The sequence below is a fragment of the Brucella anthropi ATCC 49188 genome, from assembly GCF_000017405.1.
Taxonomy (GTDB): Bacteria; Pseudomonadota; Alphaproteobacteria; order Rhizobiales; family Rhizobiaceae; genus Brucella; species Brucella anthropi.
The window spans coordinates 1,660,627-1,774,407 of sequence record NC_009668.1; the positions used below are offsets into that span (position 1 = coordinate 1,660,627).

Consider the following 113,781-nt stretch of genomic DNA (forward strand, 5'->3'; position numbering starts at 1 on the left):
ATCGGCACCGTGACGCGCATCGAAGCCGATCTTTCCTATATCCGTGCCTACGACCCGCAAAGCCGCTTCTTCAGCCCGGACCTTGGCGGCGGCGCAGCATTCGATCTGGGTGTGTATCCGGTTTCGCTTGCATTGTATTTTCTCGGTCTGCCGGATCATGTCGATGGCCGCTGGCAGCGCGCCAAAAGCGGCGTGGACATGCGCACCGAGTTCCAGCTTGGCTGGCAGGGTGCCACGGCCAGCCTCTCCTGCGGCTTCGACCGCGACGGCGACAATCGCATGCTGATCGAGGGAACCAGGGGCACGATCCTGATCCACGCGCCGTTTCTGAAAGCCCAGAGGCTGACCCTGTTTTCAGCCTTTGCGGCGCGGTCGTCGCTCGGGCCGAATGGCGGCAAAGGCTTTGTCGGCAAGGTTATGAACCGCCTGTCTCTGCCGGGCCGCACAATCGAAACTTATGCCTTTTCCGGCAACGGGCTGCAGTTTCAGGCCGAAGCGGTCCGCGATGCGGTGCGCAGCGGCCAGATTTCCAATGCGATCATGCCACTCGACCAGAGTGCAGCCGTTGCCGATATCGTCCGCAAGGTGCTGGCTAGAGCATGATTCCGAAAAGTGGGAACCGGTTTTCGGATAAAATCATGCTCAAACAAAAGTTTAGAGCGGGATAACAATTCAACTTAAAAACATCACGCTCTAAAGGCTAGAAGCTGCTTCTCATCCTGTAAGGCTGTGCATTTTCGCCAGCATTGTTCAAGGCAAGTGCGATTTCAGTGATATGCAACGCCACATCACCGGAAAAGAATGCTTTGTCGCCGGTTTGGATAGCCCGAGCCTGATCGGCAATACCGCGCACGAAATCGATCTGCGAAGGATACATCGGCAGCGACCGCTTGTCGGCCTTCGGATAGGAGAGCTTTTGACCGACGGTCGGTTTCCATGACAGGAACTTGCCGATGCGCATTTCCAGAATACCGAACAGGCGCGCCAGAAAACGGCGTTTTTCTTCCGTGCGCTCAAGACGGACAGCCGAGCGATTATCCCAGAGATCATCCACCACAATCGAGCCCTTGTCGGCAACGATTGTCAGGCTGCGATCCTTCGGCATCGCAAGCCCGGATGTGAGGCGTGCCACCAGCCCCGACCTGAAAACAAGACAGCCAACCGAAAAATCGGGCGCCATATGCAGATGTTCGGTCCCCGGCCCCTTGTTGGGAAAGGTTATGGCGGAAAATGCCGAAACGCTCTCGACCGGGCCGAACAGCGACACCAGCCATGACAGCGCATAGCCTGCATGCTCCAGCGTACAACCGATCTCGAACTCGTGCAGGCCCGGCCATGGCGCACCAGACTGCGAACGCCAGGTCGACCATTTGTCACGAAACACCGGGCCATCTTCCATTTCGGCATAAACCAGCCGCGGCATGCCGATGCCGTTGATCACGCTTGCCACCAGACGATAGGCTTCGCTGAGGCCATTTGCCGGGGCTGCCGCCAACGTGAGGCCGGCTTGCCGTGCAAAAGCGACCAACGCTTCCGCATCCTCATAATTCATAGCCAGCGGTTTTTCGGAATAGACATGTTTTCCGGCGGAAAGCGCTGCATGCGAGATTTCAAAATGGCTTTCAGGTGTTGTCAGATTGACGACGATCTGCACGTCTGGATCGGCCAGCACGGCCTCGAAACTTTCATAGGCGCTAACTGAATAGTGCGCGCAGAACGCTTTCAGTCGCTCAGGTGACCGATCATAAACCCCGCGCAGCTTCAGCTCGGGATAATTGCGCAGCGTGGTCATGTAATAGTCGGCAACAAACCCGGTCCCGACGATTGCGATATTCATGAAGTGGCTCCGGCTACCCTTTTAGGAATGATAATTTTCGCAATCAGTCTGAGGCCGAAAATCGCAAAGACGAGCGTAAGCCAGACCGGGTCCATGCGGCGGAAGAAAAAACTTTCCAGCATGGCATTCAGCGTTCCGAAGAACACGATCATCAGGAAGAAATCGGCAAGCAGCAGATTTTCGCGAACCGGACGGCACCGCACATAATTGACCAGCGGCATCACGATGATGACCAAGATCGCGCAGATCAGCGCCGGAATCCCCATCGATACCGCAATATCGAGATAGCCATTGTGTCCATGCACGATGCCGCGCACATCCCAATCCAGATAATAGGGATTCGCCGCCTCTTTCACGATTGGTGTGCCCCAGAAGCTTTCATAGCCGAAACCGGTCCAAGGGCGATGGGAAAGCGCCTCAACGGCAAAGGCCCAGATGGAAGTGCGTCCGGTGAAGGTCGGATCAACATCAAGCTGCAGAACGAACTGATGCATCGGCTCGAAGAGAACCGTACCGAAGGTGAACAGCGCGAGCAGAAACTGGATCGTGAAGACTGCCACCGGTGCAAGAAAACGGAGACCAAAAATGCCGGGGCCGATCACGAGCAGCATGGCGAGCGGCACCAGTGCCGCAGTGGTTTTCGATCCGGTCTGCGAAACGAAGATCAATGCAGAAACCGCAATCAGAAAACCGCTTACGCGCCAGCCGCGCCGCCACAGATAGACACCGGCAAAGGCAAAAGCGGCCATGACCGGTCCGGCAATGTTCTTGTGCGTGAAGACACCGCGCCAGAGATAGGCGTTTTGCGGCTCCAGAGCGTCGGCGCCGTGTGTCCCGAGATTTGGCAGGAGGAGGACGCCCGCATAGGAAATGACAATCACGACCGAAGCCACCGCGACCAGCATCGACGAATAGGCATCGCCATCCTGCGGCAGGCTCAAAACAGCGATGACGGTCAGAATGCCGATCATCGTCAAAAGCACGCCGCGCATGGCGGTTGACGGATCGGGGCTTGCGAAAACCGATGCGAACAGGAAGGCGAACATCAACAGCCATCCGGGGCTGACGATTTTGACCACTTTTTTCGGGTCGGCAAACATCGCAAGCGACAGAAGCGCCACCGCGCCGAGGCAACCGAAACCAAGCTGATTGATGACATCGCCGCCGCCCGATGCGGCACCATCGGCTGCGGCACTCAGCGGATTGAACGGGCGGAATGAAATCAGCAGGATGCAGAACGTTATCGTGGCGATAACAAGCGCAACCGTACGGATCGTCGCCCGCATATCGGTTTGCGCTGCAACGTCGGAGCGGGTGTCAGTTCTTGTCCGGGTTGCGATACTGCTCATTCAGATATCCAAAATGGGCCATGACCCGGCCCAACCCGATATGGATGAAATAGGTCCCGACCGGCACGAAGCGCGCCGCGAATCCGCGCCGCAGCGCCTTGATTGGAGAATAACCCAGAAGTGCAACGCTTTTCAAAAAGACACGCACCTGACCGAAAGGCTCGTCCTTGCGCTGGCGCTGTTCGATCAGTGTCGACAGAACGCCGTTGCGCAAGCCGCGCGCCGTGATCCAGTCGCTCTCCAGCCGCCGCGCCGGAATGGTTTCACGGACAATGCCTTCATTGCACCAGGCGATATTAAAGCCCTTGGCCCGTGAACGATTGATGAAATCTGAATCGCCGCCGCCGGTGAAGTTGAACTTCAGGTCCATGAACGGATAGCCAATGGCTTCCAGAACCGGACGCGCAATGAGCAGATTACCGGATGAATAGATGATCGGAACCGGGCCGGTCTTGTTATAGTGCGGCAGGAAGACAGGATGTCGCGCCCATTTTTCTGCGCCCGGCTTTTCAAAGATCGGATATTGCGGGCCACCGACGAGGCTGGCGTTATAACGCTCGGCAGTGGCTACCATGTTTTCGATCCAGGCCGGATCAGCCAGTTCATCGTCATCGATGACGATGACATATTTGAAGTTCGGAAAGTAGGTCATCGCCGTCAGCCAGCCCGCATTATATGCGTTGCAGTTGCCGCGATGGGATTCGACAATCAGCATGCCGGTATATTTTCCGGCCTCGAACTGAGGCGCCGCAACCTTGGCGCCTTCCTGGTCCTCCGCCTCGTTCTCGATCACCACGACCGCGAAGCGGCGGCTCGTGACCTGAGCATTCAGCGTATCCAGCGTCCGGATGACATGCTCCGGACGGCGGAACGTCGGCAGCGTTACCACCACCTCGACTTCATCGAAACGAAGCCCAGGAGTTTTAGCAATTACTTGTATATGACTAGGTAAATCAGACATAAACGCTACCGGATATTTCGAACTTCTATATTTGTTTATCCGCCACTATTGAAAAACATTTAAAGAAAAGTTCACCGCAGGACTATAAACACTGGTCAAAACTATCATAGAGCATACCGACCCGAAATGTTAAGGGTTTTAAGATGAATAATGCATTAGGAAAAGCTTGAGCGCGCACCATTATTTTTGATGCTGCCAGCGCGAAAATGATTGTTCAGGAGTTGAATTGCCGTCCCCTCACCTTGTTTTCGTGACATCGATTGTTCCGCACGGAGTACCGACCACCGGCTATGAAGTGGCAAACGCCGCCGTGGTCGACGGCTTGCGTCGTTCGGGAGCAAAGGTGACCGTCCTTGGCTTCACATGGCCGGGCGTGAAAGCCGATGCTGCAGATACTGTCGTTCTGGGCGAAGTCGAAGTACGGACCGAAGGCGCGGGTATCAAGCGCAAGATCGGCTGGGTGCTGAAATCCTTCCTGACCGGCCTTACGGTTTCCTCGGCGAAGCTGCGGGTGATACCAGCTGAGACACTGCGCGCGGCCATCGCCAAGATCGGCCCGTTCGATGCCTATGTGCTGAACGGCGTGACCTTGCCCGGTGCATTTGAAGACATCTTCAAGGACAAGCCCTCGCTGTTCGTGGCGCATAATGTGGAATATCGCTCTGCGGAAGAAAACGCCGCCGACGCAGGAAGTTTCATCCAGAAATTCCTGTTTGGTCGCGAAGCCCGTATTCTGAAGGGATTGGAAAGCCGTCTCATCGGGAATGCCCGCTTCGTTTTCACTTTCGCCGAAGATGACGGACCGGCGCTCGGCCTCGGCCCTGATCGGTTTGCGACAATGCCGCTCGTCACGCCGGGCGGAATGCAGGCCGCGCAGCAACGCCCGATGAAATACGACCTTGCCCTGATCGGCACATGGACATGGCACCCGAACCGCATCGGGCTCGAATGGTTCCTGCGCGAGGTAAAGCCGCAACTTCCAAACGATATTTCCATCGCGATTGCAGGCAACACGCCCGCCGATCTGATTGCTACATGGTCGGGTGTGGGGTCCAATATCAATTTCGTCGGCAAGGTGCCGGACGCGACTGAATTTGTCGAAAGCGGCGCGCTTGTACCGCTCATCAGCCGTGCGGGAACCGGCGTGCAGCTCAAGACCATCGAGACATTCGAACTGGGCATGCCAAGTGTCGCGACATCGCATTCCGTGCGCGGTATCGGCAATATTCCGGACAATTGCACCATTGCCGACGACCCGAAGGCATTCGCTGCGGCAATCGTCGAGCGCATTGAAAAGATAAGGTTGGGGGATCGCCAGAGACTGGACGGCAAAGCCTTTACAGGGTCACAAATCGAAGGCATGGACCGCGCAGTTGCCAGAGGTCTGCAAGCACTTCATGGCGAAGAGAAAAATACGGACCAGGCATGATGCATACCGAAAATGTCACTTACCGGAATATCCTTGGCGTGAAGGTCGCCTGTTTCGACTGGGCCGGCGCCTTTGCCTTTTTCGAGAACCGCATCAATGAAGGCCGGTTCATGAAACAGGGTTGGCTCAATGCCAACAATTCCAACATTACGGATACCGACCCAGCTTACCGCACTGCATTGCAGGATTTCCTGATCCTGCCCGACGGTGTGGGCGTCGATATTGCAAGCAAGGTCGCCTATGGCAGCAAGTTCCCTGCAAATCTCAACGGAACAGACTTCATTCCGGGCCTTCTGCAGCATATGAAACGCCCGCTGAAGGTTGCACTTCTCGGTGGCGGTCCGGGCGTTGCCGCCGATACTGCGCAGCTCTTCATGCAGCAGATACCGCACCATGAATATCGCGTCATTTCCGACGGCTTCTTCAAGCCCGCAGATCTCGACAGCATTCTCGGTCAGCTCAAGGAATTTCATCCCGATATCCTGCTCGTCGCCATGGGCGTTCCGCGCCAGGAACTCTTCATCGACAAGCATATCACGGCGGAGCATTGCACGGTGGCGAGTGCGGTCGGCGCGCTGTTCGACCTGCACACGGGTCGCGTGCAGCGCGCCCCGCAATGGGTGCGCAAGGTTCAGATGGAATGGGTGCACCGGCTGTCGCAGGAGCCGCGACGGCTCGCAAAACGCTATCTCATCGGCAATCCCGTATTTCTGTGGCGCGTTGCCAAAGGCTGGATGAAGGGAGAACCCCGGTGAAAACCGCAATCGTCACAGCCAGTTGGGATCAGGATTTCGAGCGCTGCAAGCTGCTTTGTGAAACCATAGACAAATATGTCAGCGGTTTCACGAAGCACTATATCCTTGTCGACAGCAAGGACGTTGCCCTGTTCCGCAAACTCGAAAGCACTCAACGCGTCATCATCGATGAACGCGATCTGCTGCCCTCATGGCTCCACGCCTTCTGGGACCCAACCTATCTGTGGCGCAGGCGCGTTTGGCTCTCACTCAGAACCAAGCCGCTGCGCGGCTGGCATGTGCAACAGCTGCGCCGCATCGCACTTGCCGGTGCCGTGGAGGAAGATGGATTTCTCTATACGGATTCCGACACGGCTTTTCTGCGTCCCTTCGATTGCGGCACACTCTGGCACCACGAAAAGCTCCGGCTTTTCGTGCGCCCCAATGCGCTTGCAAACCCGGAATGGCCGGAGCATCCAGTCTGGGCGGCCAATGCGGCAAAGCTGCTCGGCATCAGGAAAGGGAAAAGCGGGCTGAACGACTATATCGGCCAGCTGGTCTCATGGCGGCGCGATAGCGTGATTTCCATGTGCGAAAGGATCGAAGCCCATACCGGACAACATTGGGTGGCAGCCCTTGGCAATATACGTCGTTTCTCAGAGTGCTTCATCTATGGTCGCTATGTCGATGACGTCCTGCACGGCTCCGGTCATTACAGCGACACCCATGATCTGTGCCGGATGCAATGGTTCGCACCACCGCCGAGCGAAGAGGAATTCCGCACCTTCATCGCGGAAATGGAACCGCATCAGGTCGCCATAGGCATGCAGTCCTTCCTCGGCCTTTCGGTCGATGACATTCGGCGGATTATCGGAGCCTAAATCTCAAACACGTTTTGCCGGCAAACGAATGCTCGTATAGGTGAAAACCAGCGACAGCAGATAGAGCCCGGCGAATACGACGTTGAGGCCGAGAATCCAGTCGTGATTATCGGCATAATTCACGAGCAGAAGCCAGACGAAGAATGCCTTGGCAGCGGTCATCAGCACCATGCTCAATGTCCTCAGACCGGACTGGCCGCGCGCATAGAGAATTTCGGTCTGATACTCGATGAGGTTGCGAAAACCCGGTACGAGCAACACCAGCGGCAGCAGCCCGACAATCGGGGCAACGCTTGAACCGAGTGCGTTCGGGAAGATTTGCAGGAACACGACCATAGCGCCAAGACCTGCCACCGAGACGGCAAAGACTGCAAATTCCAGCCCGGCGCGGATGCGCAATGAGGACAGCATGTCCGGCGTGCGCATGAGCTTTTGCACCAGCATCATGTTGAAGGACCGCACAGGCAAAGCTGTCAGATCGACAAGCCGCATGATGATCGCATAAAGACCCGCCGTCGCAGGCCCGCCAACGGTCAGCACAAGAAGCTTGTCGAGCTCGGCCTGAATATAGAACAGCAGTTCGGCCCCCATGACTGCAATCGCATCCGAAAGCCGCCGCATATAGAGAACCGGTTTGAAGCGGAGCCGGATAGACGGATAGAATTTCAGCGCCGTCAGCAGCGCAACGCCATTGGCCGCCGCATACCACCACGCCCAATGAGCAATGTCATGAACACTCGCCAGCCACATGAACAGGACAGCCGCCACAGCGCGCGTCGCCGTCCCGAAAATCACCAGCCCCGCCGATATGCCGAACCGGCGCAGGCCATTGTTGACGATGATGATGATTTCCGTCGAACGCCAGAGCAAGGCTTCCGCAAATACCACCACGGCAAAAGGCAGAAATGAAATGTCGCGGCTGAAAAAGACGAAATAGACCAGCCAGGACGCCAGCGCGAACAGTGGCAGGGAAACCAGAAGAGCGACAAGAAAACCCGCCGTATAGATGCCGAGCAGGCGCGGCTTCACTGTCGATATGCGGTAAAGCGGCGAACTGAAGCCCAGAGAAACGAGACGTGACAGAACCACGCCCGTGCCCGATGCGGTGGCAAATATACCGAAATCACCGGTCGGCAGTGTGTTTGCAAGCGCAATGAAATAGACAAGCGAGACGACCAGCCTGCCAGCGGAGCCGGAAAACAGGGACAGGTAATCGCGCACCATTCCGGCGTTATTGCCTGACAGTTTCCGGAGCGCTTTCGCTATCAACAGGGAGCCTCGCCTATCATAGTCTGGTGCATGTGCCTGTTCGTTGGAACGGAGGCATAATTGGGGTTTAGCTAAAAAGACTTAAACTCTTCTTTGCAAGCTCAAAGAGTAAACAAGCAAAAGCTAAAGTTGCAGATTTAAGGAATTGGCACTTCACCTCGACATTATTTTAACGTTTTGTTTTCTATAAAAAATTACATTCGGCCTTGAGGTGCGAGCCAATCGGATTCCCGTTTGGCATGCGCAAGCCTTGGCTTATGAATTTCAAAGCAGCCGTTGGCGCCGGAAACGGTTGAGACGGCTTACAGACACGGACGATTTCGGCAATGAGCGATCACGAGGAGCGCAGAAAGGCGGGAGTTGAGAAACCTCTTCTCGCATTCTCCGACGCTCGCCCCGCTGGTCGTTTTGACAGCGAAACCGCACCACCCTGGACACCACCGGCGACGCCGGATGAACGCGCCGCGTTCTTTCGCCAGCACGATCATGCTGCGCAGGAAACACCAGAACCGGCGGAACCTGTTCTCGAAGAGGAACTGGATGATGCCGATGTCGCCGAGCTGCAAAAGCGCGTCGCGCTGATCGAGGCGGAACTGGAACGCAAGGTTCAGGAACGCGAGCGCCGCAAAGTCACAGTCGAAACTCCCGTTCCAACGCCAGAGCCGACCCGCGCGCCGGCCCCGGAGCCGATCAAGCGCCAGCGCCCTGTCATTGACGGACCGGCACCTGATGCGGAATGGAAACCACTGATCGATCCGCGCATCGCTATCGACGTGCTGCGGGGATCGCGCAGGCTCCTGCTTGTCAGCACACTACTGGGTGGTGTGGTCGCCGCGCTCTATGCATTGTCCTTGCCGCAGATGTATGTCGCATCGACGGATATTCTGGTCGATCCGCGCAATATCAAGACCGTTGGAGACGAACTGACGCCAGGTCAGCTCCCGACCGATGCGTCACTTGCCGTTGCGGAAAGCCAGGCACGCATCATCGATTCCAGCAGTGTGCTGCTGAAAGTGATCGACAGGACCGAACTGACAAAAGACCCCGAATTCAACGGCACTCTGGTTCCGACCGGCATTGCCGGGCTGTTTGCACAGATCAGGGATATGCTGTCGCCCAAAAAGGCAAGCGACAGCCAGACACTGCAAACCCGCGTCCTGTACAATCTGCACAAGAGCATCGCCATCGGTCGCGACGCCAAGACCTTCATCTATTCAATCTCGGTGAAAACGCGTGATCCGCAGAAATCGGCATCGCTTGCGAACACGATCAGTTCCGTGTTCCAGAGCGAGCTTGCATCCGTGCAATCCGATGCTGCACGGCGCACTTCGGATGAATTGTCGAACCGTCTTGCCGATATGCGCGCCAATGTCGAACAGGCGGAGCGCGCAGCAGCTGATTTCCGCGCCTCACGCGATCTCGTCAATGTCGACGGCAAGCTGATCAGCGATAACGACCTGACCCGGCTCAACGACCAGTTGACCAACCAGCGCGCTGAAACAATGCGGCTTCAGGCCCGTGTGCAGGTACTGAACAGCGCCACATCCGACAGTGTTGTATCCGGTACCTTGCCGGAAGATCTGCGTTCCAACACGCTGACCGCGCTGCGCGCGCAATATGCGCAGGCGCGCCAGACGGCAAGCGGCCTGTCCACCCAGCTTGGGCCGCGCCATCCGGCACTCATTCAGGCACAGTCGCAGGCAGCCACGGTCCTGAACGACATCGATGCCGAATTGCGGCGCATCCGCTCTTCGCTGCAAGTCGAGGTCGCCCGGTCCGTGCAGCAGGAAAAAGACCTGACCGCCCGCCTGGCGCAGCTAAAATCGCAACAGGCGAACAATAGCGGCGATCTGGTGAAGTTGCGTGAGCTTGAGCGCGAAGCCACAGCACGGCGCTCGGTCTACGAAGCCTTCCTCCTGCGCTCGCGCGAGACGAACGAACAGGAAGGTCTGAATACGGCCAATGTCAGGGTTTTGTCGGAAGCTCGCCCGCCGCTCGATCCCGCAGGCACATCGCGCAAGCTGATCGTCATTGCCGGGCTGATTGCAGGCTTCCTTGCAGGCCTTGCAATCACAGCCGTCCGCAACTTCGGACGGCTGCTGCGTCTATCTTAGAGCGCGTTTCGATCTGATTGGATCAGATCGGCGCTCTATCTCTTTGTTTTGACGCGCATCTTTTCCGAAAACCGTTTCACACTTTTCGGGATGCGCCCTAATTCACGCGGACTGCCGCAAAGAGGTCTCAACGCGCGGCACCTTGCGCCCGCTGGCACGCAGAATGCCATGTGTCCCGTCAAGATGGCCGGGCTTCAGCTCCAACGCCAGAAAGCGACGCTTTTCATAAGGGCCGGGCATGGCAAGCTCGCCGGTCTTTTCAGCGGTGAAGCCGAAACGCTCGTAGTATTCCGGATCGCCGACAAGGATGATCGCGCCATGGCCGCGGTCTTTTGCTTCATCGATCGCACGACGCATCAACGCCGAACCGATACCGCAACCGGCAGCGGACGGATCGACCGCCAGCGGGCCGAGCAGCAAGGCAGGCACCGGAAAGCCGAAAACATCGAGACCGGCATGGACATTCCATAGCCGCACAGTACCTGCAAGCAATCCGTCTTCGCCAAGCGCGGCAAAAGCCAGACCGTCCGCAGGCAGGCGACCGCGACGCAGCTTCTCCGATGACTTCCGATGACGGCCTTCACCCATCGCGCGATCCAGCAGCGCTTCACGCGCAAGCACGTGCTCCAGCGTTTCGCCCGCTATTGTGAAAGCCGGAGCGACGATGGTTGCAGTATGTTCCTGAATTTCCAGAGTTACATTCATGACATCTATCCCCGCAAAGCGGCAGCAACACACCCCACCCAGCGCCTTGCAGCACTGGGCGGATTGAGAGGATCATTCGGGACTTTTGAAGATATGATCTAATCCGAAAATCGGTTCCCACTTTTCGGGATCATACCAAGTCTGAATGATCAGATGACGTAGGATCGGAGCGGTTCGAAGCCGTTGAACGCCACCGCCGAATAGGTGGTGGTGTATGCGCCCGTGCCTTCGATGAGGATTTCATCACCGATGGTCAGCGAGACCGGCAGCGGGTACGGCGTCTTTTCATAAAGTACGTCCGCACTGTCGCAGGTCGGGCCAGCCAGCACACATGGTTCGGTTTCGCTGCCGTCATGCGGGGTCACGATCTGATAGCGGATCGCCTCGTCCATGGTTTCGGCGAGACCGCCGAACTTGCCGATGTCGAGATAGACCCAGCGCACATTGTCGTTGTCTGCCTTGCGCGAGACCAGAACCACTTCGGTCTTGATCACGCCTGCATTGCCGACCATGCCGCGACCCGGTTCGATGATGGTTTCCGGGATACGGTTGCCGAAATGCTTGGACAGCGCATCGAAGATCGCCATGCCGTAGGCCTGAGCAGTCGGCACGTCCTTGAGGTAACGGGTCGGGAACCCACCGCCCATATTGACCATGCGCAGGACAATGCCTTCGTCAGCCAGGGTGCGGAACACCGATGCTGCATCGCCAAGCGCGCGGTCCCATGCAGAGAGGTCCGTCTGCTGCGAGCCGACGTGGAACGATACACCGTAGGAATCGAGACCGAGCGACTTTGCATGGCGCAGAACGTCGATGGCCATCGCAGGCACGCAACCGAACTTGCGCGACAGCGGCCACTCAGCACCTTCACCATCCGTCAGCACGCGGCAGAACACGCGGCTGCCGGGAGCGGCGCGAGCAACCTTCTCGACTTCTTCAACGCAGTCGACCGCATAAAGGCGAATGCCCAGCTCGAAGGCGCGCGCAATATCGCGCTCCTTCTTGATGGTGTTGCCATAGGAGATGCGGGTTGGCGTTGCGCCGGCTTCCAGAGCCATTTCGATTTCAGCAACCGACGCAGTATCGAAGCACGAGCCGAGCGAAGCGAGCAGGCGCAGGATTTCCGGCGCAGGATTTGCCTTCACCGCGTAGAAGATGCGCGAATAGGGCAAAGCCTTCTCGAAGCTCTGATAGTTGTCGCGCACGACGTCGGTGTCGACGACGAGGCAAGGACCGTCCGGACGGCGGGTGTTGAGGAAGTCGATGATACGCTGCGTTGCCATGGTCGTTCTCCCGCACGGCTTGATCTTGCCGTATTCTGGTGCGTAACCCCGAAAAGTTTCAGACTTTTCGGAAAGGATTACGCAGAAAAGGACTTAGAGAATTTCGCAGGTCCTCTTTGGACCAAGAGAAACTCTAAGGACAAAGTGTGCATGAACGCATCCGCCGTGAGGCCAGCCTTTGGAGGTGCTGATGTCACGCGAAAACTCATGCGGCGATGGAACAACGCTAAACCCGCGTTACTCCGCTTTGTCTGCCTTGGATTGGAATTGGAGAACCGCATCCGCACTTCTGGCAATGAAGGTGTGCCTCTTCAGTAATTTCGGCTTTTGGACAGCCGAAAGACACTAGAAAGGCCCGCACCGTCGTTGCTTCAAGATGTCCTCGATCTGGCGGTTGGCCAACAGATCGACTGGAGCGGTTAGGTCCAGGTACCGTACCGAATTCCTCACCATTCGAGGATCGGCGGACACCCACAGGCACGTGCGACTTTGGGCAAGCGCGATATAAGCGCAAAGTCGTGTCCATTCAATGACAAAAATTCCTCCGGACGAATTTATTTTGGCAGGATCGCGTTGAACGGCACGCTTGCCATTGTTCAATATAAGTGAAACATTCGCAGCTCAGACCTGCCTCGAAAGAGCGTAAATAGACCGTTAATTGCTGCATGTTGTGAACAATGGCCAGTTTCGATCCCTTCAACGCCATCATTGCAAAACCCGAAAAGTCACCCGTTCACACAACGGACGGACCGCTTAAAGGTGAACGGCTGGCCGTAAAAGACATTTATGACGTCGCCGGAATGGCGACCGGATGCGGGAATCCGCAGATCGAGGCCGAATCACCTCGCGCCGAAAGATCGGCTCCGGTGGTGGAGAAGCTCCTCGCCGCCGGTGCCGAATTTGTCGGCAAGGCGCAGACCGACGAGCTTGCCTTCTCCCTGATGGGCCAGAATTCGCATTTCCCCTATCCGATCAATCCGGCAGCACCGGACCGCGTTACCGGCGGCTCATCATCCGGTTCGGCAGCAGCAGTGGCGGGCAAACTCGCCGATATTGCGCTCGGCTCCGATACGGGCGGCTCCATTCGGGCACCTGCAAGCTTTTGCGGTCTCGTCGGCCTGCGCACCACCCATGGCCGCATTCCGCTCGAAGGCATCATGCCGCTTGCGCCCTCGCTCGATACGATTGGATGGTTTGCACGCGATATCGACCTTTACGACCGCGTTGGCTCTATCCTGCTTGGCAACGACGCCCGAGAATTCAGGCTGACGCAACTTCTCTATATGCCGGTTCTGGAACAGCTTCTGCTCGGTCAGCAGGAAACAGACGCCTATCGCACCATGTTCGCCCAAGTGCGCCCGCACTTCTCGGGTCTCAAGGCGGCGAGCCAGCCGACGCTCTCGATAGACGAACTCTATCTGGTCTTCCGCCACATACAAGGCGCGGAAGCCTGGGCGACACACGGCGGCTGGATTTCCTCCGGTGATCGCAAGCTCGGTCCCGGCGTCGCGGACCGTTTTGCCTTCGGCGCGGAAATCGCCGCTGATCTCGTTGCCAGCCAGCGTATGCGCCGGGCACAATTCACGCAGGAACTCGAACAGATCGTCGGCAATGATGCCGTGCTGGCGCTACCGACCGTACCGGGTGCAGCTCCGCTGGCAAAAGAGCCTTTCGAGACATTGCAGGCCTATCGCGAACAGGCTTTGCGCCTGCTTTGCCTTTCGGTACTTTCCGGCCTGCCGCAGATCACATTACCTTTGGGACAGGTGCAGGGCGCACCTTTCGGGATTTCCTTCATCGGACCACGCGGCAGCGACCGGGCGCTGATCGGGCTGGCCAAAAACATCATCGGGAAGCGGGGCTAGACCATGGACACCCTCACACGTATGCGCGCCTTCATCGACGTGGTCGAGGCGGAAGGCTTTTCCGCCGCTGCGCGAAAAATCGGACGTTCCAAGGCGCTTCTTTCCAAATATGTGCGGGAATTGGAGGACGAACTCGGCGCACGCCTTCTCAACCGTACCACGCGGCAATTTTCGCTGACCGAAGCCGGTCACACCTATTATCACCGAGCGGTGGAGATCATTCGCGAGATCGACGCGCTGCAGGATGCTGTCAGCGAAACCAGTTCTGACGCGCGCGGGCGTATCAAACTGTCGGCCCCGCGCACTTTTGCCGATGCCGTCATTGGGCAGTCGCTGATCGACTTTTGCCTCGCCCATCCGGACATTGTGCTCGATGTGCGGCTGGATGACCGTTTTGTCGATCTTGTGGAGGAAGGCTTCGATCTTGCGATCCGCATCACGCGTTTGCAGGATTCTTCCCTCATTGCCAAGCGCCTGTCGCCATTCCATTCCATCCTGTGCGGCGCGCCCGAACTCATCTCCCGCGTCGGCAAGCCCGAACGTCCGGAAGATCTGGCCGATCGGCCTTGCATCATCGACACCAATGCACGCTCGCGCAACAATTGGCATTTCCGCAATACGGATGGCTCGATGATGACAGTTCCCGTCAACGGTCCCATCGAGGTGAACAGCCCCGTCGCCACCAAGAATGCAGCACTCGCCGGGCTTGGCTTCTGCATGCTGCCCGCCTTCATCGCCGAAGAAGAAATCGAGCGCGGCAGGCTGGTTGCGTGTCTGGATGAATTCATCGTGAAGGATGGCGGCATCTATGCCGTCTATCCACATCGGCGCTATCTGCCGGCAAAAATCCGGGCATTGGTCGATTTTCTGACCCAATGGTTCAAGGAGCGGGAATAGAATGCATCCTGAAAAGTGTGAAACGGTTTTCGGGACTAAGATATACGATAAAGCAAATAGAACGTCGCACTTTCGCCGCCTTCGGGCATAAGCGTGGGAAAACTCTAACGGAAAGTTTTATGCTGGTTTCGTCGTCTTGGCTCAAAAGCAGGTTCGTTCGGTCTGCCGCAGCTGCACTGCTGGCCGGTCTCGTGCCGACGGCTGCGCTCGCTCACCCGCATGTCTTTGCCGACGCACGACTGGAACTGACCATAGCCCCCGATGGCACAGTGCAACAGCTTGCGCATGTCTGGCGTTTCGATGACGTTTTCTCCTCCACCGTCCTGATGGAATTCGACAAGAATGGCGATCTGCAGCTCGACAAGAATGAATTGATCGACCTCGGCCATGTCATCAACGGCTCGATTGCCGAGTTCAAATATTTCCAGACTGTTCTGGACGATGGCAAGGACGTGAAAATGGCGAGGCCGACCGACCTCGCAGCAGATTTCACCGACAATCGCCTGCTCATCATCTTTACGAGCAAGCCTGAAAAGCCGTTGAAACTCGCCCCCGGCCACAAGGTCAGCTTCGGCGTCTACGACCCGACTTTCTATACTGCCATCGATTACATGAACGACAGCGATCTGGTTGTGAAAGGCCTGCCCGCAGGCTGCACCTCCAAGGTCGTGCGCCCCAATCCGGATGAAGCGCTCGCCCAGAATCAGGCGACACTGACCGATGCCTTCTTCAACGATCCGGCAGGCACGGACATGTCGAAAATATTCGCGACCCGTCTTGAGATAGACTGCGAACCGAAAGGGAAAACAGGCTGATGAGAAAACCGGCTACCTTCATTCTAACTCTTTGCCTTACGATGATCGTTGCGCAGGCCTATGCGCAGTCATCGCTCGGTATCGGTGCGAATGAGGTGGCGATGAAGCCAACCGGGCCTTTCGCGCACATCATTCTCTGGATGAACGAACAGCAGCGCTCGTTTTATCTCGCCATGACCAATGCGTTGAAAGCCATGCGTGAAGATCCTTGGCAGGCTTCGGTTCTGGTCGGACTTTCCTTCGTCTATGGCATTTTTCATGCGGCAGGGCCCGGCCACGGCAAGGCAGTCATCTCGTCCTACATGATCGCCAACGAAACGGCGCTGCGGCGCGGCATCTTCCTGTCGTTCATTTCGTCGCTTTTGCAGGCGATTATGGCCATCGCCGTGGTCGGTCTGGCATGGTTCCTGCTGCGTGGCACCGGCATTTCCATGAATCAGACCGCGCGCTACATGGAAATTGCAAGTTTTGCGCTGGTCCTGTTTTTCGGCCTTTGGCTTCTGGCGCGCAAACTACCGCTACTTTTCAAGAAGCAAGACGATGCAAGCCCCAGCCCGGCCTCGTCGCTTTTTGCCGCAGCACCCGAACCGGCAATGGCTTCCGGTCCGGCATGGCAGGGCAGTATTTCGCAGACCACGCGCGCGGCGGCTGCCACCAGCACAGTAAAGCTCAATTACAAACCCGCAACCGCTGCTGCATCGGATCATATCTTCATTGGCGAGGGCGATGTGTGCGCCGCGTGCGGCAACGCCCATATTGCCGATCCGTCGACGCTCGGCGACGACTTCAACTGGAAAACGGCGTGGTCGGCGATTTTCTCGGTGGGCCTGCGTCCCTGTTCGGGTGCGCTGATCGTGCTGACGTTTGCGCTTTTGAATGGCCTGATGGTCGGCGGACTGCTTTCAGTCTTCGCCATGGCGTTCGGCACATTCATCACCGTGGCTGTTCTTGCCACGCTGGCTGTCACAGCAAAAAACACGGCCTTGCGATTTGCAGGCAGCAATGCCATGTCCGGACGGCTGAAGGCGGCAATCGAAGTTGCCGCCGCCCTGTTCATCGCGCTGACAGGTGCGCTTTTGCTCAGCGCTTCGCTGGTTGGTTAATCCTTGTTCTGGCGGCGCGAGCGCAGCCAAAAAATGGCGAAGAAGCCCAGAACGAAAACTATCGGGAAGATAATCGCCGCGATTTGCGAGCGCTCGCCCAGCGCCAGCATGATGCTGGGCACGAAATAGGCAAGCACCCCGAAGCCGATCAGGATGATGGCGGCAGCAATTGCCGGATTACTCTTCTTGCGCTCAGCCAAGATCACGAAACTCCTCCAGCTTCTTCTTCTGCTGACCGTCACTATCAAAGTTTTCCGGCGCAAGCCATGCCTGATAGGCTTTCTTCAAGGCAGGCCATTCGCTGTCGAGAATGGAAAACCATGCCGTATCGCGGTTCTTGCCTTTCGCCACCATATGCTGGCGGAAGATTCCCTCGAACGAAAAGCCGAAGCGCTCCGCAGCCCGCTTGGACGGCAGATTGTCGTTGTTGCACTTCCATTCGTAGCGACGATAGCCAAGCTCGTCGAAAATATACTGCATGAACAGAAATTGTGCTTCGGTGGCGGCAGGCTTGCGCGAAATCAGTGGTCCCCAATAGATGTTGCCGATTTCAATCGCGCCGTGAGCGGAATCGATGCGCATCAGGGTCTGGCGTCCGGCAACCTTGCCGCTTGCCTTGTCGATGACGGCGAAAAACTGCGGGTCTTCGCTTTTCGCCACCTTTTCCAGCCAGGGCTCGAATTCCTCGCGGGTTGCGGGCGGAAACTCGAACAGCCACGTAAAGCGCTGATCCGCATCGGTGACCGAAGAAGCGGCGAAAAGTTCGTCCCCATGCTTCTTCGGGTCCAGCGGCTCCAGCCGCACATAACGACCTTCAAGCACTTTGCGTTCCGGCTTGGGGCGCGGCGTCCAGTTCTGCAAATCAGTCATGCCTATTCTCCCATTCGGCCGAGACAGGAGCATAAAACAAGCGGGGCGAAAACCGGATTATTGTCCCCGCGTCATTTTTCCCGAATAGCCGCCCGATCAACGGAAACCGCCTTCACCAGCGCAACCACATGGTCACCTGTTTGAAGGGCCAGTTCATCTACAGAACGCCGCGTCAGCCGCGCACCAAGACGACGTCCCTGAAAGTCCAGCGAAACATAGGCATTCGGGCCATCATCCGCCGTAACGGCAGTGACGGTCACCGGCAGCACATTGCGGATGCTGATCGCTTCCGGCACCTTACGTGCGATGGAGACGTCGCGCGCACGCACGCGCAGCCGCACACGCATATTCTGTTCCAGCCCCGCATCGCTGAGCTGGAACGACGCGCCGCCGAGATCGATTTCCGCCAATTTGTAGCGCTCGTCATAAGACGAAACCATCCCTTCCAGCAACACGCCGCCGCCCTCGCCCTCGGCGTCGATCAGCGGAAACACATCCGCCGCCGCACCACTTGCCGTCACCCGGCCAGCGGAAAGAAGCACGATTTCGTCGGCAAGCCGCGCAACCTCATCGATTTCATGGCTCACATAGACAATCGGCACATGGCTTTCATCGCGAAGACGCTCGATAAAGGGCAGAATTTCCTGCCGGCGCGCATGGTCGAGTGAAGAAAGCGGCTCGTCCAGCAAAAGAAGTGCGGGATCAGACAACAGCGCGCGACCGATAGCGACACGCTGGCGTTCGCCGCCGGAAAGCGTCGATGGCCGCCTGTCGAGAAGATCATCAATGCCGAGCAGCGCCACCACCTCGTCAAAGCTCCGTGTCGCCTGCCTGTGCCCGGCCCAACGCGCATAAGTCAGGTTCCGCTTCACGCTCATATGCGGAAACAACCGCGCTTCCTGAAACACATAGCCGATGCGGCGCTTTTCCGGTGGTAGATTTACGCCCTTTTCGGCATCGAACAGCGTGAAGTCACCCACGGCAATGCGTCCGCTCTCCGGACGGAGTGTTCCGGCAATCATTTTCAGAAGCGTCGTCTTGCCGGCGCCCGAATGGCCAAACAATGCAGTCACGCCCCAGTCGGCGGCGAAATCGGCCTCGACAGGAAACCTGCCATTGCGCCCTTTGATCGAGACAGCAAGCCCGCTCATTTTGTCGCTCCCGCAAGCCTGCGCTGCAACCACTCGGAAAGGACCACGGCGGCAATTGAGATAGCTGCAGATATGGCAATCAGACGGAATGCTTCGGCATCACCCGTTGGCGTCTGCATCAGGGCATAGATGGCAAGCGAAAGGGTCTGCGTTTCGCCGGGAATGTTGGATACGAATGTGATCGTAGCACCGAATTCACCCAGCGCCTTGGCAAAACCAAGCACTGCGCCTGCAAGCACACCGGGTAGCAAGGGCGGCAGAATGACCGTGAAGAAAGCCGTGAAGCGGCTGGCGCCAAGCGTGCGCGCCGCTTCCTCAAGTCCGCGATCCAGCCCCTCTATCGAAAGCCGGATCGGCCGGACGAGCAACGGAAACGCCATGACACCGGCGGCAAGGGCGGCGCCCGTCCAGCGAAAGGCAAAGGAAAGACCGAACAATTCCTGCAAAGGCGCTCCCAGAGCACCCCGCGCGCCAAACAGGATCAAAAGCAGATAGCCCGTCACCACCGGCGGCAGGACCAGCGGCATGGTGACGATAGCCTGCGCCAGAGACTTGCCCGGAAAATTGAACCGGGCAAGAATCCAGGCGACGATAAAGGCAACTGGCAGCGCAACAATGATGGCTATTCCGGCAACCCGGAGCGACAGAGACACAATCTGCCAGACATTACTCTCAATCATCTTTGGCCATCATTATTCAGCAGCCTCCGCAGCTCCCACGAAGCCCTTGTCCTTGATGATCGCCTGACCGGCATCGCTTTCAAGGAAAGCCAAGAAAGCCTTGGCGGCATCGGTTTCGTTCTTCGCAACAAGTGCCGCCGGGTAAAGGATCGGGGCGTGGCTGCTAGCAGGGAAGCGATAGGCTTCGACCAGTTCCGGTGCCGCGGCACGGTCCGACGCGTAGACGATGGCCGCCTTCACTTCCGCGCGGCTGACATATTGCAGCGCAACGCGAACATTCTCGGCAAATACGCCATTCTTCTCGACGTCTTTCCAAATGTTGAGCTTTTCAAGCGCTGCCTTGCCGTATTTGCCCGCCGGGACATTTGACGGATCACCCATGGCAAAACGACCGGCGCTCAAAAGCTCCTTGGCGTCACCCTTCGGCGTGTCTTTCTGCGTTGCAATCACCAGCGCATTGCCGGCGATCACCTTGCGTGAAGCCTTGTCGATGGCATCGGCCTTTTCGACATAATCCATCCAGTCGAGATCGGCGGAAATAAAAATCTGCGCCGGAGCGCCCTGCTCGATCTGCTTGGCCAGAACCGACGAAGATGCAAACGACGCGACCACTTCGGTACCGTCCTTGGCCTTCATCTGTTTGGCTGCTTCTTCGATAACGTCTTTCATGCTGGCGGCAGCGAAAACAGTCACCTTCTCGGCAGCATGGGCAACCGAGGCGGCACCCGCAGCAACGGTGATGAGAAATGCGGCGATCAGTTTCTTCATGAGTATCCTCCATATTGCCTGCGACGACAGGCAAACCATCATCCGCCGGAAAACCGGCGCTGTTTCTGTATGAGCATTGGAGATTTCCTATGCCCCGACTTGCGATGATGGGTGTGATGGAGGCAAACGCGACCCGGATGCCGTCAAACCCTTGATGCACGGGCGTCCATGCAAAAGCCGCCCAAATTCCGTAACGAATTCAGATCGTTCCGGAACCAGAGCCACCATAATGGGATGAAATCTGTTTGACCAGCCCTGTGGGGATGCATGCGGCAATAGATCATTGCCGCAAAATGGCGTCAGCTGCCGATATGTTTGTGCGCCCCGCGCATTTCGGCGAGCTTCACCTGCTTCTGGCGTTCTGCGTAGCGGGCGCGATCTTCCGGCGTGCGCTCGTCATAGCAACCGGCACAGGAAACGCCTTCCTCGAAAAACTGTGAAAGCTTGTCCTCCGGCGAAATCGGACGGCGGCAAGCGCGGCACAACTCGACATCACTTTCAGCAAGGCCATGGCCCACGGCCACGCGCTCGTCGAACACGAAGCACTCGCCGTTCCACATGCTGTCTTCACGCGGAACTTCCTCAAGATATTTCAGGATACCGCCCTTTAGATGAAAGACATCGTCGAAGCCCAGCCCCTTGACGAAGGCCGTTGCCTTTTCGCAGCGAATACCGCCTGTGCAGAACATGGCGATCTTCTTGCCTTCCAGCTTGTCGCGGTTCTGCTCGACCCATTCGGGGAACTCGCGAAAAGTCTTGGTCTGCGGATCGAGCGCCCCTTCGAATGTGCCGATGGCATATTCATAATCGTTGCGCGTATCGACCACGACGGTGTTCTCATCGGCGATGAGTGCGTTCCAGTCCTGCGGCGCGATATAGGTGCCGACGCTTTTCAGCGGATCGATACCATCGACACCCATGGTGACGATCTCACGCTTCAGCCGCACCTTCATGCGATGGAACGGCATTTCGGTCGCATGGGAATATTTGAGCTCCGGGTCAGCCAGACCGGGGATAGCCGTGATGTGCTGCACCAGCTTTTCAATTGCCTGGGGTGTGCCTGCAACCGTCCCATTGATGCCTTCCGCCGCCAGAAGCAGCGTTCCCTTGATGCCATTCGAACAGCAAAGCTTGGCAAGCGGCTCGCGCAGGCTTTCATATTGCGGGAGCGGCGCAAAGCAATAAAGGGCGGCAACGGTGAAAGGCAAATTGCTCATCGGTTCTATCTTCTTTGAAAACTATCCCGCAACTAATCCCCACAAACGGCGAATTCAAGTCAACTTTATCCTCATGCGACCAAGACGCCCCAAAATCCGCCTCGAAGACCACTTTTCGAGGAGAGAGATATGTTCGACAGCCAGACAATTGCAGCCCTGACGACAATGGCAGATGAGACGGAGATTAACCCGGCGGCTTTGCTGGCAATTGCGGAAGTGGAAAGCGGCGGGAAGGCGCTATTCGATATCAGCGGAGGCAAAGAACCGGCCATCCGGTTCGAGGGCCATTATTTCGACCGCAGGCTGTCCGGTCGTGTGCGTGACTACGCGAGGAGCAACAGCCTGTCCGCACCGGTCGCAGGCCAGATACGCAATCCGAAATCGCAAGCTGCGCGCTGGCTTCTGCTTGAACGTGCGATGGGCTTGAGCAAAAAGGCAGCGCTTGAATCCACCTCCTGGGGGCTGGGGCAGGTTATGGGTGCGCATTGGGAATGGCTTGGTTATGCCACCGTCGATGAACTTGTGGCGGAAGCACGCGGATCGATTGCCGGGCAGGCGCGGCTGATGCTGCGCTTCATCGAAAAGGCAGAGCTTCTCGACGTGCTGAAGGCCCGTAACTGGCGCGAGTTCGCCCGACGCTATAACGGTCCGGCTTTCGCCCGCAACGAATATGACAAACGCATGGCCGAAGCCTATCAGCGCTGGCAAAAGCGGCTTGAGAACTTTAAAAGAGCCGCGTGATCAAGCCTTCTTCAATGGTGGACAAACCGACGAAGGAGATTTAAATCGATTTATCCACTCAAACAGCCGAGCAAGCCGATGTCCCAGAAAACCGATCTTCTCGTCCCCATCATGACAGGCCAGCCGGTCATTCCGGTTCTGTTGATCGACAAGGTGGAACATGCTGTTCCGCTGGCACGCGCGCTTGCCAAAGGCGGATTGCCCGCCATCGAAATCACCCTGCGCACGGCTGCGGCACTCGATGCCATCCGCGCGGTCGCATCGGAAGTGCCGGAAGCAATCGTCGGTGCCGGGACGATCCTCAATGCCAAACAATATGAGGATGCAGCGAAGGCTGGTTCGCGCTTCATCGTCAGCCCCGGCGCAACGAAATACATCGTCGCTGCCGCCAATGACAGCGACGTGCCACTTCTGCCCGCCGCCATTACACCGAGCGAAATGCTGGCGCTCCGCGAAGAGGGCTATACCCATCTGAAATTCTTCCCCGCTGAACAGGCTGGCGGCGCATCGTTCCTGAAGGCGCTGTCCTCTCCGCTGGCCGGAACCTTCTTCTGCCCGACAGGCGGCATCAGCCTTGCAAACGCCAGGAATTACCTGTCGCTGCCGAACGTCGTCTGCGTCGGCGGCTCCTGGGTTGCACCGAAAGAACTCGTCGAGGCTGGCGACTGGGATGCAATCACCGACCTTGCAAGTGAAGCAGCTGATCTGAAAAGCTGAGTAAGCTCATATGGCATGTAAAAAGGGGCCTCGAAGGCCCCTTTTCTTTTGGTTTGTCATCGTTTGGATGGCGATCAGTTGGTTTCCGTGAACTTGGCCACCGTCAGGAAGGTAACGGCATTGCCGCTGAACTGGTTGGCGCGTTCGGTCGGCAGATTGCCACGCTGGAAACCTGCCGTGTAGACCATGGCCGGTGCGGAGCGCATCGCATCGTTGCGGAGAACCGGATTGGTCACCGGTATGGTGCTCGACACCGATTCCGTCGACATGGCGACTTCCGAAGTTGGCATTACCGCAGGCTGGACAACTGCACGCGGTTTGGACTGGGCCTTGGCTACATAACGCCCGCCCTTCGCGGTGGTACGAACACCAGTTTCTGCTGCCTTGCCAATCGCTGCGACCTGTTTATGGACTGCCGCAGAAGCAGTGGCTGTCGGCTTTGCCGGTGCCGTGCGGGCAACCGACGCTGTCTGCACAGCTGCTGGAGCCTGTTTTGGCGCAGCGTCTGCAACCGGCTTGCTGTCGTAATAATCGTCAGAAGGCGGTGCGATCAGTTCGCCGATCTCATCCCTCTTGGAAAGCAGGGCAAGCTGCGTGTTGGCACGCGGCGCTTCCTTCGGCAGCGGGAACGCTGCCGTTTCGCCCGGCTGCGGCACAGCCGCATTGCCTGCATCGGCAAGCTGCGTCGGTTCGGCCTGCTGGCTATTGACCAGCGCGGCAATCGCATCCTGACCGTTTGTGGCAGTGTTTTCACCCGGACGCGTCGGACGCGCTGACGGCACCACTGCAGCTGCAAGCTGCATATTATCCGTTTCAAGCTGCGGGCGAGCCGACGGGATTGGCACAAAACCATTCATCAGCGGCGAAGGCGTGCCAGCATCGGCAACCTGAACCGTATTCGCATCCACGGCGGCACGGGCGGCAGCTGCCGCATCGGCGGCAGGTTCGGCTGCGGCGAGTGCAACGGCATCCTGTGGCGCCATTGCGGGTTTGCGAGCCGGGATAGGAACGTTTAGTGCGGCGACCGGGACTTCGGCTGCGGCCTGTGCCTGTGCATCAAGGCCCGTTTCCGGACGCGGTGCCTGTACCGGAAGCGGAGCATCGCGGGCAGGCAGAGCAGCAACCATAGTTTCACGCGGCTGCTGGACCGGCTCTTCCGGAACCGCTGCCGGAGTCTGACGCGCAGGCGCTGCACGAGCTGGCCGTGCCGTGGCCGGCGGGGCGCTCACATCACCAGTGTCTTCTTCTTCGTCGGCACCGCCGCCAAACAGCGCACCGAACAGGCTCTTGCTGCGACGCGGCGCGGAATTGCTGGCCATCAAGATCTCGCCGCCACCGGCCTTGCGCTTCTCGATCATGGCCAATGCCTGCTCATAGCCCGGCAACGGCTTGCCGTCTGCGGGAAGGTGAGCGGTCTTGCCATCCGGGAAGAGTGCGAGCAGTTCGCGGCGGCTCATGCGCGGCCAGGAGCGAACATTGCCAACATCCATGTGGACGAATGGCGAGCCGGAACGCGGATAATAACCGACGCCACCGATCTGATAGCGCATGCCGATGCCGCGCAATTTTGCCAGAGGTACGCCAGGAATATAGAAGTCCATCGCTCGGCCGAGCATATGCTGGCTCTTCTTGGCAACGCCGGTCTTCGCGGAACGCGAGCGCAGCATGGCATTGGTGGCCGGTGAACGATAAGCGGAAACGACGGTGATATACTGGCTCGATCCAGTGGAGCGATAGACCTGCCAGACCAGATCGAACAGGCGCGGGTCCATCTTGGTCGGCTCGTTGCGGCGCCAGTCTCGCAGGAAAACGTTCAGCTTCTTCAAACCCTGGGCGTCAAAGCGACCGTTTCTCTTGAAGACGATTTCCGCTTTTTCACCGGTGTGAACGTAATAAAGCTTGAGAGAGCGGGTTTCAGCCGAAGCCTGCGAAGGAGACAGCGCCATGAGAACCGCAGCAGCGGCAAGGGCAGACGGAACGGACATAGATGCCTTCATCCCGGTCCAAACCTTCGCAAAGCGCGCTTTAATGGTCGATATGCTGTTCATCGAATCGTATCGCCTTACCGTTTTTCCGCCCCAGAAGCATTCTCCAGGCATCCCTCGGGACTTTCTTTGTGGTGCCACAAAAAGCCTGCGTCCCAGTTCCGCTCGAGCTCCGATTGTCGGATTTAATGGTTAATGGACGCTTAGTGAACAACAAATGAGGAAACACCATGGCAAAAAAGCCACACACGCGCATCTATTTTTGTCATGGTTAAAAAATTATTAACAGTCTTTAATCGGCAACAGTACCTGCCAGGCGTGACAGCCAATCTATTATAAACGACTAAAATTCAATTGGTTACGCAGAGTTTAATCAACTGGCAGCACGGTTGAAAGGGGTCGTTTCCCCCTCCTCATCGGCACCCGGTCCCTTGCCGGAAATCGACGTCACATCGATGCCATATTCCTTCAGCTTCCGGTAAAGTGTGGTTCTTCCAATGCCCAAACGACGAGCAACTTCACTGATTTGCCCGTCATAATGAGCAATCGCGAACCGGATCATTTCTTCTTCGGCTGCGGCAAGCGTGCGTACCTCGCCTGCCCCATCGATCCCGCTGAACAAGCCCGACTGACCACTCACCGTCGGATCGTGATCGACAAGGTTGAACCGAACCGATTGCTGCACTGCCCTTGCAGCCTCTGCCCCCGCACCGATCTGTGCGAAATCAGCTGCCGTCAGTTCGCCAGTCTCGCAGAGAAGGACGGCACGATAAACGGCATTTTTCAGCTCCCGCACATTGCCGGGCCAATGATAGGTCTTCAGCTTTTCCAGCGCATGGGTGGTGATGCCGGTGATATGCCCCATCCGTTCTTCACTGACATAGCGCATCATGAACTGATGCAGCAGGATCGGAATATCTTCCAGACGGTTGCGCAGCGGCGGCATAGCGACGGCAAAGGAGCCGAGCAGATGGTAAAGCCCTGCATGGAAACGCCCCATATCGACGAGATCCGCCAGAGGGCGGCTGTTCGATGCCATGATGCGGGCGTTGGACAACGTGCGCTCGCCTCCGCCGCCGGCCTCAAACTGGCCGGACTGCATGGCGGCAAAAAGCTTGATTTGCGTGTGGCGTGGCAGCGCACCCACCTCATCCAGAAAGAGCGTCCCACCATCGGCTTCCACGAGTTTTCCGAGGCTGCGGATGACATCATCCTCGCGGCGGTCGCGCCGTGCAGTCGAAACGCCGAAGAAAACTTCGTCGGCATTGTCGACGGTCAAGGTGCGGCAATCAACGGTCACGAAAGGGCCACGCCAGCGGGCACCGCCGCTGCAAATAGCGCGCGCCAGTGTTTCCTTGCCGCTGCCGGGCTCTCCTTCGATCAGAAGCGGTGCATCCAGCGCCGAGGCCCTACGTGCCAGAATGCTGACCCGCTCCATTTCCGGGCTTTTGATCGCCATGTCGGAAAGTGTCAGATGAGCTTTCAGGGATGAGCGGGCGCGGCGGATTTCCTGCGTCAGCGCATCGATCTTCAGAACATTGGAAACCGAAACCTGCACACGCTCGAAGGCGACCGGCTTGGTCACAAAATCGACCGCGCCCATTTTCATTGCCTGCAGAACCGGCTGGAGATCATCATTCTGAACGAGAACAATAACGGGAACATTATTTCCAGCTTCGCGCATCCGGCGCAAAACGGTCAGGCCATCCATGTCCGGCATCGATAGATCAAGCAGCATCAGGACGATGTCCTTACGCTGGCTTACGAAACCGAGTGCGCTTGCTCCACCGTCAGCAAGAATGGTCCGATAGCCCATGCGCATGACTATCGCTTCAAGATTGCGCCGATGAATCGGATCGTCATCCGCTATGAGTATGCGCGTGGCCATTAACAGCTATCATCAACCTATGGAGTTCCCACGCCCAAAATACTTAAACAGTTTAAATGTCTCATATTCCAGGCGCGTTATTTGGAGGCAAGCCTTCGTCGAATGCAAGGTACTAAATGTACCTAAGCGTCCCATTCACAAAAATTGTATCCTGAATCCACTTCCTGATTCAGGTATTTGCTTTTCTGCAATCTACCACGGGACAGGCCATCACAAAATTTCGAGGCGCTTTTCCCACCTCTTGGCGATCCTGGCAAGACATGCGAGAAGAGGCCTAGTAGAGCGGTTCCGGTTAACGCGGAATCGTGGAACCGCTCTATCTCTTTGTTTGTACGCATTATCCGACGAAAAACCGTTTCGCACTTTTTCTGGAAATGCTCTTGGAGAATGTTCATGACCCGCTTTTCAGAATCCGTTTCCTTCAACAAGGTTTTGCACGCACCGGCCAGTGATGCGGTTGCTGCCGAAACGACTGACCTCGGCAACCTGCCGGAATGGAATCTGGGCGATCTTTATCCGTCTGCGGACAGCGCAGAACTGAAAAACGATATCGAAAAGGCGATGAAGGACGCTGCAGCCTTCGAGGAACGCTGGAAAGGCAAGCTCGGCGACGAAGCAGCCAAGACCAATGGCGGCAATTTTGTCGATGCAATCAGGGAATTCGAGGCTCTCGATGAGCTGATGGGCCGTATCGGCTCCTTCGCGGGCCTCTACTATTATGGTGACACGTCCGACCCGAAGCGCATGAAGCTTTTCGGCGACGTACAGCAGAAGCTGACCGACGCCAGCACCCATCTCATTTTCTTCGGCCTTGAACTGAACCGCATCGAGGATGCAGTTCTCGAAAAGGCGATGAGCGACAATGCGGCCATTGGCCATTACCGCCCATGGCTGACCGATCTGCGTATGGACAAGCCGTACCAGCTTGATGACAAGCTGGAGCAGCTCTTCCATGAAAAGTCGATTACCGGCTACAGCGCCTGGAACCGGCTGTTCGATGAAACGATGTCAGGGCTTCGCTTTGAAATCGATGGCAAGGAACTCAGCATCGAGCCGACGCTGAACATGCTTCAGGACGCCGATGGGGCCGTGCGTAAAAAAGCCTCCGATGCACTGGCAAAGACTTTTGCCGCCAATCTGCGCACATTCACGCTGATCACCAACACGCTCGCCAAGGACAAGGAAATCTCCGATCGCTGGCGCGGTTTTCAGGATATTGCCGACAGCCGCCACCTTGCCAACCGCGTCGAGCGGGAAGTGGTGGACGCGCTGGCCAAGGCGGTGGAAGACGCCTATCCACGCCTTTCGCACCGTTATTATGCCCTGAAAGCCAAATGGCTCGGCCTCGAAAAGCTTGAAAACTGGGATCGCAACGCGCCGCTGCCGGAAACGCCGCAGGCGCTTATCTCGTGGGATGAAGCGCGTGAAACGGTGCTGTCCGCCTATGGCAATTTCGCGCCGGAAATGGCCGCAATCGCCAAGGATTTCTTCGACAAGAACTGGATTGACGCGCCGGTGCGCCCCGGCAAGGCGCCGGGCGCTTTCGCGCATCCGACCGTGCCGTCTGCGCATCCTTATGTGCTGCTCAACTATATGGGCAAGCCGCGCGATGTGATGACGCTTGCCCATGAGCTTGGTCACGGCGTGCATCAGATTCTGGCTGGCGGTCAGGGCGCGCTGATGGCCTCAACCCCGCTGACGCTCGCCGAAACCGCCTCGGTCTTCGGCGAAATGCTGACCTTCCGCTCGCTTTTGGAGCGGACGAAGGACAAGCGCGAACGCAAGGCCATGCTGGCCCAGAAGGCTGAAGACATGATCAATACGGTCGTGCGCCAGATAGCCTTCTACCAGTTCGAACGTCGCGTCCACACCGAGCGCCGCGAAGGCGAACTGACCGCAGAACGCATCGGCGAAATCTGGATGGATGTGCAGCGCGAAAGCCTTGGCGATGCCGTCAATCTCAATCCGGGTTACGAGACCTTCTGGACCTATATCCCCCACTTCATCCATTCACCGTTCTATGTCTATGCCTATGCTTTCGGCGATTGTCTGGTGAACTCGCTTTATGCGGTCTACCAGAACTCGGAAAAGGGCTTCCAGCAGAAATATTTCGACATGCTGAAGGCTGGCGGCACCAAGCACCACAAGGAATTGCTTGCGCCGTTCGGTCTGGATGCAAGCGATCCGGATTTCTGGAGCAAGGGCCTGTCAGTGATCGAAGGCATCATCGACGAGCTTGAAGCCATGGAAGACTGAGCACTTGCGTGACTCACCAAAGCAATAAGCCGCTTATCCTGTTCCGGGATGACAAGGCGGGCCGCGATGTGCTTTTCACGGCCCCCTCATCGATCATTCGCGCCGACACACCTGATGAATTTGAACCCGCATGGGATGCGATGCAGGCGGCCCATAATGCCGGAAAATGGCTTGCGGGTTATCTATCCTATGAAGCCGGCTATCTTCTCGAACCCAAGCTGAAGCCGTTGCTGCCAGAGGGACGCAATGCCCCGCTTCTCTGCTTCGGGGTGTTCGATGGCCCTTCCGACCAGTCTATGCACGGCCGCGGCGAAGACAATGCCACCTTTCTGCGCGATCCGGTCGCGCAATGGTCGTTTGACGACTATGCGCCCCGCTTCGAACGCTTGCATCAGCACTTGCGCGAAGGCGATTGCTATCAGGGCAACCTCACATTTCCGATCCATGCGGAATGGGGCGGCGATCCGCTGATCCTGTTCAACATGCTCGCAAAACGTCAGCCGGTTCGCTACGCGACCTATTGCGATCTTGGTGGACCGGTTGTCCTGTCGCGCTCGCCGGAACTTTTCTTTGAAGTCGACGGCGACGGGTGGATTGAAACCCATCCGATGAAAGGCACCATGCCCCGCGGTGCCACGCCTGAAGAAGACAAGCAGAACCGCCAGTTTCTGCTGAACGATCCGAAGAATCAGGCCGAAAACCGTATGATCGTTGATCTGCTTCGCAACGATATTTCGCTTGTCAGCGAAGTGGGATCGCTCGACGTGCCGGAACTCTTCCGCATCGAAACCTATCCCACCGTCCACCAGATGATCAGCCGCGTGCGGGCCAGACTGAAAGAAAACCTGCCGCTGCGCACGCTCTTTGCAGCCCTTTTCCCGTGCGGCTCGATCACCGGCGCACCAAAGATCAGCGCCATGGAAATCCTGCGTAAACTGGAGGCCGGGCCGCGCGACGTTTATTGCGGCTCGCTCGGCTGGATCGAGCCAAGCGGGCGGATGCGTTTCAACGTTGCCATTCGCACGATCTCGCTTCTCGATGAAAATCGTGCGATCTTCAACGTCGGGGGTGGCGTGGTCTTCGATTCCACGGCGCAAGCGGAGTACGAGGAATGTCTTCTGAAAGCACGGTTCGCGGCACTGTCGAGCCACACGGGGCGCAGGCTGTGATCATGGAGCCGGATTATCAGCTGATCGAAACCATGCGCTGGGAGCCGCTCTCGGGCGTTTTACGCTTCGATTTGCATATGGCGCGTCTCGAAAATTCCGCCCGTGAACTCGGTTTTTCCTGCAATATGGAAGCTGTCCGGCAGAAGGTTTCAGAAAGCGGAACCGGTGAGCAGGCCCTGAAGGTGCGGCTGACACTTGCGCCCGATGGCGTGACCACTGTCTCGACCATGCCTTTTGAACCACTCTCCTGCCAGACGATCTGGCGAATCGCGATTGCCCGCACGCACCTTGATCACAATGATACTCTGTTGCGCCACAAGACGACGCGACGGCAGGCCTATATCGCAGCACGCGAAGAGTATTCAACGGCAGAGATCGACGAAGTCATCCTGCTCAATGATCGCGGCGAAGTCTGTGAGGGAACCATTACGTCGATATTTCTCGATGTAGGCGGCACGACCTGCACGACGCCCGCCCTGTCATGCGGCCTCCTCGACGGGGTTCTGCGCCGTGAATTGCTGAACAACAATGTTGTCGAAGAGGGTATCGTTACCGTCGAAACGCTCAAAAATGCGCGCAACATTCTCGTCGGCAATTCGCTGCGCGGCATGATCCGGGCACAGCTGATCGAGGCTTAAAAAGCCAATCCGCATTAAACATGTATTGATGTCATAGGCTTGTGACGTTTCTTTCTTTCTATGAAGTTGTGTTATCGTTCCCGCGCATAAGCTAAATCGGGCTAAGGATAACCCAACACCGCAATTCTGCGGCACCTCAGAGGAAGAAAATGGCGAAAGCGAAATGGCAAGTCTATGGCGAGATAACCGGCCCCGTCATCATGATCGGCTTTGGGTCGATCGGGCGCGGTACCCTGCCGCTGATTGAACGTCATTTCAAATTCGACAAGTCGCGCATGGTCGTTATCGATCCGAGCGAAGCCAATCGCAAAATCCTCGATGACAAGGGCATCCGCTTCATCAAGGAAGCAATCACCAAGGACAATTACAAGAAGGTTCTTGGACCTCTCTTGAAAGAAACGGAAGGCCAGCCTTTCATCGTCAATCTTTCGGTCGATACCGGATCACTCGATCTGATGCGTTACGCCCGAGAGCATGGCGCGCTTTATATCGACACCGTGGTGGAACCCTGGCTCGGCTTCTATTTCGATGAAGAAGCTGACAATGCCTCGCGCACCAATTATGCGCTGCGCGAAACGGTGCGCGCTGAAAAGCGCAAGAATCCCGGTGGCACGACCGCGGTTTCCTGCTGCGGCGCCAATCCGGGCATGGTCTCGTGGTTCGTCAAGAAAGCGCTCGTCGATCTTGCGACTGAACTGAAGCTCGATTTCACCGAACCGGCAGCGGATGATCGCCACGGCTGGGCGAAACTGATGAAAAAAGCCGGCGTCAGGGGTATCCACATCGCCGAACGCGATACTCAACGCGCAAAAGAGCCGAAACCTTTCAACACATTCTGGAATACATGGTCCGTCGAAGGGTTCATCGCCGAAGGCCTGCAACCGGCAGAGCTTGGCTGGGGCAGCCATGAAAAATGGATGCCCAAGAATGCCCGCAAGCAGAAGAAGGGCAACAAGGCCGCAATTTTCCTTGAACAGCCGGGCGGCAATACCCGTATTCGTACCTGGTGTCCGACGCTCGGCGCGCAATATGGCTTGCTCGTCACCCACAATGAAGCGATCTCCATCGCCGATTTTTTCACGCTGCGCGACAAGAAGGGCAAGCTTGATTTCCGCCTGACCTGTCACTACGCCTATCACCCGAGCAATGACGCCATTCTGGCCCTTGACGAAATGTTCGGCGCGAGCGGCAAGGCGCAACCCGTGCAGCACGTTCTGGAAGAGCATGAAATTCTGGACGGCAGCGATGAACTTGGCGTGCTGCTCTATGGCCACGACAAGAATGCCTATTGGTACGGCTCGCAGTTGACCGTAGAGGAAGCGCGCAAACTTGCGCCTTATCAGAACGCGACTGGCCTGCAGGTTTCCTCAGCCGTTCTGGCGGGCATGGTCTGGGCGCTGGAAAATCCGCGCAGCGGCATCGTCGAGACCGACGAGATGGATTACCGCCGTTGCCTTGAAGTCCAGATGCAATATCTGGGTCCGTTGAACGGCTATTACACTGACTGGACACCGCTGGAAGGTCGCGGCCATCTGTTCAAGGAAGACCTCGATACCAAGGATCCGTGGCAATTCCGGAATATTCTGGTTCGCTAATCAAGCTGGCCCGGCTTCGACCGGGCCATTCCATGAGGAATATGTGCGTTTATCGATATTTGCCCGCAATACGATAAAGCTGGCTGTAAGCCGGTTTCCTGATCTGATGGCTCTGATCTGCGGACTTCTGGTCTTGCCCTGGATTCTAGGTGTGCCGGGGCATCCCAGCCAGACGGTGCAGTTTGGATGGACGATCGGGCTAATCTCGATTGTCCTCTATCTCGCTCTCTACCAGTTAACGAAATCCATTGCCTCCATGGTCTCGTTCAAGAACAATACTGCGCTCAAGCACTATCTTCGTCGCGCACTTTCAGCGTCGTCGGTGATCGTCGCCGTCATGATGTTTATATCGGCAATGCTGATTTTCGGGTCGTGACAGCGAAACGGAAAGATCGGGCACAGCCTTCCACTCTGCGCGGCGATCTTGCATCATTGTCAACAAATCGACAAACGGAGGCCCATTCCTCACAATGAGGGCTTGTTTTCGTGCAAGTTTCAATACATCAAACTAACCATCCCCGAGCGGTTCCAATCGGCACGGAATCGTTGAAGCCGCTCTAAATACTTGGTTTTACGCATTTCAGACGCCAGCCATTTCGCAGTTCTGGCCCGAAAATGCTTTAATGGAGAGCATGGATATGAAACGCTTCCGCATCATTGCCCCTCTTGCAGTCATGTCGCTGGCGTTGGCCGCGTGTGAAACGACTGGCCCGGTCGGCGGCAATGTCCCGACCGTATCCCGCGCCCCTGCCGGCATCGAAGGCAGCTGGGTCGATCCAAACGGCATCGTCTCGTCGTTCAACGGCGGCATTTTCGAGACCCGCTCCACTGACACAAACGAAAAGCTTGCCGAAGGCAACTACCGTTACCAGTCGCCGCAGCTTGTCGAGATCGACATGCGTTCCATCGTGCGCGGCACATCGTCAAAAGTGAACTGCGCACTTGTTTCTCCGACGCAGCTCAACTGCACGTCGTCGTCGGGTTCGCGCTTCTCCCTGACACGGCGCGCGGCAGCATAAGCACCCGATATCTTGCGTAAGTTTCAAATATTTACGGCGCGAAAAACATTCGCGCCGATAGAATTGCGCCAGCGGCAATTGTCAGGATTGTAATTTGTCTTTTTTTCTCTAGTTTTCCGGCTGAACAGGAGTCGGAAGATGAGTGAGATGGATAAAGTGCAGGAGAAGCCCAGCCAGACAACCAAAACTGAGGTGCAGGCAAAACTGCCCAAGGTCGGTGTTCTGCTGGTCAATCTCGGCACACCGGATGGCACGAGTTACGGCCCGATGCGCCGCTATCTGGCCGAGTTTCTCTCGGATCGCCGCGTCATCGAATGGCCGCGTCTTATCTGGTATCCGATCCTTTACGGCATCGTTCTCAACACTCGCCCGAAGCGTTCCGGCAAGCTTTACGACCGCATCTGGAACCGCGAGAAAAACGAATCTCCGCTGCGGACCTATACGCGCGCGCAGGGCGAGAAGCTTGCCACGGCGCTTGCCGACTATCCGAATGTGGTCGTGGACTGGGCAATGCGCTATGGCCAGCCCTCCATTGAAAGCGTGACCGACCGCCTGCTGCAGCAAGGTTGCGAGCGGATCGTCATGTTCCCCCTCTATCCGCAATATTCGGCAACGACGACAGCGACGGTGAACGACAAGTTCTTCGAAGCGCTCATGAAAAAGCGCTTCCAGCCAGCGGTGCGCATCGTCCCGTCTTACGAGACGGAACCCGTTTACATCGAAGCACTGGCCCGCTCCATCGAGAAGCATCTGGAAACACTTTCCTTCAAGCCGGAAGTGGTCCTCGCATCCTATCATGGCATTCCGAAAAGCTATTCGGACAAGGGCGACCCCTACCGCCAGCAATGTCTTGAAACATCGCGCTTGCTGCAGGCCCGGCTGGGCCTTGATGACAGCCAGTTTCGCTCCACATTCCAGTCGCGCTTCGGCCCGGAAGAATGGCTCCAGCCTTATACCGACGAAACGGTGGAAGAACTGGCCAAGCACGGGGTCAAGTCGATGGCCGTTCTCAATCCGGGTTTCGTGGCCGACTGTCTGGAAACAGTGGACGAGATCGGCAATGAGGCTGCTGAAGAATTTCTGGAAAACGGCGGCGAGAGTTTCAGCCATATTCCGTGTCTCAACGACAGCGAAGACGGCATGAAGGTCATCGAGACACTGGTGCGCCGCGAATTGCAGGGATGGGTGTAAGGCAATAGGCGATTAGGGCAGTATGTTTGCCGCGCTAAAGCATCTATTGTCATATTGCCCTACTGCCTTAATGCCTTAAAAGGGAAACAATCAATGACCGGTTTCGATATCACGCTGCTCATTCTGGCCGCACTGGTTCTGGCAACGCTGTTTGCCGGTATCAAGACCGTGCCGCAGGGGTTCAACTACACAGTCGAGCGGTTCGGACGCTATACGCGCACCCTCAATCCCGGCCTCAATCTGATCGTGCCATTTTTTGACCGCATCGGCGCGCGCCTCAACATGATGGAGCAGGTGCTTGATGTGCCGACGCAGGAGGTCATCACCCGTGACAACGCCATTGTCGGCGTTGACGGCGTGGCTTTCTATCAGGTGCTGAACGCAGCACAGGCAGCCTATCAGGTCGCGAACCTGCAATATGCGATCCTCAATCTCACCATGACCAACATCCGTACCGTCATGGGTTCGATGGATCTCGACGAGCTGTTGTCGAACCGCGATGCGATCAATGATCGTCTGTTACGGGTCGTCGACGAAGCTGCCCATCCGTGGGGCCTCAAAATGACCCGCGTGGAAATCAAGGATATCAATCCGCCGGAAGATATCGTCACCTCGATGGCGCGCCAGATGAAGGCAGAGCGTGACAAGCGCGCGCAGGTTCTTGAAGCCGAGGGCGACCGCAACGCGCAGATTTTGCGCGCCGAGGGTCAGAAGCAGTCACAGATTCTCGAAGCTGAAGGCAAGCTGGAAGCGGCCAAGCGCGAGGCAGAGGCACGCGAGCGCCTCGCGGAAGCCGAAGCGAAAGCCACCACCATGGTTTCCGATGCCGTTGCCAACGGCAATGTGCAGGCGCTTAACTACTTCGTTGCGCAGAAATATACGGAAGCTCTCAGCAATATTGCCAGCGCCAAGAACCAAAAGGTCGTGCTGATGCCGCTTGAGGCGAGTGCCCTTATCGGCTCGCTCGGCGGCATTGGTGCAATTGCCAAGGAAGTCTTTGGTGATGGCAGCAGGCCGGTAGACCCGGCACCGCAGCCGCCGACCCCTTCCCGCCCGCGCAGCGTTCCGTCCGCAGGGCGCTAAAGCTGCTCAAAAAAGAAGAGAGGGCGCCATGATAATTGAATATCTGTCCGGTCTCGGCATATGGAACTGGCTTGTTTTCGGGCTGATCCTGCTCATTCTGGAAATCTCGGCACCCGGCTTCTTCTTCATCTGGTTCGGGCTTGCAGCACTTGTAACCGGTGCGCTCGCCTTTCTCTTGTCTTCGACGACAGGGTTTGGCTGGCAGTTTCAGACGGTTGTGTTTCTGGTTCTGGCCGTCATTTTCGTGCTGGTGGGGCGTCGCTTTTTTGGCTCACGCAGCACCGATGCCGACGAGCCCTTACTCAATCGTCGCGGCGAGCAGCTGGTCGGCCAGCGCGCGACATTGACCGAACCGATCATCAATGGTCGCGGGCGTATCCGTATCAACGATACGATGTGGCGCGTGAAAGGCCCTGATCTGCCAACCGGAACAGAAGTCCGCGTTGTGGCTTTTGATCCGGTCTCGCTGGAGATTGAAGTGGCAGAATAAGGCAGTAGGGCAATATATCTGCCCTACAAAACATAATGCCTCAATGCCCTATCAAGCAGCGCCGATCCGCAGCAGGTCGTGGAAATGCACGAGCCCGATCGGGCGCCCGGCCTCGGTGACGATCAGTGCGCCGATGTGATTTTCATTGATGGTGTTGAGTGCCGCCGTCGCCAGCATGTTCTGGTCGACCGTCTTGGGCTTGCGTGTCATGACGTCGTCAACTGCCAAAGCCGCAAGGTTTCGGCTCAGATTGCGCGATATATCGCCGTCTGTGACGATGCCTGCCAGATCACCACCACCGTCGACAACCACAACACACCCAAAACTCTTCTGCGCCAGAACCTTCATCGCGTCCGGCAGAGAGGTGCCCACTTCCACCAGCGGGAGGCGTTCGCCGCGATGCATGATATCGCGGATATGGATAAGACTTGCCCCCAACGAACCACCGGGATGAAATGTCTTGAAGTCACTCGGGGTGAAGCCGCGCGCTTCCAGAAGTGCTATTGCCAGCGCATCACCGATGGCAAGCTGCATCATGGTTGAGGTCGTGGGCGCCAGACCATGCGGGCAGGCCTCGGCAGTTTTCGGCAAGAGCAGCACGACATCCGCAGCACGACCAAGCGCAGAATCCTCACGTGAGGTAATCGCGATCAATGGAATGCGGAAGCGCTGCGAATAATTGACGATCCCCTTCAATTCTGCCGTTTCACCCGACCATGAGATGGCCAAAATAACATCGTCGCGGTCGATCATGCCGAGATCGCCGTGATTGGCTTCCGCCGAATGAACGAAGAATGCCGAAGTACCGGTCGAGGCAAAAGTAGCAGCGAGCTTGGAGCCGATATGACCGCTCTTGCCGACGCCCGTAACGACCAGACGTCCGCGCGAGGCGACGATACGCTTCACCGCTTCGACAAAGGGGCCGGAAAGGCCGTCATTCAGCGCTTCTTCAAGCGCTGCGAGGCCCGCATTTTCGGTCTTTATGGTGCGCAGCGCCGAAGCAATAGTCGCTTCCGCATCTGCCGGAGGGATGATCTGATCGAGCTTTTCCATGGCGGCAAGGGTTAACTTTTTCACAGTCGGTTGTCCAAACATTTGTGCAGCGAGCATCGCCATGAATTCAGCCGCAGCAACCAAGAATTAACCATGTGCCTTTACCGTTCATCTACCACGTTGCGACGGTTTGAAAACACGACATGCTATTTGCCAAGACCCCTTCTGGCGGTTCGACGCCCATTGCCCGCAGGCTGCAATGCCTGTTTTTGTCGGGCGTGGCGATAGCAATCTGGCATGGTTCTGCATTTGCTCAGGAAGCCTATCTGCGCGGAAGCGTTGCCGAGGACGTGCTTTCAGCCTCCTCGCCGGAAACGCTCGCAAATCGCGGGCTTGCCGCGCCCGGATATGATGACGGCGCCAGCGAGACGACCGACGACAGTTATACCCCGCCTGAAAACACGACAGCGGCAGACCCGACCACCACAACACAAACCGCTCCGACCGTTCCCGTGCCGCAGGACCGTCAGCCGCTTCGACCCGACAATATTCGTGTTGGCTCGGTCGATACCGACGCAAGCGACGAAACGGGCCGGGCACAGCGCGAAAATCTCCGGCAATCGCCCGAGCAGGGCCGAAGCTTCACGCAGGAAACCGACCCGTTCGCGCCGGTCGGCATTCGCACCGGTTCGTTCATCCTGCGACCGTCGCTGGAACAGGGTATCCGTGTCACGACCAACGGCGACAACAGCGCAAGCGGTTCCAGCGCCGTTCTCAACGAAACCACGTTGCGGCTCAATGCACAGTCGGACTGGGCGCGCCATCAGGCAACACTCGATGCTTCGGGCACATGGGCCAAGTCCATTTCGGGCGAAGACGTTTCCGAACCGCAGGTCGATATTCAGGGCAAACTGCGTTTCGATCTCGGTGACCAGACGACCGTCAACACTGGCGCAGGCTATCGGCTGCGCCGCGAAAGCGCGTCAAGCCCGAACGGGGTCGTCGGCGCATTGCAACGGCCTCTGGTTCACACACTCAATGGAAGCCTCGGCGTCGAACGAGACATGGGGCTGATCTTCGGCAGCGCAACCGGACGGGTCGAGCACAATATTTATGGCGATGCGGAATTGTCCTCCGGCGGCACGGTCAGCCAGAAGGATCGCGACAACACCTATGCCAGCATTACGCTGCGCGGCGGCTTCAGCCTGTCCCCGGCAATCAAGCCCTTCACTGAAGTTGAGCTGGGCAAGCGCATCTTCGACGAGAAGGTAGACAGCAACGGCTATGAACGCAGCGGATCACAATTTGCCCTGCGCGGCGGTATGATGCTGGATATGGGCGAGAAGCTGAACGGCGAATTCGCCGCCGGTTACATGCGCGCCAACAGCGATGATTCTCGTCTTGGCGACATCAGCGGACCGTCGATCAATGCAGCGCTCAACTGGTCACCGCTGCGCGGAACCGATGTGAGCCTCTATGCGCAGACAATGGTCGATACTTCGACCACGCCCGGCATTGCAGGGTCGCTCCTGCATTTTGCCAGCCTCGATGTGACGCACCGCATACGTTCAGACCTGAGCCTCAACGGCAGGCTCGACGCGAATATCCGGCAGAACAAGGATGGCACCGGAACCGATTACACGATCGGTGCGCAGATCGGGGCAACCTACTGGATCAACCGGTTTGTCGGGCTGGATGCGCGCCTGCGTCACGAATTCCTGACAAGCAAGATTTCCGATCGCGAATATACCGCCGACAGCGTCTATCTCGGCGTGAAGGTGCAGCGCTAGAGCATGTCTCCCGAAAGTGGGATCCGGTTTCGGGATAAAGACATGATTAAAAACAAACAGATAGAGCATTTCCAATGATTCAATTAAAACAGGAAATGCTCTAGTGTGGAGATAAAACGGCATCCCTTTCGGGATGCCGTTTTATCGTGAGTTTAAGCGAGCCAGAACAGAATACACGCCATGCCGAAGCCCAGAAGCCCGATAAGGGTTTCCAGAACCGTCCAGGTTTTCAGCGTTGTCTTGACGTCCATATTGAAGAAACGACCGACGAGCCAGAAACCGGAATCGTTGACGTGGGAGAGCATGACCGACCCTGCAGCAAGGGCGATCACCACCGCGGCGGTCTCAAGCCCGTGATATCCGGCAGCCTGAACGGCAGGCTGGATAAGCCCGGCAGCCGTTATCAGCGCTACCGTTGCCGACCCCTGTGCTACGCGCAAAATCGTTGCGATCAGGAAGCCTGCCACGATGACAGGCAGTCCTGTATCGGCGAACGCATTTGACAAGGCGTCACCAATGCCGGAAGCACGCAGAACACCGCCAAACATGCCGCCTGCGCCCGTAATCAGGATGATGGAACACACCGGACCGAGCGCCGAATCGAGAATGCGTTCGACGCTGGCTGCATCTCTGCCGCGCCGTGGCCCAAGCACATAGGATGCCACCAGCACTGAAATCAGGAGAGCAACCGGCGTCGATCCGATCATTCGCGCCAGCTGATACCAGTTTGCATCAGCACTGACCCAGCCTTGCGCGCGGGCAAAATCGAGCCCCGTATTGATGAAGATCAGAACCAGCGGCAGCAGAAGCAGCAACATGACCAAGCCGGAACTCGGGGGATTGACAGCTTCTTCTCCGTTTTTCCCGGCATCAAAACTATCGGGGATCGGAAGTACGATCTTCTTGCCGATCCATGCACCAAAAAGGTGCCCGGCAATGAACCAGACAGGTATGACGACCACGATCCCGACGAGGATGAGAAGCCCCACATCTGCACCCAGAAGCTCGGATGCGGCCACCGGGCCCGGATGCGGCGGCACAAAAACATGCATCACCGAAAAGGCCGCTGCGACCGGAATACCGTAGAGAAGCAAGCTTCCTTTCAGGCGCCGTGCGACGGTGAAGACCACGGGAAGCATCACGACCAATCCCGCATCGAAGAAGATGGGGAAGCCGAAGATGAGCGACGCGATGCCAAGCGCCATGGGCGCGCGCTTTTCGCCGAACCGTCGGATGAGATCGTCGGCAAGCGCCTGGGCGCCACCGGATATTTCAAGCAACCGGCCCAGCATTGCGCCAAGACCGACCAGAAGTGCCACCCCGCCAAGGGTTGACCCGAAGGCGGAAGTGATTGTCGTCAGAATATTGCCTGCCGGGATGCCGGTCGCGAGCGCCGTCAAGAGGCTGACGATTATAAGCGCTACGAAGGCATGGACACGAAACCGGATGATGAGCAAAAGCAATAATAGAACAGCGCCCACCGCTATCGAGATGAGCGCGCCTGCACCCATCGTCTGCTGGAATTCCTGCATGCTTTATTCCTTATGAGGGGGGAGGAACCTGTTGGACCGATTGCACCCAAAAGATGTTTCACACTTTTTTGGGTACGTACTAGGCCAAAAGCCTATTGTCATTGTCAAAAAAAGCAAGTTTCACGGAAATAATACCCGCGACCATAAAAAAACGCCCCCTTTGCAGGGGGCGTGACCAGAGATTTGACTGGTTATATCAGGCTGGTTTGATGGTGTTCAGCAGATTGCCGATCGAGCTTTCGACCGAAGGCCGAATGTCGTTGCGCCACAACGCGAAGGCAACGTTGGCTTCGATGAAACCAGCCTTGGAGCCGCAGTCGAATGTCAGGCCCTGATAATCGAAGCCGAAGAATTTCTGTGCGTCGGCAAGCTTCAGCATGGCATCCGTCAACTGGATTTCGTTGCCAGCGCCCTTTTCCTGCTTGCTCAGAAGTTCGAAGATTTCCGGCTGCAGGATATAGCGACCATTGATGTAAAGATTGGAAGGCGCCGTGCCCTTGGCAGGTTTTTCAACCATCTGCGTGATTTCGAAACCGCTGCCGATGGCTTCGCCCTTGCCGACGATACCGTATTTATGCGCTTCTTCCGGGTCGCATTCCTGCACGGCGATGACGTTGCCGCCGGTCTTTTCGTAAAGCTCAACCATCTCCTTCAGGCAGCCCTTCTTCGACTGCATGACCATATCTGGCAGCAGGAGAGCAAAGGGCTCATCACCGACGAGCTCACGAGCGCACCAGACTGCATGGCCAAGACCGAGCGGCACCTGCTGGCGGGTGAAGCTTGTCGTTCCCGGCTGCGGCTGGATATCCTGAAGATGCTCCAGTTCCGCCTTCTTGCCGCGCTCTGCGAGCGTGGAATAAAGCTCAACCTGCGCATCGAAATAGTCTTCGATGACCGCCTTGTTGCGCCCGGTGACGAAAATCAGATGTTCGATACCAGCTTCGCGCGCCTCATCGACCACATACTGAATGACGGGCTTGTCGACGACCGTCAGCATTTCTTTGGGGATGGATTTGGTGGCGGGCAGGAAGCGGGTGCCAAGACCTGCAACAGGGAACACGGCCTTGCGAATTTTTCGGATCGAACTCATTCCTCTCCTCGATTTCACTATTTCAGATTTACTATCAAAGCATTGAAACGACTGAATTTCAAATAAGGCCTTTTCATTAAAGAACGACGAAATTGCGTGACCCATCCCATCACATTCAATGACCCGACCTTAATGTTGCTTGATTCAAAAATTTTTCGAAACTTTAGCGAATTTTAAAGCAAGGCCGCGATGGTAAACCAATTGCTAACCGACAGGTTCTAAATTGAACGTTCAACGGTTCGATCCGGAATTTTCTGCTGGCTCAAATTCAACACAGGATGGTATTAATTGAATAATGCAATCCGGAACGGGCAGAATCCAGGTCGAAGGGAAACGCGCCGGTATCGGCTAAATTTGATTGCAGAAGGGAAACACAGAATGCTGCGATTTCCATTCACGGTGGGCCAGACGATGAAGCTGAAAGCAGCTGCAACGGTTGCGATAGCTGTGCTCGCCTCAACGCTGACGACCGGTTCCGCACTGGCTGATGCGAAATTTCGCCAATGGGTCGCCAGTTTTCGCCCTGTCGCCATAAATGCAGGTGTTTCGCCTTCCACGTTCGACCGCGCATTTCGCGGCGTGGATGCGCCAGACCCGGTCGTGCTGCAGAAGGCCCGCTATCAGCCCGAATTCACCGAACCGGTCTGGAACTACGTCGATAACCGCGTAAACGAACATTCCGTTTCAGTCGGCCAGAACATGGCGCGCAAATGGGGTCCGTGGCTCCAGCGCATCGAACAGCGTTTCTCGGTCGATCGCAATATCCTGCTCGCCATCTGGTCGATGGAAAGCAATTACGGCGAAATTCTCAAGCGTGATGACGTTATGCGCGATGCCGTCCGTTCGCTGGCAACGCTTGCCTATGCAGACCAGCGTCGCGCCAAATATGGCCGCACACAGCTGATTGCTGCAATGAAGATTCTCCAGACCGGCGATATTGACCGCGGCCATCTTTCCGGTTCCTGGGCCGGCGCGCTCGGCCACACACAATTCATCCCGACGAGCTATCAGGCCTATGCCGTCGATATGGATGGCAATGGCAAGCGTGACATCTGGAATTCGATCCCCGATGCGCTGGGTACAGCGGCCAACCTCCTGCATCGCAATGGCTGGCAGCCGGGCCGTAGCTGGGGTTACGAAGTAGCCTTGCCACAAGGACGCAAGTTCCCTTCCGGCTCACTCTCGATTGCCGAATGGCAGAAGATCGGTCTCGTTCGTGCCAACGGACGCGCCTTCCCCGATCCGAGCGAAAAAGCAACGCTGAAAGTGCCGGATGGTCGTCAGGGGCCCGCCTTCCTGATGACAAAGAATTTCTTCGTCTTGAAGCGCTATAACAACGCCGACAAATACGCACTTGCTGTCGGCCTGCTTGCCGATCGCATCGGCGGCTATCAGGGACTTCGTCAGGACTGGAATCGCCCATTCACGCCGATTACCATGGACGAGAGGCAGGAATTGCAAACGCATCTGAAAGCGCTCGGCTATTATGACGGCAATATTGATGGCAAGATCGGCTCCACTTCGCGGGCGGCCATCGAAGCCTTCCAGCAGCGCAACGGACTTCAGCCGGACGGTCATCCGAGCAAAGAAGTTCTGTCGGTCCTGCGCCGTCGCTAGACTGTCGGGTAAATTATCGAATGGGGCGCGCTTCTGATCAAGTGCGCCCCATTTTGTTTTTCCAAGCAGCCAAGCTAATATAAAGGCCATGAAGGCAAGACTGATGCGCCAAAATCGGATTGGGAGACGAATGGTGAACGCTGCTGGTGTCCTGCTGGCAGTCGCAGCTCTGCTGTTCTCAGGCATCATCACGGCTTCTGCACAGGAACGTCCGCGCACGCTTTTCGATCTCTTGTTCGGCTCGCGGCAGGCACAGCCACAGCGCCAATATCAGCAGCCCACTCCACAACGCGCCCGGCCAAAGGCGAAGCGGCCCAAGACCACCTCTCCCGCTTCACGACCGACGCCGCCACCGGCTGCGACCCCGGCAGTCGAGTTCGTCGAGAAAAAGCCAGATGCCAAAAAGGTTCTTGTTGTCGGTGATTTCATCGGCAACGGTCTGGCCGAAGGCCTTGATGTTGCTTTCGCGTTGGACCCCGATCTTCAGGTTGTAACCCGGATAAATGGCTCCTCCGGCTTTGTGCGCAACGATCATTTCGACTGGCCCGACAACATCGGAAAGATACTGGACGAGGAGAAACCGGCTGCTGTCGTCGTGATGATCGGTTCTAACGACAGACAGGCAATCACCGAGAAAGGCGTAAGTCTGCCAGCCCGATCTCCGGAATGGAATGAAGAATATCAAAAGCGCGTCGCCGCCTTCATCAAGGTGATCAACGACAAGCATTTTCCTCTGGTGTGGATAGGGCAGCCACCCTTTCGCCCGAAAGGCATGTCGCAAGATATGCTGGCGCTCAATGAAATCTATCGCACTGCCACTGAAAAGGCGGGCGGAAAATTTGCCGATGTCTGGGATGGTTTTGTCGATGAGGATGGTAATTTCACCCAGACCGGCTTCGACATTAACGGTCAGACCGCGCGCCTGCGCGGCAATGACGGCATCAACATAACTTCGGCAGGCAAGCGCAAGCTCGCCTTCTATGCGGAAAAGCCGCTTCGCGCCTATCTCGGCGGCGCAAAGGAAGAAGATCAGCCCCTGCCCGCAGCAGGCACGCATGACCCGTCCAAGCCGGTTGATCGCGTGGCACCGGTCAGCATTCGGGACGTTGATAAGGACGATAGCGGTGTTCTACTTGGTGGCAACATCGCAGCGCGTCCGCAAGCCACACGGCCAGCCCGGACTGAGAGCAAACCTTCACCCGGACGAGCGGACGACTTTTCCTGGCCACAGAAGAGCTCAAATCCCTAAATTATTGCCGTTCCTCAATAGGATTGAGCTATCAGCTGATTGATAGCCCGCGCCTTTCTCTATCCGATATGATTCTAATTGCTACATTCTGCGCTGTTCACAGGAGCGTTCGCATCGTCTATCAGAAGGCGCCGTCAGCCTGAAAGGGCTGGACAGGAAGGGCGCTTTTCCTCGCGCGAGCGGGAGTAGTTTCCAGCGTCCGCCAGAAACAAGAGGCGTTTGAATGAATATCGCATCAAAGCCTTCTGTCGATCCACATCGGGAGGAGGAACCCCATCTTGCACGCAATCTGTCCAACCGACACCTGCAGCTGATCGCCATTGGCGGCGCTATCGGCACCGGCCTTTTCATGGGTTCGGGCAAGACCATTTCGCTGGCAGGCCCTTCGATCCTGCTGGTTTATGCCGTGATCGGCTTCATGTTGTTCTTCGTCATGCGCGCATTGGGCGAAATCCTGCTGTCCAATCTCGAATATCGCTCCTTTGCGGATTTCGCAGGCGATTACCTCGGGCCGTGGGCACAGTTCTTCACCGGCTGGACCTATTGGCTTTGCTGGATTGTGACCGGTGTGGCCGACGTGGTTGCCGTTTCGGGCTACGTCTCGTTCTGGTTCCCGGAACTGGCGCTCTGGATACCGGCGCTCGGACTGATCTTCACGCTTCTGGCGCTCAATCTGCCGACCGTGCGCAATTTCGGTGAAATCGAATTCTGGTTTGCCCTCATCAAGATCGTCGCCATTGTCGGGCTGATCATCGCAGGCGTGTATATGCTCTCGACCGGCTTTACGCTTCCGAATGGAAGTCAGGCATCGGTCGCCCATCTTTGGAACCATGGCGGGTTCTTCCCCAATGGCTTCCTCGGCTTCGTTGCCGGTTTCCAGATCGCGGTTTTCGCCTTCGTCGGTATCGAACTGGTCGGCACCGCCGCCGCTGAAACCAAGGACCCGGAGCGCAATCTGCCCAAGGCAATCAATTCCATCCCGATCCGCGTGGTACTGTTCTATCTCGGTGCGCTGTTCGTCATCATCACCGTCATTCCGTGGGATCAGGTCGATCCGAATTCAAGCCCGTTCGTCGCCATGTTCTCGCTCGCCGGTCTCGGCATCGCAGCCCATGTCGTGAATTTCGTCGTGCTGACTTCGGCAACGTCGAGCGCAAATTCCGGCATCTACTCGACCTCGCGCATGATCTACGGCCTTGCCACTTCCAAACTCGCACCGAAGGCGCTCGGCAAGCTGAACAAGCGGAAAGTACCGGTCAATTCGCTGTTCTTCTCATGCGTTTTCCTGCTTGCGGGCGTGGTTCTGCTTTATGCTGGCCAGAGCATTATCGAAGCCTTCACCATCGTCACGACGATTTCGGCGCTGCTCTTCATCTTCATCTGGTCGGTCATTCTGGCGTCATATCTGCAATACCGTCGCAAGCGCCCCGACCTGCATGAAAAGTCCACTTTCAAAATGCCCGGCGGACGCGCAGCCGTCGTGATGGTCTTCGCCTTCTTCGCCTTCATTCTCTGGGCGCTGGCGCAAGAGCCGGACACCGCAGCCGCACTGAAAGTCACCCCGCTTTGGTTCGTGCTTCTCGCCATCGCCTATCTGGTGATGAAGTCGCGACGCAGCCAAGGCTAAAAACAAAAAGCCCGCCAATCTGGCGGGCTTTTCATTTCTTTGGGTCTCTCTTAGCGCGGTAGAACCGAACTCCCCATCAGATCAGCATCGATGGCGTGTGCAGCCTGACGGCCTTCGCGGATCGCCCAGACGACCAGTGACTGTCCACGGCGCGCATCACCGGCTGCATAGAGCTTGTCGACATTGGTGCGGTAGTCACGCTCATTGGCCTTGACCGATTTGGAGCCGCGACGGTCGGTCACGATGTCGAGCTTTTCGCCCAGTTCCTTGACCACACTGTCTTCTGCCGGTCCGGCAAAACCGATTGCGATGAAGGCCAGATCGGCCTTGATGAAGAATTCCGTTCCGGCAATCGGCTTGCGCTTTTCATCAACCTGACAGCACTTCACATGGGTGAGGCGGCCGTCTTCGCCGATGAACTCCAGCGTTGCCACCTGAAACTCGCGGGAAGCACCTTCCGCTTGGCTGGAAGAGGTACGCATCTTGGTCGCCCAATAAGGCCAGACGCTGAGCTTGTCTTCCTTTTCCGGCGGCTGCGGACGAATATCAAGCTGCGTGACATTGACCGCACCCTGACGGAACGCCGTGCCCACGCAGTCCGAGGCGGTATCGCCACCGCCGACCACAACGACATGCTTGCCGCCTGCCAGGATCGGAGCCGAAGTCCAGGCAACGGATTCGATATTTTCGCGCCCGACGCGACGGTTCTGCTGAACCAGATAAGGCATGGCATCATGCACGCCTTCAAAATCTGCACCCGGAATACCCGCCGGGCGCGGCGTTTCCGAGCCACCGCTGTAAAGCACCGCATCATAGGTATCGAGGAGACCGCGCAGCGGCTTGTCGACGCCGATGTTCACACCGCACAGGAAGCGAACGCCCTCGCCTTCCATCTGCGCGACGCGGCGGTCGATGAGGTGCTTTTCCATCTTGAAATCTGGAATACCGTAACGCAACAGACCGCCGGGGCGGCTTTCGCGCTCATAAACATCAACCATGTGACCAGCACGGGCCAGCTGCTGAGCAGCGGCAAGGCCAGCCGGTCCAGAACCGATGATGGCGACCGACTTGCCCGTCTTGTTGGCGGCTGGTTGTGGCACGATATGGCCGAGCTCATAGGCCTTGTCGCCCAATGCCTGCTCGACCGTCTTGATCGCAACCGGCGTATCCTCGAGGTTCAGCGTGCAGGCTTCCTCGCAAGGCGCCGGGCAGACGCGACCGGTAAACTCCGGGAAGTTGTTGGTCAGATGCAGGTTACGGATCGCCTGATCCCAATTGTTGTTATAGACGAGATCGTTCCAGTCCGGGATCTGGTTGTGTACCGGGCAGCCCGTCGGGCCATGGCAGAACGGAATGCCGCAATCCATGCAGCGCGCCGCCTGCTTCTGCACTTCGCCATCCGTCATCGGAATGGTGAACTCGCGGAAGTGGCGGATACGATCCGACGCTGGCTGGTACTTCGCTACCTGCCGGTCGATTTCAAGAAAGCCAGTTACCTTACCCATTCTCTTACTCCCCTCGGCCTGCGACCAGCGCATGGTCGGCTTTGCCGGAAGTTGCCCTGTCCGCCGCATCATCTTCCAATGCGCTGGCATACAAGGACGTTGTTATCTCTCACATGGCGAAGGGTGCCCGACCTGAAGGCCGGGCTCCACTTTTCAGGATCATGTCCTATTCAGCAGCAACACCGATCCGCATACGCTCCATATCTTCCAGAGCACGGCGGTATTCGACCGGCATGACTTTCACGAATTTGGGACGATAGCTCTCCCAATTGTCGAGAATATCTTTCGCCCGCGTCGAGCCGGTGTAATGCAGATGATTGGCGATCAGCTGCACCAGACGTTCCTCGTCATGATGGGTCATGTTGGCCGAAACGTCCACACGGCCCTTGTGCATGAGGTCGCCGCCATGGTGATGCAGCTTTTCGAGGATGTCGTCCTCTTCCGGAACCGGTTCCAGTTCGACCATCGCCATGTTGCAGCGCTGGGCGAAATCGCCTTCCTCGTCAAGCACGTAGGCGACGCCGCCCGACATGCCCGCCGCAAAGTTGCGACCCGTCTGACCGATAACCACGACGACACCGCCGGTCATATATTCGCAACCGTGGTCGCCCACGCCTTCGACAACCGTGACCGCGCCGGAGTTGCGGACGGCGAAACGCTCGCCTGCAACACCGCGGAAGTAGCACTCACCTTCAAGCGCACCGTAGAGCACGGTATTGCCGACGATGATGGAGTCTTCGGCAACGATGCGCGTGTCTTCCGGCGGGCGGATGACGATACGACCACCCGAAAGTCCCTTGCCGACATAGTCATTACCATCGCCGATCAGTTCGAACGAGACGCCGCGCGCCAGGAACGCACCGAAAGACTGGCCAGCCGTACCGCGCAAGGTAACGGCGATGGTGTCTTCCGGCAGGCCCTTGTGACGGAAACGCTTGGCAACCTCACCGGAAAGCATCGCACCGGCAGAACGGTCGACATTCTTGATATCGATGTCGATCTTGACCGGCTGGCGGTCTTCAAGTGCGGGCATAGCCTCGGCAATCAGCTTGCGATCAAGGACATCCTCAATCGGGTGATGCTGACGCTCGGTCCAGTAGATCTCGTGCTTCTCGGCTTCAGGCTTGTAGAAGATGCGGCTGAAATCGAGACCCTTGGCTTTCCAATGGTCGATCATGGCCTGCTTTTCCAGAAACTCGGTCTCGCCGATAATCTGTTCCAGCTTGGTGAAGCCCATCTCTGCCAGCAAGGCACGCACTTCTTCCGCCAGATAGAAGAAGAAGTTGATGACGTGTTCCGGCGTGCCCTTGAAGCGCTTGCGCAGAACCGGGTCCTGCGTTGCCACGCCCACCGGGCAGGTGTTCAGATGACACTTGCGCATCATGATGCAACCGGCAGCAATCAGCGGAGCGGTCGAGAAACCGAACTCATCCGCACCGAGCAGCGCGCCAATAATGACGTCGCGACCGGTGCGCAAGCCGCCATCGACCTGCAATGCCACGCGGGAGCGAAGCCCGTTCAGCACCAGCGTCTGGTGGGTTTCGGCGAGGCCAATTTCCCAGGGACTTCCGGCATGTTTCAGCGAGGTAAGCGGCGAGGCGCCCGTACCGCCATCATACCCCGACACGGTGATATGGTCGGCACGCGCCTTGGCAACACCAGCAGCAACCGTGCCCACACCCACTTCCGACACCAGCTTGACCGAGATATCGGCAGCCGGATTGACGTTCTTCAGGTCGTAGATCAGCTGCGCCAGATCCTCGATCGAATAGATGTCATGGTGCGGCGGCGGCGAAATGAGGCCTACCCCCGGCGTCGAGTGACGGGTCTTGGCGATAGTCGCATCGACCTTGTGACCCGGCAACTGTCCGCCTTCGCCGGGCTTTGCACCCTGCGCGACCTTGATCTGGATCAGATCGGAGTTGACGAGATATTCCGTCGTCACACCGAAACGGCCCGATGCCACCTGTTTGATGGCAGAACGTTCAGGGTTCGGCTTACCATCCGGCAGCGGATAGAAGCGATCTGGCTCCTCACCACCCTCGCCGGTGTTCGATTTGCCGCCAATCGCGTTCATGGCGCGCGCCAGCGTTGTGTGGGCTTCTCTGGAGATCGAGCCGAAGGACATCGCACCCGTCGAGAAGCGCTTGACGATTTCCGTCGCCGGTTCGACCTCATCAATGGAAACCGGCTTCAGACCGCGCTCTTCAGCGAAACGAATATTGAACAGGCCGCGAATAGTCTTCGCCTGCGCCGACTTGGAGTCGAGCATGCGCGTATATTCGGTGAAGGTCTCCGGATTGGAGGTGCGCACCGCATGCTGCAGCCTGGCAACTGCATCCGGCGACCACAGGTGAGCCTCGCCGCGCATACGGTAGGCATATTCACCGCCAACTTCCAGCGAGGTCAGGAGAACCGGATCACTGCCGAAAGCGTCGGTGTGGCGACGTACGGTTTCTTCCGCGATTTCATCGAGACCAACGCCTTCAATACTCGTTGCCGTGCCGAAGAAGAACTTGTCGACAAAGCCCGTCTGCAGGCCAACTGCATCAAAAATCTGCGCGCCGCAATAGGACTGATAGGTCGAGATGCCCATCTTGGACATGACCTTGAGGATGCCCTTGCCGATGGACTTGATGTAGCGCTTGACGACTTCATTCTCGTCCACTTCCGGCGGGAACTCGCGACGGCGATGCATGTCGAGCAGCGTGTCGAAGGCGAGGTAAGGATTGATCGCCTCGGCACCGTAGCCAGCGAGGCAGCAGAAATGATGTATTTCGCGCGGCTCGCCCGATTCCACCACCAGACCGACCGAAGTGCGCAGGCCCTTGCGGATCAGGTGATGGTGCACGGCTGCCGTCGCCAGAAGAGCCGGGATCGGAATGCGATCCGGACCAACCTGACGATCCGACAGGATGACAATGTTGTAGCCGCCGTGAACAGCCGCTTCGGCACGGTCACAAAGGCGCTCGATTGCGCCGTGCATACCGGCTGCCCCCTCACCCGTATTGTAGGTGATGTCGAGCGTCTTGGTGTCGAAGCGGTCTTCCGTGTGGCCGATGGAACGAATCTTTTCCAGATCGCCATTGGTCAGGATCGGCTGGCGCACTTCCAGACGCTTGCGGCGTGACGTGCCGACAAGGTCGAAAATATTCGGACGCGGGCCGATGAACGAGACAAGGCTCATCACCAGTTCTTCGCGGATCGGATCGATCGGCGGGTTGGTGACCTGCGCGAAGTTCTGCTTGAAATAGGTGAACAGCATCTTCGACTTGTCGGACATGGCCGAAATCGGCGTATCCGTACCCATCGAACCAATGGCTTCCTGACCGGTCGTGGCCATGGGCGACATCAACAGCTTGGTGTCTTCCTGCGTGTAGCCGAAGCTCTGCTGGCGGTCGAGAAGGCTCACATCCTTGCGCAGCGCACGTGGTTCGACCGGATTGAGGTCTTCCAGAATGAGCTGCGTGTTGGCGAGCCACTGCTTGTAAGGGTGCTTTTGCGCAATCTGGGACTTGATTTCCTCGTCCGAAACAATGCGACCCTCTTCCATATCGATCAGCAGCATGCGGCCCGGCTGGAGACGCCACTTCTTGACGACTTTCTTTTCCTCGACCGGCAGAACACCGGCTTCCGAAGCCAGAATGACGAAATCATCGTCCGTCACGATATAGCGCGCCGGACGCAGGCCGTTGCGGTCGAGCGTCGCGCCAATCTGGCGACCGTCCGTGAAAGCCACCGCTGCCGGACCGTCCCATGGTTCCATCAGTGCTGCATGATATTCATAGAACGCGCGGCGTTCATCCGACATCAACTTGTTGCCTGACCATGCTTCCGGGATCAGCATCATCATCGCATGGGCAAGGCTGTAGCCGCCCTGATGCAGGAATTCGAGCGCATTGTCGAAGCAAGCCGTGTCCGACTGGCCTTCGTAGGAAATCGGCCAGAGCTTGGAAATATCGTTGCCGAACAGTTCCGAGTCCACCGAAGCCTGACGCGCAGCCATCCAGTTGACGTTACCGCGAAGCGTGTTGATTTCACCGTTATGCGCAACCATGCGGTATGGGTGCGCCAGACGCCAGGACGGGAAAGTGTTGGTGGAGAAGCGCTGATGCACCAGCGCCACCGCGCTTTCGAAACGCGGGTCTTTCAGATCCTGATAATAGGCACCAACCTGATAAGCGAGGAACATGCCCTTGTAGACGACCGTACGCGCCGACATGGACACGACATAGAAGCCCTTATCGTCGCCGTCATTTTCCTGATAGATGCGGTTGGAAATGACCTTGCGCAGAACGAACAGACGGCGCTCGAAATCGTCGTCCGTCTCCAGCATCGGATTGCGTCCGATGAAAACCTGAACGTGAAACGGTTCGGTTGTGGCAATATCCGGCGCCTTGGACAGGGACGAATTGTCGACAGGCACTTCGCGCAGGCCGATAAAGGTCTGGCCTTCGGCAGCGATGACTTCCTTGACGATCTCTTCAATATGGGCACGCAATTCTGGATCGCGCGGCATGAACAGATAGCCGACGCCGTAATGACCAGGCTGCGGCAGATCGATGCCCTGGCGCGCCATTTCCTCGCGGAAGAAGCGATCCGGAATCTGCACGAGAATGCCGGCGCCATCGCCCATCAGCGGGTCGGCACCAACCGCACCACGATGGGTGAGGTTTTCCAGCATCTTGAGGCCGTTTTCAACGACCTGATGCGACTTCTTGCCCTTCATATGCGCAATAAAGCCAACGCCGCACGCATCATGTTCGTTGCGCGGATCGTAAAGTCCTTGCGCTGCGGGCAAACCCGCCGCTGTCGTTTTTCGCGTCGTTCGGTTGGGAGCGGTCGTCGCAGCTTTGACCGTTCCGTTCTGTACGTTGTGAGAAACCACATTCGATACAGATGGCGTCAAATGCGTCATCGTCATTCCCTCCGTTTGGCCCTCATCATGAGGTGCGCGATCAGTATATACCGAGATGGTGTGACAACCATCCCGCCGTTGCTTTACGTATAAAGGAAGCCTTATCGACAAGGCGTTGGACGAGGTCCCGGGCGAGCGGCAAAGCCGGTGCGAGGAACGATGTTTAGCGCCTTATTCTCATCAGGCTTGGACAGACGACACTCAGCCCACCAGAAAATGGCGCACTAGAATTCCTCCTGTCGCGGTCGGGGCGCCTGTTACCGCCAGGCTATGTGCCTGCCAGTACGGCGCCTCTTTCTGAAACTTTTCGGAGAGCGTTGTGTCGCTTCCGTCTGCATCAGCGTTTAATTGGACAGCATTGCTGTCCTAATTACGTATGACAGAATTCAAATTGCCTCACAAGATGGAAACGCAATTTTTCTCAGCAGCTTCCGTAATAAAATATCAAAAGCCGTGATTTTACTGGATTTTAATTGCGTTTAATGGCCATTGCGTCAGTTTGGCGCGCTTTTGCCCGCCCCTCGAATGCCTAAAAAATAGGCATGTTGATGACATTTTTCGCGCAAGTCGGACCTTAACCGCTTCTGTCAGACAGGTTATAGAAACATCGACTGTGCGACAGCCCATTCAACCCATCTGGAGGAACACGTGCATTTTGCGTCAGACAATTGGGCAGGCGCCCACCCGAAAATCGCCGAGAGCCTTTCGTTGCATGCTGCAGGTTTTGCGGCAGCCTATGGCGCAAGCGAACTCGACAAGCGCGTCGAGCAGCGCTTCAACGAATTGTTCGAGCGCGAAGTTGCCGTGTACTTTGTCGGAACAGGAACAGCCGCCAACTCGCTGGCGCTGGCCAGCGTCAACCGGCCCGGCGGAGTTTCGCTGGTGCACCGCGAAGCGCATGTGATCGAGGACGAGTGCGGTGCACCTGAATATTTCACCGGCGGCGCACGTCTGCATCCGATTGACGGTGCGCATGGCCGCATCGACCCCGAACTTCTCAAGCGCGAACTGAGGCGGTTCAATCCGGCTTTCGTTCATGCTGGGCAGCCCATGGCCGTCAGCATCACGCAGGCGACCGAAGTTGGTACGCTCTACCAGCCCGAACATATCGCCACCATTTCCAAGATCTGCCGCGATGCCGGTCTGCCACTGCATATGGACGGCGCACGCTTTGCCAATGCGCTTGTTTCGCTGGACATGACACCAGCCGAAATGACCTGGAAACAGGGCGTGGACATCGTTTCCTTCGGAGGTACGAAAAACGGCTGCTGGTGCGCCGAAGCATTGGTCTTCATGGACCCGGCCCGCGCCAAGGACCTACCGTTCATCCGCAAACGCGCGGCACAGCTCTTTTCCAAGACACGCTTTGTGGCAGCGCAATTCGATGCTTACCTGCGAGACGATCTCTGGCTGGAACTGGCACGTCACTCCAATGCACTCGCCGCGCGCCTCGCCGGTCATATCAATGCGTCGAGCCAGATGCGCCTTGCCTGGAAACCGGAAGCCAATGAGGTCTTCGCCATCATGAAACAGTCGGTCTATGATCGTCTGCGCAATGCCGGAGCGATTTTCTACGACTGGAACCCCCCGCATTCGGAAGTGAACCGCATCAGCGACGGCGAAATTTTCGCCCGCTTTGTGACGAGCTTCGCCAACACGGAAGAAGATGTCGACCGGTTCGCTGACTTGATCGCCTGACGCTCTTTCGTATCTGTCAAAATGAAAAAGGCGGCGCTTCAAGCACCGCCTTTTCTTATTCATTCTCAACCAAGCTTAATGCGCGGTTTTCGCCTCGATCTGCTGAGCGCTGTCGGAGCCAGCCTTGGCAACTTCGATCTTGCGCGGTTTCATCTGTTCTGGAATCTCGCGCTTGAGATCGATGTGCAGGAGACCGTTCTTGAGGCTCGCACCGGCGACTTCAACGAAGTCGGCAAGCTGGAAACGGCGCTCGAAAGCACGTGAGGCGATACCACGATAGAGAACTTCACCGATATCGGAAGCATTTTCATCCGCCTTCTGACCCTTGATCGTCAGCAGGTTGCGATGCGCTTCGATTTCGAGTTCACTTTCGGAAAAGCCCGCGACCGCCATGGTGATGCGATAGGTGTTCTCACCCGTGCGCTCGATATTATACGGCGGATAGGACTGGTTACCTTCCGGCGAAGCGAGCGTATCAAGCATGGAGAAGAGCCGATCGAAACCGACCGTGGAACGATAGAGCGGGGAAAAATCTACGTGACGCATGTATTAGCCCTCCTTTAGAGCGACATGATGCTTGTTTCAGCATGATCTGTTCCGAAGAGCGCTGAGCGCATTCGGGACCATACACGGCGGCGAAACTCCCTTATGGCGAATTCCTTGATGCCGGCGGCCCCTTCCAGGCGACCGCAAAACTCATTTGGGAACGGTTCTTTTTCATTTCAAGGCCGCGTGCGCGCGAAGCTTGCGAAACACGGGCTGTCACGCCGCGTAATAACTCCTGATCAATAGGGGCCTACATTTTGGGGGATTCGCCGCACAATGAACCCAAAATGAACATCATCTTTGGCGAGCGTTCAGCCGCTTGGGGCTAATGTCCCACCATGCCTGCTGCAAAGCGGGTTCATTAAAGGATCACGGTTATGAGAAAAGCTGTTCTCGCTTTTGCCGCACTTGCCACCGTCGCGACAGGGATTGCGACACCCACCCTTGCAGCCGATAGCGGCCTGCGCGTTCAGATTCAATATTACGATGATGACGGCTATCGTCCGCCGCGTCCATATCCGGGTCCACGCCCTGATTGGGATGGTGGCCCGGATCGCCGCCCGGGCTGGGGCGACGATTATGGTCGTCGCGACATCATGGGACCGCGTCGTATCGCACGCTCGCTGGAACGCCGCGGCTATGATGTCGGCGACATGCGCCTTAACCGCGACACCTATTTCGTGCGCGCCACAAGGCCGAACGGCCGCCGCGTCATCGTCATGGTCGATGCCTATTCAGGCCGCATTGTTGGTGAACGCCGCCCTGGCGGATACTGAGCGCCTTCTTCAAATTTTCTCTACAGACCAGCTGGTGTAACGTCCCTTGCATCGGCTGTTCTTTGAGCCGGAAGTTCGTTCTCGAACTTCCGGTTACTTTTTATCATCAATTGCCCCATTATGCTGGAGCCACATATCCCAATCTGAAGCAGAAAGGTTCGCAATCGGATGTCGGAACTACTTTTCGAAACCGATGCGAATCCTATACCGCACGGGATCAAGGCTGGCCTGCTTGAAGCGAAGGGCGGCAAGACCCTGCGCTATGCCATTCTGAAAGCCGACGCGAAACCGATACGGGGAACAGTGGTCCTGCTTCAGGGACGCAACGAGTTTATCGAAAAATACTTCGAAACCATGACCGATCTGACCGCGCGCGGCTTCACGGTCGTAACATTCGACTGGCGCGGACAAGGCGGCTCGCACCGGTTGCTGAAGGACCGCCAGCGCGGCTATGTCCGCAGTTTCGAAGATTATTCCGACGATCTCGACCTTATCCTTGACCAGATCGCCTTGCCCGACTGTCCCCCGCCCTTCTACATTCTCGGCCATTCCGCCGGTGCGCTTGTGGCGCTTTCTTCGATGGGCAGACTGACATCGCGCATCAGTCGCATGGTGCTGTGTGCGCCCTTCATGGGGCTTGATGGGCAACGGCTCAGCGATGACAATGTACGCCGCATCGCCTCCGCCTTTCGATGGCTCGGCCTCGGCCAAGTTTACGCATCCGGCGGACGCAGACTGGCTTCGCGTCCCTTTGCAGGCAATCCGCTGACCAGCGACCCGGCACGCTTCATGCGTAATATGGAAATTCCACGCCTTCACCCGGATCTTGCGCTTGGCGGTCCGACCGCCCGGTGGCTCTGGAGCGCTCTCGAAACGTCTCGGCGCATCAATCAGCCGGATTTCTATAATGGACCCACAGTACCGGTCCTCATCGTTGCCGCTGGCGCAGACCGCGTGGTTTCCACATCGGTGATCGAGCGTTTTGTCGCCCGCACGCGCAATGTCTCACTGACCACAATTACCGGCGCACGTCATGAGATGCTTCAGGAAGCCGACTTTTATCGTGAGCAGCTCTGGGCCGCCTTCGATGCCTTCATTCCGGGCTCGTCAGAGGTCGAAACCATGCCGGAGACCATTGAGCCCCTAGCCTCCGGTATTTAGAGCGATTTCGCCTGCGGTAGAAGCATTGAAATCGCTCTAAATGTTTGTTTTTACGCATTATCCGACGCAAAATCGCTTCGCACTTTTGCTGGAAATGCTCTTATCAGCTATTCAGCAGATCAAGCGCTGCCCTGTGCAGTTCAGGAGAAGCTGCGGCGACAACATCGCCGCCCTTTTCCGCCGGACTGCCATCACGTTGCGTCACCACACCGCCAGCCTGCTCAATCAGCGGAATGAGAGCGACAATGTCATAGGGCTGGAGACCCGCTTCAACGACAATGTCGGCAAAACCGCTTGCGAGCATTGCGAAGGCATAGCAATCAACTCCATAGCGGGACAGACGCACCGCGCTTTCCAGCCGATCAAATCCCTTGCGGCTTTCACCCTTGAAAAGAGCAGGCGTCGTCGTAAACATCGTGGCATCGGCCAAGGTTGCATTCTTGCGCACCGACAGACGGCGAGGCGCGTCTTCGCCGCCATTACGCGCGAGATAAGCACCATTACCATCGCTGTAGAACAACTCGCCGGTGAAGGGCTGCGACATCATTCCCGCCGTGGCATCGCCATCGACAGTCAGTCCCAAAAGCGTGCCCCAGACCGGCAGGCCAGAAATGAAAGCACGGGTCCCATCAATGGGATCGATGACCCAGACATGGCTGCGGTCAATATTCTCCGGCCCGTATTCTTCCCCAAGAATACCATGGTCGGGAAAAACGCTGCCAATAACCGCACGAATCGCACGCTCCGCCGCCCTGTCCGCTTCGGTCACCGGATCGAAACCAACGCTATATTTGTTGTCGATTTCCGTCAGCTGACGAAAACGCGGAAGCGTCTGAGCAGCTGCCGCTGCAGCCACTTCGGAAAAAAATGCCTTATCGATCAGCAACCCCGAACTCCTGTTTCCAACACATGGCGCATACTTATGCAAACCATGCTAATTTTGCCTACATAATGAGCATAATTAAATTAGCCCAAAAAATATGCGCATTTTCTTGACGTTACCGCCATTCGGACGTAACTTAAATCCCAGACAGGTTTTCCTGTCGATGCCTTTCGGGGCATTTCCTCCCTAGTCTTTGACCGCGCTCGTATCGTTCGGGCGCGGTTCTTTTTATCTGCGAGAGGCGCTCGTCGGAACGGATTATTCTGCGGCCAGAGGTGGCGCGATAAAGAGATCGTCCGGCAGGGATGTCAGGTCGCTCAGAAACCCATGCAGATCGGCACAGAGCGTTTCGAAACCGGCAAGCTTATGCAGGTTCTGCTCGTTCACATAAAGACTGCGATTGATTTCAATCTGCAGGGCATGACACGCCATAGCAGGCCGCCCGTAATGCTCCGTGATGAACCCGCCCGCATAGGGCTTGTTGTGCGCAACAGTGTAGCCCAGATCCTGCAGCAGATCGATGGCAGCCTGCGTCAGCCTTTCGCTGCACGAGCGACCGAAACGATCACCAACGATGAAATCCGGACGCGATCCGACTTCGCCGGGCCGTGCGCCGCCGGGCATCGAATGGCAGTCAATCAGAACCGCATAACCGAAACGCTGACGGGTGGACTGAAGCAGTGTATCAAGCGTCTGGTGGTAAGGCTTGTAGAGGTCTTCGATACGGTAAAATGCTTCGGCGAGTGGAATGCGCCCCGGATAAATCAGCTGCCCCTCACCGACCAGACGCGGCACCGTTCCAAGCCCGCCTGCAACGCGCGCCGACTGGCTATTGACGAAAGGCGGCAATGGCTCGGCGAACATGCGCGGATCCAGTTCATAGGCTTCGCGATTCACATCGAGAAACGCACGCGGAAAATGCGCCTTGAGCAAGGGCGCACCGAGCCGCATGGCGGAAGCAAAAAGCTCATCGACATAACAGTCTTCCGAATGACGTATGCTCAAGGCGTCGAGACGCGACGCTTCGACGAAAGAATGCGGGTAATAGCGTCCGCTATGCGGTGAATTGAAGACGAACGGAATGCGCTGTTCCGCCGGAGCGCATATCTCGAAGGGCGGTATCAGACTAAAATCGCGCTCCAAACTCATTCTTCACCCGTTTTCGGCCGGAACATCCAGGCCATTCGACGACGATCCACGTCAGTATTATAACAAATTACGTCAGACGGCCCATGCGTGCAAACGGCTGGCAGCCGAATCTTCCGGCCTTTGCATGGCGTGCATATGCGACAATCCTGTCACACTGAACAGCTTGTTGCCAAATACGCGCCATAACAATTAACATTCGCGCGAGCATTCATTCCATATTTACCAAAGAAGCGTTTTCTACGGTGGATATTGAGTCGTTAAGGGTCAGCTTTTGGGCGATGAACACGACACAGAATTCGGACGGAACAATGAAGAGAATCCTTCTAGCTGAAGATGACAATGATATGCGCCGCTTCCTCGTCAAGGCGTTGGAAAAAGCCGGTTATCACGTGACGCACTTCGACAACGGCGCGAGTGCCTATGAAAGATTGCAGGAAGAGCCTTTCTCCCTTCTGCTGACCGATATTGTCATGCCGGAAATGGACGGCATCGAACTGGCGCGGCGCGCGACAGAAATCGACCCGGATCTGAAGATCATGTTCATTACGGGCTTCGCCGCTGTCGCCCTCAACCCCGATTCGGACGCGCCGCGCGACGCAAAGGTGCTTTCCAAGCCGTTCCACCTGCGTGACCTGGTGAACGAAATAGAAAAAATGCTGATCGCCGCCTGAGGCGATCCCACTGATTTGCGGCCCTTTGTTTTGTCATCAACAAAAAGACGAAAAAACTTCATAAAAGGGCATTGACGGGCGCAACGCGATATGGTGTATGCGCCACATCGAATGGGCGTGTAGCTCAGCGGGAGAGCACTACGTTGACATCGTAGGGGTCACAGGTTCAATCCCTGTCACGCCCACCATTCGATCTCCTTGAAATTGTTAAGATAATTTTTGCAAACTGAACGTTTGCGCCCAGAATGAGTTTAGCTTAGCAACACGCTAGCAACTTGAAAATTATGATAGCTTTTTGGTACTAACGCAGACAAACGCCGACTCCTTAGCGCGGCTGATTTTCCCTGACGTTCCTTCTGACGATCGGTATTCAATCGTCACATCTCATTGCCAGGCGGGATACTACCCGTCTATCGTGAAATCCAGCAGTTGATACCGATATGATGATCCGGGAGCAAAGCTCGCAATCAGCACACGGCCTTTCTCATGAAATGCTGCATCACATTTGATTAGCGTAGTACTGATGCCACGCTCGCCTATGGGCCGTTCATTGGAACCATTTGGACGGGCCTTTCGTTTTTCCTGTTTCTCTGGCCTTGGTGCTGAGGTCTACAGAGAATGGATTGGGTCCATTTCGACCCGAGAGAGCGACAATGAGAAATTTTGAGAAAGCTCGTGTCCAAATGGTGGAGCAGCTTGTCCATCGCGGTATCCATGACACGCGCGTGCTGGAAGCGATGGGCACGTTGGCTCGTGAGAAATTCATCGATGAAGGCTTTATCGAGTTTGCCTATGACGACACACCTCTACCAATCAAAAATGGCCAAACGATCTCACAACCATATATGACTGCCTTTATGATTGCATCGGCGCATCTGGGTGGGGGTGAACACGTTCTCGAAATTGGAACAGGCTCCGGCTACGCTGCGGCGATCATAGCACAGATTGCCGGTCAGATATTTACTGTCGAACGGTATTCCACCCTTGCCGAAGCCGCGCAACAACGCTTCGAAGACCTCGGCTGCGATAATATCCATGTGCGCACGGGCGACGGCAGCAATGGTTGGCCAGAAGAAGCTCCTTTCGACGCGATAATTGTTGCAGCGGGTGCTCCGGAAATCCCCTCCCCGCTCAAAGAGCAGCTCAAACCAGGCGGGCGGCTCATCATACCGGTCGGCAGTATGGCGGGTACCCAGCGCCTTTTGTGCATCACCCGTAAATCTACGGAGGAATTCGACGAGGAAGATCTCGGCGGTGTGATGTTCGTACCGCTTGTGGGAAATAAGGCCTGGCCCGACATGAACTGATATGATTTTGGCCGCGAAGAACGGGAGAAGACCATGATAGAAAACGGATACAAACTTCACAAAAATGGCGATGGTACGTGGTCGGTGATTGACGCTTTCAAGGGTAATCCGATCACGTTCGAAGGCAAGCTGCAGATCGCATTGAACGAAGAAGAGGCAAAGCGGGTTCTCGACTGTCTCAACAGACAGAATCTCGAACGCCACCCCGAAGACGGCAGCGGACGATTACCTTGATCCCTCAGCGCGCTTGAAACACGAAGTGATCAAATGGGGCTATCTTAAATAGTCTGGAAGCGTATCGTCGATGCTTCGGAAAGGAGAAGGAGATGCCGCTCTTCAACGAAGCGAGCCGCATTTATAAGCCAGAAGAAGTGAACTTCATGCGCAGCTGCTTTTCCAACGCCGCGATCATTCTTGAAGAAAGCGACAGGGAATATGCTGCGACTGACCTTTCGTCTGCAATCGTTATGCTTTACCAGAACGGGCTGAGGGATTTGAACTACATCGCGGAACTGGCGTCGCGACTTGCTCACAAGAAATATATGGAGCGTCACCCTGATACGCCCGTCGCAGCGACTGTGAACGTTCTGCCCGGTTCGAAGGCTCCTTCCTGAATTCCGAACCGAACTAGGGTTTGCGGGTTAGTTGCAATCAGGAATTCTGCTCAGCACCTATAAACTTGTTAAAGCGGCTATCCTCCGTTTCTTCGTAGAGAAAAGCCAGCTTTCTATCGTCAAAGATGGCGAAGAAATCATCCCAATTGATTTCCTCCAGATTCTGGTCTTTTTCTGCGAAATCGATACGCAATAGACCGCCTTCACTACCGGTTTCCACCATTGCGGGCCGCCCATTTCGGTCTTCAACCCACTGGCGGATCTCATCGTGGTCACGTGTGATCTGAGCCATGGTTCTACCCTTCCGCTTTAAATTTCTTTGCTTCTTCAAGCAATTTTTGTCGATCTCTTCCAAAACGCTCGATCAACTGCCGAGCCTGCAGCGGAGAAATATCCGAGTTCTCGGCCAGGAACTTGATGTCTTCATCATCCGTCAGTGGGGTAGTTGATTTCTCGTTCATGATTGATCCTCATTTCTGGTGAGCGGGCGCCTGCACCGGCTGGTCGCCGCCCGTGCCGGTCTCTGGTCGGTCATTTTCTACCGGCGGCTTGGTCTTCTGGTCGGCGGAACCTATGGCGGGAGGTGTCTGGATGCCTTGCTTTTGCGTTACCGATCCACCACCGGTCAGGCTCCACCCGAGAAGGAGAAGGAGCAGAACTGCCACTATGACTAATACGAAGCGCGGAAAATATCGGAGCGCTCGCGGCGAAGCCTGTCTCTCCCCTCGTTCACGTTCTGATCGCTTGTTCATGACCACATCCATGAGACTATAAAATATCCGATGACAACCACGGCAATGATGAACCACCAGACCATGTAGGCTGGACCTTCACGCATCTGCGTAGTTTTTCTTGCGGATCGCGCATTCTCTTTCGGTGGCCATGCGCGCAGGCCGGACGCATGACTGGAAGCATTGCTGTCATCGGGTTTTACCGGAGCCGCTAACGGCCGTGTCCCGTGATCTTCAGCCGGTTGAGCGCTGCCGCCAGCCTCTGCATCTGTTTCCATTGGCGCTACCGCAGGATCAAAGCCGGGAACCTTGTCGCCGGCTTCACCCCGTTGGATCGCGCCTCTTGCGCGAGCGCCAGAGCTTTTATCCGGTGGAACTGTTTTCATCATTATGGGCCTCTAAGCTCCAACCATGAGGAAAACCAATTGTTCCGCAGAATTTCATTGCTTCAACCTTGCCATTTCCCGCTCCATCATTCGGGGCTCCTTCACTCAATGAAACAATCCGAGGTTTGAAAGGTTGGGCCGCCGTCTCAATAAACGGAGGTTTCCATGAAACACGATCCGAAAACCGGCACCACCGATCAGAAGCCGAAATGGGAAGGCCCGCCGGAAAACCGGCCTCGTGGTTACGAACCCGCTGACGACGATCCCGCAAAGAAACGCGATGCCGCGGGGCACAATCTTGCCGATCCTGACCGCAAAAACCTTGCTGATGCGTTGAGTGAACCCAAGCACACCAGGAGAAAGGGAGGTGGAAAATGACAGTGTCTTCCCTTCCTCCCCTCAAAGCTATCGCGCTCAATGCCACCTTGAAGCGAAGTGCAGACCAGAATCCATCTTCGACCGACAGGATGCTACATTATCTCGATACACATCTTGTTCCTTATGGCGTGCAAACGGAGCATGTGCGGCTGAGTGAATTCAACATCGAACCCGGCGTTACATCGCGCGAAAGCGAAGACGACGAGTGGCCGGCACTCAGAACCAAAATCCTCGATGCGGATATTCTTATTTTCGGCACGCCGATCTGGCTCGGTCAACCATCAAGCATCTGCAAGCGCGTGCTGGAACGTATGGATGCATTTCTTTCAGAGACCGATGATGCCAACCGAATGCCGTCTTACGGGCATGTCGCCGTCGCGGCAGTGGTTGGGAACGAGGACGGGGCACATTTCGTGTCATCCCAGCTCTATCAGGCGTTGAACGATGTGGGCTTCACCCTGCCTGCCAACGGCGTAACCTACTGGGTGGGCGAGGCGATGCAATCAACCAATTTCGTCGATCTGGGAGAGGTACCCGAAACAGTCGTTTCCGCTACCAAAATACTGGCTGCCAATTGCGTACATCTGGCACGATTGTTGAAGGCCGCTCCTTATCCCGGTTCAGAATAACAGGAGGGTGGCGCGCAAAGCATTGTCGGCTGGCCCGGATTGACCGGCCCGGGTGATGGATGTTCAGGTATAGGAAGGGGCGGTATCTGTTCAGGTTCGTCGGGACTGAACGGCCCCTTATCTGGTTGCGGAATGGTCTCCGGCGGCTCAACCGGAATGCCTTCAGGTTCATTTTCAGGAATTTCCGGCGGGTCGGACGCTGCCCCGGAACCCGCAGATAAAGCGATCGTCCACCATTCAGCGATATAGATTTTCACTGGTCCCTCCCTTGTCCAAAGCAGGTTAAGTCCGATCTGGTTTGCCGTAAGCCTTGCGCAATTCTTCCTTGGCGGTTTCCAGCACTTGTTTGCGCGTTTCCGGCAAGTTCTTGCCAGCGCGGTTGATGTAGAAGGTCAGCATGGACATGGCCGAGCGAAACGGTTCCGCCTTGCGTTTGTGGCTCTTGTCAGCCGAGCGTTTCAGGGAAGCTGCGATTTCCTTCGGATCATCCTGCTCGAACACATGCGGTTCGATATCTAACGCGTCGCTGTGTTCGGTCACGTCGGCTGACCATTTCTTTGCCTGGACCATATCAAAACTCCTCTGTTGCAAGTTTCGATAACCGTCGAGGGCAGTTCATGTTCCCCTTTCACTGCTCTGCAGCCGTGACCCAGGATTACGCGCAGCTTCGCAAAGCTTCCTGCTCTTATGGAACAAAGTATCTGCCAGCTTGTTCCGGACCATTATTAACCACCCGGGTCTTCGCAATGGAGAAAGTACAATGTTCAATACTGACCCTTCAAACTGCGGGTTGCTCTTTTTCAACAAAGATCGAGTCGGCGCGGGCGAACCGTCCCAGCGCGAAACACGGGACCATCAAGCACGCCCGACGCATGAGCAGTCCAACGCACCCGGCAATCCACACCAGCCCCAACCGAACGATCCGCAAAAGAACTTCGATTTTGACGACCCCAATGGCGCGCGTCCGAATGACCTTGCCAATCCCGGTCCGCGTGTAATGAGACGCGAACGCAGCGATCGAGACTGACCGACCCCTTACAGGAGATGTAAGATGCCTGCGAAATCCAAAGCACAACAACAGGCTGCCGGCGCGGCCTTGGCTGCAAAACGTGGAGACAAATCAAAAAGTCAACTACGTGGAGCATCCAGGGAAATGGCCAAGTCCATGAGTGAGAAAGAGCTCGAAAAATTGGCCTCCACCAGACAGAAGGACAAGCCGGAGCATAAGTCGAAGTCCTGACAAAACGGACAGGAAATAACGATGATTATCCTGAAGTGGCTTGCCGTCATCATGTTCGCCGCCGCATTGTTCGGGCTGGGAACCCTGTTCATCACGTCGGACAAGGGGGACGTCTCTCCAGAAAGTCCCACCCAACCGTCCAGCTCCCCGACGCAACCCTGATCGCGACTGCTCGCCTGTTTTTTTCGATCGCGCGAAACAAAATTATTCCTAGCGGGTTAGGTGCGCCGTCGTCGCAATTTTCAACCGCACGACAAGAACAGTTCATAACCACAAGGAGGAGCCGGAAATGGCCAGCACCAAGCAACGCAATCTCGATGACCTATTCTACGACACGCTCAAGGACATTTATTATGCGGAGCGTAAGATATTGAAAACGCTTCCCAAAATGTCCCGAGCGGCCACTGATGAAAAGCTCAAGAACGCGTTCGAAAAGCACCGGGAACAAACCGAAGGACATGTCGAACGTTTGCAGCAATGCTTCGAGATTCTCGGTAAGCGTGCGCAAGGCAAGACCTGTGATGCCATTGAAGGTATTATCGCTGAAGGGGAAGAGATCATCGAAGAGTTTTCGAATAGTCCCGCCCTTGATGCCGGTTTGATATCTGCGGCCCAGGCGGTCGAACATTACGAAATCACGCGTTACGGCACATTGAAGCGTTGGGCCGAAACCCTGGGCCACAAGGATGTGGCGAAACTCCTCGACCAGACCCTGCAGGAAGAAGGTCAGACCGATAAGGACCTGACGAAACTCGCGGAGTCCTCTGCCAATCCCCGTGCGGAAGCCGCCTGAGCGCAGACTTTTCAAGACCGCTAGCGAGGTGATGACATGGAAAGTGCCCTATTCCGGGGTGATCCTACGGGAAAAATTCGTGTCGTTTGCCAGTCTTCTGACAGTCCTCACAATGTAGCCAGCGTGGAAGCGTTGGCTGCCCGCCTACGTTCGCTGACCGGCAGGCAATTGCGGCCCACCCTGCAAAGCTTTGACGAGAACAACGAAACGTTTTTCGTACCGACTTTTGCTCTGGTCCGCCAGGACGGGCACCCCGAAATGAGCATTGAGAACTTCTACGGCGGCATCGTTCACCACGGTTTTATGGCAACGAAACTCGTTACCCATCCACACTGGCACGACGATGACAATTTGCCGGAAGGTTGGGCAGGAAACTTTGCAGCTTGTTTACAGGATTGTGTTCTACCCGGCTTTTCGGTCTTTTCACATGGCCATGCACTGGATGCCGCTGGTGCCCTGCTAAAAAAGCACAAGGTTCGATTCAAAAATCCCTATGCGTCCGGCGGCAAAGACCAGACCGTCATCGAAACCGTTCGCGCCCTCGACGGATTTCTGGAAACCGTATCTGATCGCGAAATTGCGAACGGGCTCGTCGTCGAAGAGGACGTTGAAAACTCTACCACCTATTCCGTAGGACAGGTCCAGATCGAAGATCACATCGGAAGCTATCTAGGCCGTCAATATACTTCGCACGACGAGGACGGGAGTAAAGTTTATGCGGGTAGCCGTTTGCGTGTGGTGCGCGGCGGCTGGGACGCTCTGCTTCACCAAGTCCAATCGCCCGTTGCACGCAGGATCGTAGAGAATGCCAGACGTTACGATGAAGCAGCTCTTCAACATCTCGGTCTCGTTGCGTCGCGCAGAAACTACGACGTTCTTGTCGGGCCGATAACGGAAAATGGCGTCCGCTGCGGCGTATTGGAACAATCATGGCGTGTGGGAGGTGCCTCCCCTGCCGAAGTTCTGGCATTGGAAAAACTGGCGCAGGACGAAACTGTTACCGCCGTACAGGCAGTATTGCGCGAGAGCTATGGTCAGCCATCTACATTCAACGAGGACGATTTCGTCGTTTACGTCGGCGACGACGATTTCGGACGACCTCTCCACAAATATGCGCGAATAGAGAAAATCTATCATGATCCGTAACGCCACCGCCGTCAGCGTCGACCAGCACGAACTGGCCGCGACTGTCATCTCTCCGGATACCACCATTCCGGGCGTTCTATTTCTGCACGGTTGGGCCGGTAGCCAAGAACGCGATATCGAAAGAGCAAATGCGATATCCTCGCTCGGTTGTGTTTGTCTTACCTTCGACATGCGCGGCCATGGGGAATTGCTGTCCAGCAACAAAACCGTAACGCGCGGTGAAAATCTTGACGATGCTATTGCTGCATATGACCGGCTGGCCAGCTTCAAAATGGTCGAAGACGGTTCGATTGTGGTCATAGGAAGCAGCTATGGAGGGTATCTCGCGACATTGCTGACCGAATTTCGGCCCGTCCGTTGGCTGGCATTAAGAGCCCCGGCACTTTATCGTGACCAGCTTTGGCAAGTCCCTAAAGCACGGCTCGACCGCAGTGACCTGCAATCCTATCGTTCGACACTCGTAAAGTTTGATGATAACCGCGCACTTCGACAGGCCCGAGAATTTCTTGGCGATGTACTGCTGGTCGAGTCCGAACACGACATCATCGTCCCACATCCCACGGTCGCAAGTTATCAAACTGCCTTCATCAATTCTCAATCGTTGACCGTTCGGATGATAGGTGGCGCGGATCACGCACTTACCGGAGACCATCATCAAAAGGTCTACAATCAGCTTTTGACCCGTTGGATCAGAGAAATGGTTCTCGGAGCACGCTAACGGAACAATGTAAGGGTTCATTGGTTGGGACAGTCCCTCAGAAACAAGGGAGCCAACGATGAAACGGTCTATTCGAAATCTCGCAGGCGCAGCCTTCTTGCTGCTCGCACCAGCGGCGTTTGCCCAAACTACACCTACTGAAGAACCTCAGACTCCCGCAGTTACCACGCCCGGAGAGAAAAATCCGAAGGCACCGGTGCCTGGGCAGAACAGTTTTACCGAGGATCAGGCAAAGGAACGCCTGACCGAAGAGGGGTTCAGCAACATTATGAATCTTCAACTCGGCGAAGATGGCATCTGGCGCGCCGAAGCCGCGCGTGACGGTCAGCCTGTCAAAGTTCTTCTCGACTTTCAGGGAAACATCACCACGCAGTGACCGGTTGTAGTCGCAACACCATAAAGGAGATGAAAATGGCTTATATCACGGGTCTATTCGACAATCACGACGAAGCCGTCGATGCCGTTAGAGCGCTCGAAGAAGCCGGGATTCCGGCTGAAAATATCAGCCTGATTTCGAATAACACAGATGGTCGATATGCAGGCGAGGCCCTGAAGGACGAAGAGAGCGCAGTCACAGGTGCTGAAACCGGCGCCGGTCTTGGTGCAGTAGCAGGCGGTGGTGCCGGGCTGTTGACCGGGCTGGGCCTGCTATCCATACCGGGTGTCGGTCCGGTCGTGGCGGGCGGTTGGCTCACCGCCACACTGGTCGGACTGGTCGGCGGAGCGACTGCCGGCGGCGTCGCAGGCGGTATTGTGGGCGCTCTCGTGGAAACCGGCGTGCCCGAAGAAGAGGCGCAGGCCTATAGCGAAGCCATTCGCCGTGGCAGTACTCTGGTTGCCGTTCGTTGCGATGAGACGGAGCGAGAGAAGGTCGAAGCTATTCTTGATGATTGGGCGCGGGTCAATATCGGCCAAAGACGCGATGCTTATATCGAAGAAGGATGGGAGAGCTTCAATGCGTCGGGCGCGCCCTACACTGCGGACGAAATTGAACGCGAACGTCAGCGCTGGGGCTAGGCGGATTGACTATGAAAGAAGTAGATCCGCGCAAGGCCCGTCAAGGTTTGAATGGACGGCGTATTCTAATGATACTCATTTCCAGCCTGATACTGGCCGTGATTGTCTGGGGCGCAGTCGAATTTTACGGGAAAATGCGCCCCGGTCGCGGTTTCATGGATGACAATAGCAAGCCGCCTGCATCCACGGAATCACAGACGCCGCCTTCGGCAACAGGTCGGCGATGACAGTACCAGCAATCACCCGTCGCCAACAGAATCTTGAACAAGTCTGCGCGGAAGCGCGGACTTGTCGGCGTTGTGAGCTCTATCAAAATGCAACACAGACGGTTTTTGGCGAAGGGCGCACCGGCGCCCGAGTTTTCTTTGTTGCCGAACAACCTGGCGACAAGGAGGATATTGGAGGAAGGCCCTTGATTGGCCCTGCAGGTCGGCTCTTCGATGCCTGCCTAAACGAAGTCGGTATCAAACGCGAGCGATGCTATATTACCAATGCGGTAAAACACTTTCGACATACACAGCGCGGTAAAAGACGCATTCACCAGCGCCCGTCAACCAGCCACATTGAAGCTTGTCGCTGGTGGCTCCAGCAGGAAATTGAACTGGTTGAACCCCACATCATCGTTGCGCTGGGCGCAGTTGCCGCCCGTTCCCTTTTCGGAAAGCCGATGAAAATCGCAGCGATACGCGGCATCCCTCTCGAGTTCGAGAACCACCTTATCCTTGTGACGATCCACCCATCCTACCTGCTACGCTTACGTGCCCAGAGCGGCTTTGATCGCGAACGGGCGATGTTTCTCAAAGAACTGGCCAAAGTCGCGGAGTTCGAGCGCGCCGCCGAAACGTGAAGTTTATTACAGTCGTTTTCCCGGAACATCATTTGCTCTGTCTTGTTAGGCTTATGTCACGCGCGACAAATTCCACTCCCAACAATCAATGGTCTAAAACCACTGAAAGGAAAGAGAATGGCACAGAACCACACGCAAGGTGGCACACACGAACAACACGTGAAAGCCGGCCAGCAAAGCCACAAGAACGATGGCAAGCATGCGAGCAGCGGAGGCGGCGACAAGCAACAGCAGCAGACGTCTTCCCGTGGGGGAACCCATGAGCAGCATGTAAAGGCAGGTCAACAGAGCCATAAGAATTCGTAATTCAAAGGGGCGGCCTCGTGCCGCCCCATTCTCAAACCGGACTTTTGTTCGGAAAGGCTAAGACGATGTCTTTCAAGCCAAATCCCGACTACATGCTGGAGCCGGAACATCTCGTTGAGATGATACCGGCTTTGCGCGCGTTTTCCCGCACATTTTACCGTCAGAAAGAAGATGCTGAGGATCTTGTTCAGGAAACATTGTTGAAAGCACTGGCCAATCGAGAAAAATACGTTCCCTATTCGCCCCTGAAATCCTGGCTTTTCACCATCATGCGCAACACGTTCTGCACGCGTATTCGCATCCAGAACCGTGAAGCACCGGGCGTGAGCGAGTGCGTTTCACCCATAGCTTCAGTCAAAGCCTCGCAGGAGCTGACGCTCGAGGCGCACGACGTGCAAACAGCAATGGAAACCCTGCCTCACAAATATCGCCGCGTTCTGGCATTGGTAGTGTTGGAGGGCAAAAGCTATGAACGAACGGCCCAGCTTTGCGATTGCTCGATCGGAACGGTGAAAAGCCGCCTGCATCGCGCTCGTCATAAGCTCCACGATATCGTGGAACGCGCCTAGATGATGTTATCCAGGCATTTGCATTCGCAAAATCGCGTTGTGGTTCGTGATGTGAAATCAGCACGAGACATCTTGTCATTCGGTTTCAGACATGGCCAACTGTTTGTAATGATTAGATCTAGCGATGATACAATGCGTTTATTCTCAGGAAAGCGTATTTTGGTTTTTGAAGATGGTTTTCTGCTTTCAGAGGAAGCAGGAGCCTGTCTGACGAAGGCTGGCGCTGTCGTTCTCGGTCCGGTAAACACGGCTTATCAAGCACTGTATTATCTGGAACGTGAGAGGGTAGACGCTGTTGTTATGGATGTCACTCTGGAACCGGAAGCGGTGCTTCCGGTTGTCGCCGAACTGGAACAGAGCGCCATACCCTTCATATTCGCCCTATCAGACAACCCCATCCTGGACAGCCTGGGCTTCGCAGGATTTGTACTCAGCGCGCGCCACAGAGATCTGTCCACAATAGCGGAAGCATTGTTTCTTCATCGTAACGTGGAACATTAAAGTCCTCCCAAATCGATTGATCACTGTTTCTCCTTCAAATGCTTCCGAACGCCTGGAACACGCAGCGTATTTCGTTGTTAGGGCGACAGGGTGAAAAGGAAGGACAAGCCGATATGGAAAGCCAATATCCCAAGCCACCATTCGAAACAAAGCAGCAACCGATGCCGGGCATAACCAATAAGATGAATCCGAAACCGGATCACGGCGAAACAACCTATAGCGGTTCGGGGAAACTGAAGGGGTTGAGGGCAATCATTACTGGAGGAGACAGCGGCATTGGTCGTGCGGTTGCGATTGCATTTGCACGGGAAGGCGCGGATATCCTGATTGCTTATCTGGAAGAGGATGAGGATGCACTGGAAACCAAAGCGCTTATCGAGAAAGACGGTCGAAAAGCCGTCTTGATGAAATGCGATATCCAGCATGCCCAAACCTGTCGCGACCTGATTGATCGTGCGGTAGGTGAACTAGGCGGAATCGATATTCTAGTGAACAACGCAGCTCATCAGGCAAGTTTCTCCGAACTCGGTGACATCAGCGACGAAGAATGGGAGCTAACATTTCGCGTCAATATTCATGCGATGTTTTATCTGACGAAAGCCGCCCTTTCTCATATGAGACCCGGCGCTACGATCATCAATACGGCTTCCATCAATTCAGATATGCCGAATCCAACTCTTCTGGCCTATGCGACGACAAAGGGTGCGATCCAGAATTTTACCGCTGGGTTGGCCCAGCTTCTTGCAGAAAAGGGGATCCGTGCCAATGCGGTCGCGCCCGGCCCGGTTTGGACCCCACTCATACCGTCGACCCTTCCTGATGAAGCAGTACGTAATTTTGGCAGACAGACGCCAATGAAAAGACCGGCCCAACCAGCGGAACTCGCTTCCGCATATGTCATGCTGGCAGACCCGCTATCGAGTTTCACGTCCGGCGCTACAATAGCAGTCACTGGCGGCAAGCCGATTTTGTGATGCGTACTCGTTCGCTTTGCGGCCATGGCTCCATTGCATTGTTATTTTCGTGGATCAATCAGCGCTATACCGAATTCCGGTCGATAGGTCCGCACCATAGTGCTGGTATTTTCCTTAATCATTACTTCGAGCGTCGGCCGCACCAAGGCTTCAATCAGGTGCCCGCCTTTCGCCTCACCGTTACGCATTCCCAAAACCACATGCAAATGAAGAATCGGACTGCCCTCTTCGCCCAGAGCGCAATCACCCAGCAAGCTGAGTACCTCGCACTGCTCGTCAAGTTCGATCCGGTGATAGTCTTGTCGCTCAAGGTCGAAAAATCCAAGCGTAGCGCGTCGGAAAGCTCCAATCGCGGTCACCGAGGCTGCCGTTAAATCCCTTTTCTGGACAAACCGGGTAAGTGTCGCGACCACCGCTTCTTCCGGAGCGAGAATGACGACGAAGATCCGCTGCCCCGCTCCTTCTCCCAACAGTTTGAATTGCATTATCTGTGCCTCCTGTTTTCGGGTTTTGAAGATGCAACCAATAGCGGGACAAAAAGTTTCAGCTTGCCGTCAAAGGAAAATTCGGTCGCAACTCATTTCCAGATTTGTCTGCTACCGTACCAAAAATCATTTGCCGGATCAGAGTGTTATAGAACCCCAACCGTCAAAGAGAGTTGGGGGGCACAACGGCGAATAGCTGGTACTTTGCCCGAAGTAGCACAGATGTACGACGAATCTAAACTGCACAACCGCCTGTTGAAGAGCCTGCCTCCAGATATTCTCAATAGTATTTGTTCGTCCCTGGAACCTGTCACGCTTGAGCGTGGTCAAGTTATTGTCAGGGCCAATCAATCGATCGACTATCTATACTTTCTTTGCGGCGGGATCAGTTCGGTCATCGCCGTATCGACCAGAGGTCAGCTGGCAGAGGCTGGCATGGTCGGACGCGAAGGGTTTTCACCAACGTCAGGAGCGGTTGGCGCTACAACCAGCATTCATGAAATTATCATGCAAGTCAGCGGCTATGGTCATCGGATTGCCGTCAGTGCTGCACGAGAGGAAATCAATCGCAACAGCGTGTTTGCCAGTTTGTTGGCCCGTTACATTCAGACTTTTGCCTCACAGGTTTCTTATACTGTCTGGGCCAACGTAAACTTGCATGTTCACGAGCGGCTGGCGCGCTGGCTCTTGATGTCACATGATCGAGTTGACGGGGATGAAATTATCCTGACCCACGACTTCATCGCTCTCATGCTCGGTGTAAGACGCCCCAGCATTACGACAGGACTTCACCTACTGGAAGGCAAAAAACTGGTGCGATCAGAGCGAGGCCGCATCACAATACGTGACCGTAGGGGTCTCGAAGAATTTGCTGGCGAAGCCTACGGAAAACCCGAAGAAGAATATAGCCAGCTTTTCGGCGCTCAAAACTAGACGTCACCGACAGGTTCAAATCCCTGCATCAGCCGCACGTATTCCTTTTCCGGCCAGCCATAGGCATCTCGAGCATAGCGTTCCAGCCCGTGACGATTACGAATAAAGACAACTCCTCGTTCAGACTTGATCAAGCCCAATCCTTCAAGAACATGAAGAGAATTCGTGACACTTGGCCGACGAACTGCAAGCATTATCGACAGGAACTCGTGAGTGATTGCTATTTCTTTGCCTAATATTCGGTCATCACACATCAGCAACCATCGGGCCAATCGTTGCGTGACTTCATGAATGGCATTCGAGACGGCGGTATAGGCAAGCTGAACGGAAAACGCCTCGATAGAGCGGATCATGATCCTGGAAAAACTGCGGCTTTCGTCCATCCACCGCCGAAACTTCTCATAAGGCAGTTCATAACCTTGCGCAGCAACCTGAACCAGGACGTCATAAGAACTGTTTTCGACACCAGCGATTGCAGACGTTGGAATATACCCATCGAAGCCGAAAATTCCCGCTTCTGCACGTTTTCCTTCGGCGGTCGTCACAATAACCGAGCCGATACCTGTCGTAAGAAAATAAACTTTCGCGATCGGTTTCCCCGTTTCTGCAAGCACCGTCCCACGCGGAAGTTCCACATAAGTAGTTTCCTGGATAAGGGCTTCATAATCGGAAGGCGGAAGCAAAGCCAAAAGTTTGTTAGCAATGGCATTCTGTGGAGGAAACGGCATTTCGTGATCCTCATTCCATCATCATGAAGTGGAAACACCGCGGAAGGATGGTTGGTTCCGAGAAGCAATCGGTAAACGCTTTTTTCGGTACGCTACCGCACCAATGCGAAAGAACAGGTTTTAAGACTATCTAAGTCCAGTAAACAGCGTATCATTGAAGCTTCGTTTCTTGATGGAGGCTGACATGCCGTTATTTAATGAAGCCAGCAGAATTTATTCATCAGTTGAAGTTAATTTCATGCGTAGTTGTTTTGCTCAATCTGCAATAATTCTCGAAGAAAGTGACCGTTCTTATTCGGCCACTGAGCTCGCAGAGTGCATAATACGACTATATGAAAGCGGCTTGCGTGATCTTAATTACATTTCAGAGCTAGCTGCAAGGCTCGCTCACTCACGATTTGAGATCCGGCATCACGATTTCGCGGCCAACACCAATCACTCGCAGAAATTCGTTTAAGCTATCGTTTCCGAAGACTCTTTTCAGCCGGATACAAGTCGCTTTCGAGTTGCGCTCTTGCTCTGTTAAGCCTGCTCTTGATCGTTCCGACCGTGCAGCCTGCCGCCATCGCAGCCTTTTCGTAACTCAGCCCGCGAAATATCACTAGGTCAAGAACGCTCTTATATGCCGGCGACAGTTTACAGAAAGCCTCCCCGACATCCTGCAATTCCATGGCCCAATCCTGTGATGGGTTGATTGTCGGTCCCTCCCAATCCTCAATTGCATCTTCGCGGCGGGATCTCTTGATCCTGGTGCAGAATGTGTTCTTCATGATCGTGAACAGCCAGGATTTGAGCGATCCATAGGGGACGAACTTATCGCGATTGCACAGAGCTTTTAATAGCGTTTCCTGAACAAGATCCTCTACGTCGGAACGCTGGTGGTACATCGTTCTGGCGAACTGATGAAGCGCAGGTCCAAGTGCCAGCAACTCTTCTTCGAACTCGGATATCGAGGGCATGTGTCTCCTCCTTCCCCAGGTAAGGTAAGGCCCAGCCAGCCAGTTAGTTCCTCCGCAAGGTCTGTCTGTACGATAGCGTACGGTTGTGAAGCGGAGCGCGATGAACGTGGGAATCACAGCCGTATTCGGCTTCGCTCGTCGCTGAAACCTCGGGTATTTCAATCTGGAACGAAAGCAATTCTGGCGGGTTCGGCATATTTGGCAGGAGTTTGGCAAATGACTATGGAAACCCAAGTCGTTTCGATGGAAGACGATGAAGCTTATTCGGTTCAGTTTTTTGACGATGAAGGAACTGCCGTTTCTGTCTACTTCCAGAACCCGCAGCATGTTCACTTGTCAACAGCCGACGCGGTGAACGAAGCAACGACGCGGATGTTGCGTCTGCTTGAGGGAGCCTGTGGGCAAATCGTCGTAGAAAGACTTGAAGGATAACATGTCTCTGGAAACCGGGCTTCTACGCGGAGATTTGCGAGGCGGCTGCATGCATCTATGCATAGACATGCAGAATCTTTTCGGACCTGCTTCGCCTTGGCACGTGCCATGGATTGAAGCGATCTTGCCCAATATCGTGGATATCTGCTCCCAGCGCAGTGAAGAAACGATCTTTACCCGCTTTATACCTCCAAGGTCACCCGACGCTGCCCTGGGAGCATGGAGAGGTTATTACCGCAAGTGGGAAACCCTTACTCTCAATCGTATCGATCCGTCATTCATCGACCTCGTGGACCCGCTAGGAGATTTTTCGCCGCCTGCTGTTGTACTCGATAAGACTGTTTACTCCCCCTGGACCGAAGGCTTCCTCCAGCGATATCTGCACAAAAGGCGCGTTCATACTTTAATCGTTAGCGGAGCGGAGACCGATCTTTGTGTTCTCGCAACACTATTGGGCGCCGTAGATCGCGGATATCGGGTGATCATTGTCCACGATGCAGTATGCAGCGTTTTCGATCAAACCCACGACGCAATTATCTCTCTTTGTCACCAACGATTTAGTGAGCAATTGGAACTCGTCTGCACGGATGAGCTGATCGACTCCTGGCGATAAGACTTGGCAAACCACGGAACTTTCAAATTGATGAAGGGTTTGACCTGCTCCCCTTACCCCTTATTGTCCGCGATTATAAGCTCGCCATGGAAAATGGTACACCGGGATGACGCTTTGGTCATTAAAATTGCGGACGGCTTCACGCAGACGGTGAGAACAGTCGCAGATGCCGAGAATATATTGCTGTCTCAATGGAATAGGTTCAAACTAGATAGTCTCAGCGTCGCTATCACGGTCTGCCTTTTATGCACGCACGACATTGGGAGTACCGAAGACGCAAGACTTGCTTTCGAAATGCCGCTTCGATGTCAAGAATTCTGGCTTAACTCTTTGGCTGAGCATGACCTTTCAGAATCCATCTCAAAGCGACCTAAACACGTCAGATATCCATCTGTCAGCCGTTTAATAAAGCTCATGACGCGGGGGACTAGAATTAAGCATTCCTGAGCCAACTAAGTAGAGTCAAAAAGACGACCTTCACCCTGCAACTGGCGAAGAGGGGCAGAGAATTTCGCAACAAACCCTTCGGTTCCATAGTCAGCGTCAACCTCACCGGCGCCTAACAGTCCCATTTTTATGAGCTTGGAACCAAACCCGGTCTTAGTTGGCGCGATAACAGGTGGCCCGCCAAATTCAGCCCAACGCAACGAGAAAACTGCATCATCCTGTTTTTTTGACACAGCTACTTCCAACAGCACATGACCCTCATTGTTTGAAAGAGCGCCATATTTGATCGCATTGGTGGTCAGTTCGTGAATTAGAAGCGACAGCGTTGAAGCTCCTTTAGGGCCGATCAGCACATCCGGTCCGCTTATCTGTACGCGATCCGCCACCGCCAGCGCGTTTGTTATTCCGCTCACAATCTGACGAAGCGAACCTTCGGAGCTTTTGCCCAATCGTAACACATCGTGTGCATTTCCGAGTGCAAACAGGCGTCTGGTAAAGGTGTTGATCACTTCTTCATCAGCATTGTTATTGAAAGTCTGACCAGCAATCGCCGCTACTATGCTAAAGGTATTTTTGATCCGATGAGCGAGTTCGGCATTCAGTATGCGAGCATGTTTTTCCGCTTCAACCTTTGTCGTGGTCTCGATGACAGTATCCATCATGCCGGCTATTTGTCCCCGTTCATTATAAATCGGGCTATAGCAGAAGGTAAAATAACATTGCTCGGGGTATCCGTGCCGATCGATGACCAAGGGAAAGTCTTCAATGAAGATGGCTTCACCCGCATAGGCCTTCTGGACCATCGGTTGAATTTCATCCCAAGCCTCGGCCCAAATATCGCGGAATGAAGCTCCCATGCAGTTCTCTTTCTCACCGAGAATCTGTCGGAAGGCATCGTTATAAATCGTGGTGAATTCCGGTCCCCAGATAATGGCCTTTGGGAAATGCGAAGCCAGCATCATCTGAACCGCGGTTATCAGAGAGGTGGGCCAGTTTTCTGGCTTTCCGATTGGATTGCTGTTCCAATCCAACATCCGGATTTCATCGGCCGACTGTCCACGCGCATGCAAGAAAAGCACTGCACTATCCATAAATTTTTCCATACCGGTATGCGGAAGATTCAAAGGCGACCAAGGAAAAACATATTGGATTCAAAGCGTAAATGCCAGGCGAATGTTACTCATGAGACTTCGCAACAAAAAGGCGACCTCGTGGACCGCCTTTTCATATCTCTGAGATAATGCTTGTCAAAACTTGTAAGCTACACCTAAACGAACGTCATGTGTTTTGAACTTGTCTTCGACACTTACATCCGTGCCAAAATCAAAGTCCTTCTTACCATAATCAGTGTAGCGATATTCAAGGCGCAGAATGAGGTTGTCAGTAGCAGCGTAGTCCACACCCGCACCGGCCGTCCAGCCAGTATAGGTTTTGCTTTGCGATACGCTGATTTCATCCACACCGTCCGTTGCTGAAAGCGTGTTTTTCACACTACCGAATGCAACCCCGCCCGCGATATAGGGCATGAAGCGATCAAATGCGACACCGGCCCGTGCGCGAACAGCACCCGACCACCGCAACTTGCTCTCAAGGTCACCAGCAATATCTCCGTCAGTAGCGCTGTAGTTGTCCTTTAGATTATTATAGGTGATATCGCCGTCGACACCGAGAATGAAGTTATTGCCGACATCAAAGTTATAACCGGCATAAAGACCACCGAGAAAACCGTCCGGTTTCACACGGAAAGCATCTTCGAATTCCGATTTTCCCCACCCGTAGCCGATCTGCCCACCAATATAAGCGCCAGTCCAGCTAAAAATAGGTTCAGCAACGATTACCGGCGCAGGCTCCTCAACGATAGCGTCAGCAGCTTTCGCACCCGTTGTAGCAATAAGAGCAACAGTTGACGCCAAAAGAAGAGACTTAATTTTCATGGCATTTCTCCGTGACCTAATAGCCTAAGGTTATTTCGCTATTTAAAAGATAACTCATAGATGAAATATGTCTGTAGTATTAATGTCACAACCAGATCGAGAGCCGACATTTCGCCACCTACTGTTAAAAGCAGTTAATTAAGTCTTTCCGCTAACCTAAAACATGTTGATCTAGCCATCATGATGACCAATGGCGTTCTGTGCCTGCCAATCCATAACCGCATCGTGCCGCGAGATCGCGAACCGTCAACAGCCATCGTCATCCGTTGGTCAGCTCTTTTCCGCATCGATGAAAAGTAGCCATTTCAAAGTGCGACGCTCGGCATCGCTAAGTTCGGGCGCAACTAGCCGGATAGCTCCAGCGGCATCGATCTGCGAGCCAAGTTTTCCGGCCAGCCAGTGTTCGGGGATGGCAGGATGTATGTAAGACTGCCGGCATACCGTTCTTGTATTGCCGAGCATGTGCGCAACCTTATCGATTGCGCTATTAAGCCTTTGCTTTTGCGCCCTGTCACTGTCAGGCAAATCGAGACAGCGTAGCAACTCAAGGGCAGTTGCCGTTGCAGCCCAAGTTCGAAAATGCTTCGACGTGAAATCGGACCGCATAGTCACTCGCAGATAGTCATTTATATCCTGAGAGGAGACGGGACAGCGATCACCCGCCCCGTCAATATATTGAAATAACTGCTGCCCAGGCAGTTCCTGTATGGAGCGTATGATACGCGCAATTCGTTTATCGGAAAGCTTGAGACTCCACATTTTGCCCGATTTGCCAGTAAATGCGAGCCGCAATCCGCCACGCTCATCCCGCAAATGCCGATTGCGAAGCGTAGTGACCCCAAAGCTCTTGTTGTCACGTGCATAATCTGGATTTCCGACCCGCAGCAATAGTCGATCCATCAGCCAGATGACGGTCGCAACGACCTTTTCACGACAGAGCGAGCGTCGCCGCATATCGATATCGACCACTTTGCGCAGTCGGCTGAGTGCACCGGCGAAATCTGGCAGACTTGAAAATTTGGTTTCCTCCTGCATCGCCATCCACGCGGAGTGATAACGATATTGCTTTCTTCCGCGCGTATCACGCCCGGTTGCCTGTATATGTCCGCGCTGATCGCAACATATCCAGACATCGTTCCAAGCAGGCGGAATGGCAAGCTTAGCAATCCTGTTTCGATCCGCGACTGAAATCGCCTTTTTGTCAAACCGAACATAACGAAACCCGGCTCCACAACGCAGGCGCCTAATTCCCGGCGCGGTGTCGCTGACATGGACCAACCCATGAGCAGCATTGTTTTGTAGCAGCGGAACAGCGGAAGACTTTTTAAGCAATTTGCAACCCCAGTCGTACTTTCCTTGCCGAATAACCACTACAAACCACAACAGGTTCCCAGACGGAAAAAATCTAATCGGGAACTATCGGGCTTCAAACAGGTTATCCTGTTCTTCCGGAGGATCAGTTCGTGCCCCACGCTTTCTGGAAAGGCTATCTCAAACTCTCGCTCGTCACCTGTGCAGTGGAGCTGACACCTGCGACCAGCGAAAGCGAGAAAGTGCGCTTCCACACCCTGAATGTTGAGACCGGCAACCGAGTGATCAGCCGATACGTGGATTCGGTTACGCACAAGCCAGTGCGGGATGATGACGAGGTCAAAGGGTTCGATAAAGGTGACGGAAGTTATGTCATTCTTGAAGAGGATGAGCTGGAGGCTGTGGCGCTTGAGAGCACAAGAACTATAGACATCGACAAGTTCGTACCGAGGGACAGTATCGGCTGGATCTGGTACGACAAGCCGCATTATCTCGCGCCTTCCGACAAGGTGGGCCAAGAAGCCTTTTCCGTCATCCGGGAGGCAATGGTTAAAAGCGCAGTCTTCGGTCTGGCCCGGCTTGTCATGTACCGACGCGAAAGAGCAGTGCTTCTCGAACCGCGCGGTCGCGGAATTGTTTTGTGGACGTTGCGTTTCGGCGATGAAGTGCGGAATGCCACCGACTACTTTTCCACTATTGAAGATAGCAAACCCGACAAGAAGCTTCTTTCCATGGTCCGCAGGCTCATCAAGGGCAAGACAGAAGATTGGAAACCCGATTTTCTTCAGGACCCAATGCAGAAGAACCTTCAGTCGATGATTGCTGCAAAGAAGAAAAAGAAAACGGCATCGGTATCGAAGCCGCGCAAGACGGCACCTGAAACCGAAGGCAATGTTATCAACATCATGGATGCCCTACGAAAAAGCCTTGCCGGTGAAAATACAAAAAGCTGATGCGAAGAGTTCTGCCTATTTCTTCAGCTTAGGCAGCGGCGTTTCCGCGCTGCGAAAATCCTGCCAGGGATCGCTATTCAATGCGGCCAGCCGGTTCGGCGTGTTGACAATAGTAAAATGGGCGGGGCCTATTGCTGACGTCACTTCGTCCCACCCAAGCGGCATGGAAACTGCAGCACCAGGACGTGCCCGCGGCGAATAGGGTGCTACAGCAGTCATGCCGCGCTGATTGCGCAGATAATCAATAAGAATTTTGCCTTTGCGCTTGGCCTTGGAAATCGTCGAAACATAGCGATCAGGACTGTCTGCAGCCATCTGGTCGGCAATAGCCTTTGTAAAGCTCTTGAGGGCGTCCCAGTCGACCTTCGGCTTCAATGGCGCGACCACATGTAGTCCCTTGCCACCGGACGTTTTAACAAACGTCTTCAATCCGAGTTTTTCCAGACGTTCCTTGGTCTCGATTGCGGCTTCGATCACGCGCGACCATGGAACGCCCTCACCCGGATCGAGATCCATTGTCAACGTATCCGGTAGCTCCCAATTTTTGAGCGTAGAACCCCAGGGGTGAATTTCCAGCGTCGCGGCTTGCACCAGACCGATCAGCCCGTTGAAGTCCCGAATGCTGATATAAGGCTCCTCTTCCTTGTTCTCTGGATCTTGAACTTCGATAATATGTTCATTCAACCCCTTCCACGCGTGCCTTTGAAAGAAGTGTTCTCCGTCAATTCCGGTTGGGCAGCGTAACAATGCCAGGGGGCGGTTGACGATGAAAGGTTCGATGCTGGACCAGATAGCGGAATAATAATCTGCGAGACCCTGTTTTGTGACACCTTCGCCCGGCCAGTAAACCCGGTCGGGATGTGTGAGCTTCACGTCGATCTCCTCGGGGCCTTTACTGGAAATACGGGGTGACATGGTTTGCTTCTCCCATATGACGTCCTTGGCAGCCTTATCGTCTCGTACCCCCCTGAAGGACGCGTGACGCAATCGCTTATCGGCAGTCCAGGCACGAAATTCGATTTCCGCTACCAGCAGCGGTGTAACGAACTTGGCTCCGCGCCTTTCATCTGCCGTCAGCGGCACGGCGAATGGGCTCCCTCCCTGCCGCATGGCTTGCAGCCGTTTGTAAAGTTCTTTTGCAATCCTGACCGAAAAGCCTGTTCCCACCCGGCCTACGGGAACCAGCCCCTTCTTATCCTGTACACCCAAAAGGAGCGAACCGATTGCCGCTCGCGTTACCGTCGACGGAACATAGCCTGCAATGACGAATTCCTGTCGTCCAATGCATTTCGACTTACGCCAATCGTTGCTGCGACCGCTTCTATAAGATGCCTCCCTGAGCTTCGACACAATGCCCTCAAGGCCAAGTCCGCAGGCATTCTTCAGTACCGCAGCCCCATCGGCATCAAAGGCCTCGCTGAAGCGAAGTGTTGACGATGATGCAGAAATTAATTTTTCGAGCAGCGTTTTGCGCTCAACCAGAGGCGTCTGGCGAAGGTCTTTGCCATCAACATGCAGTAGATCGAAAAGGTAATAAACGAATCGATCAGAACGTCCCTCCCTTAGATCCTCTTGCAAAGCTGAAAAGTCAGACAGTCCCGACTGGCTTTCGACAACGATCTCCCCATCAAATATGGCTTCGTTCACGCTCGTACCAACAAGATCTCTGGCAATCTGCTGGCCAAATTTTTCAGTCCAATCCAGTCCCCCACGCGAATAAAGGGCGACCTTGCCCCCCGCAATATGAGCCTGGATGCGATAACCGTCGAACTTGATCTCGTGAAGCCAGCGGTTTCCATCTGGAGCAACTGATACGAGCGTAGCGAGCTCAGGTTTGACGAAACTCGGCATCGGTCGCTTCTTCGCATTTTTGATATTTGCGCCCCCACCATCCCCTTGAGCGTTCGACTTTTTGTTGATCGAACCAGTTTTCGATGACCATCCTGGCGCTTCGTGTTCGACATCGGCGATGGCGCGGCCGGTTTTTACCGATTTCGGCATCTCTACAAGAATGTCAGGTTCATCAGGATTTCTGGAAAATTCGTCCTCCCCCTTGATGAGGAGCCAATTCTCTCGCTTCTCGTCTGGCTTTCCGTGCATCCGGATCAAATGCCAGCGACCTTTGAGTTTTTCCCCTGTGAGCTCGAACTCAAGATGCCCTTTCTTGTATTGCTGATGTGCATCAGCAGTGGATTTCCAACGCCCTGTATCCCAGACGATAACTGTACCACCACCGTACTTGCCTTTAGGGATCGTGCCTTCGAAGTCCGCATATTCAAGCGGATGGTCCTCCACATGCACGGCCAGTCGCTTTTCGCCAGGAACAAGGCTTGGACCTCGCGTCACAGCCCAACTTTTCAGCACGCCATCCATCTCAAGGCGAAAATCATAATGCAGTCTGCGAGCATCATGTTTTTGCACGACAAAGAGCTCGCGTTTTGTGCGCGAAGACTTACCGCGCGGCTCGTTAGTCAGGGTAAAATCGCGTTTCCTGCGATAGGTTTCGAGTGACTGTCCCATGATCAGCCGGCCTTTTTTCTAGACTTTGTTCCAGATGCCGCCCCGGACTTGGCTTTGCCTTTTATTGCTTTGGTCGCCGCCTGCCCGACCCGACCTAGGTTTGCACTCTTGCGAAGAGCCTCCTTGAGATCGATAACCTCGGCAGTCTTCGGCGCAGCCGGCTTCTTGAGCGGCTTCCCCTCAATCTTCGCCTTTATCAAATCTGCCAGTGCTGCATCGTACCGGTCATCGAAGCCTGCGGGGTCGAAACTGCCCATCTTGGTGTCGATAATATGCTGCGCCAGGTCGAGCATTTCTTGATCGAACTTGAAAATGCCCAAGTCGGCAAATGCCTCCGCTGCCGCTCGTACCTCATATTCGAAATTGAGCGTCGTGGCTATCAGACCATCATCGTCGGCACGGATCAGAACTTGTCGCGCGCGGCGGAAAAGGACAGTCTCGGCAATTGCGGCTACATTTTCAGATTTCATACCCTCGCGAACGAGTACGAAACCATCGCTGTCGCCGACTGGGGTAAGATAATATGGCCGGTCGAGATAGACATCGTCGATTTCGTCGCATTTGACAAATCGGGTGACATTCAGCGTCTTGTCGCTTTCGGGAATGGCCGCGGCGATTTCCGCTTCGTCGAAACTCAAATAGGTGCCCGACGACACTTCATAGCCCTTGACCTGATTTTCCCGCGGCACCGATTTGCCCGTGTCACCGTCAACAAATTCCCGGTTGAGGCGGTTTCCGGTCTTGCGATTTATCAGATTGAATGACACACGATCAGACGTTGATGCCGCTGTGAAAAGTGCAACGGGGCACAAAAGCTGATCAATTTTCAACTGCCCTTTCCAGTTTGCACGGCGTGCCATCGATTTAGCCCTTCTTCCGCTAAGCGCCATCTTCGCCTGGCTTGGTACCACCAGTACGCTTCAGATAGTGTGCATATGCGAAGCCGCTTACGAGAAGCACTGGCAGTCCCACCAGAACAATCCAAAACAACAACTCACCCATCTCACTCTCCCCCTATGTTCGTTGAAGACATAGATTTTGCTGCGTGAGACAAACTCGGAGAACGCCGCAATTGTTCCGATATTGCTTAGCGACGCGTAATTATAAATATTCTATCTATAATGATAATTGAAGAATCTATGATGTTATCAGAGTTATCTAGAAAAAGCTCGATCACATCTAGCTTTTCAAAAGGGATGAAATCGATCCTTTTGGCAGATACTGAAAGAGCAAAGCCTTCAACAAATTACAACATATGGCAAAATCACGTTTTCGCCATATGTTAGCAACCCATGAATTTCCAGCTCAGTGACGCTGGAAATTGCTCGATAATCCATTCGATATTTATCGTCCGACGGCACGCTATCGGAAGATTAACTTAAATGATACCAGCGAGTAACCTCAACCGTTCCTGACGTTTATTCTCCGCTGTCTTTAGTTTCCGTTTCACCTGGTAGGCTGCATTTTTGAGAATTTCATTGCCTTCTCCCCGACCAACCAAAAGGTCGTCAATATATGTGTCCCAAAGTATGTTATGCAGTTCAGCGGCTTGACCAGGGCGAAGCTCTGCTTTCTGAATTTTGAAGCGTCCGTTTCTGTTCGGAGCGATCGAGTATTGCTTCAACGGTGCCTTACACGCATACCAAACACGCTTCAGAATGGCTTCTAGTTGATGCTCGACGCAATAGGCGGCTGATAAGCCCAATGGCATTTTATCGGCATTTTGAAGATTTATTTCTTGTATTTTCTTAGCCAACTCAGCCGTTTGAATACCCGATCTAACCCATATAAATAAATGGGCGTGCCAGGACACCGTTTTCTTTCCTGTGCCGTTGAACCCGCCTCTTGGAAAGTAACCAGGCTCAATCAATCCCCAATAGTCAAACTCAATGAACCTAAATAAACACCGCTTTAAACACCTTATTGCATTGAGGTGATCTCCATTTAGGGAGGTAATTGCTGTATTGGGAGCAATGGTTACCCAGAAAGCACGAAACTCGGGGTTACGCCCGAGATAGCTACTAAATTCTTCATGCATTGTCTCCGCAAACGCAATTCGCGCTTCAACATTTGTCGCTTTAAGCGACAAAGCATCACCTTGCTTCAAATTCTTCGCAGCTTCATCGTACAAGGCATCCCAACCAGTATTTGTCAGGATGAGTTTATGCAATTTTCTGCGCTGCTTATGGTGCGCGGTAGCAAAAGATTCTCTATCCAGTATCGCTGGCATCGTCATGACAAGAAACCCTTATTGGTTAATATCGATGTTTATGCTAGTAATATAATCGGTATAATTTCGGTTATACCGATTATTAAGGGCTATTTGTGTGTTACAAGGGCGTTATATCTGTGCCAATACGTGTTATTTTTGTAGAATTCTCATCCTTTTTCTTGACTGATACATGTGATGTTACTATAAATTCACCCTCACACCCCATTTCAGCCAGCCTTTTAATGTAAGCGGGCGATTTCTGATAAATAATGATCGGTTGACCAGTCTCCGAATTGCCGACTCCTCTCTTTTTGGCATTTTTTCGCGCAAGCGTTTCGATACCTTCATTCTTAAGCATTTCAGCAACAACATCTGGCGCTAGATCTTCCGCAAATGCTGCCGCTAAAGCGCGATTGTATTTGCTCAGCGTTTGTCGCTCCTTTGCTGAGCCATCAAAGAGGTACGCAAAAAAGAAACGCAGCGCCTCTTCTGGCTTATGCGATTTTGGTTTTTGTTTTCTGGATCTAAAAAATTCTTCCCTGCAAAAATCTTGCCAAGAATCATTGTCATTTTTACATGCACGAGCTAATCCATAAACTCGAGTAATTATACTGTATGTCTTTTCTCGCGTGCGTAATTCTAGATTATTTCTTTCCTCTTTAAGATCATTCAATTCTTTTATCAAATCCATCTTAATATCCTTCTTCTTATTTATATTCTGAAGGGCCGTATTTATTTTATCTTTGGTTGCATCGCTAAGATCGATTTTCGCTCTCTTGTTCATTTCTGCCTCCATGCTTTGAACTAATACTGGGAAGTGTTTTCGTGTTTGCGCGCTTCGATGAAGGTCAGCAAATCGCCGTACTGATATCGAACAGCGCCGCCGATCCGACGAAAGGGCAGCTTCTCAACGCCCTGTACGCGCCAATTGGCGAGCGTTTTTGAGCGAAGCCCTAGGATCGCTGCCGCTTGTTCCGAAGTTAAAAGATGTTCAGGCTGATAAGTAATGGGCGGCGGCGAGATAGCCTTCACCATTCGCAGCTTTCGTTTAACCGGCTTTGCGAAAACGCCAAGAGAAAGCCCATACTGACGAACCAGATGTTCGGTCAGTTCGAGATATGAATTTTCAAGAGAAGAAAGCTGCCTTCTTTTCTTGACCATAATAGTGCTCCCGACAATGGCGGAAGACGAGGTCTTTGAATGCAGCTCTAAATCTCGAGTCAGCTCCAAGACATCGTCATCCGCGGTGAAAACCACGTTCAACTTAGTCTTTTCGCCAACTCTGCTTTTTCTTTCGCGATGCATGAACAACTGCATCAAAAAAGCGAAGCGTCGGATATACCTGCTTCTATAGAAACATTTTCATTTAGCTCTCACTAAATGGATACACCGATCTGTCTGATAAACTTAATTATCTCGATCGTTTGCGTTCAGCAGCTTGTTCAAGGCTTCTGAGTTGTAAGAGACTGCTATACTATTTCAATCTCGTCAAGAGAGGTCGCTAGCAATATAAAGAAATCTTTATACGCCCATGCACAACGCAAAATTTAGCAAAATAATCGAACCCGGCTGAACGTGAGTACGACGCCGCTTCGGATCGATGAATCCTGCTGGCTGAAACGCTGATATGGCTAAGTGCGATTGGCGGTCGCTGTCAAAAAGATGCGCGCGCTGCTCGTCGAGTTGCTTAATGACGCACCAGTGATTGAGCGTTCCATACACCGCGGCCAGCACCGCAGTATTGGATTGCGCAAGGTGATCGCTGATTGTATTCACCGACTCCATTGCTTCTAAGGGCCTTCTGAGTGCAAACGGTCGGCGCATCACAACCTCGATGTTGTGATATTCACGCATGTGATCTTGTGCAACATGCGTCAAGGCGATCATGCCATATAATGACAAGCCATCGTTCACCAGCTCAAGGTGACCGCGGCTTTTAATAGCGTGATCAGTCAGTTTTCGAAACAGCTCTTCCCAATGCTCGCCTTTCGCCGATACCAATTCATTTCGTAAGGCCCAGCGAATACCGTTGATCAGGGCATATACACCGCAAAGTGAATCGAGGTTGCCCTGGAGATAAGGTCTGAGCTTTGGCCAGTGATTATCCGCCATGATTGCGATTGCCAGTTGCTCAATATTCATCAGCGAGCATGATGGTCATAACCCGCACGGTCACATTGGGATCTGCCTTGTCAGGTGAATGCATCGACAAGCTCTCATCGTAATAGTCGATTTTCCAAAAAACCGAATGCTGGGCGATTTGAACGAAGCCAAAGTCATGCTCGGTATGGGGATCGTTTTCCTCGATGAAACTATCAAAGCTGCGAATGGCCTGAACAATGTCGTGAATCTCTGATTGCTGAAGTGCCGCGATCCGTTGTGTCATCATAATGCGACCGCCGATCCCGTATTTGCGCAAGCGATCATTGAGCGCCGCGATGATTTGAGATTGCAATATGTTCGTGCTTTGTTCTAGGTTGTTGGTCATGCGAGGTTCTCCTCTGTTCAGGATCTAGGCTCATTTCATTGTTGTTGGAGTTAGGTAACTGAGCGCTGGCTCAGATCATGCGAACGAGCTTACGCTGCGCATCGCTATCGCCGTCGATATAAGCTTGGGTGGTGGTGATCGATCGATGACCGGCGAGAAGCTGCACATCGCGCAGTGATCCACCGGCTTTGTGAACAAGCCTAGCGGCCTGCGTAACAAATGTCCGGCGGCCTGAGTGCGATGAGCATCCTTCCAAACCGGCGAGCGTATAAATATGCTTAAACCAGTTGACGACGGATTTTGCTGACATTGCCCTGCCCCGCTCACTTACGATGACAGGGCCATTCAAATGGCCCCTACCCTTTGCAAGCTTTTGCAAAGCTTTTCGAAGATCGGGGTGTATAGGCACACGCCGAGGATGAGCATTTTTCGTAATACGACCCGGCAAGTTGATGGACGTGCCGAGTTTGTTGTTGGCGTCGAGCAGCATTGACCATTCGATCTTGGCGATTTCGCCTGCACGAAGTCCAGCCTTGAAGCTTAAAAGCAACATGGCGGCATTGCGGTCAGGATGTCGGAGGGTATTTGCTGTTCGAAGCGCTTGTTTTATCTGGGTTGTATTCACCGTGCGGGCTTGCCGGTGCTGCGCCATTTTGGGCCTCGACTTGACAAACGATGTCGGCATTAAAGCCGAAAGTTCATCGTTTGTCAAGGTGCAGCCATAATTATAGAAGCAATATCAATATCTTAGTAGTATCCACTTCATTTTTCTCGTTGGAGACACTGCTTATTCTTCGAGGAAGAGTATGAACAAAATGACGCGTGCTTTCACACGGTTTTGCCAAATGCGTGTCATGCCATTTGACAAAGCATACCCAAACCCAACCACATCAAAACGGAATGTTTGTCGCCTTTGTTACACCAGTCTCCTGGCACATACGCACCGCCGTATTACCGATAATAACAAAATCGAAGCTCTTCTTTTGTTCGTTATAGATGCCCCAAAAGGGAGCATATCCAGAATAAGCGCCAAACTGGTTCTTACCGTTCACTGAACCACAAACGGAATAACTGCCATCAAAGATCCTCGCCGCAGCGATATCATCCCGGAAACGTGCCGACGTCTCATCCCGAAGCTGCTGCCCGACTTGGCTCTTCACAACAGCGATATCGTCATGATCCAGTTGAACGGGCTTACCAGGGCCGTAGTTTACGATGCCAAACATGTAATACATGAGTGGGCTATCTTTCTTCAGCTGCATTTGCTGCTGTTCATCGAGGACGGATTGGCCGGTAGGAGAATTGACAATAAATGCACCCGGGTCTGTGTTTTGCGGCAAAGTTTGCTCTGACTGCACGCTCCCCGGAGCAGGCGGCATTTTTTCGACGTGGCTGACGGCTTCGATCCATTTTCGCTCTTCATTGAAATTGCCTTCAATCCGGCATTCATTGTCCATTTGGCAGATTTTGAAGATTTCTTGGCCGACATTAGATTGGGTCAGGAAACCGTAGGAATTCCCGCCGTCACTCCCCGTGATTTCGAACGCACTGTCGGTCGAACCGACGACAATTCGCCCCGTCATGCTTTTTTGGACGACACTTTCTCCGGGAAATTGTTGGTCGCCCCCTCGCTGGCGCTCGCCAATTTTCCAGGCACATATCGTTGCTGTTGTGCTTTTCCAGCAAGCTCCGTCCTGCTGCATATAACCAATAGCAATATCGGGCTGACTGTAACTACCTTTGCCAGCGTTCCAGTATCCGCTATGAACGGTCGAGACATGGTCGACATTCACAGCAGCCGAGTACTTGCCCGAATAAACAGAGAAGCTGCCACTTTTATCGGCTCGCCACTGGCACGCGCCATCAGCATATGTTTCGCCGCCGACCGCAATGAGACAATCAATGGCGGAAAGATTGGGTGTTGAATTTGCAGTTTCTGTTGAATGCGGGCCGTTTTCATCATCGGCTTCAATCTTTGATCGAGCATACTCGGCGATCTCTTCAGTCGTCGGCAATGCGTAGAATGGCGAGGTGACCCCAGCAGCTTGCGGCAGGGTTTTAGGGTTACACCGGTTTAGCGCTGTCAATTGGTCGCCGTACTTGAATGAAAACCTCGTCGCGCTTTGGATCGTATAGATATCTTCTGTCGTCTCGACGTCATCGAGGTTGCGCCCGCAGGTTTGCTTTACCCTATATTGCGACTGGTTTATTTTCTCGACATTCTCAAAACGACAAGCGGAACTTGGCCAGTTCAGCGACTTGCTATCGGTATAAATGACGTTAGGTCCCAAACCGCCAGAACAATTGCCGTCAGCAATGGTGTAAAATCCCGATTGTATTGGCAGGCTGAAGCTCGAAGCCCCCATACCGCCTTCGGCGCAGGACCAAAGCATATCGAGTGCGTTGCTCGAGCCCTTGAGCGACACGTCATACGTTTCATTGTTAAAGGATATGCGAACCCGAGCCGCCGTTCGGATACGGTTTTCAAGGCTGTCTTCCCCTGCCCCCGATGGCACCACCACTGTATTCTTGAACGACGCTCTCACCGTCGTCGCTATTGACCGATCGCTATCGAATGCAATCGCCCCATTCCACTCCGTTCCTTGTTCAAGGCGCCAATCAGCTGACGTCAAGCCAATCTGGAAAGTCTCATTGTTGTTTACATATATAATGGCGTGCACATTTTTCTTGATGTGACGCCCCATGACGCAGCCTTTTTCCGGGTCTTTTTGCTTTGGAAAAGCGATCCAGCCGTTTTCCTGGAAGATAATTTGCGGTCCGTTGGCGTAGCTCACTGAAGGCACTAGGACGCTCGCAGCAAAACTCAGCGATGCAATGAACGAACTGAGTAAAAAACCCCGACCAAGAACGAACTTTGAGGTCTTCGAACTTTGGCCGAACTCAAGCGCTGGCGCTGATTGGTTCTGCTCCATGATCATATTTTACCCCGTCTTGTGAATGTAGCGTTTGAGGATAGGTGCCTTGAGTGCGGTATATTCTTCCGCCGATATCGCGCCGTTTTCGAACAGCGTCTTCAAACGTCGCAGCGTTTGCACGCTCTCGGCGGCAGAATGATCGCTCGATGCAATTGGGTCGTTAGTCGAGCTGCCCGCCAAAACCCTGTTCTGATCCCCGTTCATAGTTGGATCGGCGCGAACATTAACTGGGTCATTAACGAAGAGATTGACGCCGCTTTCGCCGCCATTGCTGCCGTCTTCGCTAATGTGCGCATAATGCAATGCCCACACCAACGCTGCTATCCAACCGACAACCGTGCCGCCGAAGGCAAGATTGACGACGAAAATCAGCCAGCGATTGGGATGCTGGCGCCGAAAGGCAACAATTGTCGGAATGAATATGACAGCCAGAATGGCAACAATCCCGGCGATGAATGCGAGCGCCAAAAGCGCGGTTTGCATATCGCCCTGCCCTGCCCAGGCGCGTTCTGAAAAAGCGAAGACCATCATCGGTGATAGGCTAAGCAGCGGCAATTGCCGCTGCAATGATCTAGAATGTTTCCCCATGGCACTGCCTCACCGTGAAGGGCGGGTCAGCACATTGGCTTTCAACTGCTTGAACTCATCCTCATCAATCGCCCCCGAGGCGCGCAATGATGCGATTTTTTCCAACTGATCGAGAGAGTTCCCCGAAGCTGGCGTCGCAGGCTTGGATCCAGCAAATGGTTCATGCGGTTCATATCCCGGCGTCGAGTCAAATCGATTGCGGCCCGGTGACGATGGCAGGCACATGAAAATCAGCACAGCAAGCTGACCAATCAGCGGCACGAACACCGCCAACAACCACCAACCTGATCTGTCGGTATCATGCAGGCGACGAACGCCAACAGCGATCGACGGAACCAGGTGGGCCAAATACACCAAGCCGGTAATCACCCCCGCAGGTTCATCGTGAGCGCTACGAACAGCCCACCTTTTCTTTTGTGAATGATGCCGCGAGATAAGCTTCTTTATTGATAGGAGCGGACCGAGATGATTGGAGATCGCGCTGATGCCATGCTTGAAGACATGGATGAAGCCAGGCATGAGGGAAAGTACCATCGGATCGAGGTGATTACCGGCCGGCGTCAGCGGCGCAATTGGACTGACGAGGAGAAGGCACGGATCCTTGCGGAAAGCGCGGAACCTGATGTGAACATCTCAGCCGTTGCCCGGCGCTGGGGCGTCAATCGCGGCTTGCTGAACGTCTGGCGTCGGGACGCTGGGCTGACGTCTCAACGATCCGCGAGGGTCAGTGCGCAACAGGCGATGTTCGTGCCGGTGACGGTGACTGGCGATCAAGCGTCGGTCCCAGGCTCGCCGCCAGATGTGGCCCACTTTGGCGTCGGTCGAATTGAGGTCGAGATTGCTGGCGCGCGCATGACGGTTATTGGCCCGATAGCACCAGAACTGGCGCAAGCGATGGTGGCGGCCTTGCGAGGTCGCCGGTGATCGGCGTTTCGCCGAGTGGCGTGAAGATCATGGTGGCAACGCAACCGGTCGACTTCCGGCGCGGCATGAATGGCCTTGTGGCGTTGGTGGCGTCAGCACTTATGGCCGATCCCTATTGTGGCGACGTGTTTGTGTTCCGCGCCAGGCGTCTGGATCGGCTTCGCTGCATTTACTGGGATGGGTCAGGCATGATCCTGGCGACGAAGTGGTTGGAAAGCGGAAAGTTTGTTTGGCCCCCGATCCGCGATGGTGCAATACAGATGAGTACCCAGGAGTTCTCGCTTTTGCTGGCGGGCATTGACTGGACGCGGGTCAGGCGAAACGCGGTGAGACGCCCCTCAAAAACAGGCTGATCCTATTGGTTTTGCTTGAAAATTCAGGCTGATATGGTAGGGTCAGTCATGCTGCTTCGACCCGATCCCTTGCCCCAGGATGCTGCGCAATTGACCCGGATTATTCTCTCGCTCGACGAAGAGAATGCCGATCTCAAAGCGCGTGTTGCCTTCCTTGAGCGCCAGCTCTTCGGGACGAAGTCGGAGAAGATGACGATCATCGATCCGGCCCAGGCAACGCTCGACCTGGGCGATCTAAGCGATATTCCCGTTGCAGCCAATGACGATGCCGCACCGGTCGGTGAAGACAAAACACAGGCACGGCGGTCACCTGCCCGCAATATCGGCCGCTTGCCGAAGCATCTTCCGCGCCATGAAGAGATCATCGAGCCGGAGAGCAAGATTTGCCCCTGCTGTTCGTTCGAACTGCATTGCATCGGCACGGACGTCAGCGAGGCGCTCGACATCGTACCTGCTGTTGTCCGGGTCAAGCGGACGATCCGGCCGCGCTATGCATGCCGGGCCTGTGAGAGTGCCATCGTGCAAGCACCTGCACCGGCGCGGGTGATGGACGGTGGCATGGTGACCACGGCGTTTGCCGCGCATGTCGCTGTTTCGAAGTTTGCCTGGCATCTCCCGCTCAATCGCCAGGCACAGATGCTGGCCTCCTGTGGTGTCAGTATTGATCGTGGCACGCTTGGCACCTGGGTCACGCGGGTCGCCTGGTGGCTGGAGCTTCTCTATGACACGCTTACCGTTTTTATCCGCTCACAGCCGAGGGTGTTCTGTGACGAGACGCCGTTGCCGCAGCTCGATCCGGGGCGCAAACGAACCAAGGTCTGCCAGTTATGGGCGCAGGCGGTTGACGACCGTCCATGGAATGGTCCGGCACCACCGGCCGTGGCCTATATCTTTGCCGAAAGCCGCAGCGCCCGCGAGATCGAGGGACAATTGTCGTCGTTTACCGGCGTGCTTCAAGTCGATGGATACCAAGCCTATAAAACCATGGTCAAACGTCGGGGCAAAAGCAATGTCGCCCCCATGCGGCTGGCCTTCTGCCTTGCCCATGCTCGGCGCAAGTTTGTCGATGTCGTCAAGCTGACGGGCTCTTCGGAGGCTTTGTCGGTTCTTGCCAGGGTTGCGGAAATCTATCGGATTGAAGCAAAACTGCGCGGCGAAAGTGCCGATACCCGGCTCGTCGTGAGACGTCGCGAGGCCGCTCCAGTCATGAGAGAGCTGAAAGCCCATCTCACTGAACTGCGCGAGGAGGTGTCGGCGAAATCGGCGCTTGGCAAGGCCATCGGCTACACGCTCAACCATTGGAGCGGGTTGACAGCCTTCCTTGATGATGGCCGGGTCGAGGTGGACTCCAATGTCGTCGAGCGTTCAATGAAGTCCGTGGCCCTGACGAGGAAGAATTCGTTGTTCGTGGGCAACGAGCGGGGTGGAAAGTCCTTCGCGGTCATCGCATCGCTCGTCAATACTTGCAAATTGAATGGTGTGGATCCTGAGACCTGGCTTGCCGATGTGCTGGAGCGCATCATCTGCGGCAAAGTGAAAGCCACTGAAATGGAAAGCCTCCTGCCGTGGACCTGGAAGGCTGAGCGTGAAGCGATGATGCAGCAGGAGCGACGGGCGGCATGACGCACAACAGCCAGGAGATGACGGCACGTCCGAAGCTCGATGACGAGGCGTTCGAAGCCTTTATCAGGGGACGCCGTCCGGCATCGCCAATCTGGTCAATGAGCGGTCTCGATGGTTATCTTACGGCTCTGATCATTGGCCCAAAGTTCATTGACCCACGCAAATGGATCCCGGAACTGACCGGCCCGGACGCCCTGAACCTGCCGATGGAAACAACCGAACATCGGGCCGTGCAGACTATCGTTGCGGAATATAACCGTATCTCGACAAGCCTTTCCGAAACCCCGAAAGACCACCGGCCCAGGTTCACCAGGATCGATGACCAAACCTGTGATCCGTTCGATTGGGACGTCTGCTTTTTGCTGGCAACAGGATACGCGCCGAGACTTTGGCAGCCGGTTCTTCGCGGTCATGCCGTCACTGGCGATATCATTGCGCCAATTCGAAAGCTCGGAGAGACAAAACGCAAAGCCACCCGCAAGGACGTCACTGACGTCGCCGAAGCACTTGTCAATATCCGGACCTACTTTATGCCGAAGCGGGCAAAGCAGAAGTTCTGACTGACAGCCAAAACCCATTCCGTCAATCACGAAAGACGTGGGCTATTCGTTGCGCTCACGGTTCATCAGTGGTCGTATCGCCAAAAACCTGATCGATCATCAAGGCAACGATCAACATTCCGAACAATACCAGGCTGAACAGCCAATACTGCGACCGCGTCGCGCGCCCCGAAAACACAGCATACTGCCGCATGGCATTCACATAATGATGCATCATTACTCCCCCAAGATGGTGTCCAAATGTACGAAACGGCACGCCTTCAGCTGTGCGTAAGTGCCGAAGGGTGCCGCCTATGATTAATATGTCGAATATATACGATGGATTAATGAGGATCAAGGTGGTCGCGTTCGGGCATGAACGCACGCACCCGAATTGCTTGGAATTTAAGGCAAATACGCTCGAGCCAGGGCATTACGCAGGAGAACCTTGCGGTCGATGCAAATGTTGATCGCACCGCGATCAGCGGCATCGAAACGGGTGACTATAACCCCACTATCGATTTGCTCGAGCGACTGGCTGAAGCGTTGTCGGTCGATATTGTGGATTTAGTTTCGAAAGTGCCTGAAGGAGCTCAAGCGCCTCGGCCCATGCGTGCGGGCCGAAAACCGAAGCGCAGTTAGTTAGTCGCTTTTAAATCACTGTGGCTGATTCGCGCCCCCAACTCGGTCATTAGTTGAGAAAAACAGCTTACTCAAAAGCCGCCATACATTTACCTCGTATGATCGAGAAATTTTTAGTGGCTTTTGTTTTCGAGCAACTTGTCGATATCTGTGCCTAGAGGGATCTCAACCCTAATCCCTTCTGGTCCGTGCCAAGGCAACATTCCCAATTGCCACATCAACCTTTCGACATGGACGTCTAGTGCGAGAAATTCGTCGAAGGACTCCCACTGTCCGAACCGCATCAGAAGACGCTCAAGCCGATCACGAAAGATGGGGAACCACTGCTGCAAACCGACATCTGCAAGTGCAGCCGACAGTTCGCCGTCGGCATCATAAGGGTCGGTGCCACTCGCGGCGCAATGCCCAAGAAGGTCTGCTGCGAACTGAAGGGCGTAGGAAATACGCGGCATGACGGTCCCAAGAAGGCGGTCCAAATCCCCATGGTGCCGATACTCTAACCTTGCTGCAAAGCTGGTTGATTTCATCTCACCCAAGGCAGTAATGAATAGCTCACGTTTGACAGAGACATGATGATGTGGGCCGCTGAAGCCTGCACTGATATGCGAAGCAAGATAACTGAATATAGCTGGATGAACGCTTGGGTACAAAAAGCCATGCAGCGGGTCGCTGATTGGCTTCATCCATACACCCGGCAGGTGGTGCTCAATCATCTCTGATATCGCCACCTCCGTTAGCTGCCTCACGAAGATGTACGATCCCCATTCGACAGTATCGCTTTCTTCGGCGAGCAGGGCAAAGGCGGCTCTCGCATCGAGGATGATCCGTTCCTTCCAGTGCCCGCCTCTTTGAACCGACATGGTCCTTGCGATCCCTTGGCCGATTTCCTCGGGAGTCGAGTCCGGAGCGGATGCCCCTTCATACCCCCGATCAAGCGTGACCACTGCCTCGCGGTAATCGGATGTTATGGTAATGCCCTCCAAACGCTGCAAAGGAAGCGCCTGCGCAAGCGAGGTGACTATCCCTTGAATAGCGTTTGATAGTTCCTGGACGTTTTCAGCATCGCCGCAACCTATCAAAGATAGTTCGTATTGCCATGGCTCGTTACTCTGATTGTTGAGATCCGCTGGAAAGATGGGCGCATCCTCATCTCTCGGTTTCGGCACTATCGTCAGATAAGGTTCCAGTGCACCGCTGATGCCCTCCTCGATGAGCGTCATCGAGCGCTCTCCGAGTTGCTTATGCAAACCTGTCAAATATTCGTTTATCGTCGGGGCGAGGAAGAAATCGTGGCTACATCGTGCAGCCTCATCATTGAAGTTAAGCAATTGCGTCACGTTATATATTGTAGCTGCGCCCACCAAAAGTTTGTCAGGCGTCACCGGCAAAATGATGGCAGAAACTGCCTTCCAATCCGAGAACATTGCGGGCGCGGTCTGTCCTGATTGATCAACGGCTAGCGCGGCACAATCAGGCAAAATCGCCCCTTCCCGCTGAGCAGACTGAACAGTCCAGTTCAAATCTTCCAGAAGTTTAAGGCGAGGCGACGAACTGGAAATTTTCGCTAAGGTTTTGTTGTGCGTTTCTCGCACGAAACCATCCGTTGTTTCGAGCCATGAACTGAATAGATCACGCAAAAGCGGAAGCGTATCGGCCGCGAGCGTTGCGAAGTTCTCCTTTGCTGCAACGAATGCGATTCGCTCAATTAGGTTCACCGGTAGCCCGAGACTCTCAATTCCTTCGATCTCGCTGAGCTTCTCGGCAAGGTTGTTTCGGAAGGCCGCATTGGGTTCGTCCTCGTTCAGTCCCATCAATGACTGAATGCGATCATCGTCACCGAGAATAGTCTCCATACCATGCGCCATCATGCGCAAACCGCGTTCCATGTTCACGCGAACATGGGCGGTGCGCGGCACGAGATGGTTCACGATCTCGGCAGCGTCGGTCGAGTTGACGACGGCACCGACAGGCTGGGCGCGGATACCGGCTAATATTCTGGAAATAGGTGTCTCTATTTCCGTGATGTCGTCATCAAGAGTGCGTGCGTTATCGGTCGCAGGGCCAGAATAGAAGTACTCCGAAGCACCCACTTCCTTAAGCCGCTTCGGTTCAGGAGCGACGCCACGGGCGAAGACCCAGATTTCCTTGCGCTTCGGCCGAATTCCAAATGGCTTTTGAAGGAAACGGGGGAGATAGTGCTGATTTGGTCCGCTAGACAAGTTCTCACCGCTGGCATGGGTTCCGAATTCAAAAAGTATATCTACGCTGCTCTTTTCGCGAGGTCGATACCGATAACCGTTACTTCGTCAATTCCTGGAAATTCCTGCGCAACCTCTTCCCAACGGTTCTGAAGCGCTGCGATCAGACCTTCAAAATCAACCCGGTTAGCTCCACCCGGAACATCCCAGCCAGCCTTTTCGCCCGTGCGCACCAGAACGAAAACGCCGCGTGCTGACCTGTTGTCGCGCAAATAGTCGCCACAGAGCTGGTTCTCCAACCGCTCGAAAAGCTCGGGGCCAGTCCACTTGTCGGCCAGCTTCAACTCGGTCGGCACGGGTGCATCAAATCCCATCCCGTGGAACCTGATGTCAGGCTTCTTGGCATCTGCAAACTCCTCCTCTTGCGGGACGGAATAGCGAGCGGACGCCTTCTCACGAAGCTCACGCCCGATATACTTCCGCATATCGGTTTCAAGCGTCGCACCTGCTTTGAGTATTGTCGCGATGCTACTGTCCCCGTTCTCAAGATCATCTTTCAAATCAAGGAGCCGCATCACCGCAAGCTCTGCCAACTCTCGATGATTGGCCGGCGTTCGTTCCAGCTTGTCATGGAAATCGCGGACCTGTGCAGGCATCCACGGCGCGATATCCGAGTCCTGCTCGGCCTTCACCTTTGCCAAGTGGGTGAACCATGGACGGGATTCCACCTCCGGGTGAGATTGCGATATTTCTTGCAGGGCCAGGAAGGCTTCCTTGCCGGGGATCTTGTTCAGCAGATCAAATAGCCCGTTCCTTGAGTCTTGCGCCTTGTCGCGCAAACCTGGCGAATAGACCCCTTTGCCGGCGCGATCGATGTCCTCGCTTTGCCGGATATGACCATGCATCAGCAGGTAGAGAGTCTTCAAATGCCGGGGTGTTTGATATCTGGTCCTGGTGCTGGCTGCGCTTCTGCGACCGCCCCATAGGCTTGTTACAAAGTTCATCGCGAATTCCGTTCGCGCCTCGCCCTGCGGCAACTCTTCAAAATAAGCTGCAAGGTCGGGAATTGCGGCTTCAGGATCGACGCCTACCCATACGGCGTACCAGTGAGCCACATGCTGCGGGGTGTATACTGACTGGACTTTTTGCGATGCAAGCGCGGCTATTTCCTCGTCGGACAGTGCCGAGCCCTGCAAAATCTTGAGGAGCTTGTCCAACGTGGCTGCGTTCGCAGGCTCGGATTCCTTCAGCAGATTTGCGATATGCGGGCCGAGGGTGGCCCAGCTCCATTCACCTGACCAGCTAACGTCACTGAGGACGTAATGATCCTCCTTTTCAGGTGTTACTTTCGAAAGCTCGAAGCGAATCTCCTGAAGAAGGAAATCTGTGACGGTGCTCGTATGTGCCTCGAAGAGCTTGGGAAACCAGGTTGGGAAACCGTTCAATTCGAACGAGGCATATCGGCAGGCGAGTTCGATGTCTGCTTCGCTGAGACTTTGCACCCAATTTGGTGTCTCCTGCGCTTCGATTTCGAGTCCGGCCAAGCCAAGAATTGCCGACATTGGTGTCGAGTTTTCTGGTGCCCCTTCCGAACGAATAGTCGGTCTCTCACGCCGCCAATAAGCCACAATTCCGTCACGGAACGCCTGCGCGATATCCTTGCCGAACTCGGCTTCCAAGTTTCTCCAGTTTCCATGAGTCCACCTACCGGAGCGATCGCTATCGCGGCGCATCCGCTCGTGAAGGTAGGTTAGGCCGTTGAAGACATACCCGGGTTTGGTCAGACTCGGGTCGCGCAATTTATCGAGATTTTCGCCCAAGTACTTTTTTGAGTCTGCCAGATCCTTTTCCTCTTTTCGTTTTCTTTCTTCGGAGCGTCTTTTCCACTGCGCTTCCTGACGTTTCCAGGCGCGGGCGTCCTTCCCTTGTGCTGGCGGATTGAGGAACTTGTCCAACTCATCCGACAATTCGGTGTTGCCGGAGACGAGTCGCTTGAGCTTTTCACGCCACAAACGCGGCCGGTCGTTTGTGATGTAGAGTCTAAAAGCCAACGATAGCGCGACAAGCTTGTCGTCTTGGAAGGGCTGAGTTGCAATTTGCTCGGAGACATAGTCGAAATCCTCCGCGCCAAAGCGCCAGAATGGCTCCATGACAAAAACTGACCAGAAATCGGTAAGCCGTTCGTTACGTTTTTCGTCTCGCCGTTCTCTCGCGAGGTTAATTTCATACCAAAACAGGGCTCTTTTCAGTTCCGGCCACTCTGGCACAAGAGTTGAGAACTTCGTTCTCGCATCGTTGAGTTCGCTGTCGAGATAGTGACGTCCCATTCCGAACTTATCGAGAATGGCCAGCACGGCGGGTTGCAGAGACGCTGTATGACGGGCTTCGATGAGACGCTCGACCGCCTGGGATGCGGGCGTCATCAACCAAGTAAATTTCTGCGATATCTCGCAAAAACGTCTCTCAATCACTGGAGGTGTGTTGAGCAATTGATTAAAGCCGATAAGCAACTCGGGCAGCTGATCGAGGCCGGCGGCCTGAACGAAGGTGCTCACAGCGTCAGAAAGGCGATCAACGCTGTACCGCTCATTCTCTTGCGTTTTGCCCAAACACTCAAGCAGCCACTTGATCGTGTCCTGTGTTGGAGCAGTTTCTTTCGTCAATTCGGCAAGCCAGTCGCGATCCAGTTCTGCCGCTTCTACGAGAAAACTGTTGCGGATTTCTTCTTGATCCTGCTCGGACCCAACTGCCCGAACTGCTCTAAACGCGGCAATGCGGGTGTACTGTGAAGCGGAAGGTGAAAGCGCGATATGCTTTGCCTCGGGCAATGCGCCGGAGAGCTGACCCAGCCAGACCATTCGGAGCAGAAAAGCCTTTAGTTTTTCATCGGTCGCATACTTGGCCAGAAGGCTGCGCACATCGTCGGTCAGATCGGGATTGGAGAAGCGTTGTACCGCCGCATAGTCGGTCATCGAGCGGCCGGATGTTCCGCTTGCCAGTTGCTCGCAGACTTCATGGAGAATGAGCCTGCGCGTCTCCAACGGTAGTTGGCTCGGATCGCCCCCTTCAAAAACCACCTCAGGGGCAACTTTTCGCAACCTCTCTCGGATCTTGGGATCGAGGATAGCCAGCCAGGGTAAGATCGGACGGAGCGTGGGAACGATGATGTCCAGCCCATACTGGTTGGTGAAGAAGAGGGCTTCGATCTTTCGTCTTGAGGTCTCTCGGCCCAACAGCTCAGCGAACCATTCCGCCGCGAGATACTCGCGGACGGAGCGATGATGGAAGCGCACAGTTCCATAGATTGCTTCGTCGAATATCGGGCGGGACAGCAGCGTTGAGCGTTCTCTGTCGTCCCAATCAGGAAGCACGTCGTGGAGAGCGATACCTTTCGAATTTTCGGCCCCATCCGGAACTCGAATAGTCGAGTCTTGCGCCAAGGTGGTCGCTGCGGCTATCAACTTTGCTCCTTGCAGAGCCTTTTGGGGAGCCAGCGGGTATACATCGATGCGCTCTTGATCTCTCTCCTGGAGACGCCGCGATATGCTGTTGCGCATGATTTCCAGGCGGCTTCCGATGCGGCCCTGATCAACCCAGAATTCCGTCAGCTCCATCAAATCCTGTGGTCTTGACGTGAAGGACCATGCATCGGCGCGCTCGATGGCCTCAATGAAGGCTTTAGTGTCATTGATGCCACGGGCATTAGCAAATGCCTCGATTTGAACACGAGACAGGTCGTCCAACGTGACGATCTTGAAGACGGGCTGGGACTTTTCTGCCGGTCTATCCGAAGTCTCAACAGCGTCCTCGATCGTGTCGTCGATGCCGGAAGCCTCGTCTTCCTTCGCCGTCTTCGTGGCAGGCGTGAAAGGCAAATGAGTGACGCAAAGCGCAAGATCGGTTTTGGGGCGCCACGCATTGGTGCGCCCGGTGACAACGATGTGCGAGCGATCCTTCGCCGTCGCGATCCGCCTTCCTAGTTTCTTGATTGCGAGCGCGAAGTCTCCGGGATTGCGCAGGCGTGCCTCATCAACGGAGTCCAGCAGGAGCCATCCTTCGTCATTCGATGCGAGCCACGACTGAAACTCTTCAAATGTCCCGACCTCGAATCCGTCTTCGAAATCGTTGGGTATATATTCGAGGCGGATGAAAAACGCTGACTTGCCTTGGGCACGTAGATCGAGAGCGATATTGCGAATTTCAGCAGTTTTACCCGAGCCGGCTTCCGATAGGATAATGACACGGTACCGCTCAATCAGGTTTGACCAAGAGAGCCGATCACCGACACGAAACGCCCGACTCAGTTCGAGATCATCGTCCTCGTTGGCGTACTTGGATAGTTCGTGAAAAGTGCGGTTCAGTTCTATAAATTTATACTCGGAGTCGCTTTCGATCATCTTATTCCATTTAGGGTGCGGAGTGACATCCTACTATCACGCAAAGGAGAACAAGAGAAGAACGATTATGCCGCAGGGCCAACAGCTCTCACCCTAGAAGAGACGTCGAAATTTCATGTTTACGCTCGGAATGTCCTATTTGCGTGTTCCGAACAAGAAAGCTGTGAATCCGCTCACGGCCCCGTCATCTAACTTGAAGGTGTGCGTTTTCCTTGTAGCCAATGGTGGCCATAGGAGAACTGAAATGGGTATGTCACAATACGATCCTGGCGCACTGGGTCGACCGGCTTGGAATGCGGGCAAGCAAGTTGGCGTCAAGAAGCCCCTGAAGCAGTGCCAGATATGGGCAGTCCGCTTTTTCCTCGACCGTGAAGGAAGGATGCGAGATCGGGCGCTTTTCGATCTTGCCATCGACAGCAAGCTCCGCGGCTGCGATCTGGTAAAGTTGAAAATCGGGACACTCGTCACCGGCCAGGATATTCGAACTCGGGCGATGGTCGTCCAACAGAAGACTGGACGACCCGTGCAGTTCGAAATTACGACCGAGGTCAGAGCTAGTCTGCTTGCCTGGCTTCAACGAAGGGGAGGAACAGTCGATGACTATGCCTTCCCCAGTCGCGTCGACCACGCTGATCATCTCAGCACTCGGCAATACGCCCGGCTAGTCGATGAGTGGGTAACGGCGATCGGCCTTCGTCGGGAGGACTACGGTACGCATTCCCTGCGGCGAACGAAGGCTGCTATGATCTTGACCTTGCCCCGTTGAAATAATCCATTTTGAAGTAAGCTCTGGCCCATTGAGAGGACCAGAGAATGAAGCGCAACCGTTTCACAGACGAACAGATCATTGGCATCCTGAAGGAGCACGAGGCGGGCACGCCTGTCTCGGAGCTTTGCCGCAAACACGGTGTCAGCGATGCGAGCATCTATAAATGGAAGGCCAAGTTCGGCGGGATGGACGTGTCTGAGGCCAAGCGGCTGAAGACGCTGGAGGACGAGAACACGAAACTGAAGCGGCTTCTGGCGGATGCGATGCTCGACAACGCCGCGTTGAAAGACCTTTTGGGAAAGAAGTGGTGACGCCCGCAGCCCAGCGGAACGCTATCGCGCATCTGATGAACCAACATCGGATGAGCGAACGGCGGGCGTGTAAAGCCATCGGTGTTTGCCGGATGACAGTTCGTTACGAAAGCAGCCGCATCGACGACCATGACCTTCGCGAGCGAATGAAGGCGTTGGCGCATGAACGCCGCCGCTTTGGCTACCGACGCATTCATGTCCTACTCAGACGCGAGGGGCACCTTGTGAACCACAAGAGGCTCTTCCGGCTCTATCGGGAGGAAAAGCTGATGGTGCGCAAGCGCGGCGGTCGCAAGCGAGCGATCGGCACACGAGCACCGATGCTGGTTCCGATGACAGCCAATGATCGTTGGTCACTGGACTTCGTGTCGGATCAACTCACCGATGGACGCAGGTTCCGGATTCTGACGGTCGTCGACGATTGCACCAGGGAATGCCTGGCACTCGTCGCCGATACATCGCTTTCCGGTCTGCGCGTTGCCCGCGAGCTTGACCGGATCATCGAGGAGCGCGGCAAACCGAAAATGATCGTCAGTGACAACGGCAGCGAGTTCACCAGCAACGCGATCCTGCAATGGACGGACAAGACTAAGGTGGATTGGCACTACATTGCGCCTGGCAAACCCATTCAGAACGCTTTCATCGAAAGCTTCAATGGACGGCTGCGAGACGAGTTCTTGAATGAAACCCTCTTCTCGTCACTGACCCATGCTCGATCAGCGCTTTCAAACTGGCGCGGCGATTACAACGATCACCGTCCACATTCTGGCCTCGGCTGGCTGACACCTGCCGAGTTCGCTCAGACCATCAACCCGCGACGTGATGCGGTGCTGCGCAGCCGAAATGGCTCCGCACCGCAACCCGCCGCTACCGCCCCAAATACAGCAACCCAAAACCGCTGGAGCGAACTCAAAACTGGATAAAACTTGGGGGCAAGGTCAGGATCTTCTCGGTGTAATTTTTTCACGTCAGCGTGTTTCGCCATGAGAATATTCTGATACGCATAAAAGCACATCCGGTGAAATAGTCCTTAATAGTGCAACATATTTGGGCCTAACTGGACCACCCAAACAGCGCTCTATTTTCGCCCGCGCTGGCGCTCAACGCAGGTCTTCGCATCCTTTCCCGGTGCGCATTCGTCTTCCTCTTTTTTCACGCGGTCCTGCTTCTGTGGCTCGGAATTTAGCGGAACGTGAACCGCATCTGGGTCAGACGGCGGCTGATTAGGAGACGATGGCGGATTGCCTGGCACCTCCGGTTCTTGCGTGCCTGACTGTGTCGGCATACCTGATTCCTGTGCAACTGCTATATTCGGGGCGATCAGTAGTAGCGCAAATATGACTAAGTTTTTCATTTTCCTACTCCGAGTTTAAATCATGGAACTGCCTTACATCTTCACTCCGCATCTTACGAAAGAAGGGCCTATTGAACCTCAGAAGAGCCTTGTTCGCCGCTGTTCTGAGGAGACACCCCATAATAATAAGGTGTTGCGAAGATAAATCCCAAGATTACAGCAACGGCTAAAATTAAGAACAATATCGACTTACGCATTCATTTCTCCTGTCCAAGACAGACTAAACGAACCGCCACCATTCGGGTTCCGTCCTATCGACAAACATCTGAAGCGCACTATTTGCCGAAAGCGAAAATAGTCAGGGGATCAGGATGTCCAGTTCGGAAGAGACGGAGCCGACGGCAGACGGGCTGAAGGAAAGACTTCCATCGAAGTCAGCCGCCATCCACGAGCTAATCCGACGTGATGGTGAGAAGGAAATCAACCGAGATGCAATGGCGCTTTTCTGGTCAGCCATTGCAGGCGGAATTTCTATGAGCACATCCATGATCGCTCGGGGAATTTTGGAGACTTACCTTCCAGACAGCGATCTTTTCTTCCTTGTGAGCTCCGCAGGATACACGGTCGGGTTCATCATCGTCATCATCGCCAATCAGCAGCTATTCACGGAGAATACGATCACTCCTGTCTTGCCTTTTATGACAGAGCCGACGCTGTCTCATTTCGTGAAAATGATCAGGTTGTGGACCATTGTTCTCTTCGGGAACTTGATTGGCGGTGCAATTGCAGCCTTCGTTATGGTTAGTATGCCGATTTTCTCGGACGAAGTGACCAATACGTTTGTTGACATGGGTAAGCACCTTATAGCCAACAGCAGCAATGAACTATTCAGTAAGGGAATAATGTCAGGCTGGCTTATTGCTACGTTGGTCTGGATGCTTCACAGTACAAAGCAGGGGCACCTAGCATTAATCTTTCTCATCACATACCTCATAGCTATCGGCGATTTAACACACATCGTAGTGGGTTCAATTGAGGTGCTATTTTTACTTATGATTGGAGAAGTCACCCCGTTTGATAGCATCTTTAAATTCGGGCTCCCAACTTTGTTCGGGAACGTCGTTGGAGGAACTTTCATCTTCGGATTAATTTCGCACGCACAGGTGCGTGCCGACGAATAGTCAGGCGGTTCAGTCATACTGCGCAGCAAGCAGCGCCTTTGTTTTCGGTGAAAGGTGCGCTCAAGCAATCCATAGACATTCTTCAAATTCAGTTCTGGGAATTCCAGGCGGAAGCGAATGGGCAGATAGCCATTCTAGCGCGTTTGATAATCACCACAATTAATTTGCTACGCCGACCTCATTGAGCGTCGGCGATGACAATTCAGGCCCCTCCACATCAAGGCGTCATCAGACCAGGGCTCTTGCTCTACGAAATGCAGCAGAGATTGATGCTTGGCAGAAACCAGCCCCGGCGATGTTACCGCCGCCAGCGGCTCTACGCTTTCGCGCGCCACTGGGATCATCAACCCAGTACAATAATCCTGAAGGGTTCAGCCCTATCAACATACCCGATTACTTCGATCAGCGCCTCCAAAAGCGCCTCGAACACACTTTCTTGTCTATTGTAAGTCTTATCCATGTCGACCATCTACGCACGTGGTACATACCGTAGCTGACGTGACGACGTGACGTCCTCTTGCTGCAAGCGATAGGCACACAACGGATGCCGCGGTCAGTTGTCGCGCACGTAAGCGTTGCCCGCGGGATGTCTCGTAGAGTTTGCGGTAGACTACGGCTTCCGTGCTACGGCTGTTTGGTCTGGACGTGCTTGCCTTCGCACTGTTGATCAAGAGTCAATTGCTCTTTAATTCGTTGCAAGTATCGGGATCAAACCTTGGCCCCCAGTCAAGTGCGCCACCGGGCGGTCAGCACCAAGAAATCTTCGTTTGGAACAGTTATAGTTTCGATGCGTTCCTTAGGAAGGAACAGTAGGGAGGAGGAACGATGAACAATAACGAGATGAAAGCCTGCATTGATGCATGTTTAGCTTGTTATCAGACATGCATCGGAATGGCGTCCACACACTGCCTCGAAGAAGGTGGGGAACATGTCGAACCCACACACTTTCGAACCATGCTTACTTGCGCCGAAATATGCAGGAGCTGTGCCCATATCATGCTCTTGCGGACGCCTTTGCACCAAGCGGTATGTCGAGCCTGTGCTGAAATATGCGAGGCCTGCTCCAAGAGCTGCGAGGCACTCGACGGGATGGACGAATGTGTCGCCGCTTGTGATCTATGTGCCGCGACTTGCCGGGAAATGGCCGCTTAATGGCCAGGCATAATATGCAAAAACTCGAACAATTCCTTACTGTTCGCCGTTTCGGTCCGATAATTTAAAAGGAGAATCTTATGGCATGGCACCCCGAAAGCATGCTTTCCGAACAGATCTACGCACGCGCAGAGAGGTCAGCAGCCTATCTTCCCGCCTGTCAGATCATCTCAGCAATTTATCCAGCGCGACTGATGACGCGCTCGCATCAACGAAAGACGCTGTAAATGTTCTCGCCGAAGATGCACGTGAACGTGGCCAACATGTCGTACAATACGCACGAGAAGTCCCAGGCACCGCTCCGCGTGGGTTTCTGTTGGTCTGGTGGCCTTAATGGCCTACATGCTCATGAAGGGCAGACGCAGCCGTTGACGGTACAATCGGCGGGCAGCCTACCGCAATAGGCCTAACCGCCGAAACAGCAGCCGGAGGAGAAACCGCGCTAGGGAAGTTACTCCGGTCGTGAACGAGGCATAGAACGCCCAGTAAAAAGGCCTGCGCACGGCGTTCCAATTAGTATATGCCTTATTCACCCCGGTGGTGACTTGAATGCGCGTTACCGACAATCAGGCTGTTTCTTATTGTTTGTCAAATATGTCCCCATAAAGCCTTCAAGAACAGTCAGGACACGACAAACAAGGGCCTTTTTCTGAAATCTCGGCGGCCCGGCTAGAATGCCCATCTTGCTCGCCAATTCCACCTAACGTCTGCCCAAGGGAGCAGCATCTTCAACCCGGTCTAGCAGCGCGCCCAAGGCCGAACTAATGCCTGCTAGAACAGGTATACCCGCTGGCCAGTTGTCATAAATTAGGCTATTTCGCGTCGTTAGACGTCACGTTCAACAGCCCTTTGATATGCTCGCTGACGTCCTCCGCAGCCGCAAGCAACGCGCTGTCCGGACGATGTATATAGCGAGAAGTAACGCCTCTTCCCTTGTGCCCTAACAGTCCAGCTATTGTGCCATCAGAATACCCACACCCCGAAGCAAAAGACGCATACGTATGCCGGAGAGTATGGCAAGTGACATTATCCAATTCCGCTGTTTGAAATATTCGGGCAGCCTCACGTTTCGTTCCTTGATACGGGCCGTCTCCCCTTGCTCCAGGGAATACCCAGTCTGAACCAGACAGTTTATCGATGTTCGATAAGATTTTCGTTGCTGCGCTACCAATTGCTCTGAGACTTTGCCCCGTCTTCGTGTCCCCGAGACGCAAACATCGCTGAGATAAATCGACTTCAGACCATCTCAAAGAAGCAATTTCGTTTAGTCTGCATCCCGTCAACACAAGTAGATGAACGACTGTCAGAGCATAACGATGAATTGCTTTTTCATTACAATCGCGTCCGGCAGATAGCACCTTTCCCAGTTGTTTCAGTTCTACTTCTGATAGGAATCTTTGCCGTGGCTGTCCTCGGTATCTGCGAACTCTGTGAACAGGATTGTCGCGGATCAAGCCTTCATCGACTGCCCATGTCATAATCCCTGACAGCAAATCCGCGACGCGAGCAGCAGAACCTGCACCCCCAGTTACAATTGCTCTGCCGCGGGTCCCAGTTTTGATACTCGTAGCTGTTTTTCCCACCGTGATATCGTGGATCAGACGCTTGACAACTTTAGAATCCACCTCGATCACATGCTTCTTTCCGATAAGTGGCTTAATGTGTCGCTCAATGCGACCCACATCAATCTGAAGCGTCGACTCCTTCTTAGGTCGGTGAAAGCGAGTTAAAATGGCACCTGCACGGGCAGCTTTCATATAATCGTCGCAGAGTTCCGCGACAGTCAACGGACCTTCAGCAGATCGTTGTTCGTCTCTCGCGGCCGCCGGGTCGCCACCTGATGCTACCAAGCCTAGAAGGCGTTTTGCCTCGAGACGAGCTGTTTCAACGGTCCATGGTGATCCATACTTTCCAATAGACATCCATCGCGAACGCCCTCGAACGCTATACTTGAGAATAAACACTCGAGCGACGCGCTGCCGCCTCACCCCAAAACCTGCCACGCTACCCCTGCCGTCATCCCACAAAATTGTGTCGGGTGTCAGGCCGTCTACGTCGTTTTTCGTAATTGGCATATCAAATCCTAGCAACAGATTAGCAACTTTCAGCACATGATTTGAACAGAATATTCGGGAAGATCAAGGATGCGCATAAAATTTTTATTCATTAAATACAGTAAGTTAGTGAAATTCCGGGAAGTATCGGGAAATAGCAAGCCGCCGTTGACATCGTAGGGGTCACAGGTTCAATCCCTGTCACGCCCACCATTCGATCTTCTTGGAATTATTGCGATAACTTGGCTCGACAGAGCGCTGGTTCCAGAACAGGTTTCAGTCTGGCAACTTAAAAAAGCATGACTGCGCGACGGTGCTTGTATCGGCAAATGCCGATTGCTCAGAGTTTCCTGACATTCATTCTAAAGATCAAAAAAATCTCATCGCCACGTTCGCATAAGACGCCCCGATTCATAGAAAACCGCATCGTTTTTCCGCCCCTCTGAGTATCAATCTGCTTCGGACGGGATGCGCCTGCGATCAGTACGATAACGCCGCTCATTACCTAAGAACCCAGGCCTATTCGTTCGCCAGAGCGTGTCTGTGCAATCACAGACATATCCTGTTGGCTACCGATAACTGCTTCGATCTGATTCTTGTCCATGAGGCTGAACGCAGTTGCCCAGGCATCGGCTCGCGCCGCATCGCGGGCCACGACAGTCACCCGGCGATAAAGTGCCGCTGAAAAGCCAGTTTTTGGGTTGAGCAAATGGTTAAACCGTCCGGACTCATCGAACTGAAAGCCCGTGAAGCTGGATGTCGCGAGCGCCTGATTGCGGATATCAACATACTCTTCGGCAGCAGCTCCGGCTTCCAGATCGGCGATGCCAATGCACCATGCCGTGCCGTCAGCTCTTGAACCAAGAGCGCGATACTCCCCCATATCGACCAGTGCATATTCGACTCCTGCCCTTTGCAACAATGCCGTCACGCGGTCGGTGACATAGCCCTGCGCAATACCATTTAAAGTCAGAGACATAGATGGCTTGGAGAATGCAATGCGGTTATCATCGAACAGAACATAACCGAACCCTACCTTCGCCAGCGCTTCATCCCAAAGCTGTCGCGATGGTCCGTCGGGAGAAGGATGTTCTTGCGAGAAATGCTTTTTCAGACAGTTCCAAAGAGGCTGTACGGTCGGATCGAAAAGGCCATCACTGGCCTGCCAGCATTCATGGCAGATACGCAGAACCTCAACCAGATCAGGCGAAGGCGATGCCAGCGCCCCATCGCGATTAAGTTGGGCAAGTTCTGAATCTTCGCGATAGAGGCTGAAGATGTTCTCCAGCCTTTTGGCCTCTTGAGCCGCTTCGCGCAGCAACCGTTCAGCGGTCGAACGATCCGGATGATAGAGTATGATCTTGGCAGGTGCCCCCATCGCCTGACTACGCCAGATGATGGGCTCCGGAAGGTCGAGTGAAACTGCGTGTTTTGGAATGGCCCAGAACACTACTCCAGCCGCACCACCCGCAAGTACAAGCCGACGGCTGATACGCTGACCACCTTCAATGCGCATGGCTTTCGGCTCCAAGATCGGAGGGCCGCACCGACTGACCGCCGAGAACGTAATCCTCCGGTATTTCGGTAAAAGTGCTAATACGGCCGCCCTTTTCCGCAACGAACTTCTCCGCTGCTTCTCGTGTCGAAAACGGTACGGCCTCCTGTGCCCCCATTCCACCTACAGCAGCGCTTTCAATCACGAAAAAGGCTTTGCGCGCATCGACCCAGTTTTCCGCTCCCGGCTCTTCCCAGCTTGGCGCTTTCGCCATATCTGAAACGTAGATCGCCGCGATCCCTTTTGGCTCCTCAGGCAGCATCGTAAAGGCGAGCGTATCACGGGCGGAAGAGAACCATACTGCCTCGTTTGTCGGCTCTAGAATGATTTGCCCCTTGGGGCCGGGGTGCTCCAGAACATTCATTCCGCAATATCGGCCCATTGCGCTTTCCGTCAGCGCGAAAGGAGCCATCACGGCATCATTCTTTTCATCCGGAGAACACCCTGCAAGCAGAACCAGAAACAGGGGGGCAAGAAACAGAGCGTGTTTCATAATTCTTTCCTCGAGAAAACCAGCATGGAAAGGGACAGCGGCAGCATGACCCAAAGGCCGAGCGCTAGCGTCAGAGCTGGAGCAGAGAGCGTAGCGTTACCGGCTATTCCGCCCATGCCAGTTAAAGATCCGGCCTGTCCGAGACCGAAATTGAGAAGCCGGTAGGAATCGGCTGGATTGAGAAGAAGCAGACCGTTGAGTACCCCACCGCCAACAATACGGCCTTGATCGAAAACCAGCAGAGCAAGAAGTGCTGCGTCATAGATCAGCACGAAAAACAGCCAGACGCCGATGGCGATACCTGCTGCCGTGCTCCGCTCCCGCACCAGCGTACTTGCGAGAAAGCCGATGGCGATGAACACGGCTCCCAGCAGGACCGACGAGATAATGAGTTTGAACAGCGACAGCCAGCTTCCCGCATCCACGCCGGACCCGGTCACGATCAGCGCCACAGCCGCCGCGCCGTACCCGAACAATGTCGCAAAGGACAGAATAGCAAGCTGACCAACGAATTTTCCAAGAACCAGCTGAAATCGGCTTATCGGATAGCTCAGAAGCAGCAGCATCGTGCCGCGTTCCATTTCACCGACGATTGCATCATGCGAAATGAGAAGGGCAATAAGAGGGATGAGGAAGATTGTCAGGCTGGAGAGACTGACGATCACAACGTCCAGCTTGCTCGCGGCAACCGAACTGCCGGTGGGTGCGCTGCCGAGAAAAGTCATGCTTAGGGCCAGTGCCGCAAGCAATAGCGTGGTCGCCAGAACCCAGCGATTGCGCAAGCCTTCCTGAATTTCCTTGGAAGCGATTATGAGAATATTGTTCATTCCGCTGCCTCCGCGAGGGCCTCTTCCCCGGCATTGAGGAAGTGGGCGTAAAGTTCGTCCAGCGTCGGCGGAACGAGATCAAGTTCTGTGAGATTGTCGTTCATGGCCACGATTTCACGGACAAGAGCCATCTTACCTTCCGTCGGAGCTTCCGTTTCGAAGATATCCGGGCCGAGACGATGCCAGCGCAATGCAGTATTGGCGGTTGTCGAAGGCAGCCGGGAAACGTCTGGCGTCTGCACCCGTATGCGAAGCGGTAATTGTGAAATCCGGCGCAACGCATCGATGGAGCCATCGGCAATAATCTTGCCTTTGTTCGCGATGATGACGCGCCCGACTTTGGTTTCCAGTTCGGTCAGGGCATGGGACGACATGAGGATTGTCGTGCCTTTGCTCCGCAATTCTTCAAGGACTTCATAGAAGCTCTGACGCAAGGCGGGATCGAGACCGGTCGTCGGCTCGTCAAGCAACAGAACGGACGGTTGCCCGAGCAATGCCTGAGCAAGCCCCAGTCGCTGGCGCATCCCCTTCGAATAGGTGCCAACCCGCCTGTTCGCAGCATGGGCGAGGCCGACGCGCTCCAGCAGCTCTACATTTTGGGCAACCGGCATTCTCTTGAGCCGCGCATAGAAACCGAGCGTTTCGGCTCCTGTCAGCGCCAGATTGAAAGAGACGTGCTCAGGCAGATAGCCAAGCCGCAATCTGGCGGCAAAGGCACCGGTCGCCGGATCTTCGCCCAACACGCGAACCGCGCCCTTGGTCGGGCGGATCAGCCCGAGCATGAGCTTTATCATCGTCGTTTTTCCAGCACCATTATGGCCGACCAGCGCAATGCTTTCTCCAGCGTGGAGGCTGAAACTTGCATCGCTGATGGCGTCGAACCCGCCATAGGACTTTGTGACCTGATCAAGAATGACAGTCTCAGTCATTTGGTTTTCCTTTCGCCGGATCGGCCGGATGCGGCGGCTTCATAAGGGGATAGCTATCGACAACACCGCCCGGCAAAAGCGCCGGGAACTGGGTCTGTGCCCAGCGGATTGTCTCGATTGCCGGACTATTGATGAGAATTTTTGCCTGTGGCGCAGTCCACAAAACCTTGTCGATCAGATCATTGGGCCGGTAAGGACTATCTGCGATACCGTCACCATTGAGATCGAAGGCCGGATTGTCGCTCCAGTAATTGCCGCGCCCATTGACCGACCAGTCGAGGTTGCGCGTGCCGACATATTTCACCTGATTGCGGTTGTTTATGAAGGCGTTGCCGCTCATGGCATTGCCCTCGGAACCGGCAGTAAAGTGAATGCCTATGCTGCAGTTCTCGAAACTGTTTTCGGTGAACTTGTTCTTGTTGGCATTGTAAATAAAGACGCATTTTTCCGGACCGAGCCGCGAGGTTGCGCCCGTCTGGGTTTCCGTCTGGTCGTCCGCAGGAAGGCCGTGTTCAGCCTTCTGGACACCGGCATCGAGCCAGCGATCTATCGGTTGCATACGCCCGATCACGCGATTGCCGGAAATGACCGAGCTATTTGCATAATTGAGCAACAAGCCATGATCCCGGTCGCCGTCGGACAGGTTATCCTGCACCTTGAGACGGTTGGTGTACATGATCGCGAAACCGACCGAATTGTTGCGCGAAACATTGCCGATGACCTGGCTGTCATCCGTGTACATGTAATGAACAGCGAACCTGACATCCTCCATCACATTGTCGCGAAAGATATTTTTGCGGCTGGCATTGGTATAGATGCCGTCGCGCCCGTAGCGAATGACGTTGCCAATAACCTGTGCGCCGGGCGCATTCCAGATGGAAACGCCGCTGCCGGTTTGCGCCATGCGTACGCCTCGACGGCCAATGATCTCATTGCCGCT

At 54.9% G+C, this 113,781-nt stretch carries 116 protein-coding genes, 1 tRNA gene and 1 pseudogene (2 of these 118 cut by a window edge); 62 read left to right on the forward strand and 56 right to left on the reverse strand.

The window, feature by feature from the left end:
• Positions 1-603 carry the 3' portion of a Gfo/Idh/MocA family protein gene (locus OANT_RS21840; RefSeq protein WP_040128569.1) on the forward strand. It extends 447 nt beyond the left edge of the window, so the window shows 603 of its 1,050 coding nt (coding positions 448-1,050); its start codon lies beyond the left edge, outside the window; its stop codon occupies positions 601-603.
• Between the two features lie 97 nt (positions 604-700).
• On the opposite strand, the gene OANT_RS21845 is transcribed toward OANT_RS21840, so the two are convergent.
• Genes OANT_RS21845 through OANT_RS21855 form a run of 3 tightly spaced genes read right to left on the reverse strand, consistent with a single transcriptional unit; the run spans position 701 to position 4,147 of the window.
• Positions 701-1,837 carry a Gfo/Idh/MocA family protein gene (locus tag OANT_RS21845; protein WP_012093531.1) on the reverse strand — a complete coding sequence of 379 codons (1,137 nt, stop codon included), beginning with the start codon at positions 1,835-1,837 and terminating at the stop codon, positions 701-703.
• Complete coding sequence (locus tag OANT_RS21850; protein WP_040128567.1) at positions 1,834-3,186, reverse strand: O-antigen ligase family protein; 1,353 nt, start codon at positions 3,184-3,186, stop codon at positions 1,834-1,836. Before OANT_RS21850 ends, OANT_RS21845 begins: the two co-directional genes overlap by 4 nt.
• Positions 3,155-4,147, reverse strand: coding sequence for a glycosyltransferase family 2 protein (locus OANT_RS21855; RefSeq protein ID WP_010660701.1), 993 nt, complete (start codon positions 4,145-4,147; stop codon positions 3,155-3,157). The genes OANT_RS21850 and OANT_RS21855 overlap by 32 nt, the downstream gene beginning before the upstream one ends.
• Positions 4,148-4,373: 226 nt before the next feature.
• On the opposite strand from OANT_RS21855, the gene OANT_RS21860 reads away from it, so the two are divergent.
• From OANT_RS21860 to OANT_RS21870, 3 genes are read left to right on the forward strand one after another with little or no spacing between them, the layout of a single operon-like run.
• On the forward strand, positions 4,374-5,576 hold the full coding sequence (locus tag OANT_RS21860) for a glycosyltransferase (RefSeq protein WP_012093533.1): 1,203 nt from the start codon (positions 4,374-4,376) through the stop codon (positions 5,574-5,576).
• On the forward strand, positions 5,573-6,331 hold the full coding sequence (locus tag OANT_RS21865) for a WecB/TagA/CpsF family glycosyltransferase (protein ID WP_012093534.1): 759 nt from the start codon (positions 5,573-5,575) through the stop codon (positions 6,329-6,331). The genes OANT_RS21860 and OANT_RS21865 overlap by 4 nt, the downstream gene beginning before the upstream one ends.
• Positions 6,328-7,191 (forward strand): DUF6492 family protein, encoded by an 864-nt coding sequence (locus tag OANT_RS21870; protein ID WP_012093535.1) that lies wholly within the window; start codon positions 6,328-6,330, stop codon positions 7,189-7,191. Before OANT_RS21865 ends, OANT_RS21870 begins: the two co-directional genes overlap by 4 nt.
• A gap of 3 nt (positions 7,192-7,194) precedes the next feature.
• On the opposite strand, the gene OANT_RS21875 is transcribed toward OANT_RS21870, so the two are convergent.
• Complete coding sequence (locus OANT_RS21875) at positions 7,195-8,460, reverse strand: lipopolysaccharide biosynthesis protein (protein ID WP_040128563.1); 1,266 nt, start codon at positions 8,458-8,460, stop codon at positions 7,195-7,197.
• Between the two features lie 326 nt (positions 8,461-8,786).
• On the opposite strand from OANT_RS21875, the gene OANT_RS21880 reads away from it, so the two are divergent.
• Complete coding sequence (locus OANT_RS21880; RefSeq protein WP_012093537.1) at positions 8,787-10,574, forward strand: GumC family protein; 1,788 nt, start codon at positions 8,787-8,789, stop codon at positions 10,572-10,574.
• Between the two features lie 102 nt (positions 10,575-10,676).
• Here OANT_RS21880 and OANT_RS21885 read toward each other — a convergent pair whose 3' ends face one another.
• Together OANT_RS21885 and odc2 are read right to left on the reverse strand one after the other, a co-directional pair.
• Complete coding sequence (locus OANT_RS21885; RefSeq protein WP_012093538.1) at positions 10,677-11,279, reverse strand: GNAT family N-acetyltransferase; 603 nt, start codon at positions 11,277-11,279, stop codon at positions 10,677-10,679.
• A 149-nt stretch (positions 11,280-11,428) separates the two neighbouring features.
• A complete protein-coding gene (gene odc2 / locus OANT_RS21890; RefSeq protein ID WP_010660694.1) occupies positions 11,429-12,562 on the reverse strand; it encodes an ornithine/lysine decarboxylase in 1,134 nt (377 codons plus the stop codon).
• A gap of 677 nt (positions 12,563-13,239) precedes the next feature.
• Here odc2 and OANT_RS21895 point away from each other — a divergent pair.
• The 4 genes from OANT_RS21895 to OANT_RS21910 all read left to right on the forward strand — a co-directional run bounded on the left by OANT_RS21895 (position 13,240) and on the right by OANT_RS21910 (position 17,242).
• Positions 13,240-14,427, forward strand: a complete 1,188-nt coding sequence (locus OANT_RS21895) for an amidase (RefSeq protein WP_012093539.1) — start codon at positions 13,240-13,242, stop codon at positions 14,425-14,427.
• A gap of 3 nt (positions 14,428-14,430) precedes the next feature.
• Positions 14,431-15,324 carry a LysR family transcriptional regulator gene (locus tag OANT_RS21900; RefSeq protein ID WP_010660692.1) on the forward strand — a complete coding sequence of 298 codons (894 nt, stop codon included), beginning with the start codon at positions 14,431-14,433 and terminating at the stop codon, positions 15,322-15,324.
• Positions 15,325-15,443: 119 nt separating this feature from the next.
• A complete protein-coding gene (locus tag OANT_RS21905) occupies positions 15,444-16,139 on the forward strand; it encodes a DUF1007 family protein (RefSeq protein WP_010660691.1) in 696 nt (231 codons plus the stop codon).
• A complete protein-coding gene (locus tag OANT_RS21910; protein ID WP_012093540.1) occupies positions 16,139-17,242 on the forward strand; it encodes a nickel/cobalt transporter in 1,104 nt (367 codons plus the stop codon). Before OANT_RS21905 ends, OANT_RS21910 begins: the two co-directional genes overlap by 1 nt.
• Here the strand turns inward: OANT_RS21910 and OANT_RS21915 are convergent.
• The 6 genes from OANT_RS21915 to trhO form a co-directional block, all read right to left on the reverse strand.
• Complete coding sequence (locus OANT_RS21915; RefSeq protein ID WP_010660689.1) at positions 17,239-17,448, reverse strand: hypothetical protein; 210 nt, start codon at positions 17,446-17,448, stop codon at positions 17,239-17,241. The genes OANT_RS21910 and OANT_RS21915 overlap by 4 nt on opposite strands.
• The gene (locus OANT_RS21920; RefSeq protein WP_012093541.1) at positions 17,435-18,112 is read right to left on the reverse strand and encodes a GNAT family N-acetyltransferase; all 678 of its coding nucleotides are present in this window, start codon (positions 18,110-18,112) and stop codon (positions 17,435-17,437) included. The genes OANT_RS21915 and OANT_RS21920 overlap by 14 nt, the downstream gene beginning before the upstream one ends.
• A 71-nt stretch (positions 18,113-18,183) precedes the next feature.
• Positions 18,184-19,263: a molybdenum ABC transporter ATP-binding protein gene (gene modC / locus OANT_RS21925; protein ID WP_012093542.1), complete on the reverse strand. Its 1,080-nt coding sequence runs from the start codon at positions 19,261-19,263 to the stop codon at positions 18,184-18,186.
• Positions 19,260-19,943, reverse strand: a complete 684-nt coding sequence (gene modB / locus OANT_RS21930) for a molybdate ABC transporter permease subunit (protein ID WP_012093544.1) — start codon at positions 19,941-19,943, stop codon at positions 19,260-19,262. Before modB ends, modC begins: the two co-directional genes overlap by 4 nt.
• Positions 19,944-19,955: 12 nt before the next feature.
• Positions 19,956-20,711, reverse strand: coding sequence for a molybdate ABC transporter substrate-binding protein (modA, locus tag OANT_RS21935; RefSeq protein WP_012093545.1), 756 nt, complete (start codon positions 20,709-20,711; stop codon positions 19,956-19,958).
• A gap of 299 nt (positions 20,712-21,010) precedes the next feature.
• Positions 21,011-21,928, reverse strand: a complete 918-nt coding sequence (trhO, locus tag OANT_RS21940; protein WP_012093546.1) for an oxygen-dependent tRNA uridine(34) hydroxylase TrhO — start codon at positions 21,926-21,928, stop codon at positions 21,011-21,013.
• A gap of 129 nt (positions 21,929-22,057) precedes the next feature.
• Here trhO and OANT_RS21945 point away from each other — a divergent pair, with 129 nt between their 5' ends.
• Positions 22,058-22,669: an N-acetylmuramidase family protein gene (locus OANT_RS21945; RefSeq protein WP_012093547.1), complete on the forward strand. Its 612-nt coding sequence runs from the start codon at positions 22,058-22,060 to the stop codon at positions 22,667-22,669.
• Positions 22,670-22,747: 78 nt separating this feature from the next.
• Positions 22,748-23,386: a 2-dehydro-3-deoxy-phosphogluconate aldolase gene (locus OANT_RS21950; protein ID WP_012093548.1), complete on the forward strand. Its 639-nt coding sequence runs from the start codon at positions 22,748-22,750 to the stop codon at positions 23,384-23,386.
• A gap of 74 nt (positions 23,387-23,460) precedes the next feature.
• Here OANT_RS21950 and OANT_RS21955 read toward each other — a convergent pair whose 3' ends face one another.
• Complete coding sequence (locus tag OANT_RS21955; protein WP_373366459.1) at positions 23,461-25,383, reverse strand: peptidoglycan L,D-endopeptidase MepK; 1,923 nt, start codon at positions 25,381-25,383, stop codon at positions 23,461-23,463.
• A gap of 361 nt (positions 25,384-25,744) precedes the next feature.
• Positions 25,745-27,259, reverse strand: a complete 1,515-nt coding sequence (locus OANT_RS21960; protein WP_012093551.1) for a sigma-54-dependent transcriptional regulator — start codon at positions 27,257-27,259, stop codon at positions 25,745-25,747.
• A gap of 393 nt (positions 27,260-27,652) precedes the next feature.
• Here OANT_RS21960 and OANT_RS21970 point away from each other — a divergent pair, with 393 nt between their 5' ends.
• From OANT_RS21970 to OANT_RS22010, 9 genes are all read left to right on the forward strand, one after another.
• The gene (locus OANT_RS21970) at positions 27,653-29,515 is read left to right on the forward strand and encodes a M3 family oligoendopeptidase (RefSeq protein WP_012093553.1); all 1,863 of its coding nucleotides are present in this window, start codon (positions 27,653-27,655) and stop codon (positions 29,513-29,515) included.
• A gap of 8 nt (positions 29,516-29,523) precedes the next feature.
• Entirely contained in the window at positions 29,524-30,684 is a 1,161-nt protein-coding gene (locus OANT_RS21975) for an aminodeoxychorismate synthase component I (RefSeq protein WP_012093554.1), read from the forward strand.
• The gene (locus OANT_RS21980) at positions 30,627-31,322 is read left to right on the forward strand and encodes an aminotransferase class IV family protein (RefSeq protein ID WP_040128554.1); all 696 of its coding nucleotides are present in this window, start codon (positions 30,627-30,629) and stop codon (positions 31,320-31,322) included. Before OANT_RS21975 ends, OANT_RS21980 begins: the two co-directional genes overlap by 58 nt.
• A 149-nt stretch (positions 31,323-31,471) precedes the next feature.
• Positions 31,472-32,917, forward strand: coding sequence for a homospermidine synthase (locus OANT_RS21985; protein WP_012093556.1), 1,446 nt, complete (start codon positions 31,472-31,474; stop codon positions 32,915-32,917).
• Between the two features lie 43 nt (positions 32,918-32,960).
• Positions 32,961-33,293: a hypothetical protein gene (locus tag OANT_RS21990; protein ID WP_012093557.1), complete on the forward strand. Its 333-nt coding sequence runs from the start codon at positions 32,961-32,963 to the stop codon at positions 33,291-33,293.
• 262 nt (positions 33,294-33,555) lie between these two features.
• Positions 33,556-33,936, forward strand: coding sequence for an outer membrane lipoprotein Omp10 (gene omp10 / locus OANT_RS21995; protein WP_010660674.1), 381 nt, complete (start codon positions 33,556-33,558; stop codon positions 33,934-33,936).
• Between the two features lie 138 nt (positions 33,937-34,074).
• A complete protein-coding gene (gene hemH / locus OANT_RS22000) occupies positions 34,075-35,127 on the forward strand; it encodes a ferrochelatase (protein ID WP_012093558.1) in 1,053 nt (350 codons plus the stop codon).
• Between the two features lie 93 nt (positions 35,128-35,220).
• Positions 35,221-36,210, forward strand: a complete 990-nt coding sequence (locus OANT_RS22005) for an SPFH domain-containing protein (RefSeq protein ID WP_010660672.1) — start codon at positions 35,221-35,223, stop codon at positions 36,208-36,210.
• A 28-nt stretch (positions 36,211-36,238) separates the two neighbouring features.
• Positions 36,239-36,700, forward strand: coding sequence for an NfeD family protein (locus OANT_RS22010; protein ID WP_012093559.1), 462 nt, complete (start codon positions 36,239-36,241; stop codon positions 36,698-36,700).
• 51 nt (positions 36,701-36,751) lie between these two features.
• Here the strand turns inward: OANT_RS22010 and OANT_RS22015 are convergent, their stop codons facing one another.
• Positions 36,752-37,753 (reverse strand): KpsF/GutQ family sugar-phosphate isomerase, encoded by a 1,002-nt coding sequence (locus OANT_RS22015; RefSeq protein ID WP_029929782.1) that lies wholly within the window; start codon positions 37,751-37,753, stop codon positions 36,752-36,754.
• A 143-nt stretch (positions 37,754-37,896) separates the two neighbouring features.
• Between OANT_RS22015 and OANT_RS22020 the strand changes: the two genes are divergently transcribed.
• Positions 37,897-39,483, forward strand: coding sequence for an outer membrane beta-barrel protein (locus OANT_RS22020; protein ID WP_012093561.1), 1,587 nt, complete (start codon positions 37,897-37,899; stop codon positions 39,481-39,483).
• A 152-nt stretch (positions 39,484-39,635) separates the two neighbouring features.
• On the opposite strand, the gene OANT_RS22025 is transcribed toward OANT_RS22020, so the two are convergent.
• Entirely contained in the window at positions 39,636-41,015 is a 1,380-nt protein-coding gene (locus OANT_RS22025) for a GntP family permease (RefSeq protein ID WP_010660668.1), read from the reverse strand.
• Between the two features lie 196 nt (positions 41,016-41,211).
• Positions 41,212-42,105 (reverse strand): UTP--glucose-1-phosphate uridylyltransferase GalU, encoded by an 894-nt coding sequence (galU, locus tag OANT_RS22030; protein ID WP_012093562.1) that lies wholly within the window; start codon positions 42,103-42,105, stop codon positions 41,212-41,214.
• 378 nt (positions 42,106-42,483) lie between these two features.
• On the opposite strand from galU, the gene OANT_RS22035 reads away from it, so the two are divergent.
• The 3 genes from OANT_RS22035 (at position 42,484) to cycA (ending at position 46,598) form a co-directional block, all read left to right on the forward strand.
• Positions 42,484-43,722: a lytic murein transglycosylase gene (locus OANT_RS22035; protein WP_012093563.1), complete on the forward strand. Its 1,239-nt coding sequence runs from the start codon at positions 42,484-42,486 to the stop codon at positions 43,720-43,722.
• A gap of 130 nt (positions 43,723-43,852) precedes the next feature.
• The gene (locus OANT_RS22040) at positions 43,853-44,971 is read left to right on the forward strand and encodes an SGNH/GDSL hydrolase family protein (protein ID WP_012093564.1); all 1,119 of its coding nucleotides are present in this window, start codon (positions 43,853-43,855) and stop codon (positions 44,969-44,971) included.
• Positions 44,972-45,194: 223 nt separating this feature from the next.
• Complete coding sequence (cycA, locus tag OANT_RS22045; protein ID WP_012093565.1) at positions 45,195-46,598, forward strand: D-serine/D-alanine/glycine transporter; 1,404 nt, start codon at positions 45,195-45,197, stop codon at positions 46,596-46,598.
• 50 nt (positions 46,599-46,648) lie between these two features.
• Here cycA and OANT_RS22050 read toward each other — a convergent pair whose 3' ends face one another.
• Both OANT_RS22050 and gltB read right to left on the reverse strand, forming a co-directional pair.
• Positions 46,649-48,103 carry a glutamate synthase subunit beta gene (locus tag OANT_RS22050; RefSeq protein ID WP_012093566.1) on the reverse strand — a complete coding sequence of 485 codons (1,455 nt, stop codon included), beginning with the start codon at positions 48,101-48,103 and terminating at the stop codon, positions 46,649-46,651.
• A gap of 166 nt (positions 48,104-48,269) precedes the next feature.
• Positions 48,270-53,021, reverse strand: a complete 4,752-nt coding sequence (gene gltB, locus OANT_RS22055; RefSeq protein WP_012093567.1) for a glutamate synthase large subunit — start codon at positions 53,019-53,021, stop codon at positions 48,270-48,272.
• A 648-nt stretch (positions 53,022-53,669) separates the two neighbouring features.
• Between gltB and OANT_RS22060 the strand changes: the two genes are divergently transcribed.
• Positions 53,670-54,719 carry a threonine aldolase family protein gene (locus tag OANT_RS22060; protein ID WP_012093568.1) on the forward strand — a complete coding sequence of 350 codons (1,050 nt, stop codon included), beginning with the start codon at positions 53,670-53,672 and terminating at the stop codon, positions 54,717-54,719.
• A 75-nt stretch (positions 54,720-54,794) separates the two neighbouring features.
• On the opposite strand, the gene OANT_RS22065 is transcribed toward OANT_RS22060, so the two are convergent.
• Positions 54,795-55,265 carry an Hsp20 family protein gene (locus tag OANT_RS22065; protein WP_010660660.1) on the reverse strand — a complete coding sequence of 157 codons (471 nt, stop codon included), beginning with the start codon at positions 55,263-55,265 and terminating at the stop codon, positions 54,795-54,797.
• A gap of 377 nt (positions 55,266-55,642) precedes the next feature.
• On the opposite strand from OANT_RS22065, the gene OANT_RS22070 reads away from it, so the two are divergent.
• Positions 55,643-56,041, forward strand: a complete 399-nt coding sequence (locus OANT_RS22070) for a hypothetical protein (RefSeq protein ID WP_010660659.1) — start codon at positions 55,643-55,645, stop codon at positions 56,039-56,041.
• A gap of 168 nt (positions 56,042-56,209) precedes the next feature.
• Positions 56,210-57,202: an alpha/beta fold hydrolase gene (locus OANT_RS22075; RefSeq protein ID WP_012093569.1), complete on the forward strand. Its 993-nt coding sequence runs from the start codon at positions 56,210-56,212 to the stop codon at positions 57,200-57,202.
• Positions 57,203-57,305: 103 nt separating this feature from the next.
• Here OANT_RS22075 and hisN read toward each other — a convergent pair whose 3' ends face one another.
• Entirely contained in the window at positions 57,306-58,088 is a 783-nt protein-coding gene (gene hisN / locus OANT_RS22080) for a histidinol-phosphatase (RefSeq protein ID WP_012093570.1), read from the reverse strand.
• A gap of 255 nt (positions 58,089-58,343) precedes the next feature.
• Positions 58,344-59,234, reverse strand: a complete 891-nt coding sequence (locus tag OANT_RS22085; protein WP_012093571.1) for an N-formylglutamate amidohydrolase — start codon at positions 59,232-59,234, stop codon at positions 58,344-58,346.
• Between the two features lie 308 nt (positions 59,235-59,542).
• Here OANT_RS22085 and cpdR point away from each other — a divergent pair, with 308 nt between their 5' ends.
• From cpdR to OANT_RS22110, 5 genes are all read left to right on the forward strand, one after another.
• Positions 59,543-59,905, forward strand: coding sequence for a cell cycle two-component system response regulator CpdR (cpdR, locus tag OANT_RS22090; RefSeq protein WP_002966536.1), 363 nt, complete (start codon positions 59,543-59,545; stop codon positions 59,903-59,905).
• Positions 59,906-60,018: 113 nt separating this feature from the next.
• Positions 60,019-60,093, forward strand: a tRNA-Val gene (locus tag OANT_RS22095).
• A 465-nt stretch (positions 60,094-60,558) separates the two neighbouring features.
• Positions 60,559-61,212, forward strand: coding sequence for a protein-L-isoaspartate(D-aspartate) O-methyltransferase (locus OANT_RS22100; protein WP_012093572.1), 654 nt, complete (start codon positions 60,559-60,561; stop codon positions 61,210-61,212).
• Between the two features lie 33 nt (positions 61,213-61,245).
• Positions 61,246-61,446 (forward strand): hypothetical protein, encoded by a 201-nt coding sequence (locus OANT_RS22105; RefSeq protein WP_036588034.1) that lies wholly within the window; start codon positions 61,246-61,248, stop codon positions 61,444-61,446.
• A 92-nt stretch (positions 61,447-61,538) separates the two neighbouring features.
• Entirely contained in the window at positions 61,539-61,826 is a 288-nt protein-coding gene (locus OANT_RS22110) for a hypothetical protein (RefSeq protein WP_012093573.1), read from the forward strand.
• Between the two features lie 37 nt (positions 61,827-61,863).
• On the opposite strand, the gene OANT_RS22115 is transcribed toward OANT_RS22110, so the two are convergent.
• Together OANT_RS22115 and OANT_RS26945 are read right to left on the reverse strand one after the other, a co-directional pair.
• Positions 61,864-62,118, reverse strand: coding sequence for a hypothetical protein (locus OANT_RS22115; RefSeq protein ID WP_012093574.1), 255 nt, complete (start codon positions 62,116-62,118; stop codon positions 61,864-61,866).
• Between the two features lie 4 nt (positions 62,119-62,122).
• Positions 62,123-62,287, reverse strand: a complete 165-nt coding sequence (locus OANT_RS26945; protein ID WP_086000501.1) for a hypothetical protein — start codon at positions 62,285-62,287, stop codon at positions 62,123-62,125.
• A gap of 18 nt (positions 62,288-62,305) precedes the next feature.
• Between OANT_RS26945 and OANT_RS26790 the strand changes: the two genes are divergently transcribed.
• Complete coding sequence (locus tag OANT_RS26790; RefSeq protein WP_155269254.1) at positions 62,306-62,500, forward strand: hypothetical protein; 195 nt, start codon at positions 62,306-62,308, stop codon at positions 62,498-62,500.
• Positions 62,501-62,574: 74 nt separating this feature from the next.
• On the opposite strand, the gene OANT_RS22125 is transcribed toward OANT_RS26790, so the two are convergent.
• Complete coding sequence (locus tag OANT_RS22125; protein ID WP_012093576.1) at positions 62,575-62,946, reverse strand: hypothetical protein; 372 nt, start codon at positions 62,944-62,946, stop codon at positions 62,575-62,577.
• A gap of 162 nt (positions 62,947-63,108) precedes the next feature.
• On the opposite strand from OANT_RS22125, the gene OANT_RS22130 reads away from it, so the two are divergent.
• Together OANT_RS22130 and OANT_RS22135 are read left to right on the forward strand one after the other, a co-directional pair.
• On the forward strand, positions 63,109-63,321 hold the full coding sequence (locus OANT_RS22130) for a hypothetical protein (protein WP_012093577.1): 213 nt from the start codon (positions 63,109-63,111) through the stop codon (positions 63,319-63,321).
• Positions 63,318-63,950, forward strand: a complete 633-nt coding sequence (locus OANT_RS22135) for a flavodoxin family protein (RefSeq protein WP_012093578.1) — start codon at positions 63,318-63,320, stop codon at positions 63,948-63,950. The genes OANT_RS22130 and OANT_RS22135 overlap by 4 nt, the downstream gene beginning before the upstream one ends.
• Here the strand turns inward: OANT_RS22135 and OANT_RS25885 are convergent.
• Both OANT_RS25885 and OANT_RS22140 read right to left on the reverse strand, forming a co-directional pair.
• Positions 63,932-64,207: a hypothetical protein gene (locus OANT_RS25885; protein WP_012093579.1), complete on the reverse strand. Its 276-nt coding sequence runs from the start codon at positions 64,205-64,207 to the stop codon at positions 63,932-63,934. The genes OANT_RS22135 and OANT_RS25885 overlap by 19 nt on opposite strands.
• A 25-nt stretch (positions 64,208-64,232) precedes the next feature.
• Positions 64,233-64,520 carry a DUF3175 domain-containing protein gene (locus tag OANT_RS22140; RefSeq protein ID WP_012093580.1) on the reverse strand — a complete coding sequence of 96 codons (288 nt, stop codon included), beginning with the start codon at positions 64,518-64,520 and terminating at the stop codon, positions 64,233-64,235.
• Between the two features lie 190 nt (positions 64,521-64,710).
• On the opposite strand from OANT_RS22140, the gene OANT_RS22145 reads away from it, so the two are divergent.
• The 14 genes from OANT_RS22145 to OANT_RS22205 all read left to right on the forward strand — a co-directional run bounded on the left by OANT_RS22145 (position 64,711) and on the right by OANT_RS22205 (position 72,061).
• Entirely contained in the window at positions 64,711-64,977 is a 267-nt protein-coding gene (locus OANT_RS22145) for a hypothetical protein (RefSeq protein WP_036588037.1), read from the forward strand.
• Positions 64,978-65,001: 24 nt separating this feature from the next.
• Positions 65,002-65,190 (forward strand): DUF3008 family protein, encoded by a 189-nt coding sequence (locus tag OANT_RS22150; RefSeq protein WP_012093581.1) that lies wholly within the window; start codon positions 65,002-65,004, stop codon positions 65,188-65,190.
• Positions 65,191-65,211: 21 nt separating this feature from the next.
• On the forward strand, positions 65,212-65,352 hold the full coding sequence (locus OANT_RS26795) for a hypothetical protein (RefSeq protein ID WP_155269255.1): 141 nt from the start codon (positions 65,212-65,214) through the stop codon (positions 65,350-65,352).
• A gap of 127 nt (positions 65,353-65,479) precedes the next feature.
• Positions 65,480-65,983 carry a YciE/YciF ferroxidase family protein gene (locus tag OANT_RS22155; protein WP_012093582.1) on the forward strand — a complete coding sequence of 168 codons (504 nt, stop codon included), beginning with the start codon at positions 65,480-65,482 and terminating at the stop codon, positions 65,981-65,983.
• A 36-nt stretch (positions 65,984-66,019) separates the two neighbouring features.
• Complete coding sequence (locus OANT_RS22160) at positions 66,020-67,129, forward strand: DUF3182 family protein (protein ID WP_012093583.1); 1,110 nt, start codon at positions 66,020-66,022, stop codon at positions 67,127-67,129.
• On the forward strand, positions 67,119-67,847 hold the full coding sequence (locus OANT_RS22165; protein ID WP_012093584.1) for an alpha/beta hydrolase family protein: 729 nt from the start codon (positions 67,119-67,121) through the stop codon (positions 67,845-67,847). Before OANT_RS22160 ends, OANT_RS22165 begins: the two co-directional genes overlap by 11 nt.
• Before the next feature lie 58 nt (positions 67,848-67,905).
• Positions 67,906-68,223, forward strand: a complete 318-nt coding sequence (locus OANT_RS22170) for a PepSY domain-containing protein (RefSeq protein ID WP_012093585.1) — start codon at positions 67,906-67,908, stop codon at positions 68,221-68,223.
• Between the two features lie 35 nt (positions 68,224-68,258).
• Positions 68,259-68,864, forward strand: coding sequence for a hypothetical protein (locus OANT_RS22175; RefSeq protein ID WP_012093586.1), 606 nt, complete (start codon positions 68,259-68,261; stop codon positions 68,862-68,864).
• Between the two features lie 11 nt (positions 68,865-68,875).
• Positions 68,876-69,091, forward strand: coding sequence for a hypothetical protein (locus tag OANT_RS22180; RefSeq protein WP_036588045.1), 216 nt, complete (start codon positions 68,876-68,878; stop codon positions 69,089-69,091).
• A complete protein-coding gene (locus tag OANT_RS22185) occupies positions 69,088-69,711 on the forward strand; it encodes a UdgX family uracil-DNA binding protein (RefSeq protein WP_012093587.1) in 624 nt (207 codons plus the stop codon). The genes OANT_RS22180 and OANT_RS22185 overlap by 4 nt, the downstream gene beginning before the upstream one ends.
• 117 nt (positions 69,712-69,828) lie before the next feature.
• Positions 69,829-70,017: a hypothetical protein gene (locus OANT_RS25890; protein ID WP_080514361.1), complete on the forward strand. Its 189-nt coding sequence runs from the start codon at positions 69,829-69,831 to the stop codon at positions 70,015-70,017.
• Between the two features lie 65 nt (positions 70,018-70,082).
• Positions 70,083-70,586, forward strand: a complete 504-nt coding sequence (locus OANT_RS22195; protein WP_043061987.1) for an RNA polymerase sigma factor — start codon at positions 70,083-70,085, stop codon at positions 70,584-70,586.
• Positions 70,587-71,087, forward strand: coding sequence for a response regulator (locus OANT_RS22200; RefSeq protein ID WP_235823034.1), 501 nt, complete (start codon positions 70,587-70,589; stop codon positions 71,085-71,087).
• 113 nt (positions 71,088-71,200) lie between these two features.
• A complete protein-coding gene (locus OANT_RS22205) occupies positions 71,201-72,061 on the forward strand; it encodes an SDR family oxidoreductase (RefSeq protein ID WP_036588051.1) in 861 nt (286 codons plus the stop codon).
• A gap of 41 nt (positions 72,062-72,102) precedes the next feature.
• Here OANT_RS22205 and OANT_RS22210 read toward each other — a convergent pair whose 3' ends face one another.
• On the reverse strand, positions 72,103-72,546 hold the full coding sequence (locus tag OANT_RS22210; protein WP_012093592.1) for a PPC domain-containing DNA-binding protein: 444 nt from the start codon (positions 72,544-72,546) through the stop codon (positions 72,103-72,105).
• A 222-nt stretch (positions 72,547-72,768) separates the two neighbouring features.
• Between OANT_RS22210 and OANT_RS22215 the strand changes: the two genes are divergently transcribed.
• Complete coding sequence (locus tag OANT_RS22215) at positions 72,769-73,479, forward strand: Crp/Fnr family transcriptional regulator (protein ID WP_012093593.1); 711 nt, start codon at positions 72,769-72,771, stop codon at positions 73,477-73,479.
• Here OANT_RS22215 and OANT_RS22220 read toward each other — a convergent pair.
• Complete coding sequence (locus tag OANT_RS22220) at positions 73,476-74,207, reverse strand: Crp/Fnr family transcriptional regulator (protein WP_012093594.1); 732 nt, start codon at positions 74,205-74,207, stop codon at positions 73,476-73,478. The genes OANT_RS22215 and OANT_RS22220 overlap by 4 nt on opposite strands.
• A 458-nt stretch (positions 74,208-74,665) precedes the next feature.
• The gene (locus OANT_RS22230) at positions 74,666-75,166 is read right to left on the reverse strand and encodes a sigma-70 family RNA polymerase sigma factor (protein ID WP_012093596.1); all 501 of its coding nucleotides are present in this window, start codon (positions 75,164-75,166) and stop codon (positions 74,666-74,668) included.
• A 216-nt stretch (positions 75,167-75,382) separates the two neighbouring features.
• Here OANT_RS22230 and OANT_RS22235 point away from each other — a divergent pair, with 216 nt between their 5' ends.
• Positions 75,383-75,598, forward strand: a complete 216-nt coding sequence (locus OANT_RS22235) for a hypothetical protein (RefSeq protein WP_125301828.1) — start codon at positions 75,383-75,385, stop codon at positions 75,596-75,598.
• A gap of 1 nt (position 75,599) precedes the next feature.
• Positions 75,600-76,211, forward strand: a complete 612-nt coding sequence (locus OANT_RS22240; protein WP_012093597.1) for a cysteine hydrolase family protein — start codon at positions 75,600-75,602, stop codon at positions 76,209-76,211.
• A gap of 452 nt (positions 76,212-76,663) precedes the next feature.
• Here the strand turns inward: OANT_RS22240 and OANT_RS22250 are convergent, their stop codons facing one another.
• From OANT_RS22250 to OANT_RS22260, 3 genes are all read right to left on the reverse strand, one after another.
• Positions 76,664-77,749 carry a PAS domain-containing HWE histidine kinase family protein gene (locus OANT_RS22250; protein ID WP_036588059.1) on the reverse strand — a complete coding sequence of 362 codons (1,086 nt, stop codon included), beginning with the start codon at positions 77,747-77,749 and terminating at the stop codon, positions 76,664-76,666.
• 156 nt (positions 77,750-77,905) lie between these two features.
• Positions 77,906-78,592, reverse strand: a complete 687-nt coding sequence (locus OANT_RS22255; protein WP_012093599.1) for an outer membrane protein — start codon at positions 78,590-78,592, stop codon at positions 77,906-77,908.
• Between the two features lie 270 nt (positions 78,593-78,862).
• The gene (locus OANT_RS22260; protein WP_012093600.1) at positions 78,863-79,975 is read right to left on the reverse strand and encodes a DNA topoisomerase IB; all 1,113 of its coding nucleotides are present in this window, start codon (positions 79,973-79,975) and stop codon (positions 78,863-78,865) included.
• Between the two features lie 80 nt (positions 79,976-80,055).
• Here OANT_RS22260 and ku (OANT_RS22265) point away from each other — a divergent pair, with 80 nt between their 5' ends.
• Positions 80,056-80,856, forward strand: coding sequence for a non-homologous end joining protein Ku (gene ku, locus OANT_RS22265; protein ID WP_012093601.1), 801 nt, complete (start codon positions 80,056-80,058; stop codon positions 80,854-80,856).
• A 15-nt stretch (positions 80,857-80,871) separates the two neighbouring features.
• Here ku (OANT_RS22265) and ligD read toward each other — a convergent pair whose 3' ends face one another.
• From ligD to OANT_RS22320, 12 genes are all read right to left on the reverse strand, one after another.
• Positions 80,872-83,376, reverse strand: a complete 2,505-nt coding sequence (gene ligD / locus OANT_RS22270; protein WP_012093602.1) for a DNA ligase D — start codon at positions 83,374-83,376, stop codon at positions 80,872-80,874.
• Between the two features lie 2 nt (positions 83,377-83,378).
• Entirely contained in the window at positions 83,379-84,236 is an 858-nt protein-coding gene (gene ku / locus OANT_RS22275; protein ID WP_012093603.1) for a non-homologous end joining protein Ku, read from the reverse strand.
• 19 nt (positions 84,237-84,255) lie between these two features.
• A complete protein-coding gene (locus OANT_RS27215) occupies positions 84,256-84,378 on the reverse strand; it encodes a hypothetical protein (protein ID WP_255412162.1) in 123 nt (40 codons plus the stop codon).
• Between the two features lie 376 nt (positions 84,379-84,754).
• Positions 84,755-85,612: a hypothetical protein gene (locus tag OANT_RS22280; RefSeq protein WP_012093604.1), complete on the reverse strand. Its 858-nt coding sequence runs from the start codon at positions 85,610-85,612 to the stop codon at positions 84,755-84,757.
• Positions 85,613-85,706: 94 nt separating this feature from the next.
• Positions 85,707-86,372: a hypothetical protein gene (locus tag OANT_RS22285; protein WP_040128543.1), complete on the reverse strand. Its 666-nt coding sequence runs from the start codon at positions 86,370-86,372 to the stop codon at positions 85,707-85,709.
• Positions 86,373-86,392: 20 nt separating this feature from the next.
• Positions 86,393-86,893 carry a helix-turn-helix domain-containing protein gene (locus tag OANT_RS25160; RefSeq protein ID WP_158304334.1) on the reverse strand — a complete coding sequence of 167 codons (501 nt, stop codon included), beginning with the start codon at positions 86,891-86,893 and terminating at the stop codon, positions 86,393-86,395.
• Positions 86,894-87,109: 216 nt separating this feature from the next.
• Positions 87,110-87,730, reverse strand: a complete 621-nt coding sequence (locus tag OANT_RS22295; RefSeq protein WP_012093607.1) for a hypothetical protein — start codon at positions 87,728-87,730, stop codon at positions 87,110-87,112.
• Complete coding sequence (locus tag OANT_RS22300) at positions 87,720-88,076, reverse strand: DUF3768 domain-containing protein (RefSeq protein ID WP_012093608.1); 357 nt, start codon at positions 88,074-88,076, stop codon at positions 87,720-87,722. Before OANT_RS22300 ends, OANT_RS22295 begins: the two co-directional genes overlap by 11 nt.
• Before the next feature lie 70 nt (positions 88,077-88,146).
• Complete coding sequence (locus OANT_RS22305) at positions 88,147-88,788, reverse strand: tyrosine-type recombinase/integrase (RefSeq protein WP_235823032.1); 642 nt, start codon at positions 88,786-88,788, stop codon at positions 88,147-88,149.
• Positions 88,789-88,966: 178 nt separating this feature from the next.
• Positions 88,967-91,015 carry a hypothetical protein gene (locus tag OANT_RS22310; RefSeq protein WP_012093610.1) on the reverse strand — a complete coding sequence of 683 codons (2,049 nt, stop codon included), beginning with the start codon at positions 91,013-91,015 and terminating at the stop codon, positions 88,967-88,969.
• 3 nt (positions 91,016-91,018) lie between these two features.
• Positions 91,019-91,543: a superinfection immunity protein gene (locus tag OANT_RS25165; RefSeq protein ID WP_049768444.1), complete on the reverse strand. Its 525-nt coding sequence runs from the start codon at positions 91,541-91,543 to the stop codon at positions 91,019-91,021.
• A gap of 66 nt (positions 91,544-91,609) precedes the next feature.
• The gene (locus OANT_RS22320; RefSeq protein ID WP_246750205.1) at positions 91,610-91,954 is read right to left on the reverse strand and encodes a DUF805 domain-containing protein; all 345 of its coding nucleotides are present in this window, start codon (positions 91,952-91,954) and stop codon (positions 91,610-91,612) included.
• 111 nt (positions 91,955-92,065) lie between these two features.
• Between OANT_RS22320 and tnpA the strand changes: the two genes are divergently transcribed.
• The 4 genes from tnpA to OANT_RS22340 are packed head-to-tail and all read left to right on the forward strand — an operon-like array spanning position 92,066 to position 95,060.
• Positions 92,066-92,524: an IS66-like element accessory protein TnpA gene (gene tnpA / locus OANT_RS22325; RefSeq protein ID WP_011983064.1), complete on the forward strand. Its 459-nt coding sequence runs from the start codon at positions 92,066-92,068 to the stop codon at positions 92,522-92,524.
• Entirely contained in the window at positions 92,521-92,877 is a 357-nt protein-coding gene (gene tnpB, locus OANT_RS22330) for an IS66 family insertion sequence element accessory protein TnpB (RefSeq protein ID WP_011983063.1), read from the forward strand. Before tnpA ends, tnpB begins: the two co-directional genes overlap by 4 nt.
• A gap of 48 nt (positions 92,878-92,925) precedes the next feature.
• Positions 92,926-94,500 (forward strand): IS66 family transposase, encoded by a 1,575-nt coding sequence (gene tnpC, locus OANT_RS22335; protein ID WP_011983062.1) that lies wholly within the window; start codon positions 92,926-92,928, stop codon positions 94,498-94,500.
• Positions 94,497-95,060: a UPF0149 family protein gene (locus OANT_RS22340; protein WP_012093613.1), complete on the forward strand. Its 564-nt coding sequence runs from the start codon at positions 94,497-94,499 to the stop codon at positions 95,058-95,060. The genes tnpC and OANT_RS22340 overlap by 4 nt, the downstream gene beginning before the upstream one ends.
• A 55-nt stretch (positions 95,061-95,115) precedes the next feature.
• On the opposite strand, the gene OANT_RS26550 is transcribed toward OANT_RS22340, so the two are convergent.
• A complete protein-coding gene (locus OANT_RS26550; RefSeq protein WP_115179319.1) occupies positions 95,116-95,277 on the reverse strand; it encodes a DUF805 domain-containing protein in 162 nt (53 codons plus the stop codon).
• A gap of 137 nt (positions 95,278-95,414) precedes the next feature.
• Between OANT_RS26550 and OANT_RS22350 the strand changes: the two genes are divergently transcribed.
• Entirely contained in the window at positions 95,415-95,681 is a 267-nt protein-coding gene (locus OANT_RS22350; RefSeq protein ID WP_012093615.1) for a helix-turn-helix domain-containing protein, read from the forward strand.
• Between the two features lie 113 nt (positions 95,682-95,794).
• Here OANT_RS22350 and OANT_RS22355 read toward each other — a convergent pair whose 3' ends face one another.
• Together OANT_RS22355 and hyoA are read right to left on the reverse strand one after the other, a co-directional pair.
• On the reverse strand, positions 95,795-97,900 hold the full coding sequence (locus OANT_RS22355) for a DUF4238 domain-containing protein (protein WP_012093616.1): 2,106 nt from the start codon (positions 97,898-97,900) through the stop codon (positions 95,795-95,797).
• Between the two features lie 41 nt (positions 97,901-97,941).
• On the reverse strand, positions 97,942-102,276 hold the full coding sequence (gene hyoA, locus OANT_RS22360) for an NACHT domain-containing antiphage protein HyoA (RefSeq protein WP_012093618.1): 4,335 nt from the start codon (positions 102,274-102,276) through the stop codon (positions 97,942-97,944).
• A 244-nt stretch (positions 102,277-102,520) separates the two neighbouring features.
• On the opposite strand from hyoA, the pseudogene OANT_RS22365 reads away from it, so the two are divergent.
• Positions 102,521-103,024 (forward strand): annotated as a pseudogene (locus OANT_RS22365) (tyrosine-type recombinase/integrase); the annotation flags it as partial.
• A gap of 65 nt (positions 103,025-103,089) precedes the next feature.
• Positions 103,090-104,279 (forward strand): IS3 family transposase gene (locus OANT_RS22375; RefSeq protein WP_086000502.1). Its coding sequence is split into 2 segments (ribosomal slippage): positions 103,090-103,339 and positions 103,339-104,279, totalling 1,191 coding nucleotides; the frame shifts between segments, so codons are not numbered across the junction.
• Between the two features lie 499 nt (positions 104,280-104,778).
• On the opposite strand, the gene OANT_RS27220 is transcribed toward OANT_RS22375, so the two are convergent.
• Positions 104,779-104,907 (reverse strand): hypothetical protein, encoded by a 129-nt coding sequence (locus tag OANT_RS27220; protein WP_255412161.1) that lies wholly within the window; start codon positions 104,905-104,907, stop codon positions 104,779-104,781.
• A gap of 114 nt (positions 104,908-105,021) precedes the next feature.
• On the opposite strand from OANT_RS27220, the gene OANT_RS22385 reads away from it, so the two are divergent.
• On the forward strand, positions 105,022-105,831 hold the full coding sequence (locus OANT_RS22385) for a formate/nitrite transporter family protein (RefSeq protein ID WP_012093622.1): 810 nt from the start codon (positions 105,022-105,024) through the stop codon (positions 105,829-105,831).
• A 167-nt stretch (positions 105,832-105,998) separates the two neighbouring features.
• Here the strand turns inward: OANT_RS22385 and OANT_RS27450 are convergent, their stop codons facing one another.
• Complete coding sequence (locus tag OANT_RS27450) at positions 105,999-106,175, reverse strand: hypothetical protein (protein WP_080514363.1); 177 nt, start codon at positions 106,173-106,175, stop codon at positions 105,999-106,001.
• Between the two features lie 481 nt (positions 106,176-106,656).
• Between OANT_RS27450 and OANT_RS27225 the strand changes: the two genes are divergently transcribed.
• Complete coding sequence (locus OANT_RS27225) at positions 106,657-106,983, forward strand: four-helix bundle copper-binding protein (RefSeq protein WP_012093623.1); 327 nt, start codon at positions 106,657-106,659, stop codon at positions 106,981-106,983.
• Between the two features lie 812 nt (positions 106,984-107,795).
• On the opposite strand, the gene OANT_RS22390 is transcribed toward OANT_RS27225, so the two are convergent.
• From OANT_RS22390 to OANT_RS22415, 6 genes are all read right to left on the reverse strand, one after another.
• Complete coding sequence (locus tag OANT_RS22390) at positions 107,796-109,058, reverse strand: tyrosine-type recombinase/integrase (RefSeq protein ID WP_012093624.1); 1,263 nt, start codon at positions 109,056-109,058, stop codon at positions 107,796-107,798.
• Between the two features lie 484 nt (positions 109,059-109,542).
• On the reverse strand, positions 109,543-110,553 hold the full coding sequence (locus OANT_RS22395; protein WP_012093625.1) for an FAD:protein FMN transferase: 1,011 nt from the start codon (positions 110,551-110,553) through the stop codon (positions 109,543-109,545).
• Positions 110,543-111,085, reverse strand: a complete 543-nt coding sequence (locus OANT_RS22400; protein WP_012093626.1) for a nitrous oxide reductase accessory protein NosL — start codon at positions 111,083-111,085, stop codon at positions 110,543-110,545. The genes OANT_RS22395 and OANT_RS22400 overlap by 11 nt, the downstream gene beginning before the upstream one ends.
• Entirely contained in the window at positions 111,082-111,912 is an 831-nt protein-coding gene (locus OANT_RS22405; RefSeq protein WP_012093627.1) for a DUF2705 family protein, read from the reverse strand. Before OANT_RS22405 ends, OANT_RS22400 begins: the two co-directional genes overlap by 4 nt.
• Positions 111,909-112,841, reverse strand: coding sequence for an ABC transporter ATP-binding protein (locus tag OANT_RS22410; RefSeq protein WP_012093628.1), 933 nt, complete (start codon positions 112,839-112,841; stop codon positions 111,909-111,911). The genes OANT_RS22405 and OANT_RS22410 overlap by 4 nt, the downstream gene beginning before the upstream one ends.
• Positions 112,834-113,781, reverse strand: partial view of a nitrous oxide reductase family maturation protein NosD gene (locus OANT_RS22415; RefSeq protein WP_012093629.1) — the 3' portion only. Its footprint extends 441 nt past the window's final position; the window shows 948 of its 1,389 coding nt (coding positions 442-1,389); the start codon falls outside the window, past its right edge; it ends in the stop codon at positions 112,834-112,836. The genes OANT_RS22410 and OANT_RS22415 overlap by 8 nt, the downstream gene beginning before the upstream one ends.

What these genes read in the sequence shown, in the direction of transcription:
- OANT_RS21845 (WP_012093531.1), bottom strand. Translation starts at nt 1,837, where the DNA reads ATGAATATCGCAATCGTCGGGACCGGGTTTGTTGCCGACTATTACATG.
- OANT_RS21850 (WP_040128567.1), bottom strand. Translation starts at nt 3,186, where the DNA reads ATGAGCAGTATCGCAACCCGGACAAGAACTGACACCCGCTCCGACGTT.
- OANT_RS21855 (WP_010660701.1), bottom strand. Translation starts at nt 4,147, where the DNA reads ATGTCTGATTTACCTAGTCATATACAAGTAATTGCTAAAACTCCTGGG.
- OANT_RS21865 (WP_012093534.1), top strand. Translation starts at nt 5,573, where the DNA reads ATGATGCATACCGAAAATGTCACTTACCGGAATATCCTTGGCGTGAAG.
- OANT_RS21880 (WP_012093537.1), top strand. Translation starts at nt 8,787, where the DNA reads ATGAGCGATCACGAGGAGCGCAGAAAGGCGGGAGTTGAGAAACCTCTT.
- OANT_RS21885 (WP_012093538.1), bottom strand. Translation starts at nt 11,279, where the DNA reads ATGAATGTAACTCTGGAAATTCAGGAACATACTGCAACCATCGTCGCT.
- odc2 (WP_010660694.1), bottom strand. Translation starts at nt 12,562, where the DNA reads ATGGCAACGCAGCGTATCATCGACTTCCTCAACACCCGCCGTCCGGAC.
- OANT_RS21895 (WP_012093539.1), top strand. Translation starts at nt 13,240, where the DNA reads ATGGCCAGTTTCGATCCCTTCAACGCCATCATTGCAAAACCCGAAAAG.
- OANT_RS21900 (WP_010660692.1), top strand. Translation starts at nt 14,431, where the DNA reads ATGGACACCCTCACACGTATGCGCGCCTTCATCGACGTGGTCGAGGCG.
- OANT_RS21905 (WP_010660691.1), top strand. Translation starts at nt 15,444, where the DNA reads ATGCTGGTTTCGTCGTCTTGGCTCAAAAGCAGGTTCGTTCGGTCTGCC.
- OANT_RS21910 (WP_012093540.1), top strand. Translation starts at nt 16,139, where the DNA reads ATGAGAAAACCGGCTACCTTCATTCTAACTCTTTGCCTTACGATGATC.
- OANT_RS21920 (WP_012093541.1), bottom strand. Translation starts at nt 18,112, where the DNA reads ATGACTGATTTGCAGAACTGGACGCCGCGCCCCAAGCCGGAACGCAAA.
- modC (WP_012093542.1), bottom strand. Translation starts at nt 19,263, where the DNA reads ATGAGCGGGCTTGCTGTCTCGATCAAAGGGCGCAATGGCAGGTTTCCT.
- modB (WP_012093544.1), bottom strand. Translation starts at nt 19,943, where the DNA reads ATGATTGAGAGTAATGTCTGGCAGATTGTGTCTCTGTCGCTCCGGGTT.
- modA (WP_012093545.1), bottom strand. Translation starts at nt 20,711, where the DNA reads ATGAAGAAACTGATCGCCGCATTTCTCATCACCGTTGCTGCGGGTGCC.
- trhO (WP_012093546.1), bottom strand. Translation starts at nt 21,928, where the DNA reads ATGAGCAATTTGCCTTTCACCGTTGCCGCCCTTTATTGCTTTGCGCCG.
- OANT_RS21945 (WP_012093547.1), top strand. Translation starts at nt 22,058, where the DNA reads ATGTTCGACAGCCAGACAATTGCAGCCCTGACGACAATGGCAGATGAG.
- OANT_RS21950 (WP_012093548.1), top strand. Translation starts at nt 22,748, where the DNA reads ATGTCCCAGAAAACCGATCTTCTCGTCCCCATCATGACAGGCCAGCCG.
- OANT_RS21955 (WP_373366459.1), bottom strand. Translation starts at nt 25,383, where the DNA reads ATGAAGGCATCTATGTCCGTTCCGTCTGCCCTTGCCGCTGCTGCGGTT.
- OANT_RS21960 (WP_012093551.1), bottom strand. Translation starts at nt 27,259, where the DNA reads ATGGCCACGCGCATACTCATAGCGGATGACGATCCGATTCATCGGCGC.
- OANT_RS21970 (WP_012093553.1), top strand. Translation starts at nt 27,653, where the DNA reads ATGACCCGCTTTTCAGAATCCGTTTCCTTCAACAAGGTTTTGCACGCA.
- OANT_RS21980 (WP_040128554.1), top strand. Translation starts at nt 30,627, where the DNA reads ATGTCTTCTGAAAGCACGGTTCGCGGCACTGTCGAGCCACACGGGGCG.
- OANT_RS21985 (WP_012093556.1), top strand. Translation starts at nt 31,472, where the DNA reads ATGGCGAAAGCGAAATGGCAAGTCTATGGCGAGATAACCGGCCCCGTC.
- omp10 (WP_010660674.1), top strand. Translation starts at nt 33,556, where the DNA reads ATGAAACGCTTCCGCATCATTGCCCCTCTTGCAGTCATGTCGCTGGCG.
- hemH (WP_012093558.1), top strand. Translation starts at nt 34,075, where the DNA reads ATGAGTGAGATGGATAAAGTGCAGGAGAAGCCCAGCCAGACAACCAAA.
- OANT_RS22005 (WP_010660672.1), top strand. Translation starts at nt 35,221, where the DNA reads ATGACCGGTTTCGATATCACGCTGCTCATTCTGGCCGCACTGGTTCTG.
- OANT_RS22010 (WP_012093559.1), top strand. Translation starts at nt 36,239, where the DNA reads ATGATAATTGAATATCTGTCCGGTCTCGGCATATGGAACTGGCTTGTT.
- OANT_RS22015 (WP_029929782.1), bottom strand. Translation starts at nt 37,753, where the DNA reads ATGGAAAAGCTCGATCAGATCATCCCTCCGGCAGATGCGGAAGCGACT.
- OANT_RS22020 (WP_012093561.1), top strand. Translation starts at nt 37,897, where the DNA reads ATGCTATTTGCCAAGACCCCTTCTGGCGGTTCGACGCCCATTGCCCGC.
- OANT_RS22025 (WP_010660668.1), bottom strand. Translation starts at nt 41,015, where the DNA reads ATGCAGGAATTCCAGCAGACGATGGGTGCAGGCGCGCTCATCTCGATA.
- galU (WP_012093562.1), bottom strand. Translation starts at nt 42,105, where the DNA reads ATGAGTTCGATCCGAAAAATTCGCAAGGCCGTGTTCCCTGTTGCAGGT.
- OANT_RS22035 (WP_012093563.1), top strand. Translation starts at nt 42,484, where the DNA reads ATGCTGCGATTTCCATTCACGGTGGGCCAGACGATGAAGCTGAAAGCA.
- OANT_RS22040 (WP_012093564.1), top strand. Translation starts at nt 43,853, where the DNA reads ATGGTGAACGCTGCTGGTGTCCTGCTGGCAGTCGCAGCTCTGCTGTTC.
- cycA (WP_012093565.1), top strand. Translation starts at nt 45,195, where the DNA reads ATGAATATCGCATCAAAGCCTTCTGTCGATCCACATCGGGAGGAGGAA.
- OANT_RS22050 (WP_012093566.1), bottom strand. Translation starts at nt 48,103, where the DNA reads ATGGGTAAGGTAACTGGCTTTCTTGAAATCGACCGGCAGGTAGCGAAG.
- gltB (WP_012093567.1), bottom strand. Translation starts at nt 53,021, where the DNA reads ATGACGCATTTGACGCCATCTGTATCGAATGTGGTTTCTCACAACGTA.
- OANT_RS22065 (WP_010660660.1), bottom strand. Translation starts at nt 55,265, where the DNA reads ATGCGTCACGTAGATTTTTCCCCGCTCTATCGTTCCACGGTCGGTTTC.
- OANT_RS22070 (WP_010660659.1), top strand. Translation starts at nt 55,643, where the DNA reads ATGAGAAAAGCTGTTCTCGCTTTTGCCGCACTTGCCACCGTCGCGACA.
- OANT_RS22075 (WP_012093569.1), top strand. Translation starts at nt 56,210, where the DNA reads ATGTCGGAACTACTTTTCGAAACCGATGCGAATCCTATACCGCACGGG.
- OANT_RS22085 (WP_012093571.1), bottom strand. Translation starts at nt 59,234, where the DNA reads ATGAGTTTGGAGCGCGATTTTAGTCTGATACCGCCCTTCGAGATATGC.
- cpdR (WP_002966536.1), top strand. Translation starts at nt 59,543, where the DNA reads ATGAAGAGAATCCTTCTAGCTGAAGATGACAATGATATGCGCCGCTTC.
- OANT_RS22100 (WP_012093572.1), top strand. Translation starts at nt 60,559, where the DNA reads ATGAGAAATTTTGAGAAAGCTCGTGTCCAAATGGTGGAGCAGCTTGTC.
- OANT_RS22105 (WP_036588034.1), top strand. Translation starts at nt 61,246, where the DNA reads ATGATAGAAAACGGATACAAACTTCACAAAAATGGCGATGGTACGTGG.
- OANT_RS22110 (WP_012093573.1), top strand. Translation starts at nt 61,539, where the DNA reads ATGCCGCTCTTCAACGAAGCGAGCCGCATTTATAAGCCAGAAGAAGTG.
- OANT_RS22115 (WP_012093574.1), bottom strand. Translation starts at nt 62,118, where the DNA reads ATGGCTCAGATCACACGTGACCACGATGAGATCCGCCAGTGGGTTGAA.
- OANT_RS26945 (WP_086000501.1), bottom strand. Translation starts at nt 62,287, where the DNA reads ATGAACGAGAAATCAACTACCCCACTGACGGATGATGAAGACATCAAG.
- OANT_RS22125 (WP_012093576.1), bottom strand. Translation starts at nt 62,946, where the DNA reads ATGATGAAAACAGTTCCACCGGATAAAAGCTCTGGCGCTCGCGCAAGA.
- OANT_RS22130 (WP_012093577.1), top strand. Translation starts at nt 63,109, where the DNA reads ATGAAACACGATCCGAAAACCGGCACCACCGATCAGAAGCCGAAATGG.
- OANT_RS22135 (WP_012093578.1), top strand. Translation starts at nt 63,318, where the DNA reads ATGACAGTGTCTTCCCTTCCTCCCCTCAAAGCTATCGCGCTCAATGCC.
- OANT_RS22140 (WP_012093580.1), bottom strand. Translation starts at nt 64,520, where the DNA reads ATGGTCCAGGCAAAGAAATGGTCAGCCGACGTGACCGAACACAGCGAC.
- OANT_RS22145 (WP_036588037.1), top strand. Translation starts at nt 64,711, where the DNA reads ATGTTCAATACTGACCCTTCAAACTGCGGGTTGCTCTTTTTCAACAAA.
- OANT_RS22150 (WP_012093581.1), top strand. Translation starts at nt 65,002, where the DNA reads ATGCCTGCGAAATCCAAAGCACAACAACAGGCTGCCGGCGCGGCCTTG.
- OANT_RS26795 (WP_155269255.1), top strand. Translation starts at nt 65,212, where the DNA reads ATGATTATCCTGAAGTGGCTTGCCGTCATCATGTTCGCCGCCGCATTG.
- OANT_RS22155 (WP_012093582.1), top strand. Translation starts at nt 65,480, where the DNA reads ATGGCCAGCACCAAGCAACGCAATCTCGATGACCTATTCTACGACACG.
- OANT_RS22160 (WP_012093583.1), top strand. Translation starts at nt 66,020, where the DNA reads ATGGAAAGTGCCCTATTCCGGGGTGATCCTACGGGAAAAATTCGTGTC.
- OANT_RS22165 (WP_012093584.1), top strand. Translation starts at nt 67,119, where the DNA reads ATGATCCGTAACGCCACCGCCGTCAGCGTCGACCAGCACGAACTGGCC.
- OANT_RS22170 (WP_012093585.1), top strand. Translation starts at nt 67,906, where the DNA reads ATGAAACGGTCTATTCGAAATCTCGCAGGCGCAGCCTTCTTGCTGCTC.
- OANT_RS22175 (WP_012093586.1), top strand. Translation starts at nt 68,259, where the DNA reads ATGGCTTATATCACGGGTCTATTCGACAATCACGACGAAGCCGTCGAT.
- OANT_RS22180 (WP_036588045.1), top strand. Translation starts at nt 68,876, where the DNA reads ATGAAAGAAGTAGATCCGCGCAAGGCCCGTCAAGGTTTGAATGGACGG.
- OANT_RS22185 (WP_012093587.1), top strand. Translation starts at nt 69,088, where the DNA reads ATGACAGTACCAGCAATCACCCGTCGCCAACAGAATCTTGAACAAGTC.
- OANT_RS25890 (WP_080514361.1), top strand. Translation starts at nt 69,829, where the DNA reads ATGGCACAGAACCACACGCAAGGTGGCACACACGAACAACACGTGAAA.
- OANT_RS22195 (WP_043061987.1), top strand. Translation starts at nt 70,083, where the DNA reads ATGTCTTTCAAGCCAAATCCCGACTACATGCTGGAGCCGGAACATCTC.
- OANT_RS22200 (WP_235823034.1), top strand. Translation starts at nt 70,587, where the DNA reads ATGATGTTATCCAGGCATTTGCATTCGCAAAATCGCGTTGTGGTTCGT.
- OANT_RS22205 (WP_036588051.1), top strand. Translation starts at nt 71,201, where the DNA reads ATGGAAAGCCAATATCCCAAGCCACCATTCGAAACAAAGCAGCAACCG.
- OANT_RS22210 (WP_012093592.1), bottom strand. Translation starts at nt 72,546, where the DNA reads ATGCAATTCAAACTGTTGGGAGAAGGAGCGGGGCAGCGGATCTTCGTC.
- OANT_RS22215 (WP_012093593.1), top strand. Translation starts at nt 72,769, where the DNA reads ATGTACGACGAATCTAAACTGCACAACCGCCTGTTGAAGAGCCTGCCT.
- OANT_RS22220 (WP_012093594.1), bottom strand. Translation starts at nt 74,207, where the DNA reads ATGCCGTTTCCTCCACAGAATGCCATTGCTAACAAACTTTTGGCTTTG.
- OANT_RS22230 (WP_012093596.1), bottom strand. Translation starts at nt 75,166, where the DNA reads ATGCCCTCGATATCCGAGTTCGAAGAAGAGTTGCTGGCACTTGGACCT.
- OANT_RS22235 (WP_125301828.1), top strand. Translation starts at nt 75,383, where the DNA reads ATGACTATGGAAACCCAAGTCGTTTCGATGGAAGACGATGAAGCTTAT.
- OANT_RS22240 (WP_012093597.1), top strand. Translation starts at nt 75,600, where the DNA reads ATGTCTCTGGAAACCGGGCTTCTACGCGGAGATTTGCGAGGCGGCTGC.
- OANT_RS22250 (WP_036588059.1), bottom strand. Translation starts at nt 77,749, where the DNA reads ATGGATAGTGCAGTGCTTTTCTTGCATGCGCGTGGACAGTCGGCCGAT.
- OANT_RS22255 (WP_012093599.1), bottom strand. Translation starts at nt 78,592, where the DNA reads ATGAAAATTAAGTCTCTTCTTTTGGCGTCAACTGTTGCTCTTATTGCT.
- ligD (WP_012093602.1), bottom strand. Translation starts at nt 83,376, where the DNA reads ATGGGACAGTCACTCGAAACCTATCGCAGGAAACGCGATTTTACCCTG.
- ku (WP_012093603.1), bottom strand. Translation starts at nt 84,236, where the DNA reads ATGGCACGCCGTGCAAACTGGAAAGGGCAGTTGAAAATTGATCAGCTT.
- OANT_RS27215 (WP_255412162.1), bottom strand. Translation starts at nt 84,378, where the DNA reads ATGGGTGAGTTGTTGTTTTGGATTGTTCTGGTGGGACTGCCAGTGCTT.
- OANT_RS22280 (WP_012093604.1), bottom strand. Translation starts at nt 85,612, where the DNA reads ATGACGATGCCAGCGATACTGGATAGAGAATCTTTTGCTACCGCGCAC.
- OANT_RS22285 (WP_040128543.1), bottom strand. Translation starts at nt 86,372, where the DNA reads ATGAACAAGAGAGCGAAAATCGATCTTAGCGATGCAACCAAAGATAAA.
- OANT_RS25160 (WP_158304334.1), bottom strand. Translation starts at nt 86,893, where the DNA reads ATGCATCGCGAAAGAAAAAGCAGAGTTGGCGAAAAGACTAAGTTGAAC.
- OANT_RS22295 (WP_012093607.1), bottom strand. Translation starts at nt 87,730, where the DNA reads ATGAATATTGAGCAACTGGCAATCGCAATCATGGCGGATAATCACTGG.
- OANT_RS22300 (WP_012093608.1), bottom strand. Translation starts at nt 88,076, where the DNA reads ATGACCAACAACCTAGAACAAAGCACGAACATATTGCAATCTCAAATC.
- OANT_RS22310 (WP_012093610.1), bottom strand. Translation starts at nt 91,015, where the DNA reads ATGATCATGGAGCAGAACCAATCAGCGCCAGCGCTTGAGTTCGGCCAA.
- OANT_RS25165 (WP_049768444.1), bottom strand. Translation starts at nt 91,543, where the DNA reads ATGATGGTCTTCGCTTTTTCAGAACGCGCCTGGGCAGGGCAGGGCGAT.
- tnpA (WP_011983064.1), top strand. Translation starts at nt 92,066, where the DNA reads ATGATTGGAGATCGCGCTGATGCCATGCTTGAAGACATGGATGAAGCC.
- tnpC (WP_011983062.1), top strand. Translation starts at nt 92,926, where the DNA reads ATGCTGCTTCGACCCGATCCCTTGCCCCAGGATGCTGCGCAATTGACC.
- OANT_RS22340 (WP_012093613.1), top strand. Translation starts at nt 94,497, where the DNA reads ATGACGCACAACAGCCAGGAGATGACGGCACGTCCGAAGCTCGATGAC.
- OANT_RS26550 (WP_115179319.1), bottom strand. Translation starts at nt 95,277, where the DNA reads ATGATGCATCATTATGTGAATGCCATGCGGCAGTATGCTGTGTTTTCG.
- OANT_RS22350 (WP_012093615.1), top strand. Translation starts at nt 95,415, where the DNA reads ATGAACGCACGCACCCGAATTGCTTGGAATTTAAGGCAAATACGCTCG.
- hyoA (WP_012093618.1), bottom strand. Translation starts at nt 102,276, where the DNA reads ATGATCGAAAGCGACTCCGAGTATAAATTTATAGAACTGAACCGCACT.
- OANT_RS27220 (WP_255412161.1), bottom strand. Translation starts at nt 104,907, where the DNA reads ATGCGTAAGTCGATATTGTTCTTAATTTTAGCCGTTGCTGTAATCTTG.
- OANT_RS22385 (WP_012093622.1), top strand. Translation starts at nt 105,022, where the DNA reads ATGTCCAGTTCGGAAGAGACGGAGCCGACGGCAGACGGGCTGAAGGAA.
- OANT_RS27450 (WP_080514363.1), bottom strand. Translation starts at nt 106,175, where the DNA reads ATGATCCCAGTGGCGCGCGAAAGCGTAGAGCCGCTGGCGGCGGTAACA.
- OANT_RS27225 (WP_012093623.1), top strand. Translation starts at nt 106,657, where the DNA reads ATGAACAATAACGAGATGAAAGCCTGCATTGATGCATGTTTAGCTTGT.
- OANT_RS22390 (WP_012093624.1), bottom strand. Translation starts at nt 109,058, where the DNA reads ATGCCAATTACGAAAAACGACGTAGACGGCCTGACACCCGACACAATT.
- OANT_RS22395 (WP_012093625.1), bottom strand. Translation starts at nt 110,553, where the DNA reads ATGCGCATTGAAGGTGGTCAGCGTATCAGCCGTCGGCTTGTACTTGCG.
- OANT_RS22400 (WP_012093626.1), bottom strand. Translation starts at nt 111,085, where the DNA reads ATGAAACACGCTCTGTTTCTTGCCCCCCTGTTTCTGGTTCTGCTTGCA.
- OANT_RS22405 (WP_012093627.1), bottom strand. Translation starts at nt 111,912, where the DNA reads ATGAACAATATTCTCATAATCGCTTCCAAGGAAATTCAGGAAGGCTTG.
- OANT_RS22410 (WP_012093628.1), bottom strand. Translation starts at nt 112,841, where the DNA reads ATGACTGAGACTGTCATTCTTGATCAGGTCACAAAGTCCTATGGCGGG.